The organism is Sporosarcina sp. NCCP-2331 (assembly GCF_023707945.1).
Classification (GTDB): domain Bacteria; phylum Bacillota; class Bacilli; order Bacillales_A; family Planococcaceae; genus Sporosarcina; species Sporosarcina cascadiensis.
In genome coordinates, this window is record NZ_BRCD01000007.1 from 1 (window position 1) to 115,343 (window position 115,343).

At 43.7% G+C, this 115,343-nt stretch carries 109 protein-coding genes and 1 pseudogene (1 of these 110 running past the window's edge); 60 read left to right on the top strand and 50 right to left on the bottom strand.

Annotated features, from left to right (window positions below; all coding sequences use genetic code 11):
• Positions 1–31: 31 nt before the first annotated feature.
• Positions 32–598, bottom strand: a complete 567-nt coding sequence (locus tag NCCP2331_RS05445; RefSeq protein ID WP_251669107.1) for a cupin domain-containing protein — start codon at positions 596–598, stop codon at positions 32–34.
• A gap of 269 nt (positions 599–867) precedes the next feature.
• Between NCCP2331_RS05445 and NCCP2331_RS18385 the strand changes: the two genes are divergently transcribed.
• From NCCP2331_RS18385 to NCCP2331_RS05480, 9 genes are all read left to right on the top strand, one after another.
• Positions 868–990 (top strand): hypothetical protein, encoded by a 123-nt coding sequence (locus NCCP2331_RS18385; protein ID WP_255425143.1) that lies wholly within the window; start codon positions 868–870, stop codon positions 988–990.
• 154 nt (positions 991–1,144) lie between these two features.
• A complete protein-coding gene (locus tag NCCP2331_RS05450) occupies positions 1,145–2,098 on the top strand; it encodes a bile acid:sodium symporter family protein (protein WP_251669109.1) in 954 nt (317 codons plus the stop codon).
• 178 nt (positions 2,099–2,276) lie between these two features.
• Positions 2,277–2,399 carry a hypothetical protein gene (locus NCCP2331_RS18390; RefSeq protein ID WP_255425142.1) on the top strand — a complete coding sequence of 41 codons (123 nt, stop codon included), beginning with the start codon at positions 2,277–2,279 and terminating at the stop codon, positions 2,397–2,399.
• Positions 2,400–2,572: 173 nt separating this feature from the next.
• Positions 2,573–3,970: an MATE family efflux transporter gene (locus NCCP2331_RS05455; RefSeq protein ID WP_251669111.1), complete on the top strand. Its 1,398-nt coding sequence runs from the start codon at positions 2,573–2,575 to the stop codon at positions 3,968–3,970.
• Between the two features lie 322 nt (positions 3,971–4,292).
• Complete coding sequence (locus NCCP2331_RS05460; RefSeq protein ID WP_251669113.1) at positions 4,293–4,928, top strand: O-methyltransferase; 636 nt, start codon at positions 4,293–4,295, stop codon at positions 4,926–4,928.
• 179 nt (positions 4,929–5,107) lie between these two features.
• Positions 5,108–6,319, top strand: a complete 1,212-nt coding sequence (locus tag NCCP2331_RS05465) for a DUF2399 domain-containing protein (RefSeq protein ID WP_251669115.1) — start codon at positions 5,108–5,110, stop codon at positions 6,317–6,319.
• Complete coding sequence (locus NCCP2331_RS05470) at positions 6,295–7,686, top strand: hypothetical protein (protein WP_251669117.1); 1,392 nt, start codon at positions 6,295–6,297, stop codon at positions 7,684–7,686. The genes NCCP2331_RS05465 and NCCP2331_RS05470 overlap by 25 nt, the downstream gene beginning before the upstream one ends.
• Complete coding sequence (locus NCCP2331_RS05475; RefSeq protein ID WP_251669119.1) at positions 7,649–8,338, top strand: hypothetical protein; 690 nt, start codon at positions 7,649–7,651, stop codon at positions 8,336–8,338. The genes NCCP2331_RS05470 and NCCP2331_RS05475 overlap by 38 nt, the downstream gene beginning before the upstream one ends.
• Complete coding sequence (locus NCCP2331_RS05480; protein WP_251669121.1) at positions 8,335–11,541, top strand: chromosome segregation protein SMC; 3,207 nt, start codon at positions 8,335–8,337, stop codon at positions 11,539–11,541. The genes NCCP2331_RS05475 and NCCP2331_RS05480 overlap by 4 nt, the downstream gene beginning before the upstream one ends.
• A 51-nt stretch (positions 11,542–11,592) precedes the next feature.
• Here NCCP2331_RS05480 and NCCP2331_RS05485 read toward each other — a convergent pair whose 3' ends face one another.
• The gene (locus NCCP2331_RS05485) at positions 11,593–11,808 is read right to left on the bottom strand and encodes a hypothetical protein (protein ID WP_251669123.1); all 216 of its coding nucleotides are present in this window, start codon (positions 11,806–11,808) and stop codon (positions 11,593–11,595) included.
• 790 nt (positions 11,809–12,598) lie between these two features.
• Here NCCP2331_RS05485 and nagZ point away from each other — a divergent pair.
• From nagZ to NCCP2331_RS05505, 4 genes are all read left to right on the top strand, one after another.
• Complete coding sequence (gene nagZ, locus NCCP2331_RS05490; protein WP_251669125.1) at positions 12,599–14,206, top strand: beta-N-acetylhexosaminidase; 1,608 nt, start codon at positions 12,599–12,601, stop codon at positions 14,204–14,206.
• Positions 14,207–14,337: 131 nt separating this feature from the next.
• Positions 14,338–15,132: a VLRF1 family aeRF1-type release factor gene (locus tag NCCP2331_RS05495; RefSeq protein ID WP_251669127.1), complete on the top strand. Its 795-nt coding sequence runs from the start codon at positions 14,338–14,340 to the stop codon at positions 15,130–15,132.
• Between the two features lie 109 nt (positions 15,133–15,241).
• Positions 15,242–17,608, top strand: a complete 2,367-nt coding sequence (locus tag NCCP2331_RS05500) for a penicillin acylase family protein (RefSeq protein ID WP_251669129.1) — start codon at positions 15,242–15,244, stop codon at positions 17,606–17,608.
• 105 nt (positions 17,609–17,713) lie between these two features.
• Entirely contained in the window at positions 17,714–19,009 is a 1,296-nt protein-coding gene (locus NCCP2331_RS05505; RefSeq protein ID WP_251669131.1) for a purine/pyrimidine permease, read from the top strand.
• A gap of 237 nt (positions 19,010–19,246) precedes the next feature.
• Here the strand turns inward: NCCP2331_RS05505 and NCCP2331_RS05510 are convergent, their stop codons facing one another.
• Positions 19,247–19,402: a hypothetical protein gene (locus tag NCCP2331_RS05510; RefSeq protein WP_194841089.1), complete on the bottom strand. Its 156-nt coding sequence runs from the start codon at positions 19,400–19,402 to the stop codon at positions 19,247–19,249.
• Position 19,403: 1 nt separating this feature from the next.
• Positions 19,404–19,580, bottom strand: coding sequence for a hypothetical protein (locus tag NCCP2331_RS05515; RefSeq protein ID WP_153722202.1), 177 nt, complete (start codon positions 19,578–19,580; stop codon positions 19,404–19,406).
• Between the two features lie 154 nt (positions 19,581–19,734).
• Here NCCP2331_RS05515 and NCCP2331_RS05520 point away from each other — a divergent pair, with 154 nt between their 5' ends.
• Both NCCP2331_RS05520 and NCCP2331_RS05525 read left to right on the top strand, forming a co-directional pair.
• Complete coding sequence (locus NCCP2331_RS05520) at positions 19,735–20,289, top strand: DJ-1/PfpI family protein (protein WP_251669133.1); 555 nt, start codon at positions 19,735–19,737, stop codon at positions 20,287–20,289.
• A gap of 132 nt (positions 20,290–20,421) precedes the next feature.
• Complete coding sequence (locus NCCP2331_RS05525; RefSeq protein ID WP_251669135.1) at positions 20,422–20,985, top strand: DUF6434 domain-containing protein; 564 nt, start codon at positions 20,422–20,424, stop codon at positions 20,983–20,985.
• A 57-nt stretch (positions 20,986–21,042) separates the two neighbouring features.
• Here the strand turns inward: NCCP2331_RS05525 and NCCP2331_RS05530 are convergent, their stop codons facing one another.
• On the bottom strand, positions 21,043–21,666 hold the full coding sequence (locus NCCP2331_RS05530) for a YIP1 family protein (RefSeq protein WP_251669137.1): 624 nt from the start codon (positions 21,664–21,666) through the stop codon (positions 21,043–21,045).
• 150 nt (positions 21,667–21,816) lie between these two features.
• On the opposite strand from NCCP2331_RS05530, the gene namA reads away from it, so the two are divergent.
• Positions 21,817–22,839 carry an NADPH dehydrogenase NamA gene (gene namA, locus NCCP2331_RS05535; protein ID WP_251669139.1) on the top strand — a complete coding sequence of 341 codons (1,023 nt, stop codon included), beginning with the start codon at positions 21,817–21,819 and terminating at the stop codon, positions 22,837–22,839.
• Here namA and NCCP2331_RS05540 read toward each other — a convergent pair.
• Positions 22,836–23,333, bottom strand: a complete 498-nt coding sequence (locus NCCP2331_RS05540; RefSeq protein WP_251669141.1) for a metallophosphoesterase family protein — start codon at positions 23,331–23,333, stop codon at positions 22,836–22,838. The two genes, namA and NCCP2331_RS05540, sit on opposite strands and share 4 nt — an antisense overlap.
• Before the next feature lie 101 nt (positions 23,334–23,434).
• Between NCCP2331_RS05540 and NCCP2331_RS05545 the strand changes: the two genes are divergently transcribed.
• The 5 genes from NCCP2331_RS05545 to NCCP2331_RS05565 all read left to right on the top strand — a co-directional run bounded on the left by NCCP2331_RS05545 (position 23,435) and on the right by NCCP2331_RS05565 (position 27,015).
• Positions 23,435–23,803, top strand: coding sequence for a carboxymuconolactone decarboxylase family protein (locus NCCP2331_RS05545; protein WP_251669143.1), 369 nt, complete (start codon positions 23,435–23,437; stop codon positions 23,801–23,803).
• Between the two features lie 105 nt (positions 23,804–23,908).
• On the top strand, positions 23,909–24,232 hold the full coding sequence (locus NCCP2331_RS05550) for a PadR family transcriptional regulator (protein WP_153722195.1): 324 nt from the start codon (positions 23,909–23,911) through the stop codon (positions 24,230–24,232).
• The gene (locus NCCP2331_RS05555) at positions 24,229–25,113 is read left to right on the top strand and encodes a permease prefix domain 1-containing protein (protein ID WP_251669145.1); all 885 of its coding nucleotides are present in this window, start codon (positions 24,229–24,231) and stop codon (positions 25,111–25,113) included. The genes NCCP2331_RS05550 and NCCP2331_RS05555 overlap by 4 nt, the downstream gene beginning before the upstream one ends.
• A 13-nt stretch (positions 25,114–25,126) precedes the next feature.
• A complete protein-coding gene (locus tag NCCP2331_RS05560; protein ID WP_251669147.1) occupies positions 25,127–26,152 on the top strand; it encodes a hypothetical protein in 1,026 nt (341 codons plus the stop codon).
• Positions 26,153–26,283: 131 nt separating this feature from the next.
• Complete coding sequence (locus tag NCCP2331_RS05565) at positions 26,284–27,015, top strand: YqcI/YcgG family protein (protein ID WP_153722192.1); 732 nt, start codon at positions 26,284–26,286, stop codon at positions 27,013–27,015.
• Between the two features lie 30 nt (positions 27,016–27,045).
• On the opposite strand, the gene NCCP2331_RS05570 is transcribed toward NCCP2331_RS05565, so the two are convergent.
• A complete protein-coding gene (locus tag NCCP2331_RS05570; protein ID WP_153722191.1) occupies positions 27,046–27,864 on the bottom strand; it encodes an STAS domain-containing protein in 819 nt (272 codons plus the stop codon).
• An 82-nt stretch (positions 27,865–27,946) separates the two neighbouring features.
• Entirely contained in the window at positions 27,947–28,972 is a 1,026-nt protein-coding gene (locus NCCP2331_RS05575) for an NAD(P)H-dependent flavin oxidoreductase (RefSeq protein WP_251669149.1), read from the bottom strand.
• 88 nt (positions 28,973–29,060) lie between these two features.
• Between NCCP2331_RS05575 and NCCP2331_RS05580 the strand changes: the two genes are divergently transcribed.
• The 3 genes from NCCP2331_RS05580 to NCCP2331_RS05590 all read left to right on the top strand — a co-directional run bounded on the left by NCCP2331_RS05580 (position 29,061) and on the right by NCCP2331_RS05590 (position 30,489).
• Positions 29,061–29,426 carry a CHY zinc finger protein gene (locus NCCP2331_RS05580; RefSeq protein WP_376776801.1) on the top strand — a complete coding sequence of 122 codons (366 nt, stop codon included), beginning with the start codon at positions 29,061–29,063 and terminating at the stop codon, positions 29,424–29,426.
• A 141-nt stretch (positions 29,427–29,567) separates the two neighbouring features.
• Positions 29,568–30,143, top strand: a complete 576-nt coding sequence (locus NCCP2331_RS05585) for a GNAT family N-acetyltransferase (protein ID WP_153722189.1) — start codon at positions 29,568–29,570, stop codon at positions 30,141–30,143.
• A gap of 64 nt (positions 30,144–30,207) precedes the next feature.
• A complete protein-coding gene (locus NCCP2331_RS05590) occupies positions 30,208–30,489 on the top strand; it encodes a colicin immunity domain-containing protein (protein ID WP_251669151.1) in 282 nt (93 codons plus the stop codon).
• Positions 30,490–30,614: 125 nt separating this feature from the next.
• On the opposite strand, the gene NCCP2331_RS05595 is transcribed toward NCCP2331_RS05590, so the two are convergent.
• Positions 30,615–31,301: a hypothetical protein gene (locus NCCP2331_RS05595; RefSeq protein ID WP_251669153.1), complete on the bottom strand. Its 687-nt coding sequence runs from the start codon at positions 31,299–31,301 to the stop codon at positions 30,615–30,617.
• A gap of 123 nt (positions 31,302–31,424) precedes the next feature.
• Here NCCP2331_RS05595 and NCCP2331_RS05600 point away from each other — a divergent pair, with 123 nt between their 5' ends.
• Genes NCCP2331_RS05600 through NCCP2331_RS05610 form a run of 3 tightly spaced genes read left to right on the top strand, consistent with a single transcriptional unit; the run spans position 31,425 to position 35,104 of the window.
• Positions 31,425–33,632 carry a YhgE/Pip domain-containing protein gene (locus tag NCCP2331_RS05600; RefSeq protein ID WP_251669155.1) on the top strand — a complete coding sequence of 736 codons (2,208 nt, stop codon included), beginning with the start codon at positions 31,425–31,427 and terminating at the stop codon, positions 33,630–33,632.
• Positions 33,633–33,679: 47 nt separating this feature from the next.
• On the top strand, positions 33,680–34,000 hold the full coding sequence (locus NCCP2331_RS05605; protein WP_251669157.1) for a hypothetical protein: 321 nt from the start codon (positions 33,680–33,682) through the stop codon (positions 33,998–34,000).
• Between the two features lie 3 nt (positions 34,001–34,003).
• Positions 34,004–35,104: a mechanosensitive ion channel family protein gene (locus NCCP2331_RS05610; RefSeq protein WP_153722184.1), complete on the top strand. Its 1,101-nt coding sequence runs from the start codon at positions 34,004–34,006 to the stop codon at positions 35,102–35,104.
• Positions 35,105–35,133: 29 nt separating this feature from the next.
• Here NCCP2331_RS05610 and NCCP2331_RS05615 read toward each other — a convergent pair whose 3' ends face one another.
• Positions 35,134–35,337, bottom strand: coding sequence for a hypothetical protein (locus NCCP2331_RS05615; protein ID WP_251669159.1), 204 nt, complete (start codon positions 35,335–35,337; stop codon positions 35,134–35,136).
• Between the two features lie 5 nt (positions 35,338–35,342).
• Complete coding sequence (locus NCCP2331_RS05620) at positions 35,343–35,750, bottom strand: YugN family protein (RefSeq protein ID WP_251669161.1); 408 nt, start codon at positions 35,748–35,750, stop codon at positions 35,343–35,345.
• A 143-nt stretch (positions 35,751–35,893) separates the two neighbouring features.
• Here NCCP2331_RS05620 and NCCP2331_RS05625 point away from each other — a divergent pair, with 143 nt between their 5' ends.
• Together NCCP2331_RS05625 and NCCP2331_RS05630 are read left to right on the top strand one after the other, a co-directional pair.
• Entirely contained in the window at positions 35,894–36,946 is a 1,053-nt protein-coding gene (locus tag NCCP2331_RS05625; RefSeq protein WP_153722181.1) for a YsnF/AvaK domain-containing protein, read from the top strand.
• Positions 36,947–37,037: 91 nt separating this feature from the next.
• Positions 37,038–37,262: a hypothetical protein gene (locus NCCP2331_RS05630; RefSeq protein WP_153722180.1), complete on the top strand. Its 225-nt coding sequence runs from the start codon at positions 37,038–37,040 to the stop codon at positions 37,260–37,262.
• Between the two features lie 983 nt (positions 37,263–38,245).
• Here the strand turns inward: NCCP2331_RS05630 and NCCP2331_RS05635 are convergent.
• The 3 genes from NCCP2331_RS05635 to glnA form a co-directional block, all read right to left on the bottom strand.
• A complete protein-coding gene (locus NCCP2331_RS05635; RefSeq protein ID WP_153722179.1) occupies positions 38,246–38,743 on the bottom strand; it encodes a TspO/MBR family protein in 498 nt (165 codons plus the stop codon).
• A gap of 48 nt (positions 38,744–38,791) precedes the next feature.
• Entirely contained in the window at positions 38,792–40,378 is a 1,587-nt protein-coding gene (locus NCCP2331_RS05640) for an amidohydrolase (protein ID WP_153722178.1), read from the bottom strand.
• 102 nt (positions 40,379–40,480) lie between these two features.
• A complete protein-coding gene (gene glnA, locus NCCP2331_RS05645; RefSeq protein ID WP_153722264.1) occupies positions 40,481–41,815 on the bottom strand; it encodes a type I glutamate--ammonia ligase in 1,335 nt (444 codons plus the stop codon).
• A 406-nt stretch (positions 41,816–42,221) separates the two neighbouring features.
• Between glnA and NCCP2331_RS05650 the strand changes: the two genes are divergently transcribed.
• Complete coding sequence (locus NCCP2331_RS05650) at positions 42,222–42,530, top strand: YunC family protein (RefSeq protein WP_251669164.1); 309 nt, start codon at positions 42,222–42,224, stop codon at positions 42,528–42,530.
• A gap of 89 nt (positions 42,531–42,619) precedes the next feature.
• Here the strand turns inward: NCCP2331_RS05650 and NCCP2331_RS05655 are convergent, their stop codons facing one another.
• A complete protein-coding gene (locus NCCP2331_RS05655) occupies positions 42,620–42,859 on the bottom strand; it encodes a hypothetical protein (RefSeq protein ID WP_251669165.1) in 240 nt (79 codons plus the stop codon).
• Between the two features lie 28 nt (positions 42,860–42,887).
• Positions 42,888–43,085 (bottom strand): hypothetical protein, encoded by a 198-nt coding sequence (locus tag NCCP2331_RS05660; RefSeq protein ID WP_153722175.1) that lies wholly within the window; start codon positions 43,083–43,085, stop codon positions 42,888–42,890.
• A 630-nt stretch (positions 43,086–43,715) separates the two neighbouring features.
• Here NCCP2331_RS05660 and NCCP2331_RS05665 point away from each other — a divergent pair.
• Both NCCP2331_RS05665 and NCCP2331_RS05670 read left to right on the top strand, forming a co-directional pair.
• Complete coding sequence (locus NCCP2331_RS05665; RefSeq protein WP_251669166.1) at positions 43,716–47,555, top strand: AAA domain-containing protein; 3,840 nt, start codon at positions 43,716–43,718, stop codon at positions 47,553–47,555.
• Positions 47,556–47,573: 18 nt separating this feature from the next.
• Positions 47,574–48,308, top strand: a complete 735-nt coding sequence (locus tag NCCP2331_RS05670; RefSeq protein WP_251669167.1) for a hypothetical protein — start codon at positions 47,574–47,576, stop codon at positions 48,306–48,308.
• Between the two features lie 89 nt (positions 48,309–48,397).
• Here NCCP2331_RS05670 and NCCP2331_RS05675 read toward each other — a convergent pair whose 3' ends face one another.
• On the bottom strand, positions 48,398–48,571 hold the full coding sequence (locus NCCP2331_RS05675) for a hypothetical protein (protein ID WP_251669168.1): 174 nt from the start codon (positions 48,569–48,571) through the stop codon (positions 48,398–48,400).
• Positions 48,572–48,884: 313 nt separating this feature from the next.
• Here NCCP2331_RS05675 and NCCP2331_RS05680 point away from each other — a divergent pair, with 313 nt between their 5' ends.
• Together NCCP2331_RS05680 and NCCP2331_RS05685 are read left to right on the top strand one after the other, a co-directional pair.
• Positions 48,885–49,337 (top strand): KGG domain-containing protein, encoded by a 453-nt coding sequence (locus NCCP2331_RS05680; protein ID WP_251669169.1) that lies wholly within the window; start codon positions 48,885–48,887, stop codon positions 49,335–49,337.
• A gap of 1,148 nt (positions 49,338–50,485) precedes the next feature.
• On the top strand, positions 50,486–51,046 hold the full coding sequence (locus tag NCCP2331_RS05685) for an integrase (protein ID WP_251669170.1): 561 nt from the start codon (positions 50,486–50,488) through the stop codon (positions 51,044–51,046).
• 40 nt (positions 51,047–51,086) lie between these two features.
• Here the strand turns inward: NCCP2331_RS05685 and NCCP2331_RS05690 are convergent, their stop codons facing one another.
• Positions 51,087–51,818 carry an HAD-IIB family hydrolase gene (locus NCCP2331_RS05690; protein ID WP_251669171.1) on the bottom strand — a complete coding sequence of 244 codons (732 nt, stop codon included), beginning with the start codon at positions 51,816–51,818 and terminating at the stop codon, positions 51,087–51,089.
• Positions 51,787–53,004 carry a glycosyltransferase gene (locus NCCP2331_RS05695; protein ID WP_153722169.1) on the bottom strand — a complete coding sequence of 406 codons (1,218 nt, stop codon included), beginning with the start codon at positions 53,002–53,004 and terminating at the stop codon, positions 51,787–51,789. Before NCCP2331_RS05695 ends, NCCP2331_RS05690 begins: the two co-directional genes overlap by 32 nt.
• A gap of 174 nt (positions 53,005–53,178) precedes the next feature.
• Here NCCP2331_RS05695 and NCCP2331_RS05700 point away from each other — a divergent pair, with 174 nt between their 5' ends.
• The 10 genes from NCCP2331_RS05700 (at position 53,179) to nikC (ending at position 66,462) form a co-directional block, all read left to right on the top strand.
• Positions 53,179–54,459, top strand: a complete 1,281-nt coding sequence (locus NCCP2331_RS05700; RefSeq protein ID WP_251669172.1) for a CDP-glycerol glycerophosphotransferase family protein — start codon at positions 53,179–53,181, stop codon at positions 54,457–54,459.
• Between the two features lie 24 nt (positions 54,460–54,483).
• On the top strand, positions 54,484–55,857 hold the full coding sequence (locus NCCP2331_RS05705; RefSeq protein ID WP_153722263.1) for a sodium-dependent transporter: 1,374 nt from the start codon (positions 54,484–54,486) through the stop codon (positions 55,855–55,857).
• A gap of 141 nt (positions 55,858–55,998) precedes the next feature.
• The gene (locus NCCP2331_RS05710) at positions 55,999–56,802 is read left to right on the top strand and encodes an alpha/beta hydrolase (protein ID WP_251669173.1); all 804 of its coding nucleotides are present in this window, start codon (positions 55,999–56,001) and stop codon (positions 56,800–56,802) included.
• Positions 56,803–56,919: 117 nt separating this feature from the next.
• The gene (locus NCCP2331_RS05715) at positions 56,920–57,570 is read left to right on the top strand and encodes a 3D domain-containing protein (protein WP_251669174.1); all 651 of its coding nucleotides are present in this window, start codon (positions 56,920–56,922) and stop codon (positions 57,568–57,570) included.
• Between the two features lie 1,075 nt (positions 57,571–58,645).
• Positions 58,646–60,586 (top strand): alkaline phosphatase family protein, encoded by a 1,941-nt coding sequence (locus tag NCCP2331_RS05720; RefSeq protein ID WP_251669176.1) that lies wholly within the window; start codon positions 58,646–58,648, stop codon positions 60,584–60,586.
• A gap of 211 nt (positions 60,587–60,797) precedes the next feature.
• The gene (locus tag NCCP2331_RS05725; RefSeq protein WP_153722165.1) at positions 60,798–61,823 is read left to right on the top strand and encodes an ABC transporter ATP-binding protein; all 1,026 of its coding nucleotides are present in this window, start codon (positions 60,798–60,800) and stop codon (positions 61,821–61,823) included.
• Positions 61,798–62,817 carry an ABC transporter ATP-binding protein gene (locus NCCP2331_RS05730; protein ID WP_153722164.1) on the top strand — a complete coding sequence of 340 codons (1,020 nt, stop codon included), beginning with the start codon at positions 61,798–61,800 and terminating at the stop codon, positions 62,815–62,817. The genes NCCP2331_RS05725 and NCCP2331_RS05730 overlap by 26 nt, the downstream gene beginning before the upstream one ends.
• Positions 62,814–64,442 (top strand): ABC transporter substrate-binding protein, encoded by a 1,629-nt coding sequence (locus NCCP2331_RS05735; RefSeq protein WP_153722163.1) that lies wholly within the window; start codon positions 62,814–62,816, stop codon positions 64,440–64,442. The genes NCCP2331_RS05730 and NCCP2331_RS05735 overlap by 4 nt, the downstream gene beginning before the upstream one ends.
• Positions 64,443–64,543: 101 nt before the next feature.
• Complete coding sequence (locus NCCP2331_RS05740; protein ID WP_153722162.1) at positions 64,544–65,548, top strand: ABC transporter permease; 1,005 nt, start codon at positions 64,544–64,546, stop codon at positions 65,546–65,548.
• A gap of 17 nt (positions 65,549–65,565) precedes the next feature.
• Positions 65,566–66,462 (top strand): nickel transporter permease, encoded by an 897-nt coding sequence (gene nikC / locus NCCP2331_RS05745; protein ID WP_153722161.1) that lies wholly within the window; start codon positions 65,566–65,568, stop codon positions 66,460–66,462.
• 305 nt (positions 66,463–66,767) lie between these two features.
• Here nikC and NCCP2331_RS05750 read toward each other — a convergent pair whose 3' ends face one another.
• Positions 66,768–67,232, bottom strand: a complete 465-nt coding sequence (locus tag NCCP2331_RS05750; RefSeq protein ID WP_228551074.1) for a hypothetical protein — start codon at positions 67,230–67,232, stop codon at positions 66,768–66,770.
• A gap of 107 nt (positions 67,233–67,339) precedes the next feature.
• Positions 67,340–67,753 (bottom strand): hypothetical protein, encoded by a 414-nt coding sequence (locus NCCP2331_RS05755; RefSeq protein WP_251669178.1) that lies wholly within the window; start codon positions 67,751–67,753, stop codon positions 67,340–67,342.
• A gap of 1,409 nt (positions 67,754–69,162) precedes the next feature.
• On the opposite strand from NCCP2331_RS05755, the gene cax reads away from it, so the two are divergent.
• A complete protein-coding gene (gene cax, locus NCCP2331_RS05760) occupies positions 69,163–70,209 on the top strand; it encodes a calcium/proton exchanger (RefSeq protein WP_153722159.1) in 1,047 nt (348 codons plus the stop codon).
• A gap of 39 nt (positions 70,210–70,248) precedes the next feature.
• Here the strand turns inward: cax and nspC are convergent, their stop codons facing one another.
• From nspC to speD, 6 genes are read right to left on the bottom strand one after another with little or no spacing between them, the layout of a single operon-like run.
• Entirely contained in the window at positions 70,249–71,385 is a 1,137-nt protein-coding gene (gene nspC, locus NCCP2331_RS05765; RefSeq protein WP_251669180.1) for a carboxynorspermidine decarboxylase, read from the bottom strand.
• A 10-nt stretch (positions 71,386–71,395) separates the two neighbouring features.
• Positions 71,396–72,595, bottom strand: a complete 1,200-nt coding sequence (locus NCCP2331_RS05770) for a saccharopine dehydrogenase family protein (protein ID WP_153722157.1) — start codon at positions 72,593–72,595, stop codon at positions 71,396–71,398.
• Positions 72,596–72,616: 21 nt separating this feature from the next.
• Positions 72,617–73,474 (bottom strand): agmatinase, encoded by an 858-nt coding sequence (speB, locus tag NCCP2331_RS05775; protein WP_251669182.1) that lies wholly within the window; start codon positions 73,472–73,474, stop codon positions 72,617–72,619.
• The gene (speE, locus tag NCCP2331_RS05780; protein ID WP_251669184.1) at positions 73,464–74,315 is read right to left on the bottom strand and encodes a polyamine aminopropyltransferase; all 852 of its coding nucleotides are present in this window, start codon (positions 74,313–74,315) and stop codon (positions 73,464–73,466) included. Before speE ends, speB begins: the two co-directional genes overlap by 11 nt.
• Positions 74,315–75,799, bottom strand: a complete 1,485-nt coding sequence (locus NCCP2331_RS05785; RefSeq protein ID WP_251669186.1) for an aminotransferase class I/II-fold pyridoxal phosphate-dependent enzyme — start codon at positions 75,797–75,799, stop codon at positions 74,315–74,317. The genes speE and NCCP2331_RS05785 overlap by 1 nt, the downstream gene beginning before the upstream one ends.
• A complete protein-coding gene (speD, locus tag NCCP2331_RS05790; protein WP_251669188.1) occupies positions 75,780–76,595 on the bottom strand; it encodes an adenosylmethionine decarboxylase in 816 nt (271 codons plus the stop codon). The genes NCCP2331_RS05785 and speD overlap by 20 nt, the downstream gene beginning before the upstream one ends.
• Before the next feature lie 398 nt (positions 76,596–76,993).
• On the opposite strand from speD, the gene NCCP2331_RS05795 reads away from it, so the two are divergent.
• Positions 76,994–77,401, top strand: coding sequence for a PaaI family thioesterase (locus NCCP2331_RS05795; protein WP_251669190.1), 408 nt, complete (start codon positions 76,994–76,996; stop codon positions 77,399–77,401).
• A 55-nt stretch (positions 77,402–77,456) separates the two neighbouring features.
• On the top strand, positions 77,457–78,347 hold the full coding sequence (locus NCCP2331_RS05800) for a DMT family transporter (RefSeq protein ID WP_251669192.1): 891 nt from the start codon (positions 77,457–77,459) through the stop codon (positions 78,345–78,347).
• A gap of 40 nt (positions 78,348–78,387) precedes the next feature.
• Here the strand turns inward: NCCP2331_RS05800 and NCCP2331_RS05805 are convergent, their stop codons facing one another.
• A complete protein-coding gene (locus NCCP2331_RS05805; RefSeq protein WP_153722151.1) occupies positions 78,388–78,543 on the bottom strand; it encodes a DUF1540 domain-containing protein in 156 nt (51 codons plus the stop codon).
• A 97-nt stretch (positions 78,544–78,640) separates the two neighbouring features.
• On the opposite strand from NCCP2331_RS05805, the gene NCCP2331_RS05810 reads away from it, so the two are divergent.
• Together NCCP2331_RS05810 and NCCP2331_RS05815 are read left to right on the top strand one after the other, a co-directional pair.
• Complete coding sequence (locus NCCP2331_RS05810; RefSeq protein WP_251669194.1) at positions 78,641–79,966, top strand: cytochrome P450; 1,326 nt, start codon at positions 78,641–78,643, stop codon at positions 79,964–79,966.
• A gap of 233 nt (positions 79,967–80,199) precedes the next feature.
• The gene (locus NCCP2331_RS05815; protein WP_114925431.1) at positions 80,200–80,670 is read left to right on the top strand and encodes a DMP19 family protein; all 471 of its coding nucleotides are present in this window, start codon (positions 80,200–80,202) and stop codon (positions 80,668–80,670) included.
• 261 nt (positions 80,671–80,931) lie between these two features.
• Here the strand turns inward: NCCP2331_RS05815 and gloA are convergent, their stop codons facing one another.
• The 5 genes from gloA to NCCP2331_RS05840 form a co-directional block, all read right to left on the bottom strand.
• Entirely contained in the window at positions 80,932–81,312 is a 381-nt protein-coding gene (gloA, locus tag NCCP2331_RS05820; protein ID WP_251669196.1) for a lactoylglutathione lyase, read from the bottom strand.
• Between the two features lie 167 nt (positions 81,313–81,479).
• A complete protein-coding gene (gene gloB / locus NCCP2331_RS05825; RefSeq protein ID WP_251669198.1) occupies positions 81,480–82,181 on the bottom strand; it encodes a hydroxyacylglutathione hydrolase in 702 nt (233 codons plus the stop codon).
• A 335-nt stretch (positions 82,182–82,516) separates the two neighbouring features.
• Positions 82,517–84,250 (bottom strand): AAA family ATPase, encoded by a 1,734-nt coding sequence (locus tag NCCP2331_RS05830; RefSeq protein WP_376776800.1) that lies wholly within the window; start codon positions 84,248–84,250, stop codon positions 82,517–82,519.
• Between the two features lie 229 nt (positions 84,251–84,479).
• Complete coding sequence (locus NCCP2331_RS05835; RefSeq protein ID WP_251669200.1) at positions 84,480–85,016, bottom strand: GDYXXLXY domain-containing protein; 537 nt, start codon at positions 85,014–85,016, stop codon at positions 84,480–84,482.
• Complete coding sequence (locus NCCP2331_RS05840) at positions 85,006–86,079, bottom strand: DUF2157 domain-containing protein (RefSeq protein ID WP_251669202.1); 1,074 nt, start codon at positions 86,077–86,079, stop codon at positions 85,006–85,008. Before NCCP2331_RS05840 ends, NCCP2331_RS05835 begins: the two co-directional genes overlap by 11 nt.
• Positions 86,080–86,561: 482 nt before the next feature.
• On the opposite strand from NCCP2331_RS05840, the gene NCCP2331_RS05845 reads away from it, so the two are divergent.
• Positions 86,562–88,391: an assimilatory sulfite reductase (NADPH) flavoprotein subunit gene (locus tag NCCP2331_RS05845; RefSeq protein ID WP_251669205.1), complete on the top strand. Its 1,830-nt coding sequence runs from the start codon at positions 86,562–86,564 to the stop codon at positions 88,389–88,391.
• 23 nt (positions 88,392–88,414) lie between these two features.
• A complete protein-coding gene (gene cysI / locus NCCP2331_RS05850; protein ID WP_251669206.1) occupies positions 88,415–90,136 on the top strand; it encodes an assimilatory sulfite reductase (NADPH) hemoprotein subunit in 1,722 nt (573 codons plus the stop codon).
• Between the two features lie 806 nt (positions 90,137–90,942).
• Here the strand turns inward: cysI and NCCP2331_RS05855 are convergent.
• From NCCP2331_RS05855 to NCCP2331_RS05880, 6 genes are all read right to left on the bottom strand, one after another.
• Complete coding sequence (locus tag NCCP2331_RS05855) at positions 90,943–91,587, bottom strand: NAD(P)-dependent oxidoreductase (protein ID WP_251669208.1); 645 nt, start codon at positions 91,585–91,587, stop codon at positions 90,943–90,945.
• Positions 91,565–92,326, bottom strand: a complete 762-nt coding sequence (locus NCCP2331_RS05860) for a sirohydrochlorin chelatase (protein ID WP_153722140.1) — start codon at positions 92,324–92,326, stop codon at positions 91,565–91,567. The genes NCCP2331_RS05855 and NCCP2331_RS05860 overlap by 23 nt, the downstream gene beginning before the upstream one ends.
• Positions 92,323–93,099: a uroporphyrinogen-III C-methyltransferase gene (cobA, locus tag NCCP2331_RS05865; protein ID WP_251669211.1), complete on the bottom strand. Its 777-nt coding sequence runs from the start codon at positions 93,097–93,099 to the stop codon at positions 92,323–92,325. Before cobA ends, NCCP2331_RS05860 begins: the two co-directional genes overlap by 4 nt.
• 12 nt (positions 93,100–93,111) lie before the next feature.
• Positions 93,112–93,708, bottom strand: a complete 597-nt coding sequence (gene cysC / locus NCCP2331_RS05870; protein WP_251669213.1) for an adenylyl-sulfate kinase — start codon at positions 93,706–93,708, stop codon at positions 93,112–93,114.
• A gap of 11 nt (positions 93,709–93,719) precedes the next feature.
• Positions 93,720–94,862, bottom strand: coding sequence for a sulfate adenylyltransferase (gene sat, locus NCCP2331_RS05875; protein ID WP_251669215.1), 1,143 nt, complete (start codon positions 94,860–94,862; stop codon positions 93,720–93,722).
• 66 nt (positions 94,863–94,928) lie between these two features.
• The gene (locus NCCP2331_RS05880) at positions 94,929–95,639 is read right to left on the bottom strand and encodes a phosphoadenylyl-sulfate reductase (RefSeq protein WP_251669217.1); all 711 of its coding nucleotides are present in this window, start codon (positions 95,637–95,639) and stop codon (positions 94,929–94,931) included.
• Positions 95,640–95,836: 197 nt separating this feature from the next.
• Between NCCP2331_RS05880 and NCCP2331_RS05885 the strand changes: the two genes are divergently transcribed.
• Positions 95,837–96,553 carry a YebC/PmpR family DNA-binding transcriptional regulator gene (locus tag NCCP2331_RS05885; protein ID WP_153722135.1) on the top strand — a complete coding sequence of 239 codons (717 nt, stop codon included), beginning with the start codon at positions 95,837–95,839 and terminating at the stop codon, positions 96,551–96,553.
• 736 nt (positions 96,554–97,289) lie between these two features.
• Here NCCP2331_RS05885 and NCCP2331_RS05890 read toward each other — a convergent pair.
• From NCCP2331_RS05890 to NCCP2331_RS05905, 4 genes are all read right to left on the bottom strand, one after another.
• Positions 97,290–97,640: a DUF6568 family protein gene (locus NCCP2331_RS05890; RefSeq protein WP_153722134.1), complete on the bottom strand. Its 351-nt coding sequence runs from the start codon at positions 97,638–97,640 to the stop codon at positions 97,290–97,292.
• Between the two features lie 133 nt (positions 97,641–97,773).
• Complete coding sequence (locus NCCP2331_RS05895; protein WP_251669219.1) at positions 97,774–98,610, bottom strand: malate synthase; 837 nt, start codon at positions 98,608–98,610, stop codon at positions 97,774–97,776.
• A 349-nt stretch (positions 98,611–98,959) separates the two neighbouring features.
• Positions 98,960–99,370 (bottom strand): carboxymuconolactone decarboxylase family protein, encoded by a 411-nt coding sequence (locus tag NCCP2331_RS05900; protein WP_153722132.1) that lies wholly within the window; start codon positions 99,368–99,370, stop codon positions 98,960–98,962.
• Between the two features lie 130 nt (positions 99,371–99,500).
• On the bottom strand, positions 99,501–99,875 hold the full coding sequence (locus tag NCCP2331_RS05905) for an SLAP domain-containing protein (protein ID WP_251669221.1): 375 nt from the start codon (positions 99,873–99,875) through the stop codon (positions 99,501–99,503).
• 211 nt (positions 99,876–100,086) lie between these two features.
• Here NCCP2331_RS05905 and NCCP2331_RS05910 point away from each other — a divergent pair, with 211 nt between their 5' ends.
• Both NCCP2331_RS05910 and NCCP2331_RS05915 read left to right on the top strand, forming a co-directional pair.
• Positions 100,087–100,554 carry a low molecular weight protein-tyrosine-phosphatase gene (locus tag NCCP2331_RS05910; protein WP_251669223.1) on the top strand — a complete coding sequence of 156 codons (468 nt, stop codon included), beginning with the start codon at positions 100,087–100,089 and terminating at the stop codon, positions 100,552–100,554.
• A 167-nt stretch (positions 100,555–100,721) separates the two neighbouring features.
• A complete protein-coding gene (locus NCCP2331_RS05915; RefSeq protein WP_251669225.1) occupies positions 100,722–101,936 on the top strand; it encodes a carboxylate--amine ligase in 1,215 nt (404 codons plus the stop codon).
• A 45-nt stretch (positions 101,937–101,981) separates the two neighbouring features.
• Here NCCP2331_RS05915 and NCCP2331_RS05920 read toward each other — a convergent pair whose 3' ends face one another.
• The gene (locus NCCP2331_RS05920; RefSeq protein ID WP_251669227.1) at positions 101,982–103,715 is read right to left on the bottom strand and encodes a methyl-accepting chemotaxis protein; all 1,734 of its coding nucleotides are present in this window, start codon (positions 103,713–103,715) and stop codon (positions 101,982–101,984) included.
• A gap of 289 nt (positions 103,716–104,004) precedes the next feature.
• On the opposite strand from NCCP2331_RS05920, the gene NCCP2331_RS05925 reads away from it, so the two are divergent.
• Positions 104,005–105,048 (top strand): lipid II:glycine glycyltransferase FemX, encoded by a 1,044-nt coding sequence (locus NCCP2331_RS05925; protein ID WP_251669229.1) that lies wholly within the window; start codon positions 104,005–104,007, stop codon positions 105,046–105,048.
• A 38-nt stretch (positions 105,049–105,086) separates the two neighbouring features.
• Complete coding sequence (locus tag NCCP2331_RS05930) at positions 105,087–106,265, top strand: DEAD/DEAH box helicase (RefSeq protein ID WP_251669232.1); 1,179 nt, start codon at positions 105,087–105,089, stop codon at positions 106,263–106,265.
• A 93-nt stretch (positions 106,266–106,358) separates the two neighbouring features.
• On the opposite strand, the gene map is transcribed toward NCCP2331_RS05930, so the two are convergent.
• The 3 genes from map to NCCP2331_RS05945 form a co-directional block, all read right to left on the bottom strand.
• Entirely contained in the window at positions 106,359–107,108 is a 750-nt protein-coding gene (gene map / locus NCCP2331_RS05935; protein ID WP_251669234.1) for a type I methionyl aminopeptidase, read from the bottom strand.
• 93 nt (positions 107,109–107,201) lie between these two features.
• Positions 107,202–107,543, bottom strand: a complete 342-nt coding sequence (locus tag NCCP2331_RS05940) for a magnetosome magnetite crystal formation protein family (RefSeq protein ID WP_153722124.1) — start codon at positions 107,541–107,543, stop codon at positions 107,202–107,204.
• 144 nt (positions 107,544–107,687) lie between these two features.
• A complete protein-coding gene (locus tag NCCP2331_RS05945) occupies positions 107,688–108,425 on the bottom strand; it encodes a tryptophan-rich sensory protein (RefSeq protein WP_153722123.1) in 738 nt (245 codons plus the stop codon).
• Between the two features lie 261 nt (positions 108,426–108,686).
• Between NCCP2331_RS05945 and NCCP2331_RS05950 the strand changes: the two genes are divergently transcribed.
• Positions 108,687–109,232 (top strand): GNAT family N-acetyltransferase, encoded by a 546-nt coding sequence (locus NCCP2331_RS05950; protein WP_251669236.1) that lies wholly within the window; start codon positions 108,687–108,689, stop codon positions 109,230–109,232.
• Positions 109,233–109,916: 684 nt separating this feature from the next.
• On the opposite strand, the gene NCCP2331_RS05955 is transcribed toward NCCP2331_RS05950, so the two are convergent.
• Complete coding sequence (locus NCCP2331_RS05955) at positions 109,917–110,255, bottom strand: winged helix-turn-helix transcriptional regulator (RefSeq protein WP_251669238.1); 339 nt, start codon at positions 110,253–110,255, stop codon at positions 109,917–109,919.
• Between the two features lie 197 nt (positions 110,256–110,452).
• Here NCCP2331_RS05955 and NCCP2331_RS05960 point away from each other — a divergent pair, with 197 nt between their 5' ends.
• A complete protein-coding gene (locus NCCP2331_RS05960; RefSeq protein ID WP_251669240.1) occupies positions 110,453–111,304 on the top strand; it encodes a VOC family protein in 852 nt (283 codons plus the stop codon).
• A 287-nt stretch (positions 111,305–111,591) separates the two neighbouring features.
• Positions 111,592–112,112 (top strand): annotated as a pseudogene (locus NCCP2331_RS05965) (NADPH-dependent FMN reductase).
• 147 nt (positions 112,113–112,259) lie between these two features.
• Here the strand turns inward: NCCP2331_RS05965 and NCCP2331_RS05970 are convergent.
• Together NCCP2331_RS05970 and NCCP2331_RS05975 are read right to left on the bottom strand one after the other, a co-directional pair.
• The gene (locus NCCP2331_RS05970) at positions 112,260–112,835 is read right to left on the bottom strand and encodes a beta-class carbonic anhydrase (protein WP_251669242.1); all 576 of its coding nucleotides are present in this window, start codon (positions 112,833–112,835) and stop codon (positions 112,260–112,262) included.
• Positions 112,836–113,276: 441 nt separating this feature from the next.
• On the bottom strand, positions 113,277–114,509 hold the full coding sequence (locus NCCP2331_RS05975; protein ID WP_251669244.1) for an aminopeptidase: 1,233 nt from the start codon (positions 114,507–114,509) through the stop codon (positions 113,277–113,279).
• 186 nt (positions 114,510–114,695) lie between these two features.
• On the opposite strand from NCCP2331_RS05975, the gene motA reads away from it, so the two are divergent.
• Positions 114,696–115,343 carry the 5' portion of a flagellar motor stator protein MotA gene (motA, locus tag NCCP2331_RS05980; RefSeq protein WP_153722119.1) on the top strand. 165 nt of this gene lie beyond the right edge of the window, so only the first 648 of its 813 coding nucleotides appear in the window; it begins with the start codon at positions 114,696–114,698; its stop codon lies off the right edge, out of view.

Sequence of the window (115,343 nt, forward strand, 5' to 3'; positions counted from 1 at the left end):
CTCTTGACTAACGGAGACGTGTATTTTTTATTCATCCATTGTGATGCTCTGCAGCTTGTGCAATTTCTTTCGTTGCGTGTACAGTGCCGTAAGGGTGTTCCGGTGGAGCATAAATGGAATATAATTTTAGCGGTTGTGTACCTGTGTTCGTGAGGTTATGCCATTTACCGGCTGGAATGATGAAAATGAAGTCATCATATACTTTGCGCTTGAAATCCAGTTGCTCCTTTCTATCTCCCATTTGGACAAGGCCTTCACCTGCTTCGATCCGAATAAATTGATCAACATTAGGATGCATTTCTAATCCGATGGCTTCGCCAACTTCTAAGCTCATTAAAGTTAGCTGTAGATATTCTCCTGTCCATAGTGCTGTGCGAAATGTGTTATTTTGTTTTGCCGCCTCTTCGATGTTGACGACAAATGGGGAAGGACCATAATCAGTTATGGTTGCTGACGGAGAGGGTGCGTTAGTTGTATATGACGGCTGCGTAGGATAACGGTAAGAATGCATATTGTTACAAAGTGGAATATAAACCGGCATACAACAGTTGAACATGAGATAAGGGATTTGATAATTCGAAGGAATCATTCCTTTCATTGTGCTTACTGATAGTAGTATATGTGATGTTTATCTGGCTGTGACTGGTTAATATTACGTTAGGAAAACTGGAATACCGCTAAACCATGTTTATCCACTTGTCACAGACTATTCATATGTAAGCGTTTCGAGTTTGAATGAATTGTGAAATCCTTCACAAGCTACTTTCTTTGCACAGAAAAGATAGTATGATAGGGGTAACAAAAGAAGTTGGTTATGCATTTCCTGTATGGGAATCAAAATACAAACCAAGAAGGAGACTGAACAACATGTGGGTTATCACTTTGTTCGAACAGGCAAACGTACGGATTTTTGAATATGCAGAGAAGGCTGAAGCAACAAACGCAATGAAGAATTTCAGCAAATATGCAGTTCTTTCTTATACAAGATAATTACAGTGCACCGTGCCTGCAGCGTTTTATAGCTGCAGGTTTTTTTCTATTATAAAAAATCGTTGGACTTGTGTTCAGAATTTCGTCCATGTAATGTAATGGATAAACAATAGTTGCAGTTTGCTGCTCATTTCATAAAGAAGGTAATCGATGTATGCTAACAAAAGTTAATACGTTTCTGCAAAGAAGAATCGCTATTTTGACCCCTCTCAGTTTAATCCTGGGTGTCTTGTTTCATCAAATCGGGGAGCAGCTGTTGTTCCTCGTTTCCTGGCTGCTCGCTTTCATTACGTTTGCCGGCAGTCTGAATATGAATATTCGGGAAACCCGCATGGTCGTAAGGCATCCTGGCGTTGTGCTGATCAGTATTGCATTCCTCCATATTCTCATGCCGGCATGGGCATACTTCCTGTCCAGCCTGGTTTTTAATGATCAACTGCTGACGGTTGGTTTTGTGCTGGCGGTTGCTGTCCCGACAGGCGTTACTAGCGTCATCTGGGTAACGCTGACGAAAGGTAATCTGCCCCTTTGCCTGTCAATTATTCTGGTGGATACACTGCTCGCACCTATCGTAATGCCTGCTATCCTTCATGTAGTTGCAGGTGAGCGGATTACAATCGACACAAGTTCACTAATCATGAATTTAATATGGATGGTACTGCTGCCGACACTTCTTGGTATTGCGCTGAATGAAGGTTCAAAAGGAAAAATTCCGTCTAAACTCTCTCCGAAACTTGCTCCCTTTTCCAAGCTGAGTTTATTCGGGATTGTGGCAATTAACGGGAGTGCCGTGGCACCGTATGTTCAAAAGTTTACGTGGGAACTGGTCGGTATCGTTGGCATGGTTTTCTTCCTGGCAGCTTCGGGATATGCCGCCGCTTTGGCTCTATCACATATCATTTGGAAGAACCCTGAAATCTCTTCTACGTTTATGTTCATGGGCGGCATGCGAAACATTGCAGTCGGTGTGGTCATAGCGACATCTTATTTCCCTCCCAAAGTAGCGATGCCTGTTGTGTTTGGTATGCTGTTCCAGCAAGTGCTGGCTTCTTTATACAGCAAGGTGGCAGATAAATATCGAACCTGGATAACGGAAAGAGTGAAGTAACCGGTTGCAGACACTAATCTGACAAATGTAAGCGTTTTGAGTTTGAATGAATTGTGAAATCCTTCACATGACGGTTTCTTTCTCCAATATTAAGCGTATGATAAGAGTAACAAAAGAAATTGGTTATGCATTTCCGAAAAGGAAATCAAAATACAAACCAAAAAGGAGACTGAACAACATGTGGGTTATCACATTGTTCGAACAGGAAAACGTACGGATTTTTGAATATGCAGAGAAAGCTGAAGCAACAAGCGCTATGAAAAACTTCAGCAAGTACGCAGTTCTTTCTTATACAAGATAAGCATAGAGTACCCGGCCCGCAGCGAATTCAGCTGTGGGTTTTTTATGTGTTGCTGAAGCATAAAAACGACATAAAAAGTCCACATTAAAACGAAAAAGTATATATCCGGCACGCCTTCTTCCGTGGTAAGCTATTCCTGTTTTGATTTTGAATGAAGAGAAGGCGATAAATAGATGGCAGCAGCAAACGGTCCCGTGATGAAACTGAGTTTATTTCATTTGACGTGGCCTATTTTTCTTGAGTTATTTTTGTTTATGCTGATGGGGTTGGCGGATACATTTATGCTGAGTGCGCTGTCGGATCAGGCAGTTTCCGGCGTCGGCACAGCAAATCAATATATACAGATTGCGATTTTGGTATTGGAAGTAGTAGGGAATGGGGCAGCCATCGTGGTTGCCCAGTATCTCGGTTCACGGCGTTATATCGAAGCCGCGAAAATATCGGCACTCGCCGTGTCGCTTAATTTATTGGCAGGTTTGGTCATCAGCGGAGTGTTCTTGCTGTTCACAAGCCAGATGATGCGGGCAATGAATTTACAGGGCGAGGTGCTTGCCCATGCAGAAGCGTATTTAGTCATCGTCGGCGGAGGGATTTTCCTGCAGGCAATCATTAATGCGCTGGCGGCAATTATCCGCGTGCACGGTTTCACCAAGCAGACGATGTTTGTTTCATTGGGAATGAATATCATTCATGTCATCGGGAATTACGCATTGATTTTCGGTAAGTTCGGTATGCCCGCACTCGGCGTCAAAGGGGCGGCCATTTCGTCTGTCGGCAGCCGGCTTGTGGCAGTCGTATTCTTTCTATGGCTATTGTACAAGGTGCTGGATTACCGGATAGATTTTAAGTTCTATTTTACATGGTCAAAGGAGTATATCGGAAAAATCCTTCACATTGGTCTGCCGTCTGCATTCGAACAAGTGCTTTATCAGGCATGCCAGATTGTGTTCTTATATTATGTGACGTATCTCGGAACGGAGGCGCTGGCTGCTCGGCAGTATGCGACGAATGTGTCGATGTTCAGTTATTTATTCGCATTGGCGATTGGGCTTGGCACGTCGATTATAACAGGCCGGATGGTCGGCAGCGGACAGAAGGAAGAGGTCTACCATCAAGTGTGGAAGTCGCTTCGCCGGGCGCTTGTCATGACAGCGGTCATGGTGGTTATTGTCATGTCCATCCGCTATCCGCTCATGCGGCTGTTTACAGATAATGAAGCCATCATCGAGCTTGGCGCCAAGGTATTATTGCTGTCGTGTCTGCTGGAAACTGGCAGGACGGTGAATATGGTCATCATCAATTCATTGCGTGCGGCAGGAGATGCGAAATTTCCTGTGCTGATGGGCGCGATTTCGATGGTGCTCATTAGTTTGCCGCTTGGTTATTTCCTGGTGTTTGTGATGGATTTAGGATTGGTCGGCGTATGGCTGGCGATTGCAACGGATGAATGGATTCGTGCAGTCAGTATGGCATTGAGGTGGAAAAGCAGGGCGTGGGAACGCTATGCATTGGTGGAAGCACCTGAATCGGCTGTGCCGGCAGAGCAGTCTGCAGCATCGGATGTTGTGTGAGCAAGTATACGGGATGGCAGTTCAAAGCTTATACTTTGAACTGCTTTTTTATGTGGCAAAATCAGAGTTCTGCTGTACGATTTCATTCTGAATGATCATACAAACTCTCTTTGTGATCATAGACTCTGTCTGCATGCTCATACGCCGCCGCGAGCCGATCATAGAGCAACCGCTCACGCTCATGTCACCCCCGCACTTGATCATATGCGGCCCATTCGTGATCATAGAGCACTTCTATTCGGAAATGCTGCATCTCACTTCACTTTAACAAGCAATCTGAGGTAGGATTAAGTCAGTAACGAAAAGAAGGGGATGGGTCGGAATGAAAGAGGTTAATAAATATATTGATGAAATTTTTTCACCGCAAGATGCGTTGCTGAAGGAAGTGATGGAGTCCATAAAAGAAAACGGAATGCCGTCTATCTCGGTATCGCCGAGTTCCGGGAAATTGCTGACGATGCTGGTTTCCATGTCCAAAGCAAAAAATGTCCTGGAAATTGGTGCTCTTGGAGGGTACAGTGGAATTTGTCTGGCCAGAGGATTTACTGGGGAAGGCAAGGTAACTTCTTTAGAACTGCAGCAATCTTACGCAGAGCTGGCTCATCGAAATCTGACAAAAGCAGGCTTTGGTGATCAAGTGACTTATATGACTGGAGAAGCACTTGAAAATCTTCAATTACTTATCGATAGTCAAAAACGCTTTGATTTCTTCTTCATCGATGCAGATAAAGAAAACTACGAAAAATATTTAGACCTCTGTTTACAGCTCGCGGAACCTGGCGCAGTAATCGTTGCTGATAATGTACTAGCAGGGGGCAGCGTGGCTGGCGGAACTGAAACAAGACGCCATACAGAAACGATGAAGAAATTCAATACCTATGTGGCAAACCATCCTAAATTAGAGTCGCTGCTTATTCCGACAGGAGACGGGTTAACCGTTTCGATTGTGAAAGCATAAAACGACTTTGCGATAATGAAGCATGAATACAAAACCGCCGGGCTCTTTTTAAAGAGTTGTCAGCGGTTTTTTTCTGTTTCATAAAATCCAGCTGACTGTAAAATGTGATATTCTTTATCTAGAGCGAAAAATCAGTTAAAAGAATGGATAGAGAAGCAAGAAAGAAGTGAATCAATCTCATGAAAACAGTGAAAGAATTTCTGGAAACATACATTTGCAAAGCCGGAGAGTCAATTCAGCAGATTAGCGAAAGCGAATGGGAAATTCAGAAGTGGACAGTGCGCACGTACAAAGTATTGGGTAATGTCTTGGCGGCTGGCGAGTATGATGTTCATCCTCCCGGCGATATTCTAAAATTACAGCTCAAGCCGAATTCCAAGAAAACCTCACTGGCTATTTCAAGCAAATTGATACAAGAAGCTTTGCGTAAAGGCTGGTTAATTCAAGAGATACGATTTAAATCTGATGGCCGAACACCGGACTCTACGGTGTTTCGCATGGGGCCGGGGCTTGAAGAATATGAACGGGTGAAAAAGCTGGAAGCAATGGAGGCGGATGATCTATTGCGCCAAACCTTGCTGCAGGAGATTGAAAAATCAAACATACAGTTTCCCTTGTTGTTCATCCGGCATATCAAAGATTTTGTTGTTGATACCAAAGATGAAGAATCCTGGGGAAAAGAAAAAGTCCGGAAGTTTACGGAGTTTTTACTTGCGTATCTTCAGTTAAGGAACCAGCAATCTCAAATGGAGTTTAAAGAAATTGGGGCGACCTATTTTAGGCGGATTGGCGGATCAAAAGTGTTTGATTCGTATCGTGATGATTTTATCCGCAGAATTGAAAAATGGATTGACGCGCCGATCAGTGAAATAGGGATTGTCAGTACAGGTTCTATTGTTCCCATCTTTTTTACGGGAAACTTAACGGGACAGCTTTCGCATTATTCAGCTGGAACTGTCCATGCGACAACCGAAATTGCGGTGATGGATGAAAGCTATGTAACGGACGCAGAGATTTTATGGTTGGTGGAGAATCGTGCGGTGCTGACAAGAATGGCAAAAGAACTTGATTTTTTAGCAGATACCTCCTCACTGATCATCGGAGTGGACGGGCAGCTGCGGGGCGCGCACAGAAAGTTAATTCAGCAGCTCTGCTGTAATTCATCCATACAGCAGATTGTAATTTGGGTGGATTATGATGCGGCGGGGAGAGTTATAGCCAGAGACTTGGCAGAGTTAACTAAGGGAATTTCAGTTCGTTTTATTGGTAATGAAAGAAATGTCTTTATGTCCTATCCAGAATATCTGGAATGGTCAGAAACCGTTCCGGAAGCAGAACAAGAAATGACGTTAGGGGGTCCGGCCGAGTGGAGAAAGTGGATCAGCAAGTAATTTCTATCTTCCATACAGATGAACAGCAGCCTGAAATGACACGGGCAATGCGCGATATAATTTCTTTAGCCGGCGTGATGAAAGATTTATCATCGGAAGCGGTCTTCCAATCGCCGCTAGAGATGCTGCGTTTTTTACGCATTATTGAATTGATTCACGAAGAAGCATACGGTCTGTCGGAACCGATCGACGGTGCAGATACACTGTACTATCGCTATCAGGCGCGCTACCGCGATGAAGATCCGCCGTCTAAAGCGCGCGTACATCAAATCGTTACGATACTGGCGGGCAATAATTGGATTAGTAAACAGACGCATCAAATTAAAATGATGAGTGTTGGAAAACGGATGATGCACTCCCTGACACGCCTGGCTAATGATTCACTTGCTTATTATCTGGAAGATGATATCGGCCGTTCGCTGTTTCAGGCCAGGAGAGATGCCGAAATCAGCGAAGCCTATGATGATAAAGGGATTTCTGGAGGAAATGTCATCGCCAGTATGATCCGTAATGTGAAAGATGCCAATGAAACGTTAAAAGAGCGCGAATTGGAGCTATTGGCCGATCGAAATGCGCTGCCGCAACTGGAAGTGATTCATACGTTGATGGCAGATTTAGAACATAAGCTCCATGAACGATATAAAGAATTCCAAACGATTGAAGACAGTCTGGTACTCAGTAATTTAATGCAGAGCGGTGCAGCTGTACTGGCAGAAGGGACAAGCTTGTCTCTCGGCATGATCAATAAGTATCTGCAGTTTATGAATGTTCAGCAAACACCTCTCAAAACGGTGATTTCTCCTGAAAAAGTTCGGACATTTATTAGCAAAATGTTTCATCCTCCTCTGGAATCTGAAATCCCGAACGCACATCAGCTCTTTAGTTTTATGGATCAGGGACAGTATGATGGAGAAGATCTGGATGGCATTTGGATGCCGGTAAAATACGCAAGCCCTCTATCCCATACTGATATTGAAAGCGGGATCGAATTTCTGGAGAACTATGAACCTGTGGTTGCAGAAATGGAAGCACCGCACCATATAGAATTCAGACAGGAAACGCTGGAAGTTCAATCGATTGATGATTTAGTGGATGAAGCGAGCTGGCTGCTGACGAAGGCGAGCATTGATACAGAAAAGATTGAGGAATATTTGAAACGAAAAAGTAAAGCAGAAATAGAAGAAACGATTATTGAAACAAGTTCATCAGAATGGGGGGACGCGATTCGTCAGCTTCTGGGAATTGCGGCACTTGAAGCGAATAAAAGAATTCAGATAGAGCCGAAAGAAGACGTGAGGGAAATAGAGAAAGAGTGGGAGTGGATTCAAGATGACGACCGAAAATTCAGCATTCGAAAACGACAATAGTGAAGATTTCTCGTTAAATAGTCTGCAATCACTGCGCAGTGTGTTAACGAACCGGGAAGAACAGACATTTATGTCCATTCTCTTTTCTTCAAGCGCTACCATCCGTGCAAATAACTTTGGATTGTCGCGCAAAGAAGTGGAAAAATTGCTTGGTGTAAGTAAAGAAGAGGCGTATTTTCATTCGTTTTTATCTCGTGTCAATCAGGCTGTCGGACGGTATTACCGGCTGATCTATGATGAAGAACGTGATCAGGTCGTCGTTATGCTGCGCGTCCCCGCACGATCTGCACGTCATACATTATCGGAAGAAGCACTTGCCGTCCTGCTGTTTATGTTTTACCAGCAAGAAGTATTGAAACATGAATATACTTTACTGACTCAGCTGCTTGAGGCATTCGGCCATGAAATGAAGAAAGGCAGCCGGCGCATCCAGCTGGCAATCGATACGCTGCGAAAAATAGGCGCACTTGAAATTCATATTGGTTCGGATACAGAGGATGCCTACCGCCTGACAGCCATAGGAGTTAATATGTTCTCAGATTCTTTTTTACACCGGATGGTCGAATTCAGCCACTCCAGTCAGCTGTCAAAAGAAGACGTCATGAAGTTTTTCAATCGCTATAATTTGTATGAAAAGGAGGGATTCCTGTGATCCCTTGGCGATTACAGTTTTCAGGTATCCGGGATTATGATGCAGAAGAAATGATTTTGGAACATGCCGATGAACATATTTTGATAACCGGCCCTAACGGCGCGGGGAAGTCGACGATTTCTTTTTGTATGGGAGCCGTCCTGCGTTCCAGTAAAGTGGATATTGAAGGATTGAAATCTCAAAACCTTCCGGAAGATGAAACATGGAGAGCAGCAATTCATTTTTTATTTAAGAATGAAGGACAGTCCCGCATCGACGGTCCCCTTTTTATCGAGTTCCGCCTGCTGTGCGAGCAACCTCCGAAACAGCCGATCAAACTGCGTTATGAAATCCATGTCGGCGACGAATTGGATGAGTTGGAACTGCGGCAAACCTACCGTTCTGGAGATGCCAATAAAAATAATTTAAGTGCCTATAAACGGGAACTGCAATTCAAATATAAAATCCATCCAGATCTGTACTATTTAATCTGGTATCAGCAAGAAGTAAACCAATTTTCCGTTATGGCGCCGGAAGAGCGATTCCGCATCTTCAGCGAAATGCATGGCATCGACAGGATCCAGAAAGACTGGGAGACGAGTCTGGAAATCGTGAAAGAGGCACGTGAAGCGTATGTAATTGCGACCAACCAGCAAAAGCAGCATGATTTTAATTTATCTGTTGCAAGGAATAATAAAATTCGCTTTGAAGATAACCGAAAACGTCTTACCGATAATGGAATTCAGTATGCGCGGACAACCTATGGGCTTCAATTGCTTGCAGAGAATGGCCGCGAAGAAGTCGAAGAATATATGGAAGCGCGTAAATTGGATTTAGATGATGCGGAAGAACAGGCCCGTCAATTAACAGCTGAACTGGAGCTTCAAAAAGCAGCAGAAGAGAAAATGAAAGCAAGACAGCTGGAGATAAAACAGTCACTTGAACAATCGGAAGTTCAAGTAAAGGCAAAAGAAAAAGATGTAGATGAAGTGGAAAGTGAAGTCGATACTTTACAAGAGGAATTGAGTGCACTTCAAGACGAATATTCGAAGCTGCCTTATCCCGAAACAGAGACAAGGAATAGACTGGCGGCGGCTGCTGAACAAGTCGATCTCTTAGGAAAACAAGAAGAGACGCTGAGAGAGCAAATTGAAAAAGCGGAGATTTCCATTGAAGAATATCAACAAAAACAATCACATGTCCAAGCAGCCATTGACCAGTGGGAAAGGAACAGCCGCTTTCATTCGGAAATGATGAATCGTTATTTATCCAGCTACCAATTAGAAAAAGATATTGCCGATTTAGATCATTCATTGGAAACCAGAAAAAAGTTACTGGAAAAGAAGCGGGTTACTTGTTCTGCATGGAAAAATGAATTGGCTATGCTGGAGAAGAATCAAATTGAATCCTCACGTCAGCGGGAAGCTATTCTTTATTTAAAAGAACAGCAAATCAAAGCCTTTCCATTACGTGCTTTTATTAAGTTAATGGATCATACACCGATTGAGAATGAACGCCTCTTTGATGCCATTAAATATACTATATTTTATGACGCTTCAAATTGCCGGCCTTTCAATGACTTGTATCATGTTTCGTTAAAGAAACTTATTCCCGATAGAAGTATCACGGAGTTGCCAGGTATGGGATTGCAAATGCAGGAAGGGCTTTCCCAGCAGGAACAGAATCATGCCGCTCGTGTTCTTTGGTGGATAGAACGGTTTTTCACAGAAGAACCGCCAGCTATTCAAAAAGGGAGATTGGTTGACAGGCAAGGTGTGAGAGGGCCGCAAGAACAAAATACGTTTATTTTGAGTAAACAGGCTTTAGAGGAACGAAGAAGATTTCTTGTTCAGGAAATTGAAAAGTTACAGAAAGAAATTGAATTGCTCACACTGCAAGTTTCTGAGGACAATGAAATCTATCGCGTTTGGAATGCCGATGTACAAAAGGTAAGAGAAGCGGAGGCTTTTCTTTCTTCAAAAGCAGAGCAGCAGTATCGCGTAGAACAGCTTGTCCAATTGAAGACGGAGCAGCTTCAATTGAAAGTAGAGAAAAAAGAATATGAAACGGAATCGCAAGAGATTTGGAAAGAGAAAAGTCAGGAAGAGAAAACAGCTGCTGCTTTGCAAGACTATTTGAAGGTATATGAAAAATTCAGCAGGCACTCTGAAAAAATTGAACGCCTGCAGCAACAGCAATTGTTCCTGAAACAACTTAAACAAGAGCTCAGTTCGCTGCGTCGGTATATAGATAAGCAGCAAGATGAATTGGATGATATTCAAGATCTCTTACGTAAACAGCAGCGAGATATTATGGATGCAGCGGATCAACAGGAAGTTAATCAGCGGATGATCATACAAGTTAGGAATCAGCTATCTGAAAAACAGGATGAACGAATTGCTCTGTCCAAAGATGAAGCGGCACAAAAAGAAATAGTAAACGATCTTCGGGAGCTTGTCCCTCAATTGGTAGAGCAGGCTTTGCTGGAACCGCCAGCAGTACAATCAAGACAAGATCTATTGATACGACAGAATCAGGCGATGGTCGGATTTGAAAATGCTCGTAACGAAGAGAATATTGATTCCAATGCGGTAGAAAACTTTTATACACTTGAGCAAGAAGTTAAACGTAAAGAAGAAGAGCTTCATTCGGCAAAGAATTTGCTGGAAGAAAACGAAGAGCGGGCAATCCAAAATGAACGCCGTTTGGAAACTGCTATTGAAATGCAAGTTCAAAAAATCAATTTGCTCTTTCAGCAGTATATGGGTGAATTTCAATTTGAAGGCCTAATCAAATTTGAAAAACTTATGGATAAGAAAAATCGGCCCATCTTCAAATTGTTTATTTATGTGCGGAAAGAAGGCCATCGAGGGAAATTCGAAGATGTCAGCTTGAAAGCACGAGGTGGACGTGTGGGTAAAGGGGTTTCAGGTGGAGAAGAGTCGCTGAGTTCTCTATTATTTGCGCTGTCACTGCTTCAGAATTTGGAAAATCAGTCGGGCTTTATTGTGCTCGATGAGTTTGACAGTGCGTTGGATGAAAGCCGTAAAGCAACAGTCTTTCAGTTGTACGCCAGTAAATTGCAGAGAAAATTGATTATTCTCTCTCCAAAAGCACATGATACGGACTACTACAACCAATTTTCCAAGGCGTTTATCATTTCCCATGATCCGAAAGAAATGAAGAGTAAGGTAAGGGGAATCCAAATTGGAATAAAAGATTAAACGTAAACTAACAGCCGCTTATTCTGATGGTCAGAACTAAGCGGCTGTTTTTTATTTTCTTTTATTGGAAGTTTGATCTTTATCGTGATTAGTTTTATTATTCTTATTTTTCGCTTTTGCATCAAACTCTGCAGAAAACTCTTCCTGAAAATTATCGTTCGGATTATTATTATTGCTGTTGCTGGCATCTTTACTTTTGTTTTGATAAGTATCAAATGGATTGTGGGTTCTTTCATTCATCGTTTGTTTATTGTTTTTATTACTCATGATGAAACACCTCCTGCAACTTACTATGGCCGCTAATTCATATTTTATTCTATTCTGCGGCTTGTGAGTTCTTCCATTATCTGAAGAATGGTATGATAGCGGGAATCAATAACAAAATATAGGGTCTGCACCAAAATCTGTTCTTGATAACTTGTCATGTATGTATTGCGAAAATCATGCTGCAGTTTAAACCCGCTTCGGCGCTGGGGGATTGCCTTACGCTATGAGCCATCTGGCGAAGAACACGCCAGTTGTCTCATAGCAACGGCCTACCCCGCAGTTGCGCCTTCGCTGATGTGGGGAAAGTATAACATGTTGCTTTTTTGCAGAGTGTGGATTTAGTTGGTGGTGTTCCCGTTTCTCGACTTTGTAATGCATTCAACACAAGAATCTAAGCCTTTGCAGAATGCTAAGTATTGCATGAAACGCCACACTTTACGTAATAAACTCAAATAGCATGCTCATGACTGCTATTCATATAAAAATTCCTGAAAAACCAGCCAGTGTACCGGAGTGAAAGCCGTCATGAAGAACGGCTTTTGCGAGTAAAAGCGCAGCGTTAGGAGCACTGGTTTTAGGCGACTCTGTGAGGATCAGCCCGACAGGTGAGACAACTTGCGGGAGCTCGCGACCAAGTTGGCTCACCGCGGGCCCGCAAGACACGCGTCCGCCTGGAACGCAGGGGAACGGTTTCTCTCTACTTACCTTTACCTCCAAACTGCTTTCTATGCACAATATTAAGCACATGTTTTGGCGATGAGACCTATTTTAAAATAAAGAGGGTGGATTTTTGCAGAAACGAGATAACGCCATACGGCTGCTGATTTTCAGTATGTTATTTCTATTGCTGGCGGCATGTTCGAACAAAGAACAAGAAAATCAGGCTGAGAGAACGCTGGCTGAGGTTCAGGAGTTGGCCAGGCACGGACAAATTCCGGACGAGCGATGGTTTGCGGGCATCACAAAATTTCAGGAAGTAAACGAAAGCTTAGGCGATCCAGACCGAACAGATCGGGCAGGCGACGGGACGTATGCAGTATATGAAGATCATGATGCAGCAATTGGAATGACGGAGAATAACCGGGTGTTTGACCTGCGTTCATCTGCGCCTGAGTTGCAAAAGATTACCCGTGCAGAGACTGAGAAAATAGTGGGAGTTCCAGCTGAAATTCGTCATGTGGACGGGCAGGATATCCTTGTATATGAACTGAATGAGGAGTTCCAAATGAAATTTGTATTTTTGTCTTCGGATGAGACAGCAACAATAGATCACCTGTCTGTTGTCCATAAACCGAGTGCTGAGATTCAGAAGGATGTGCTTGGCATGTCTATGGAAGAAAAACTGGGACAGCTTATAATAATGGGTGTCGAAGGAGCTGAGCTGGATTCAGCGGCAAAAGCTTTTATAGCAGAACAGCATGTAGGCGGCGTCATCTTATTTAAGCGAAATTTTATCGACATCGTACAATCAGTGAATTTAATCAATGAAATGAAACAGGCGAATAAAAGCGGCAAAGCCCCTTTATTGATTGGTGTGGACGAGGAAGGCGGACGCGTTACCAGGCTTCCAGAAGAATTAGTGAAGACTCCTTCGAATCGGCAGATCGGCAAACTGGCAGATGGGGATGTTGCATTCCAGATAGGAGAACTGCTCGGTGAGAAGCTCGATTCATTTGGCATCAATATGGATTTTGCGCCCGTGCTTGATGTGGACAGCAATCCGGAAAATTCTGTAATCGGGGACAGATCATATGGACCCGACGCTCAGCTAGCAGGCGAAATGGGTGTGCAGCAGATACAAGGCATGAAATCAAAGTATGTGGTGCCGGTCATCAAACACTTTCCTGGCCACGGTGATACCAGCGTAGATTCGCATATTGATCTGCCGGTTATCCCTCACAGTGCAGAAAGGCTGCAGAAAGTGGAACTCAGGCCATTTAAAGAAGCAATTGAAAGTGGTGCAGATGCTGTAATGGTCGGCCATTTGATAGTGAATGCGTATGACCGGGAGACGCCGGCATCGTTTTCTAAGGCAGTGATCACTGAATTGCTGCGCGAACAATTGCATTTTGACGGTGTGGTGATTACAGATGATCTGATCATGGGAGCGATTGAAAATTATTATCCCATTGGTGATGCAGCAGTCAAATCCATTCAGGCCGGTGGAGATATCCTGCTTATTGGACACGGCTATACGCCTGTTAAGGATGTGCTGGCTTCGTTAAAAGCGGCGGTGTCGTCAGGTGAACTTCCGGAAAAGCGAATAAATCAGAGTATGGAACGAATTCTCACATTGAAACAAATATATGAGCTGAATGATGAATTACATCAGGAAGTAGATGTTGATGGGCTCAATGAGCAGATAGAAGAACTGCTCATGAAAATGAAAGTGAAGTGACCATGCGGTTGGTCAAATTTTTTTCCACTAGGCTTCAAAACACTTTTGAAGAATTTCACAGCTCCCATCCTCTTGTAATTTTCTGCTCAACGGGCATGCTACTTGTGAGGAATGACGAGGAGGATGATTGGATGAGCATGAGCGAAGAGGTAAAAGAGCTGAAGGCATTTCGCTGTGACGACCGTTGCGTACTGTCCGTTTACTTGAATACGAATCCTGCCGATCCGGATCAGCAGCAGGCAGCCTGGAGAATTCATTTGAAGTCGGGACTGAAACGGCTGGATGAATATATCGTTGCCTCAAATGATGAAAAAGAGCTGACTGCCTATCGCTTGGTGAAGGACAAAGTGATGAAAGAAATTGAGCACAATCAAAACGAACTGGCGAAGGGTGCTGTTATTTTTGCGGCGGCTGAACCTGAAATCTGGTCTGTCCACTATGTCCAGGTGGCAGTTAAGACTAGTTTTCATTGGGAAAATCATCCGGTTACAAAGGAATTGGAGTCTATGCTACAAGCATACCCGGAAGCCGGAATTATACTCCCAGGGTACAGCGATGTTCGCATCTTGGACACTGCGATGGGAAGGATTCGTGATGAAACTGTGTATGAATTTGATTCAGGATTGGATGTCTGGAAAGAGCAAAAAGGTGTAAAGTCTTCGATTCAGCGCGGCGTCGGCGGGCATACAGACGAGTTTGACCAGCGACTGAAAGAGAACCTGGACCGATTTTATAAGCAAATGGGTTCTGTCGTAGGGAAAATGAAGAAAAAGCGTGGTTGGAAGGAAGTCCATGTAGCCGGCGAGGCGGAATTGGCCAAAAGTTTTTCTTCGGTGCTTTCCGAGAAACCCGAAAGCTGTCAGCATAAGAACTTCGGTAAAATGAAGAACGATCAAATCATCCAAAAAGTATTTGAAATTCGTTAACCTCAGCACACACTGCTTATTGTCAGCAGTGTGTTTTTTGATGGAGAAGAGGATTATCTATGTAATTCTAGAATACTATAACGGAATGATATTTAAAGGGGGAGAAATGATGGGTCGAGGCAGAAAAATTACGTTATGGACAGTAAGTATTTTGTCTGTAATTGCTGTCGCTTTAGCGATATTTGCAAACGTTTACATAACGAAATCAAAGCCGGTGACCGCCGGCGAGCAGAAAGTTTCCATACTGGAAAGTGATGTGATCATCACAAGGGATGAGAAGGGAGTACCGCATATCAAGGCGCAGTCTGATGAAGATCTGTATAAAGCGCAGGGCTATGTGCAGGCGCAGGACCGCTTATTCCAAATGGATTTAGCGCGCAGGCAGGCGAGTGGACGTTTGGCGGAAGTAATCGGCTCGGCAGCGGTGGATACGGATAAACTGTTCCGGACATTCAGTCTGCGCACGGCAGCCGAAGCTTCTTATGACGGCTACAGCGATGAAGCGAAAGATGTGCTGAACTGGTATGCACAGGGCGTCAACGCGTTCATTGATGAAGTAAAAGACAACGGTAAGCTGACATATGAGTTCAAGCTTCTTGGCTATGAGCCGGAAGAATGGACGCCTCAGGATTCATTGACCATCGGAAAATATATGGCCTATGATCTGGGCGGCAGATGGCAGCCGCAGGCATTCCGCCACTGGGCACTCAATGCCTATCCGGAAGACAAAGCCAAGGAATTATTCATCACCTATCCGGAAAACGCAGAATCGATTATGACGGCGAATAAAGAAAACAAGGTCGAAGTGGCGGGGGAATTTCTGCCTGAGTATTCACCACCTGAATTTAACGGAAGTAATAACTGGGTGGTATCCGGAGAGAAGACAGCTTCCGGCTTGCCGCTCCTCGCTGATGACCCGCATCTCGGGCTGAGCACGCCTTCGATCTGGTATCAGATGCATCTGCAGTCGCCTGAACAAAATGTCGGCGGAGTCATTTTTGCAGGCATTCCGGGAATTATTTTAGGGCATAATGAAGAAATTGCCTGGGGTGTCACGAACGTTGGTCCGGATGTGCAGGATCTTTATATTGAAATACCTCATCCGAGTGAAAAAGGGAAATTCCGCTACGACGGCGAGTGGGAAGAAGCGGAAATCCGTGACGAGACGATTAAAGTGAAAGACGGCGAGGATGTGCCGTATGAAGTGATCGTCACAAGGCATGGCCCGATTATTTCGGATGTGATGTTTAAGGATGAAGATCCTGAAGCATTATTTTCGATGCAGTGGACGGCGCTTGAACCGACTACTGAACTCGAAGCCATTATGAAGATGAATAAAGCGGCGGACTGGGACAGTTTTGAAACGGCGCTCGAAAATTTCCACGCACCGGCACAGAACTTTGTGTTCGCATCCAAGGACGGAACAATTGCTTATAAGGCGAACGGGCGGATTCCGATCAGAAAGCAAGGAGACGCACAGCTGGCGGTACCGGGAGATTCATCGGACTACGGCTGGGACGGCTATATTCCGTATGACGAACTGCCGCGTGTCATCAATCCGGATGAAGGCTTCATCGCAACCGCGAATAATGAAGTCATCGACGAAAAATATCCGTATCATATTACGAAGTTCTGGGCACAGCCGTATCGTTTTGAACGGATTGCGGAAGTTCTTAGGGAGCGCGATGACTTCACAGCAGAAGACATGATGAAATTGCAGATGGATCAGAAAAATCTTCAGGCTGATGAATTCCTGGATGATCTGCTTGGTTCAGTAGAAAAATTGGATAAGAACGAAGAATACAGTAAGACAATACAGACGATGAAAGACTGGGATCAGTATGATTCGCCGGACAGCAGTGCGCCGCTTGTTTTCCATAAATGGATCAGGCAGCTGCAGAGCGATATGTTTAAGGAAGAAATGCCGGAAGATGTCTATGAACTGATGCCGGGCAAGGCGCAGCTGGTCGATCAGCTGCTTCGTACAGGATACAGCGGCAAAAAGAGCGTCTGGCTGGATGAAAAGGAAGGTATCGATCAGTGGGTGTATACTTCATTCGTCAATTCAATGAAGGATATGGAAGACAGCTTCGGTTCTAATCAGGAGAAGTGGAAATGGGGCGACTTCCATCAGCTGACGTTCCCGCATCCGCTGGCAAGCGCTTCGCCTATTTTTGAGAAAATTTTCAACCCGAAAAAGCAGGCGATCGGCGGATCGAATATTACGGTCCAGGCTTCCGCGTTTAAAGATGACGGATCCGTTAATCACGGGGCTTCCTGGCGGTTCGTTGCCGATTTAAATGATTTGTCGAAAACCTACCATATTGTAGGGCCAGGACAGAGCGGACATATGAAATCCAAATGGTTCCACGATCAGGCAGAAGACTGGGCACGCGGTGATTTCCATGAGACTGTCCTGACCGACGAAGTGGAAAACGGCAGAGTGCTGACCTTGAAAGCAACAGGGAATAAGTAATCGGAACAGACAGCTGCGGCTGTCTGTTTTTTTACATGCTCAGCCAACTGGCGTGGTATACTAAAAGACATCAAATTGGTACAAAACTATCGGAGGAATTATCCAATGAAACATTTAGCAGGCGGCATTCAATGGACAGTTTTCCTCATTGCCTCATCGATTGCCGCACCTATCGCAATTGCACACGTATTCGGGATGGATCCCGTTGCGACATCACTCTTCATGCAGCGGACGATTTTCGTACTCGGCATAGCCTGTCTGATACAGGCGTTCTGCGGCCACCGCATGCCGATCAATGAAGGACCCGCCGGATTATGGTGGGGAATTTATGTAGTATACGCAGGCATGGTCGGCATCTTTTATTCCACCGCTGCAGATGCACTGCAGGCATTGCAGAGCGGCATGCTGTACAGCGGTATTCTCTTTATTATTTTGGCAGCGACCGGTGTCATCACGAAAATGAAGGCGCTGTTCACCCCGGCCATCACTTTTACGTATTTATTGCTGCTGATTTTGCAGTTGAGCGGAACGTTCATTACCGGAATGATCGGTGTGGAAAATGCAGGAGATTATCTGGATCCTGCCGTTTTGGGCGGGAGCCTGCTGGTATTGCTGGTTACATTTGCGGCTATGGCCAATAAACGCCCGTCTGTGTCCAAATATGCCGTGCTGATATCGATTGGACTCGGCTGGGGGATTTTCCTGCTGCTCGGCAAAACGCCTGCAGTCGCCAAAGTGTCTGATCAATTTATTCAGCTGCCCAAGATGTTTGTTTACGGCCCGCCGGTTTGGGACAGCGGTGTGCTTGTGACAGCTGTTTTCATTACGTTTTTATTAGTGGCCAATATGCTCGCATCCATTCGTGTTATGGAACATTTATTGGAGCATTCTTTCCAAATCACACCGCCTGATCGTCTGCGTCAGGGTGCCTTTGCGTCAGGTGTAAACCATCTTATTGCCGGTTTGTTTTCGGCGATCGGGTCGGTGCCGATATCGGGTTCTGCCGGATTTGTCGGCACGACGAGGATGCCTTCCATAAAGCCATTTATGATAGGAAGCACATTTTTAGTGCTTATCACTCTTTTCCCGAGTGTCATGGCTGTATTTGCCGCGCTGCCCGCGCCGGTCGCCTATGCGGTGACATTCGCGATTTTCACCAAGATGGTATCAATGGCGTTTAACGAACTGGATGCAGATCCCGAAAAGGAACGCGCGCGCCAGGCTGTTGCATTCGGCTTAATGGTCGGAGTCGGGACCATGTTCGTGCCGGCAGAAAGTTTATCGCAGCTTCCCGCCATTGTTGCTTCTACGCTGTCCAATGGCTTGATTACCGGTACCATTCTGGCAATATTAATTGAACAGTTCATGATATACCGGAGCAGGAAGCGAGCGAGTAACTAGCCTGGGAATCGGTTCTGCATGTGCCGCATCGAGTAGTGCCGTGAATATTGCAGTGCCACGTCGTACCGCGCCAAAAACATCCTGTGCCGCACCAAAAAGCAGGGCGGCCGAACGTAACTGAGCCGGCAACGAACCAAAACAGTCGTTCACCGCACATTTCCCAACATTCGCTAATCAGAACAAAGTAAAGCTGCCCGAAAGCCGTATATCACTGACTTTCGGGCAGCCTACAGTCATTCACTTCAGGCGTTTTACCTGGCTGTTCTTTTCTTTTTCTATGATCTGCCGGGTGAGCATCTCGTTGATCTCATTATAAGACGGCCCTGATTCCGCATTCAGCCGTTTCACTTCCTCGATATCGGTACCTGCCACCGTGTACTTTTTCTTTTCCATTTTACTCACTCCTTTTTTTCACTGATGCACGATAGGCTTCTTTAATTGCGTCCCGATAATCTTTGCCGGTCGCATATTCACGGGCCCGCATCTTTTCTGCAATATTTGCTTCGAACTCTAAACCCATTTCCTCACTTCGCTGATTCTTATGAAATAATTCACGCACTTGGTTATTCATCGCTGATTCCTCCTTCATGCATGTAATATGGCTTATTCTGTATAAAAAATGTATATCAATAGAGTTTTCATTGAAAGAAGGAGGATTCGCCGTCGAAATGTCGAATAAAGGTAAAGTAGTGAAATTATTCTGAATTGAGAGAGAGGGAAAGTGGATGAGTAAAAAAGTGTTGATTCTCGGCGGAGATGCCGTAGAAGCGCTGGAGATTTTCTATCCGTATTATCGCTGTTTAGAAGAAGGATTTGAGACTGCGATTGCCTCACCGTCTGTGAAAAAGTTGTACACGGTCACACATGACTTTATTGATGGGATGGAGACATATGTGGAAAAACCGGCATATGGTCTGGATTCACATATTGCTTTTGTAGATGTGAATCCCGCTGATTACGATGGACTCATTATCCCGGGCGGTCGGGCACCGGAGTATATTCGTCTGGATGAATCGCTGCCGGGAATTGTACGTCACTTCTTCGAAGAAAACAAGCCGGTGGCGGCAGTCTGTCACGCTGCACAGGTTTTATCCGTCATCCCGGACCTGATGAAAGGTAGAGAGTACACAGCATACATCGCTTGCAAGCCGGATGTCACTGCAACAGGTGCTACTTATATCGAAAAAGATCTTCACACAGAAGGCAATCTAGTGTCAGGTCACGCATGGCCAGATTTGCCAGGCTTGATGCGAGAGTTCATGAAAATGATGAATAAGTAATTTACAAAAGACGCAAATCCCTATGCAGAAGGGCTTTGCGTCTTTTTTGTATAGAATGTATAAAGGAAAGCTGCTTACTATTTAGATAAATCTGGTATTATAATAGCATATGAAACAGGGGGAATGTATAAAGTGAGACCAAAATTAGATAAAAAATTAAAAGTAAATGAATTTCGAGATTTTTATTGGTTGAAAGAGGAATTACAAAATTTTTGCAGGGAATCTGGTATGAGTGCAGCTGGATCTAAAACTGAGATCACGGACAGAATTGCTATATTTCTTGAAACAGGAGAAATACAAAAGCCAATAAGGAAAAGAAGCTCTTCCTCGCAAAAAATAAAACTGGAAGACTTAAGTTTAGATACGGTCATTACAGAAAATCATCGTTGTAGTCAGGCAGTTAGGGCTTTCTTTAAATCAGTCATTCCAACATTTCATTTCTCCACTTATATTCAAAATTATTTTAAGGAAAATACAGGGAGCACATATCGCGATGTTGTTGCAGCATGGCTTGAGGAGGAAGAAAGGAAAAAAGAACCATCCTATAAAAGACAAATCGGTTCACAATTTGAATACAATCAATTTACAAGAGACTATTTTTCGGATCCGGAAAATAAGGGGAAAAACAGAGAAGATGCAATTGAAGCTTGGAATATTATAAAAGCATTACCTGGCAGCAATAAATACAAAGGATAATCGTAAAAGCTGTCCCTCATGCGGGAAGAGTCCCAGCGGCACAATAAATTCATGCTGTTAAATACCAACCATAAATAAAAACATGAACAGCAGAATGAAAAATGGAATCATTAGCGCTAACAGTATACCGACAATAATCATAATCGTTCCAAAACCTCGCCATGCGGAAAACTGATGGACCACACCGATCGACTTTGAAACGATTACCGTACTGAATACACCGAGACCAATCATCAGCAGATTTGAAAACAGGGTCACGCCGAACGGCACTGGACCCGAAAACGGCATAGTACTCGAATCAATAAATAAATCCTTTCCGTAGATCGCAAGCATCAGAAAATTAAAAGGAAACATCCAAATCATCGGGATGGAGCCAAGAAGCGTCACTGTCGCCATGTCTTTAAAGTTTCCGCTCCCGCCAAGCCATTTGCCTACCCACGTGTAAAGCCCGGCATTGATGAACCAGCCGATGACTCCGCCGGTAAAAGAAAAAAACACGCCAATCATGACAATTGCAATGAGCGGCAGTCCCAATAGAAACCCGGAGTTCTCAAAAACCGTTAATCCCAAGCTCAGTGAGGTCAAAGCTAAAATAAAAACGCTGTAGCTCCATGTTTTATGTTCCAATACATATTCAATTGTCCGTTTCGGCTGTGTCCAAATGGTCAGTAATGAATTCATAAATTATCAGGCTCCTTTCACTTCCTCTTTACATCCTATACGTTTCCCCGCATCCATATGTTTCATTTTGCTTCCTTCAATCCTGAATCAGTTAAATCTTATGCAGATTTGCTATACTTTTTCTATCTGTTATTCAAGGAGGACAAATTCATGACAACTTTATTTTCACCTTTTACAATTCGGGGAGTAGAGTTCAAAAATCGTATCGCCATGTCGCCGATGTGTATGTATTCTTCGCATAATCAAGACGGAAAAGTAGAAGACTGGCATAAAACTCATTATCCAACACGTGCGGTGGGCCAAGTCGGACTGATTATCGTCGAGGCGACAGCGGTTCAGCCGCAGGGCAGAATTTCCAGCGAGGACCTCGGTATTTGGTCAGATGAACATATTGAAGGACTGTCAGAAATCGTCCGCTTAATGAAACAGCATGGTTCACGTACGGGTATTCAGCTGGCGCATGCCGGCAGAAAAGCGACGGTAGACGGGACAATCTACGCACCAAGTGCGATTGCATTCAGCGGGGAATATAAGACGCCGGCTGAGATGACAAATGAAGATATTAAAGAAACGATCGAAGCTTTTAAGGCGGCTGCTGTACGATCTAAACAGGCAGGCTTCGAAGTAATTGAAATTCACGCGGCACATGGTTATCTGATCAATGAGTTTTTATCGCCGCTTTCTAATAAGCGGACTGATGAATACGGCGGCTCTGCAGAAAATCGCTATCGGCTGTTGCGACAAGTGATTGACGCCGTACGTTCGGTATGGGAAGGACCGCTGTTCGTCCGTATTTCTGCAGAGGATTATACGGAGGGCGGCATGGATACATCGCAGTACGTGGAAATGGCACGCTGGATGAAAGAGCAGGGCGTGGATTTAATCGATGTCAGCTCAGGTGCAGTCGTCCCGGCAAAAATTAATGCATTTCCCGGTTACCAAGTGCCTTACGCAGAACAAGTCCGCAAAGAAGCAAATATTCCCACTGGAGCGGTTGGACTGATCACTTCTGCGGTGCAGGCGGAAGAAATTCTGCAGAATGGCAGAGCGGATATCGTTTTGCTTGCGCGGGAATTGCTTCGTGATCCTTATTGGCCGTACACTGCCGCGAAGGAACTGGGAGTTGAAATCGAGCCGCCTGTTCAATACAGCCGAGGCTGGACGTTTTCTTAAGTTTTCTGTTTGTAAAACACCATCTCCGCACGAATTTCTTTATCGAGATGCAATACTGCAAATGAATAGTGGGGCAGTTTGCGTTTATCGGTGGGGGAGCCGGGGTTGATGATCAGTGTCTGATTCATATAACGAAGCATGGGAATATGGGAGTGTCCGAATACGAGCACATCGAGCGGTACCCCATCGAAAGCTTCCATTGCACGTCTTTCAGTTGTCTTTTTCTCTCCGTGTCCATGCACAATCCCAATACGAAAACCTTCCGCTTCAATCACTTGCCGAAGCGGAAATTTCTCTTTCATTTTGTTGTCATCCACATTTCCAGTTACCCCCTGCACTTCCGCAAATTCTGACAGCATTTCGCAGACTTCTATCGTTTTCCAGTCTCCTGTATGTAAAATTAAATCAGCTGTTTCGCATTCCTGAACGAGCCGCGGCGGCAGTTCTTTTCCTCTTCCAGGAATATGCGTATCGCCTGTAATGACAATTTTCATTAGAATCCGCTCCTTTAGATTTGCTGTCTATATCATTGCCTTTCTTAGTGAATAGCAAACAAACCCGGCGGACATACTACTGGTGAATTGGAGGGAATATAATGGAGGAAATCACATTTACAGACGCTGTGCTTCAGGATTACAAAATGGGTATGGGCATGATGATGGAGAAGGTACCGAGCTTGGTAAAATCGTTCAATGCGTTTTCGGAAGTCGGTTTTGAGGAAGGCGAAATCAGCCAGAAACATAAGCATTTAATCGCATTGGCTGCCAGTGTTTACGCTCACAGCGAATACTGTATCGTCTACCACACGAAAGGCTGTGTTGACGCAGGATGTACAGAAGTGGAAATTTTAGAAGCAGTAGGCGTGGCGGCTGCTCTGGGCGGCGGCAGTGCATTGAGCCAGGCAGTGACACTGGTCATGCAGACAGTCGACGAATTGACGGAAGACCCGAATCCTATCCAATAATATGCCTGCACCTTATCGAATAAACTCGGTAAGGTGTTATTTTTTGATTAGTACATTGCAATGCAATGTACATCGTGCTAGTATGTATATAAAGAGGTGAATAGAATGGATCAGGAAATGATGAAAGGCAGTATCGACTTGATTTTATTATCACTGATTTCGCAGCGTGATTTATATGGCTATGAGATTGTCAAAGTTTTAAAAGAGTTAAGTAACGACACGTACGAAATGAGTGAAGGTACACTATATGCTGCTCTTAAGCGACTGGAAAAAAAGAGCTGGGTGGAGTCGTACTGGAAGGAAACGGATAGCGGCCGGAGGAAATACTACCGGCTGACTGATGAAGGCGGTTTGGCACTGGAGAACAAGCAGGAAAACTGGGAGTGGATGAACGCACTTGTCCGCAAAAGTTCGGATGGTCTGACATGAGTGAAGTATTTGAGCGTTTTGTCAAGGGCATCGTCAGGCAGACGGACAGTAATCAGGAAGAACGCAATGATTTGAGCGAAGAATTGCTCAGTCATCTGCAATGTGCGTTTGAAGACCTGCATAATCAAGGGTATTCGAAAGAGGAGGCGGTTCAGATGGCTATGTTGAATTTTGGCGACGACAAAGAAGTAGGAAAACAGCTGCAGCAGGCGATGTATCCATACCGAAGGGAAATGATGCTGATTCTTTCAAGTGCCTCATTGATTTTTGCATACAGTGTATATGCACTGCAATTATTTACCCGCGGCGACGCTCATATGATCTGGTTGCTATTAGCCGTAACAGTAAGTGCATTCATTTTAATTGTCACACTGCGTCCAGTTCAATCGATGAATCGCCGCCTGTGGATGAATGGGCTGCTGCTCAGTCATATAGCGGTATTTGCTGCAGGCAGTCTGCTGGCTGCGGATTTAGATTTAAGTTATTCCGCCGTACTGAGTATATTCTCGTACGCCATTGTGCTGCTTTCTATTATTCTAGTTTACCGTACGACTATTTATGATTTTCCTTCATCCAAACAGTCGCTGCAAAAACATGCGAAGTGGATTCATTTTATTAATATCACCATAGGAATTATTCTGACTTTTATTACATTATTCTTTGTTTGGGCAATCATGCTGTTCGCTGGAGAAATGAATGCTGTATTCTTGGTGATTCTGATACCGCTTATATTATGGGGGATTTTCTATATGGTCCAGCTGAAGCTCTTAGCTTTGAAGCTGAAAGCACCCGCTTATGCTGTGGCGTTTTTTGAAATACTGCTGGTTGCGGCAGCTGCAGGTATTTGGCTGTTCAGAACATTTGGGCTTACGGGAATGTGAAGGGGGAAACTATATGAAAAAATCGCTGGTAGTCTTATTAAGTTTTATAGCGTTCCTGACGTTTGCATTCATTATTCTCGGGTTGATGTTCGACAAGGATGACAATGAAAAGCAGGCAGGATTGACGGATGTATATGATATATCCGCAAACGGGGATATTGCTTATATAACATATGAAAAAGGGGTTGCGAACTTATTTGTCAGCAACGAAGAAAAACCTCTTGTACAATTGCCGGTTGAAGATGCAATTACTGATACTGTATTTTCCAGTGACGGCAAAATGCTGGCCTACACGGTGGCGGAAAAAGAGCTTGAAACGAGTGAAGAAACAGAAGTGCATATTTATGATTTGGAAAAAGAGGAAGATAAAATGGTCTTTTCCTCAGATTCTCTGATTACGGAATTAGTGTTTGATCCGAAGACTCCGGATGTACTGTTTTATTTGCAGGCGGGTATCGTGACGAATTATTCGCCGGTCGCTTCGGAAAGACCTCATGAATTTGATGTATACAGTTATCATTTAACAGAGAAAAAACAGACGAAACATACGGATATGAAGAAATACAGTATGATGTCTCTGCAGGTATCGGCAGAAAAAAATTCTGTATTTGTACAGATGGATGATGATGAGCATGCGGAAACGGCAGATGATATATTTTCTTCGAGTCAGCGAATTTTTGAAATTCCACTGAATAATCCAGATGAAAAGTCGATAATCAGCAGTCCGGTACAGGCAGACGATATTTACGATTTTGTCATTATCCCGGAAAGTCAGGAAATTGTTTATCAGGCAGTCGGGGGGACAGATGAAAACGGGACCTATGAATATGAACTGTTCACTTTTAATTGGAGAACGTATAAGACGGAACAGCTGACGGCATTAAAAGAATCCTCATCGAATCCAAAACTTGGGGCGGATGATAAAATCTATTTTATGGTAGACCGCGGCTTTGGTCAGCGTACATCTGACTACCATTTATATAGAATTGACAGAGACGGGAAAAGTCCAACTGAAGTGAAACTTAATGCTATAGACTAGATGGGAGATCAGCGGTTCTTTTCCAACTGAATGACCCGATACGCTCTATGAACTTGCAGCCTGATATGTTTCATTACCAGAAAGTTAGGGTATTCATAGTACAGTATAGTAAGTCGAAGGGGGATAAACCGTTGATCCAGACATCAAATGCTTTATTGACGAAAGAAGATTTTTCAGAGCGCAAAGATTTGCCGGAGTGGCTGCTGCAGGAATATCAGACATTCCATGATATTGTGACTGATAAAACATTTCCCTGCTATTTCGGTATGAGCGGGGAATTAAAGGGCGAATTACGATATGCCTATATCTCTCAGGACGATTGGTCTGATCTTCCTGAAGCATTGGAAGCTTTTTTGGCCTTATTTGATAACCCTAAACATAAGCGGCACGGGCTGTTTGTATTTGTTGAGCCGTTTGAAACCGAAGGATCGCTGGAAGAGTACCGTCAGCAGTTTTGGGATATTCTTCAATATTTACATACGGAAGATAAAGTGGAGTGGCCTGCCGACGCACCGCGCGATCCAGATCATCACTTATGGGATTTCCGTTTTCATGGAGAGCCGATTTTTGCCTTCGGAAATGCACCTGCCTACAAGCAGAGGAAAACGCGCGATCTCGGTAACGGCATGGTCATTGGATTTCAGCCGCGAAAAATATTCAAAGGTTTAGAAGGTACAGAGAAAGGCGGCATCAACTCGCGGGAAAAAGTTCGGGAGCGGGTAGAAGTCTGGGATAATCTGCCGAAGCATCCGGATATCAGTCACTTTGGAGATCCGTCACATAATGAATGGAAACAATTTTTCATCGGCGATGACTGCGAACCCCTAACAGGGAAATGCCCGTTCAGCCATAAAGAAATGTAAACAGGCGATACCTCAAAGGGTATCGCTTGTTTACTGAAAATACATATTCAGTGCTTGCTGCAAGGTGCCCCATGTCTGTGTCTGTGAATCGAAGACAACGCCTAGTGCGATAATATTTCGCACAACCTCGGGCTTAAGTCCGGTGATGATCGCGTGACAACCCATCATTTTCGCCCCTTCAATCATCTTCAGAAACTGATCAACTACTTCTGTATCCATTTCTGCTATACCTGATAAATCGATAATCAGCGTTTGGATTTGCCTTTTGGAGATCTCCGTCAAAACCCGTTCTTCCATAATTTTAGCGCGGAAATAGTCCAAGGTTCCAATTAACGGCAGAATACTCACTACCGGCGTAATGGGAATAATCGGGACCGATAAATTTTCAACCAAATTGCGCTGTTCGCGAAGCAGGGCATCTTTATATGTAGAATAATTAATGAAAAATTCATTTAAAAAGAGATCGATCCGATTATTGACTTGTTCTTCTAATTCAAAAAAGTCATAGTTCTTGATGTTATATTCTTTTATCATCCGCTGAATGAAGATCCACAAAGTCCGGCGAATTGCTTGCACCCATTCAAGTTTTAGATCAAGAGTCAATGAAAAAGTCGACCAGGCAATACCTTCCTGTTTGGCAAATTTGTATAAATTCTCTTCTTCACCCCAAATAACATACGTAACGAGTTTATGTGCATTATTTATCAAATCGATATTACCGATTTGCAGAATCTCTTTGACTTTATCCTTTACGTTGACAGCCTGTTTGAAAAGCTCCTGCTCAAAGGCTTCTTTATGCTGTGCTAAAAATTCTTCTGCTGTATGTTGATTAAAAGAGCTGTTTACCATTATGTTCACCTCAGAATATACTTTAGATACGTGCATGTGTTTACCCTTATATGCCAACTGATAAACGTAATTCTGATAACTATTAGGGAGCTGTGTGAGTATGCGCCAGTTCCTCGATTATTTCTTTTACACTGCCTCTTCTGCACAGATGCACATTCTTACCGGCCCACAATGACAGATACTCTGATTTCCCTTGCTTTGCAGCAGCGCTCCTCAGCGGTTTAGTCAAATCATTTTGAAACGGATACGGCGCAATGGGGGAGTTCTCCATTTGATTAATGAAAGAATTTTTTATGCCGCGTGCCAATTTACCTGAAAATACTTTTGTCAAAACGGTAGATTGTTCTTCGGCTTGCAGAAGGGCTTCTTTATAATGCGGGTTGGCGCCGCTTTCATTTGCCGTAAGCAAAACTGTACCAATCTGTACAGCTGCAGCTCCTACTTTCTGCAAACGGTCAATCTGTTCTTTTGTTGCAATACCGCCCGCAGCAATTATCGGAATTTGAATGATCTTGCGGGCTTCATCCAACAGCAGATCCAGCGGCACTAATTCCAGATCACCACTGAATGAGCCGCGATGGCCGCCCGCTTCGCTTCCTTGAAGAACGACTGCGTCCATACCGGCCTGCTCTGCCTGCTGTGCTTCCTTTATGGTTGTGGCAGTTCCAATGAGGCAGATTTCGTGTTGTTTTAATCTGTCAATGATTGCTTGTTGGGGGAGTCCGAAAGTAAATGAACAAGCTTGAACTTTTTCTTCAATAATCACATCGATTTGATCTTTAAACTCAGTTGATGAAAATACAGGCTTGTCAACGTGAAGCCCGAGCTGATCCGCAATCGGCTCCAATGCCTGAATCGCTTTTCTAATCTGATCTTCACTTGCTGCGGTCTTTTCAGGAACGAAAAAATTTACTTGAAATGGTTTGGAAGTCAGCTGTTTCACTTTCTGGATAAACTGCCTTGTTTCTTCTGCAGATAGGTAGCCGGCTCCGATAGAACCCAGTGCACCTGCTTCTGAACAGGCAGCCACAAACTCAGGTGTCGTCACGCCTGCCATAGGCGCTTGTACGAGAGGATATTTTGATAGATCAGTTAAAGTTTGCTGCAACTAATTCTCCTCCTAAGAAGTCATAATTTTCATGTTATGATTAAGTGTATCAAATGAAGTGGGTGGATACCAAGTGAGAGAGCTGGAAATTGAAGTTCATGGTCTACTGATAGATGAAGAAACTAGATGTGTACATTTTCATACGGAGGCAGATCGCATAGCAATCAAGTTTTACTGCTGCAAAACCTACTATCCCTGTTATGATTGTCATGAAGAAACGGGCTGTGGAGATCATGCTGTCTGGCCAGTTGAGCAATTCGATGAAAAAGCGGTGCTTTGCGGAAGCTGCGGACATGAACTGACAGTCAATGAATACATAAACAGCCATCATCGATGCCCGTCCTGCCGTTCAGGGTTTAATCCGGGCTGCAGTTTACATAGAAATTTATATTTTGCCGCAACCGAGCCAGGTCATAGTGTGAAGAAACTGATAGAAGTTGATCCATACCATTAACTTGGTGTATATTTGAATTATTACAAAAAGGGAGATTAGCCTATGTTATCGAACATTGTAGTAGACGTTTTCACAGATATAATCGAACAAAACGTCACAGGGGTACAGTAAAAATAACCCCTTTACTGCGACCCCTGAAAAATGGGGGAATCTAAATTGATCAAGAAACATGTACAGAGTTTTTTAACAGGAAAAAAAGTAACCTTGCGCAAAATTACAAAAGAGGATTACGAGAGCTATTCTAACGTTGAGGACATAATGGAAAGTCGTCTGCTAATGAACGATGGTATTCCATTTCCACCAACTGAAGCAGATCATGAAAAGTTTCTTGGAGAAATTAGCTCTGAGAAAGATGACTATATGTTTGCCGTTGAACTTAAAGATGAAAAAGTATTCATTGGAACTATAGCTGTTTATTTGGTTAACTGGAACAATGGCACTTGTCATGTTGGGATCTCGATTGGTCCTGACTTCCAGGGGAAAAGTTATGGAACAGATGCAATGAAAGTTTTGCTTAACTTTATTTTTAATTATATGAATGTAAATAAGGTTAAACTTCAAGTTTTTGGTTTTAATCAAAGAGCTATTGGCTCTTATGAAAAATGTGGATTTCAGTTAGAAGGCACTTTTAGAGAAGAGCTTTTTAGATTTGGTAAGTACCATGATATTCTTGTCATGGGTTTGCTAAGAAAAGAATGGGAAGAGACGTTAATTTAAACAAATAAATGAGAGAGCAAATCAGTAAGCTGGTTTGCTCTTTTTTATTAAAAGAGGTAGAGAAATGTTTGCTTATAAATACAAGATGTTAATAGATGATTTTGTAAACGGGCTGATTACTGTTGAAGATTTTGAACGTAACTATCTATATACATTTAAAAATGAGACAGAAAGAATGGATAACATCCTGTTTGAAATTTTAAATGGAGTTTTTGAAGCAGTTGATTGCTATTGGCACGAATGTCTCCCTGGGCAAGAAACTTCTTTTGAAATATCCGAACATCAACTAAGAAAAGAAGTAAGTGAAGCACTTGTTAAACTAAATAAAGTGATGAATAATCCTTAGCTCTTATTCAATGTTATATAACTAACAGGAATGTTTCTGTAACAAGGGGCCTCGATTTCATCAGTGGAATAGAGTAAAGAGTTATTATGACGGCATCTCATTCCTTTCAGAAGAGTCTCTTTCTATCAGTAGTCTGCCACATTCATTTCCTCTTCAAAAATTTCTTTCATCCTGCCGGAAGCTTTTCCTCCATACGTAATGTAGCCTGTTGCGGGCCAATACAATGATCTTGTCATGGAACCGTCTTCCAGTTCTATTCCAAAGAAAACACGTTTTCCTTCAAATAATTCATACTCCTCTTTATATGGAAGCGTTAGCAGTTCCTTGATAAATTCTGCAGCATGTTCTTCAGAAAACTCACCAACCAACGATAAATCTTCTTCACTCTGCAAAATTACACGCTTCACTTTTCCTTCTATATCCAGGAAGTCGCCGATTGTTCCAAAGTTTCCGGCATCTGACACTTCATATACTTTGCCATCTGCAAAAATCCGAAATGCCGGGTCATAGCCTTTTATTTCATAGAGCTGCGTTCCTTTAGGCAAATAAGCTGCATCTCCGTTTTTCGACTTATGATTTGCTCCCGCATGCCCGTTCAGCATGTATTTCACTTTTCCGATCTCTTCTCCGGTCTCCCAATCCAGATTACGTTCATTTGTTTCGAAATTTGCACTATAGGTAGTGTCATTCCACTTCACAAAATCTACCCAGTCAATTGCAGAGTTCAGCGGGGAAGGCAGAGGATTGGAAAGTTGACCTCCAGAACAGCCTGCAAGCAATAAAGTCAGAGCAATTATCATCCGCTTTTTCATTCGGCCTCACTCCTTTAACTAGGAGACGCAATTTTTTAATAAAAGTTACACTAATTTTCCTTGAATAGCCGGGATATGGGTATAGTAACAAATAACAAGAAGTAAAAGAAAGAGGGGAAGTCAATGAAAGTTAGCTGGAATATATTTAAGATGGATCTGAAAAATATAAGCAGGAACTGGGTGGCCGCGATTCTGATCGGCGGTTTGACTTTTTTGCCGTCTTTATATGCATGGCTGAATATCTATGCGGCATGGGATCCCTATTCGCGGACTGATAAGCTGCCGGTGGCGGTCGTCAATGAAGATGAAGGCGCATTAATTCGTGAGGAGGAAATTGATGTCGGCGACCAGCTGATACAAAATCTGAAAGAAAATAAAGATATGGACTGGACATTTACATCCCGCGAGGAAGCGATGGATGGGGTAGAGTACGGTGATTATTTTGCTGCCATTTTTATTCCTAAAGATTTTTCAGAAAAACTCGGAACGGTTGTCTCAGGAGAGCCAGAAAAGGCGGAAATCGAGTATTACGTCAATGAAAAACTCAATTCCATTGCCCCCAAGATTACGGAGAAAGGTGCCTCCGTCATTGTTGATAAAGTGAGCAGCCGCTTCATTTCCACAGTGAACGGTGTAGTGCTTGATTTATTCAATGAACTGGGTATTGAAATTGAAAAGGATCTGCCGGATATTAAAAAGTTCGAGGATTATGTATTTGAAATCCAAAAAGAACTGCCCGGTATTCATCAGACGTTGGAAGGGATTGCGGGGGATGCAGGTTCTGCACAGAAAATTATTCATCAGGCGCAGAAAATGATGCCAGAAGTACAGCAAACGACTTCAGAGGGACTGCAGACGGTAAATGACACGCTCAGTCAGCTGACTGCTGCACAGCAGCAGTTGAAAGCTGCGGCACCGAGAATCAAAGCAGATTTGAAAAAAATAACGGAGATCACGAAAGAAACCAATGCGTTCCTTAAAAAAATCCAGCAGACCGAGCTCGATTTTACAGAGTGGGACCGCGCAAAGAAAAGTCTGGATGAACGGGTGACGGGAAGTATAGAAAAGCTGGGTGGACTCGAGGCTGATCTCAACCAGGTGAAGGATTTAGCGGTGCAGCTGAATGAAGCGAAAAACCAGCAAACAGGTGTTATTGATCCCGAACCGCCGGCTATTACTGTTCCTATTGATGCATCTTTACAGAAAATCGAAAACATGAAAAATCAGATGACAGAAATCCAGACGAATGCAAGGACGATTGATTCACTGGTGCAGGACGAGCAGGAACGGGTGAAAAATGGAGTCAAGGATCTGCAGGCAATTGCCGCGGATACATCGGTGAAAGCAGATTCTTTTTTGAAAGAATACACTGAAACGATTGAGCCGTTCGTTCAGCAGGAAATTGCGCAGGCCATCAAAACCTTGGGCACGGCAAAAAAACTGCTGACAGAAGTGCAACAAACAATACCGGAAGTTCAGCGGATACTTGTGGATACGGATGGGAATCTGACCAACGGTAAACAGCAAGTGGAGAAAGCACTCAATGAATACCCGTATGTCTACAGTAAAGTGAACCAGCTTGCCAGCAGGATTAAAAGTATTCAGGGTGAGACGGACATCAATGAAATCATCCAGCTGCTGCGAAATGACCCGCAGGCAGAAAGAAGCTTCTTTGAGGAGCCGATCATTCTTAATGAAAATAAATTATTTCCCATTAAGAATTACGGGACGGGGATGACGCCATTCTATACTGTGCTTGCCATTTGGGTTGGCTGTCTTCTGTTGATTTCATTATTATCGACAGATATCCACCGGGAAGGAAAGTTTACAGCAAAACAAGTCTATATAGGAAGATTCTTTACTTTCGGCTTGATCGGACTGATTCAGTCGCTTATTGTGACAGTCGGGGATATCGTATTGCTGGGTGTCACTGTGGAGGCTCCCGTGCTATTTATACTGTTCGGCATGTTGATCAGCATGGTGTTCATGTCAATCGTCTACACCCTCGTTTCTGTATTCGGCGATGTGGGAAAAGCAATGGCTATCGTGATGCTCGTCCTTCAGATTGCAGGGTCCGGCGGTACGTATCCGATCATGCTGCTGCCTGAGTTTTTCCAATGGATTAATCCATTTCTGCCGTTTACGTATGCGATTGATCTCATGCGGGAAGCCGTGGGAGGAATTGTGTGGGCACGGGCTGTAAAAGATCTGATTTTCCTGATGGTTGTCGGCATTATTATGTTGGCATTTGGATACTTATTGAAACAAAAAGTGAATAAAGCGACGAATCAGCTGCTTGCCAAGTCACGTGAGACAGATTTGTTTCATTAAACTCCAAAAGGGAAGGATAAGTAAAAAGCGGAAAGTGAGGAATGTAGATGAAGCAGACAGACAATGCAGATGATTTGCTGGCGTTTGCAGAATCAGTGCAAAAAGGGACAGTATGGATTTATCAGGGCAATTATGCAGCGGAGGAACCGATTATGTCGGACGAAGACACAGCGGGCCGGGAACCGTTGCAAGTGCTGGATATTTTAATCGAAACAGACGACGGCTCCCGATATTTCGAATTCCTGTTTTACTCAGCTGCAGAACTGGAGGAGCTGACGAATGGACTTCAGCCCATTTATGAAAAAATTTCGAAAGAAGTGCTTAGCTCGGAAGCAATGAAGGAAAAAGTTCGAGAACTGAAGGAGTAAGCGATGATTTACGAGTTTGCCCTTCTGACGATACCTGTTGATTTGACGATTATGAAAGAGCTGACGAGCAAGGAAATTTACTTATTCTTTCTGTATCTCCTTCTAATTTTTATTGGGAAGAGTCTGCTGTTCTTTCTTCTCGATAAATTATCGGCATCTTCCCGGGCACGCCAGCATGTCGTGCCGTTTATCAAGTCGCTGGCAAACTGGGTCGCCCTCTACGGCTCAATCTTTTTATTCCTGCTGACTTTTTCAAAGAAGAAATGGCTGTTCACACCTTTTTATCAATCAAAGGGTGTGGGCATCTCGCTGTTTCTGATTATCATGATCATCCTGGTGATCACCTTTGCGAACCGGCTGGCAAAAGCGGTTACCGTGCATGTCATGCCCTATTTCTATGAACGTATGGAAGTGGAAAAAGGCATGCAGTATACCGTGAACCGGCTGCTGTATTATTTGATTATGGTCATTGGTATTGTCGTTGGTTTCCGGATTGTCGGCTTAAGCTTGACGACATTTGCCCTATTGTTCAGCGCATTAGGTGTGGGAATAGGTTTTGGAATCCGAAACGTGGCTGCCAACTTCGTATCCGGCATCATTATGCTGTTTGAACGGCCAATTGAAGTGGGAGAATATATTGAGATAGAAGGACGCGTCGGGAAAGTCGAGCGGATCAAACTTCGTTCTACGGATGTGACGGTGGAAAGGGAAGGCACACTCATTGTGCCGAATCAATATTTTATTGAGCAGATCATTAAAAGCCGTTCTTCCAAACTGGTTATTGCTGATGTGAAGTTGAACGTAAAATACACCAGCAACACAGAGAAGGTAAGCAGCTTACTGAAAGAGCTGCTGCATGAGTATATACTGCCGCTGGATGAAGTGCTGGAACAGCCTGAACCTGCCGTTCGCTATACGAATCTGGGAAGCGACAGCGTGGAAATGGTAATCGAAGTTCCCGTTCGCAGCCTGCGCGCCAAGCAGGTGGTGGAGGACAAAATCCGCCAAGTAATCGCGAAGATGATATTTGAGCATGAAGCGCAGCTGGAAGAAGCTGCAGATGAGAAACCGGCCGGCCCGGCAGAATGGCGACCGGACAATTAAAAGGCTGCCTTGAAAGTCTATTGGACTTTTCAGGCAGCCTTTTCTCTTGATTTATACTTTGAATGATCATAGAACTCCTGCAAGTGATCATACTGCCGCTGCGGGCGCTCGTACATCCTGTGCAAATGATCATTCAGCCAGCCTGCATGATCATACCGGGCAGACCATCCGCTCATATATGCTCCGTCACCGCTCATACTATTAATTATATGCGTGCAAGCGGCTGCCTTCATCTTTTTTATTCCAAGTGCTGCAAAAACTCTTCAATCGCAAATTCCCCAGCAGTTTCCCAACGGCTTTTATCATGAATTTGAGCGTCCCGGTCGAGCGGTTCCTGGAACTGATTAAACGATCCGCTGACCAACGAACTGGCATCTTTATCGAGTCCAGTGTTGACAACATGCTTGATGACATACGGTTTCCTGAACTTGATAGACGTATTATAGTCATCCAGTTCCCCTTCATATACTTCAAAAGGAACACGCAGATAAATCGTTTCACCGCCTTCTCTGTGCAATATCGAATCAAAACTGCCTTTGTGATAATCCCAGCCGCCGCCAAAATGATAGCCGTTCTGCACGACACGATCCCGCAAAGTCCCGAAAGAAGCCATTCTGCCTTCTATAGCGGTATTTAATTCGAGCATCTAATCACTCCCTTTCTATCTAGAATTCCATCTTGCCGGCCATTTATACATAAAAATAAAAATCAAATGTTTTCGTTTTTGTCAAGGGGGTAATATAAGAAAAGCAAGAATAAAAGCTAAAAAATTCTAGGAGGAAAACTAACATGTCAAAAAAACGTTATATTGGAATGTACCACGATGAGACACAACTGATGAACCGAGTAGAAGAACTGAATAATGAAGGATGGTCTGATGAAGATATCTATGTAGTAGTGAAGGATGATGATCATCTGTCCATGCTGCGCAGCCGCACATCCGCAGAAGTCAAATCAGCGGACGGCTCATGGTGGGATCGCTTTATGGGCTTCATTTCGGGAGAGGACCACGTGCACCGCATGGTTGATAGCCTTGATTTTGGGAAGGAAGATACCGAACGCTATTACAGAGAAATTGAAAACGGCGGCATGCTGCTGTATGTAGATTCAGGAGAAGCCAACCGTCACTATATGGAAAACACAGACTTTTACGGACTGGAAAGAAACAGCACGGACGTGAATCTCGGGGCTAACGGGCTGAGTGTAACTGACCAGGAATTAAACGGCGGAGATCCTGCGTACCGTTTAAATAAGACGCTGCCGGATCAGTCTCTGCGTGCGGATGATGAGTATGGCAAAGTAGGCGGCGAGGCAGTGCTTGACCGTCCGAGAGATTATTCCGCGGATACGCTGCATGATAACCGCACCGAAGAAGAACGTATGCGCTTGCATGAAGAACGTTTACAGGTGGACAAGCAGCGCGTCCGAAAAGGCGAAGTCCGACTTGAAAAAGATGTCGTTGAAGAGCCGCGTTCTGTCGATGTCAATGTCATGCATGAAGAAGTGACGGTGGAACGCAGACCGGTAACGGATGGAGGACAGTTCGATAAGACTAACTCTCCACTGGATAATACAGCCGCATTCAGAGAAGATGACGAGACCATTCGAATTCCTATTACGGAAGAGCATGTGGAAGTTACGAAAAAACCCGTAGTTACAGAAGAAATTGTACTGAAGAAACATCAGGTGGAAGAGCCGGAAACAGTTCACGAAACGGTCAGACGCGAAGAAGTGCATCTTGAAAAAGATGGAGACATCGAGGTAGATGGAGATCATTTAGATACAGATCCTCTAAATAATGATCCTCTGAATAAAAATCGATTGGATAGAGACCGTCTATAACAGCGAGAGTTCGAGCAGCAAAACATTCAGCTTGTCATCCCTCCTTCCTATACGATAGAATGAAAGAAACAGCCGGGAAGGAGACGAGGGCATGCTGAAGCATCCAGGTATCGCCGCAGTGCTGAGTTTTTTCTGGACTGGTGTCGGACAAATTTACAATGGACAAATACTAAAAGGTATTTTGCTCATTATCCTGCAAAGTATTAATGCACTACTCATGTTTGTGCTCATCGGTTTTATCACTTATCCCATTGTCTGGATCTGGGGTATGTATGATGCCTATAAGACAGCAGAGCGTATGAACAGAAACTATTAAATCACAGACTGTCCTGGAAGTGAAATTCCTTTCAGGACAGTCTTTTTTTGGTGGGATTAGAACAGGTATAGCAGCGTGCCAAACCTCATTTTTCACCGCATACAAAAAAATATATCCATATAAAAAAGAGGGTCTGCCCAAAATCGGTTCTTGAAAACTTGTCATGCCTGTATTGCAAAAATCATACTGCAGTTTAAACCCGCTTCGGCGATGGGGGATTGCCTTACGCTATGAGCCTACTGGCGAAGAGCATGCACCACTGCCTTAATTTCTGCAAAGAACGCAGAAATACGGCAAAGCGAACCCTACGCTGTTCGCTTAGCAACGGCCTATCCCGCAGTTGCGCCTTCGCTGGCGTGGTGTATCTATATCATTTTGCTTTTTCTCAGAGTGAGATTTTGTGCGTGTGATTTCATTTCTCAACTTTGCAAACGCATTGATCACAAGAACTTTAACCTCTGCAGAATAATAAGTATTGCATGAAATACCTTACCTATCTTAATAGGCCTAAATAGTATGCTCATACCGCCTACTCACACAAAAAGTCTTGAAACCCCAGCCTAGTGCACCGTAGTGAAAGCCGTCACGAAGAACGGCTTTTGCGAGTAAAAGCGTAGCGTTAGGAGCACTGGTTTTAGGCGACTCGGGGAGGATCAGCCCGACAGGTGAGACGACTTGCGGGAGCTTGCGAAAATAGCGTGTAGAAGGAACCCCGTATTGCCTTAACTTTTGCAAAGAGCGCAAAAGTACGGCAAAGCGAACCCTTCGCTGTTCGCTTGGCTCATCGCGGGCCCGCAAGACACGCGTCCGCCTGGAACGCAGGGAAATGGTCTCCTACCCACTTACCATCCTATACTGCGTAATCCCAGCAAATTTCAAACTGCTCATGAAATAGACTGTCAAGCACATGTTTTGGTGAAGAGCCTAAAAAAGAGCTGTCCGAAAAGTTAGGCGGGAATAACTTTCCGGACAGCTCCATTCCTTCACTTATTCAATTTCCAAGTAGAATAGTTCAGTGTCAAAGCGAACAGCACCCAGCCGATGTACGGCACCATCAAAGCGCCTGCTGTACGGTCTGTTTTGTTGAACTCGTAAGCCGTCATAGCAATCGCGCCCAATAAAATGGTCATTTCCATTAATGCGGTACCGCGCAAATTCCATTTGAAATAAAGGAATGACCACAGAAAGTTAAGTCCGAGCTGTACATCATACAGTGGAACAGCCGAGTCATTCTGCTTCCGCCGTGCCTGTTTTTCCTCCACACGATAATTTGCAACCCCCATCAGCGTATAAAGCGCCGTCCATGCGACGGGAAATACAAATCCAGGAGGAGAAAATGAAGGCTTCTCCAGTTTGGCATATTGCTCCTGCGTATTGCGGTTTGCCAGCCAGCCCACAATCGACCCGCCGACTACAGGAATCAGCACATTGCGCGTCAGCTTTTTCCAATCAGTTGTCCCATTTACGTTCAACAGTTCCAAAATAAAACCTCCTTTTAAGGAAGTTTTCCCTAACAGCACGGGACTAAACTAGCTGCCGGATTTTTCACTTGCTCTGTACATAATTTCACCGGCAACGACCGTCATGTAAATGGGGATATCTGGTATTCTGTCCACGGGTACTGTAAATAAATCTTCAGAAAGTATGGTGAAATCGGCGTCGAAACCTTCTGCTATGCGCCCGCGCGAATCGGTTTTTCCAATTGTGGCGGCAGCTCCTGAAGTAAATAACTGTACAGCTTCATAGCGGCTGAGTTTTTCATTCGGCAAATAGCCATCATGCTGATCGCCGGGCTGACGTCTTTCGATGGCGGCGTGCATCCCGAGCAGGGGACTGGGGTCCTCAATCGGCGCGTCAGAACCTCCCCCGACAATGAAAGCCCGGTCAATCAGACGCTTCCAGGCATAGGCGCAGTTCATTCGGTGTGTTCCAAGACGATCTTCTATCCATGGAAAATCTGAAGGAACAAAAGCCGGCTGGATATCTAGGACGATCGGGAGTTTCGCCATTCGATTTACCAAGTCGTCACGCAATAGGCAGACATGGATGAACCGGTCACGCTTGCCTGCAGGTGCAGGATGTTTTTCAATCACATCCAGTGCTTTTTCAACCGCCTGGTCACCGATCATATGTATAGCGACCGCCTCGCCGTAAGTTCGTGCCAGTTTCACAAGCTCTTCCAGTTCCTCATCTGTCACGACAGTGGTGCCAATGTTATCAGGCTCATCCGCATAAGGCGAGCTTAGTAAAGCAGTGCTGCCTCCGAAAGCTCCATCAATGAAAAACTTCATCTCACCGGGTTCCGCCCATGGTTCATTATAGGTGGCACGGTCATCCATCAGCTGCTGAAAAACGCTGAAGTGCCGCAGAAGATGTACGCGGAATTTGCATTCTCCGCCCAGTACATTCTTAAATGCCTGCAAAGGAGTCTGGTAGCTGCCATAATAGCCTAAGTCATCTGTGACGACACCCGTTAATCCGACGGAAAGCAGATGATCAACCGAAGTACGAAGCGCTTTTGTCACATAGGATTCAGACGGCTCAGGCAATAACTGAAGAACCCGGTGCATTGCACTTTCCTTCAACAGCCCTGTCGGCTCACCGCTCTCATCACGTTCAATCACCCCGTCTTCGGGATCCGGGGTGTCTTTTGTGATGCCCGCAAGTTCCAGGGCCTTCGAATTAACGACTGCCGCATGCCAGCACGTGCGCTTCAGCAGCATCGGGGAATCCGTAATGGAATCAAGCTCACATCGCGTGGGGATCTTCTTATCCGGAAAATTTTGTTCATCCCAACCTTCTCCAATGAACCACTCATCTTCGCGCAGATTCCTGTAAGCACCGCGCAGCATTTGCATTAATTCCTCTGAGGAAGCAGCCTGCGAAAGGTCCAGCCTCAGCAGCTTTTCACCCTGGCCGATAATATGCATATGATTATCAATGAAACCGGGGAAGACAACTGCTCCTTGCAAGTCGATCTCTTGAGCTGCATGTATTCGTAATTCTTCATAGGAACCGGTTGTAAGTATTTTACTGTTTTCTGTCAGAAGTGCTTCTATTGTATGTCCCTCATTTTGCATCGTATAAAATACTGCATTATGCCAAATCGTCTTCATGCCGATTCCTCCTTGTATCTACTATAGTAAACTGCAGCCGCCGAATGAACAATAGAAGCGATTTTGCATAGAAAAAAGCGACCGCCGCAGCAGTCGCTTTGCTTAATACATTTTCATATATCTTTCTATTTCCCATGGATGTACAGTAATTCGGTAGCTTTCCCACTCTTTATGTTTTGCATCCGTGAAGTTTGCATAGATATGTTTGCCGAGTGCCTCCTGTATGATCGGATCTTCTGATAAAGCAATTAGCGCGTGATCTAAGTCAGTTGGCAGCATATCGATATGGTTTTCCGCAAGTTCTGCAGGTTTCATTTCATAGATATTGCGGTCCACAGGTGCAGGCGGCTGCAGCTCTCGCTTAATTCCGTCAAGTCCCGCCTTTAAAATAGTCGCCATCGCCAAATACGGGTTGGCGCTCGAGTCTACAGAACGAACTTCGACACGAGTGCTCATACCGCGTGATGCAGGAATGCGGATCAACGGGCTGCGGTTCTGTGCAGACCAGGCGACATAGCAAGGTGCCTCGTATCCAGGAACTAAGCGCTTATACGAGTTGACCGTCGGATTCGTGATTGCAGTGAATCCCCGCACATGATCCAGGACGCCTGCCATGAATTGATAGGCTGTTACACTTAATTGACGTTCGCCTGCTTTATCAAAAAATACATTCTTTCCGTCTTTGAATAACGACACATTACAATGCATTCCCGAACCGCTGACGCCGTATAGCGGTTTCGGCATAAAAGTGGCATGAAGCCCGTGTTTGCGGGCCATTGTTTTGACCACCAGTTTAAACGTCTGGATATTATCGCAAGCCGTCAGCACATCAGCGTATTTAAAATCAATTTCATGCTGTCCGGGTGCAGCTTCATGATGTGATGCTTCCACTTCAAAACCGAGTTCTTCCAGTTCCAGTACAATGTCCCGGCGGCAGTTTTCACCTAAATCCATCGGTGCTAAATCAAAATAGTCACCATGGTCGTTCAGTTCCATCGTCGGCTGCTTATTTTCATCCAATTTGAAAAGGAAGAATTCTGGCTCAGGTCCTAAGTTGAAATCTGTGAACCCGAGGTCTTTCATTTCCTGAATGACACGTTTCAAATTACCGCGCGGATCTCCGGTGAACGGCTCGCCATTCGCTAAGTAGACATCGCAGATTAAACGTGCAACCCGGCCTTTGCCAGAAGGCCAGGGAAATACCATCCATGTGTGTAAATCAGGAACCAAATACATATCCGATTCTTCAATCCGTACAAATCCTTCGATAGACGATCCGTCAAACATCATCTTGTTGTCCAGGGCTTTTTCGAGCTGGCTGATCGGGATCTCTACGTTTTTAATCATGCCAAAAATATCGGTAAACTGAAGACGAATGAAATTCACATTCTGCTCTTCCACTAATTTATAAATGTCTTCTTTTGTAATGCTTCCCATCATACCACTCTCCTTATGAATTGTTTGAAACGAATCATCTTCGCAACATTTTTCTATAATACGGCAAACGCCAATAAAAACACAAGAGTTTTCTTCTATTTTTTGAAAGAAAACCAAGACTTAAGTTCTGATTTCAGACGATATTAAAAAGTTACCGTTAAGAGAACTTGTATTTTAGTACCATTCATTGATAAAAAATGTCAATGAATCCTGAAATACTTACTCAGCCTAATTGCCGATGGATTGCGGCCGCAACTTAGAGCGCTTTGAAACAGCATAGCTCTTTTTATTCAACTACTATCAAGTGCGAAAAGGAAGACTGTCCATATTCAAACAGTCAATAAATAACTCTTCTCATGAAACATTTGCCGTGCTTCTTCATATACTGAAAGCGAAAGGGGCGGGTATGTTGATTGACAATCAAACAATTACAATTGATGGACATACATTTCAGGCTGTAACGGTAAAATTACCTAAAACAACGCTGCTGACCGTATCGAATGACACCGGTTATATTATGTGCGGAGCACTTGACGTGGGCTTGCTGAACAGTGTGCTGGCGGACAGGAAAATCATCGCCGGCCGGGCAGTCGGAGTAAAAACGATTGAACAGCTGCTGGCGGCACCACTGGAATCGGTTACGCTGGAAGCTGAACAGCTCGGCATCACTGCCGGAATGACCGGAACAGATGCATTACTGAAGATGAAGCAGTAACAGGTACCATGTCGCGTGTCTGTGTTATCACTTTTAGCTATGTAGGCGGTCAACTAAAAAACGCGAGGAGCAGGACTCCTCACGTTTTTTCAATGCTCATATTTTTCTTCACTTGATGAACGGTCTTTGGTCCGCCTGTGGTGGCGTTCCTCTTCTTCTTCCATCCGTACATCTTCAAGCGGAATAGCGTCAACAGTCTGCATATCTTCATGCATGTCGTAGATGCTTTCTTTATCAGTCTTTAAGTTTTCAGGATTATCCATATAAGGTCCTTCTGCATCAGGCCGGTCTTTATCAGTAAACACTTTTTCACCTTTGTCATTTCTCATGAACATCATCTCCTCATCGTAAAATCGATCAGTTGAATAAATTGCCGAGCAAGCCTTTTTTACGTTCGTGCTGAGTATCCGTATGGCTTGTGCGAGAACGATCGCCCCGCATCGGTGTGTTATTGAATTCATCAAATTGACCGGCAAGTTTATCGCGTGAATCCTTATTTCTCATCAGGTACGCCGCTCCTAATCCGATTGCCGCTAATGCTGCTCTTTTTTTCATTGAAAGTTCCTCCTCTGTAGTGATTGCTTACTTCCTGTTTTCCCGTATTCATTCGATTTAAACAATACAAATATGTTACAAGGGAAAAGAAAAGGTCAATCAGCTGCCGAAACTGCCGGCTTCCGATTGACCTTTCTCACTAATATGCGGAAAATTTTTGTTTCGTACTACAACATACTGAGATAGTACCCCTGCCGTATGTTTTGGACACTGCTGAAAAGCAGCTCTTTCAACTGCACTTGCACAAAAAACCTCTTACATACTGCCTGGTAAACCTGTCTTTCCAGTGGAACTGTAAAACAAGTTCCCCACCTGAGCGTACCTCTTGCCAGTAAAGAAAATTTTCCGCCAAGGCTGTGCATCTCCCGCAGAATCAAAGGCTGTTCTTCTTCCTAACCTTTTTCAACTGCCGGTTTGCCTTGTTATGCATACTATACCCCGGCCCAAAAGAATCTAAACATCTATATTAAAATCATTTAAAAAGTTCAAAAGCTTTTTTCATACTCGCGGTTCGTCAGTATATCATCTATAATATAGGACTGAGGTGAGAGCTTTGAACAATGAATCGACAGGGAAAAGCATGAACATCCATCTTACTGTCAAACAGCCATATAATAGAAAGAAATTAGTATGATGACGGTAACAAATACAATCGAAACCATATCATGCGGTCTTGAGATTACCAAAAATGCCCGCAAAGGTATTGAGCAATGGTTCTTAAATGAACAGGCGCTCGTGTCATCCGAGACGGCATTCGAATTATATATTGAGAAAAAACCGGCTAACCGGCAGGGCAACCAGTCTTATTCACTTTATTTTGATCCGAAAACAAATGAAAAATTTGCTAAGACAGTTTCAGAGCGTGTTGCCGTCATGGAATGTGTGTTAAAACCGGACGGCTTTGTCGCGACGGGTTTTTATGTCCGGGGAGCAAAAGAACCTGTTCAGACAAACCGCAGACTGCATACACTGATAAAATTCCGTCTGAATAAATCTGGACTGGCACTGCCCATCCATTTTTATACAAGTATGCGCGAGCTGCCTGTAGCAGAAGAGCGTTCGGAATATGTCAAAAAGCGGATTGAAAGCTGGGAAGGTTATTTACAGATTGCTGAAAAAAATGCAGATGTCGAGGATCTCTCCTGCACATTCAGCCAGGCAAGTTTTAATAGTGACTTTACGAAACTGCATCTTCATTGTAAAGATTTGCAGTCGAAGAATTGGCGGCAGCTGAGAGGCTTCAGTGTAAAAGTGCTGGAGCTTTCCGCGGAAATTGGTAAAGTGATCGATATTCAGAAGTCACAGAGAATCATTGTCGTTGAACTGAACCAGCGTTTTCAGAAGCAATCACGGAAAGAACAATGGCTTCCGGTACATAATAAAAAACTAGTACTGACAAATTTTGCGGAACTGAGCCAAATCAGAAGGTTGCGGAGAGGCTTCAAAGATTTACAGGACGGACTGGCTGCAAATGCCAATTTAGAGAAGATTTTATTTGAAGAGCGTCCTGTAGTGCAGATCAATAATAAGCAGCCTATATTGGAGTTTCATAATAATCTTAATGCATTCCAAAGAGAAGCGGTTACTGGCGCAATGAAGGCTCATGATCTATATGTGATTCAAGGGCCGCCGGGAACAGGCAAGACGACCGTCATTTCGGAAATTTGTTATCAGAACGTTAAAGCGGGATTGCGGACACTCGTTGCCTCTCAGTCGAATCTAGCGGTAGATAATGCACTTGGTCGATTGCTGACGGATCCGAAGACCAGAATTCTCCGTTATGGGCGCTCCGAAAGTATTGAAGAAGAGGGCAAGCGGTTCATTGAGGAGAATGTGGCGTTACATTGGCGCAATGAAACATTGGACACCGTTCAGACGACGCGTGAAATGTATAAGAAGAAAGAGTTTGAACTATCAGAGACTGTTCAGCAGCTTGAACAAAGAAGTGTCGAATACTGCGAAGAACAAACGGTGCTTGCGGAACAGCTAGAATTACAAAACTTATTAACACAACAGCTGGAAACACAGACTTCAGAACTTGCTGCAAAACAGTATACGCTGAATCAGCTGTCAAAAAAATTATCAGATCAGCAGAATAGTACCGAACAGACTCAAAAAAAATTAGATCAGCAGCTGCAGGAAATCCGGCAGCTACAAATGAAGCTGTCAGCTATACCGACAGAAAGCAGTTTGACTGAGCGGCTGGCAATTCTGCAGAATGAACTGGAAAAGCTAAAACAACTATGTGTATATGCGGAGCTGATGTCGAACCTGCAGCAACTTTCAGGCCAGCTGAACAAGTTACAGGATGAGTCAGCTTCTATTCCAGAGCGTGAAAACAGACTGCATGCGGCAAATGAACAAATCATTTCGATCAGTAAATTGGACAGGCTGCAAAAAGAGCTGTCTGATCAGCCGATAGATGTACCGATACAATTCGTTTTACAAATGAATGAACTGCAACGGTTAATTAAATCAATTGAAACAGGACAATTCACTTATGAGTTTCAGGAGTGGAAAGAACTTTATGAACGGTTTCAGACTGCGATTGGAAAAACGGAACAGCTTTTGCAGAAACATCGTTTTCCAATCCATATGATTGAAAAAAAGTCTACAGATGATTTTAAGACCATACAGGAAATGCATGGAATGATTGATCGGCTTGGAAGATTCCTGATTAAGCCGGCAGTGAAAAATACACTGCAAATTCAGGAGGAATCCCGAGCTAAAACAGAAGTTCTACAAACAATCGCCCAGGGTATGTCTTTTTTTTACAGCAAAGAAGAATTAGTCCGCATGAAAGGCGCAGAAATTCAGCAGCAGCAAAAACAACTGGCCAAACAGCGCTTTGCTGAAATTAAGCAGGAAGTTCTGAAGTTTTTTGATTCAGAACTAAAGAATATTCAACGGGATCAACAATATTTTCAGCAACAGTCAGAACGTATTCAACAACAGCTTGCTGAAAAGCAGCGGCTTCTGGATGAGTGGCTGAATGAACACCCGCGGCCGGATATTGATTGGGAAAAGCAGCAGTTGTTAAAAGAAATCAGCACGATGGAAGCAGCTGTCTCGGAGTGCGGGGAGCAGAGGAAACAACTGACTCTGCTAACTGAAATGAAAGTAACTTGTGAACAAAATTCTGCCGGGACACAACAGACGCTGGAAGAGCAGCGAAAGCAAATCAGTGAACTGGAACAACAGCTTCAGAAACGGCAAGACGAAAATATGCAGCTGAAAACCAGTATTGATGAACTCCGTGAACAGCTGAACCCCGAAGTCGAACAGAAACTGAAGCGAGTTACAGCTGCATTGGAAACAGCAGTACAACAAATGGAAATTTTAAATACAGAACGGCAACATCTCCCTGTCCTGCAGGAACTACAGGCGCAATGGGAGCAGCTTCTGCAGCAAGCAAATGACTATGATCAGGATGAAATACGAAAACTCTATGTCGAACATGCGAACGTGATCGGCACAACATGTGTTGCATCAGCATCGAAACAATTCATGGAGGAATATCCCGAATTCGATGTCGTCATTATCGATGAAGTTTCCAAAGCCACACCGCCCGAATTGCTGCTGCCAATGTTAAAAGGCAAGAAGGTAATCCTTGTGGGAGACCATCATCAGCTGCCGCCGCTCGTCGGACAGGAAACAATGGACGAGCTGGTGGATCAGCAAAAAGATCCGGATGTGCAGCGTGAAATGAAAAAGCTGCTGAATGAATCTTTATTTGAAAGGTTATTCCGCACGCTGCCGAAGCAGAATAAAACGATGCTCAGCATTCAATACCGGATGCACGAAAATATTATGCAGACGATCTCTCCTTTCTATAAAGAAGGAAATTATGAATTGCAGTGTGGATTGCCTGATTCGGATGAACTTCGTGATCACTTGTTGGAAAGCGATCTGATTACGCGTGGCGATCATTTATTGTGGTTTGATACGCCGAATGAACCTGCATTCTACGAAGATAAAGTAAAAGGCGGTACGAGTCGGTTTAATGAATCGGAGTTAACACTTGTCCGAAAAATTCTTTTGGATGCCGAGAAGGCAACAGAAGAAGCGAAACGTTCCGGCCGAATGGATAAGAACGATTTGAAGAGTGTCGGAGTCATCAGTTTCTATGGCGAGCAAGTAAAACAAATTGACCGCATGCTGCAGCAGGAGCTGCGGCCGCAACATCTTCATTGTAGAACGGGCTCGGTCGATAAGTTTCAAGGAATGGAAATGGATATCATCATTTTGAGTTTTGTCCGGAATCATGGTGATTCAGGCGGAGATATCGGGTTTGCAAAAGACTACCGGCGATTAAATGTCGCACTGTCGCGGGCCCGGGAACTGCTGATCATCGTAGGGAGTTCGGAAATGTTCGCTGTGCGGACAAGGAATCAATCTACACGTGATATGTACAGCCGACTTCGTGAAATTGTACAACAGCAAGGCGGCTTGAGAAACGTACAGCCATAAGGAAAGGAAGGTGAGGGCATGGATTCGCTGCAAAAGAAATTGCAGAGAGAGATCCAGCAGCAGCCGAATCTGCAGATTGAAAAGTCTTCCAGATGGGGATTACCGGTAGAGACGGTCAATATTTCGTATACAACAATTAAACGTACTACTATGGATATTCTCATGAAAATGATGCTGCTGACGATAGATAAATTGCCAATTGCTGATCCCAAGATGGTTGCGGACTTTCTCGCCGTCGATTCTTTATTTGCAGAGGATTTATTGGAGAAAATGAAACGGGCAGACATGATTCGTAAACGTAAAGGTGTCTTCGAGCTTACGCAAAACGGAGCGGAACAATTGCAGTCAGGCATCTATGAACAGGCGCCTGAGCAAAAGGAAATCATCATGTATTACAGTGCCTGCCATGAAAATATTCTATGTGAAGAAAAAGAAGATCTGATCAAAACAAAAATTGAACCGTTTCGTCTGGCGAAAAAGCAGAAACATAAAATGAAAAGTCTCCATGAAGAACTATTGCGAAGTGCTCTTCTTTCAGCCGGAGTAGAAATGTCAGAGGGTCCGCTGCAGATTGTACTCGACAAAATTAATCCAGCTGTCCATATTTCGAAACAGCTAATTCTATGTATTGAGTTCTCCGTTTATAATCGATCAGAAAATATGCGGTTTACAAGGGTATGGAATACGTTGCTTGATCAATGGGACGAAAAATTGGAAAAGCTGATAGACCTGGAAAAAGCGTCGGCAACTTAAAAGAACCGCTCGAAAGTCGTTTTTGACAATTTTCGAGCGGTTTTTTTATTTATTGATCCCAAAACAAAAAAGTGTAACTCCAGGAAGGATCAGGGCCAGCGTTTTCGATTGCTGTCTGTCGATTTTTTCGGGTTGCTGCGAAGCTCCGCCAGTTCTTTAGCGATTTCTTCTTTCATATCCTTCGGTGCAATCTTTTGATTCTTCGGTGTTTGTGGTAATGAGCTGGAATTATTGCTGCCTTTCGTATGGTCGTCTCTTCCCAAGTTCTCACAACTCCTTTCAATAAACGTCTCATTGTAAAGTGGCTGTTAATGAAAGGTTTATGCAAAGTTTTTTAAAAAAGGTGTAAGAGAACGATAACATTTGTCTCAAGCAACTTACGGCCTAACACTCTTCTGTAACTACAGGGAAATTGGTAATATTTATAATTAGGCAAAGTAATCCATATCATGAATCTTTGTCACTAAAATATGAAAAAAGGCACTTTACTTGTTTAGTAGTTTGTGAATTGGGAATATAACTACTAAGCTTGTCGACGAGCTAACAAAACATAAAATGCATAGGAGGAAGTTATACATGGCTAAGCGAAACAACAACGACAACAACGATCAGAACAACAAAATGAGTTTGGAAGAAGCGGGCCGCAAAGGCGGAGAAGCGACTGCTAAAAATCATGACCGTGAATTCTATGAGGAAATTGGACGTAAGGGCGGCGAAGCCACTGCTGAAAATCACGACCGTAAATTCTATCAGGAAATCGGGCGTAAAGGCGGAGAAGCGACTTCCGAAAATCATGACAAAGAGTTCTATGAAGAAATTGGCCGTAAAGGCGGAGAAGCCAGAGCGGAACAAAGCAATAATAACGGCGGGAATAACAGCAACAACAGCCGCAGCAATAATAACAACAATAATAACGACGGCAAAATGAGCCGTGAAGAAGCTGGGCGCAAAGGCGGAGAAGCCCGCGCTAGACAACGTAAAAATGACGACAACAATGACAACAACAGCAAAAGCCGAAATAATAAGTAAGTTGATGAAGTTAGTGAAGAACGTTAATTAGAAGAGTATTCTTAAATCGATTGCAGCGATTTGAGAATACTCTTTTTTGTGTTGAGTCTACGCCGAAATCTGTTCTTGACAACCTGTCACCTGCGTATTGCGAAAATCCTGCTGCATTTTGGTAGTGTGTGGATTTAATATGTGCGGGTTTCGTTTCTCGACTTTGTAGGGATTTTAATTGAAGTGTGAGTTTGCAGTTTAAACTCGCTTCGTCGCTGGGGGATTGCCTTACGCTATAAGCCTACTGGCGAAGAACGTGCCTCATTGCCTTAACTTTTACAAAGAGCGCAAAAGTACGGCAAAGCGAACCCTTCGCTGTTCGCTTAGCAACGGCCGACCCCGCAGTTGCACCTTCGCTGGTGTGTAGAATGTATAATATGCTGCTTTTTTGCAGAGTGCGTATTTCGTTGCTATAGTTTTCGTTTCTCGACTCTGCAAACGCACTGATCACCAGAATCTAAGCCTTTGCAGTATACTAAGCATTGCATGAACACCATACCTATTATGACAGTCTCAAATAGTATGCTCATACATGCCACTCACACAAAAAATATTGAAACACCAGCCAGTGTACCGGAGTGAAAGCTGTCACGAAGAACGGCTTTTGCGAGTAAAAGCGCAGCGTTAGGAGCACTGGTTTTAGGCGACTCTTGGAGGATCAGCCCGACAGGTGAGACAACTTGCGGGAGCGAAAGCCTTTACGAAGAAAGGCTTTTGCGAATAAAAGCGTAGCGTTATGAGCACAGTTTGTCTTAATTTCTGCAAAGAGCGCAGAAACACGGCAAAGCGAACCCTTCGCTGTTCGCTTGGCTCACCGCGGGCCCGCAAGACACGCGTCCGCCTGGAACGGAAATCAACGGTACTAAGTGACTTATAGAAAGCAGGTTTATTAATTCAACTTATATAATTAGTATCTTGTCCTTTTTAAAATAAAAGTCTTCAGCACTACTTTAACAATACATACCCATTTTTCATTTTGTTACTCATCAAACATGTGTCTAATTTCGTACTTAATAGGAATTCATATTGAAAAAAATAAAGCATAAGTATATACTACTAGTAAAGGCTAAACTATTATATCAGTAAAATAAAAATAGAGAAAAAAGGGAAGTACGAGAATGAATAATCAATTAGTTTCTAATCATTTACAAGGATTAATTGCTGGGGTCATGGAAAAAGTTCAAATGAATATTCCTCTTCGTGAAGTAAGCGACGGAATTAACATGAGTTATAATTTTATAGGTAAATATATAGGTTACGATCCTAAACGTCTGGCGTCAGCACATAAGGAAATGGCGGCATTTTGTTCAGCAGATATCTATGTCCAAGCGATTACTCTGCATGAACTGGGGCATGTGATGGATCAGGAAGCGTTAGAAGCTTCGCTGCCTAGAACAATAGAAATTTTTACAATGAGAAAAAGTTATTCAATGAGTGAAATTTATAAAAATGCTGAGCTGCTTGCTATGCTGATAGAAGAAGATGAAATGAATAAAGTGTTTGAAGAAACTGCATGGGAAAATGCAGCTTGTTTAAATGATCAGTTTAGGTTAATTGATCCTGCACACTTTAAGGAAATTCGGAAAAACAGCCTGGCAACTTACGAAGCGGTTTACGAAGAAGATGTAAGTTATTATAAAAAACTTACGAATCAGACAGAAGATATTTCAAGACTATAAGTAACAAAACCAATTGGCCGCTAGAATCCAATTGGTTTTTTTAATATGATGGCATGTGATAGTGTTCCCATGCTTCTTGGATACCGCCCGCAAAATGAGCAGTTGATCGGTAAATTAGTGGATGAGAAGGAAGATCATTTAATTCGGGCTGTGCATTGCCGACAATCACAGAAGGAAACGGCAGTGACAACATTTGAGCGTCATTACCTGAATCTCCTGCCAGCAACACGTTAGCTGATGGATCTGCATAACGCTTGAGTGCGTACTCTACTGCCTGACCTTTCCCGCTATGCTCGGGCAAAAGGTCAATGTCCCGATCTGAACTGAAGACAAAATAATGTGGAATGCCTTCCAGCTCCAGATTTTTTTGAAAGAGCCGGACGGTTTTAGAATTCCCGGGTTCGACTGTAAATGAAATGCGTTTTGAGTGAGGCAGTTCTTGCCGTTTTAACTCGGGAAAATTCTTTGCCATACGAAGAATTGCAGAAGGTTGCCAGTTTTCATTTATTCGATTATGCCACTCTGTATCTTCTGTCAGAGTATCAGCATCATAAATAGCTGTCCCTACATCTGTAATCCATAAATCAGGTGCCGGAAGCTGCTCTTTTTCCATTAACTCCAAGGCAGAATCCAGATGTCTGCCCGTAACATAAATGAGGGCAGGATCCAATTCTTCTTTATTGAAAAAGTTGAGCAAACCTTGAAGTGCAAGCGGATCTCCCGCTAATGTATTATCCAAATCAGTTGCCAGTAAATAATCCTTCCTTTTCATGACATGCTCCTTTATATAGATTGGCCATTTTATAAGCTAATACTGACCAATTGAACTCTTGCTGTGCATAAACTCCTGCACGCAGTCCCAATGTTTTTGTGTAGGCTGGATTATGCAGGAGAGTGACCATCGCCTCCGCCAGCTGTTCCGGGTTTTTATGTTCTACGTGCAGCCCGGTCAGCCCGTGTTTTACCACATCCTGCAAGCCTCCTACTTTTGAAGCGATCACGGGGCTGCCGCAAGCCTGCGCTTCCGCTGCTACCATTCCGAATGATTCATAATACGAGGGAACAATGGTTGCTATGGAGTTTTCAAATAACACAGCCAGCTGTTTTTGACTTTGCGGTCCTATGAACTTCACTCTGTGTTCAATGCCTCTCAGTGCTGAACGCAGTTTTTTACTGTGAGGTAAATGGTTGCGCTGATCAATACAATCTTTACCTCCTCCTGCGATAATTAACTTGGAATGTGAAGATAAGCGTTCTTTCTTAGTAAGCAGCTTAAAAGCTTTCAAGAGAGTATAGATTCCTTTTGTTGTTTGAAGCCGTCCGGCAAAAGCGAAGTAAGGCCGTATTCCTGCCCGCTTTTGAGAAGGACGGAATGCCTTGTCCACCCCAATTGAGATAACTTGGATATCTGAAGGCTTGTCCACAAATTTTGAAATCAATTCTTTCTCAGTTTTGGAAGTGACAACAACATGGTCTGCAGAGCTGAGGATCATTTTTTCCGTCAGCAACCGCAATGCGTCTGAATCACCGGTTGCTTCCTTCTTTGCAATGCCCAATGAATGATTGGTATGGATCCAGGGCATCTGGTAATCTTTTTGAATGAAGGAGCCTACTAAACCGGAAAGCCAATAATGTGTATGAATTAATTCGTAGGATTCAAGGGGGATTGTGTTGACAAGTTCTTGATAAAAATCAGGCATCATGCTGAACAGCTTGCTTTTTGGAACATATTCCTGCTTTCCTGCGGCAATTCTGATCACCCGGCATGCCTGGCCGAAATGTTCGATTTGTGGAGTAGAAAGACTGTTCCAGTGAGTGGCAACATCAACAGCATAACCTTCTTTTTCGAGTGCCAATGCCAGCTGTTTAACATAATTATTCTGTCCGCCGGCCTGTTCACTGCCAAGTGGTTCCAAAGGATCGCCATGGTCAGATATAAATAGAATTTTTCTATACAAGTCTTTTTTCTCCTTTCAATATTTATGTTGATCTTAAATAGTTTTGGTATCAATGCCTTTATGTTATTCCCTATATCTCGTAATTCAAACCTAGAATGTTTCAAATTATCAAAAACAGGGAAGAGTAATGTATAAATTAAGTAGTAGATAGATTAAGAAGCAAGGGGTGATAGAATGAGGTTAAAAGATCATAACAGCTTCGTTAAATTATGGTATGCGATGAAAATATGGATGGCATATTTTTTGGTTAAACTATTCTATAGAAATGACAAAGATATTATTGTGCTAGTAGGAGGCAATCTGGGCGAAAAATATGAAGACAATGCGGCAGTCTTCCATCAATATCTGATAGATCATTACAGCAGTCAAATGAAGATCTATTGGATGTTTGATCCGCAATTTGATTACATAAATCAATTTCCGATTCCTCATGCAGTGCCGCTTGGCAGTTTTCAAAACTATGTATTATTTTTCAGAGCCCGCTACACTGTGCACGGTCACTCGATAATTTATGACCTAGCTCCTTATATGGATCGTTTTATCTTTCTCAATAAAAAGACCGTGATGCTCCATATCAGTCATGGAATTGAATGCTTTAAAAAGATATTGATTCAGAAAGAAGATGTCCCGCTGCTGAAAAGGTGTAACCTCTTTAATTGCGCTTCTGCATACGAACATAAGATTAAATCAACGGAATGGAAAATTGCAGAGGACAAGCTGATCATCACAGGAATGGCAAGATTTGACCGGCTGCCTCCTGACCAGCCGCCTGTCCAACTGAAGAGATTGCTGCTGATGTTTACGTGGAGAGAGTGGCTGTTTGATATGACCGAACAGGAATTCTTGGAAAGCAAGTATTACAGATCTACTGTCGGTCTGTTGCAAAGCGCTAAAATGCAGTCGCTCATTGCTGAACAGCAGTTGACTGTCCGTGTACTTCTTCACCCATTCATGAAAAAATATGAAACGTATTTCCGAAAAGATCTACATGTGAACGATCATGTGTCTTTTTTTAGTTTTGACGACGTGTTAATTATGGATGAGCTGCATGCAGCAGATATGCTCATCACGGATTACTCAAGTATCTCATGGGACTTCCTCTATATGAACAAACCAATCATCTTTTATACGTTCGACCAAAAGGAATTTCTTGCAAACCGGGGTTCTTATCTGGATTTGGATGCTGATTTATTCGGCTATAAAGGCAATACGGAAGAGGAAGTACTCATGCATTTGTCCCGAGCGCTTGGGGGCAATCATTATGCCAATCCATACTTCAGCAAAGCCTCCGACTATATAGATTTCTTCGATCAGCAAAACTGTGAGAGATTGGCCAGAACTCTTTTTCGAGATGAAATTGCTCATGAAACGAAAGAATATACAGAAAAATCCGCTGAGATGAATGAATTTCCCCTTGTTTCTGCGCAAGCAGTACAGTATAACTGTAATAAGTAGAAGCTAGGGGGAATGAAAAAGTCTATGGAGCATCGAAAAGAACAATGGTCATCAAAACTAGGTTTTATCATGTCGTCTGCAGGGGCGGCAATCGGTCTCGGGGCTATTTGGAAGTTCCCGTATGTAACCGGAATGAGCGGCGGCGGGGCATTCTTTTTACTGTTTGTCGTGTTCACCATATTAATCGGACTGCCGATGCTAGTTTCAGAATTTATCATAGGCAGGGGCGCCGGCAAAGAAGCAATCAGCGCATATAAAAAGCTGGCGCCGGCGAGTGCCTGGCCGTGGATCGGCAGATTAGGCGTTGTGGGCTGCTTTCTATTACTCTCTTTCTACAGTGTCGTAGGAGGATGGGTTTTCGTTTATAGCGGTCTCTCTGTCGGTGGTAAAATTATCAGTGAAGGTGCATCTTATTCAGAGCAGTTCGGTTCGATTGTCGGTTCGCCGGTGACTACATTAATCGGCCTGCTGCTATTCACAATTATCAATGTGCTGGTCGTATCTTCCGGCGTGGCAAATGGTATTGAGAAAGCAAATAAATATATGATGCCGCTGCTCTTTATCTTTTTTATTATTTTAGTCGTACGTTCGCTTTCATTGGAAGGTGCGATGGAAGGTGTTTCCTTCTTCCTCAAGCCTGACTTTTCGAGCATTACAGGAGAATCGGTGTTGTATGCGCTTGGTCAGTCATTCTTTTCATTGGCAGTCGGCTTTTCTTGTATGGTAACGTACAGTTCCTATTTGAAAAGAGACGTCAGTTTAACGTCTGCTGCAAGTTCGGTAGTAGGAATGAACTTATTCGTCTCATTATTAGCAGGATTGGCGATTTTTCCTGCGGTTTTTGCATTTGGACAGGAGCCGGCAGCAGGTCCTGAGTTATTATTCATAGTTTTGCCTGCAGTCTTTTCCCAGCTTCCTTTAGGGCAATTATTTTTGGCGCTATTCTTACTATTATTCCTGTTTGCGACGCTCACTTCTTCATTCAGCCTGTATGAGATTATTGTAGCGGCGATGACGGCAAGCGGCAAACGTTCCCGGAAAGCAGTGACATGGATCATCGGTGTGGTGGTATTTTGCGCAGCTATTCCATCTGCTCTATCCTCCAGTACATTGTCGAGCGTGCTGATTTTCGATAAAAGCATTTTCGATGCAACCGATTATCTTGTGAGTAATGTTATGCTTCCGGCAGGCTGTCTGCTGATTGCTATTTTCATTATGCATCGGATGGATCAAGTAGTCGTAAGGGAAGAATTTACTTTGATGAGCCGGCAATCAAATAGTTTTTATCCACTTTGGCACTTCTTAATGAAGCTTGTGGTACCGCTGACAATCATCGTTGTATTCCTGGATACACTTGGTTTCTTGCAGAAAATTAAAATGCTGCTTGGACTGTCATGAAAATGACGCTCCAAGCAGTTTTTTTATGGAGATTGTTTACAGGATTCATTGCACGGACTTACCCAATTGACTTCAATTAATTTTTTCTGTATAATACATACTAAAAAAGTAGGGATAATACGTTATAAGAGGTGGAGTAGCATGCATAAACTGCTTACAATCAAATCAGGAGAATATAATTTGTCAGGCGCGCTGCATCTACCTGAATTCACAAGAGAGAAAGTTCCTCTCCTAATTTTCATTCATGGCTTCGTCGGCAGTAAAGTCGGTGAGCATCGGTTATTTGTAAAAGCTGCCCGTTATTTTACAAAACGCGGATTTGCAGTCTTTCGCTTTGATTTCAGCGGCTGCGGGGAAAGTGAGGGGGATTACGGAGGAGTGACGCTCACCAATCAGTTGAACGAAGTACAGGATGTCATCGATTATGTCAGTAGAATCCGCGGAATTAATGCTCACCGCATTACGCTGGTTGGACATAGTCTCGGAGGAGCGGTTGCTTCTTTGACAGCGGCAGCAGATCCGCGTGTGAAAGATCTGATTCTATGGTCCCCTGTCGGCTTGCCGTATGAAGATATAACAGGGATACTCGGACGGCAGGCGGTCAATGAAATTTCCAGAAACGGGAGTTATGATTATCAAGGCTTCTCCATTAGCCGCCGCTTTTTGAAAGATTTACAAAAGCACCGGCCGTTTGATACAATCGGCGTTTACAGAGGGGGAGCGCATATTATCCATGCAGAAGCGGATGAACAGATTCCGAAAGCACATGCCGCATCATACAAGGCAATGCTGAATGAAAGAATAAATACGGAACCGGTAACTGAGCGCTATATCGAGAATGCTGATCATACGTTTTCCGACTGTTCATTAGAAAATGAGCTATTTGATAAAAGCTATGAGTGGCTTAAAAGGAAGCATATGGAACAGGCTGCTGTCCGGCTTTAGCAAAAGATGAACAGTAGAATAGTAAGCTGACAAAGAAGAATCTCCTAATTTACGTATGAGATGACTGCAGATTGGCTAGACTGTGGAAAATCTTAGAAAGAAAGAAGGAGAAGCTTGTTGAGATTGCTAATTAGTATGTTGACTGCTGTTCTGCTGGTCATAACGCCGCTGTCCGTGTTTGCTTTAGAACTGGGATTATCGCCTGATGGAGGAATCTTGGTAAAGGATATTGCAGAAGAACCGGATGAAATTCCTGCAGAAGCAGTAACCTACACGGTTCAAGAAGGAGATACCCTGTACAGAATTGCTTATAACCATGGAATTCCGCTTGATGATCTGCTTAGCTGGAATGGCTTAAATTCTACCATCATCTATCCGGGTGACGAGCTGCATGTTGTGCTAAATACAAATCCTATAAAGCGAAGCCCAGTTCCACAGAAAAAACCGCCAGTACCCGTCGCTGCTACAGAGAAGCCGGTGAAAGAACTGACAGTGACCGCCACTGCTTATACAGCTTATTGTGAAGGCTGCTCAGGCACCACATACAGCGGCCAGAATTTGCGGGCCAACCCGAATCAGAAAGTTATTGCAGTCGATCCGGGCGTGGTGCCGATTGGATCCAGAGTTTGGGTCGAAAATTATGGCGAGGCAATTGCCGGAGATATTGGCGGTGCCATTAAAGGACATAAAATAGATGTATTCATTCCTTCATATGAGCGGGCGATGGAATGGGGAGTAAAAAAAATAAAAATAAGAATACTGGATTAAAATTAGGGGCTGCCTGATCTGTATTTCGCAGATCAGGCAGCCTGAATTGGATATTTTATAAAATAAATTGGGCTCTTCACCAAAACATGTGCTTGACAACCCGTCACGTGCATGTTGGCAGTGTGTGGATTTAATATGTGCTGATTTCGTTTCTCGACTTTGTAGGGATTTTAATTGAAGTGTGAGTTTGCAGTTTAAACCCGCTTCGGCGCTGGGGGATTGCCTTACGCTATGAGCCTACTGGCGAAGAACGTGCCAGCAGTCTCACAGCAACGGCCTACCCCGCAGTTGCGCCTGCGCTGGTGTGGGAGAAAGTACAATGTACTGATTTTTTTGCAGAGTATGAATTAGCCTGTCTTGTTCCGCATCTCGAGTTTGTAAATGCATCGATCACAAGAATCTAAGCCTTTGCAGGATGATAAGTATTGCATGAAAAACCTTACCCATTGTAATAGCCCCAAATAGTGTGCTCATACTGCCTGCTCCCACAAAAAGTCTTGAAACACCAGCCAGTGTACCTTCGTTCCAGGCAACCTAAGTACGCCGCAAGTGCCTTAATTTCTGCAAAGACCACAGAAATACGGCCAAGCGAACCCTACGCTGTTCGCTTGGCAACGGTTGCATGACTCACTTCGTGTGAGCCCGCGGCTAAAACACTCTGGGAGGATCAGCCCGACAGGTGAGACAACTTGCGGGAGCGAAAGCCTTTACGAAGAAAGGCTTTTGCGAATAAAAGCGTAGCGTTATGAGCACAGTTTGCCTTAATTTCTGCAAAGAGCGCAGAAATACGGCAAAGCGAACCCTTCGCTGTTCGCTTGGCTCACCGCGGGCCCGCAAGACACGCGTCCGCCTGGAACGCAGGGAAACGGTATCCTCCCACTCTCATCCTATATTGCGCAATCAAAGTCCAATCTCAAACTGCTCATGAAATAGCTTGTCAAGCACACATTTGGGTGCAGACCCATAAATTGATTTGTAAAGCCAGCGTAATTTCAAGTTGGATAATTGACGGTAAGTTAGCAAGTTTACCTTATTTCTCGCGGGGGAATAGTGCAGTAAAGCGAGGGATGCAGTTATGATGGGAAAAATGAAGTTTTATTTAGCAGCGATGATCGTAACGATCAGTCCGTTTGTCAATGCGAATCAATTTACTTATGCTGCAGAATCAGTAGGAACCATCAGCGTGATTTCATTTGACGGAATGGGCTATGAAGATACCCAGCGATATATACATAAAGGAATGATGAAAAATCTGGAAGAGTTCTCGCATCAATCGGCCTATGCGAGCAATTTCGTTACAGTGACACCATCACTCACTGCCCCTTCACATGCGACGATGGCAACAGGCGCGGGACCTTCCCAAACCGGTATTGTCAGCAATCACTTTCATTCTGAAGGGGAAACGGTAAAAAATGATCAGAGCGGGTTTTCTCAGACATTAGGCGTGACTCCTATTTGGAAGGAAGCGAGAAATCAGGGAAAAGTAACGGCGACTGTCGCATTTCCTGATTCCGATCCGGATAATGCGTCGGCGGCAACATATGCAGTTTATTCAGGCGGGACTCTGTCAGAATCTAAATTACATGATTTGAAGTTTGAAACAATTGATGACGAACGTATTGATCAATTATCTTCCGATCACATAAAGGCAGAGGAAGCAGTTGTGTCGTTAGATATTAAAGATCAGCCGAGCCGGGAATTGTACGTGCTGGCGGTAAAAGAACATAATGAGAAAAAAACCACTGTTTATCTTTCAGATGACAGAAAGAAAATTGGAGAACAAGTAAATTTGGATGATTGGTCAGCTGTGGAGCTGGATATACCGTCAATGGACAGTGCCGGTTTTTATGTGAAATTTAAAGGGAAGCCCGATGAAACGGGTCATTTTCAGTTGTTTCAAGGCACTATGATGGGCGGTATCTATAGAGGGCCCGAACATTTTGCTGGTGATATCTCTTCAAGATTCAGCTTTTATCCTGCTCCTGATGAGACGGAAGCATTTAAAGAAGGGCAGATCACAAGACACGAATATGAAGAAGCGGGAGAACGTTTTGCAGAATGGATCACTGATGTCAGTCTGTATATAAAAGAACAATATGCACCGGATCTTTTATTTTACTATTACCCGCATGTCGATAATGAACTTCATGAATTCCTCTTGCGAGATCCTGCTCAGCCCGGTTACCAGACAGAAACCGTCGAAGAAAAAAAGTCCTATATGGATTGGGCTTTCGAACAGGCAGATGAAGTAATTGGTCGAGTCAAAAACGATTTAAATAAAGAAGATTATCTGTTACTTGTTTCCGATCATGGTCTGGAGCCGATCCATACCAGGCTGTCGCCTAATAAAGAGTTAGAAAAGGCAGGTCTTCTCGTGACCGACGCTAAAGGAAATATTGATATTTCCAAAACAAGAGCTTATGCAGAAGCCAGCGGTACAATTGCACATGTCTATGTAAATTTAACAGGCCGTGAGAAGAAAGGGATTGTCCCGCCAGAAGAGTATGAAGAAGTGAAACAGCAAATTATAGAGGTATTTCAAGCGAGAGATTTATTTTCGAATATGACGTACAATCCGTCTGCAGGAAGTAAACCCGTTTCACAATGGCTTAAAGGCTGCACTATACTGACATACAATTATCCGGGTATTTCGTCTTTATTCGTTCACAAGAGAGATGACATCCATCCATATGAAAAGGTTTTAACGGAAGGGATGACGGAGTTCGATAGTATAAACAATGAAAACAGCGGAGATGTCTTTCTATCTGCTGCACCCGGCTATTTGATGGGGAAAGATGCAAAAGTTGCTATTGAACCGACACAGGAATTTGGCAGTCATGGAGGAAATCCGGAAAGAAAAGCTTTGCGTCCCATGCTGTACATAGCCGGACCGGACATTAAGACTGGGAAAATGAGCAAGAGAATCAACATGATTGATATTGCACCGACTTTATATAAGTTGTTAGATATTGAGACGCCAGATTTTGTGGAAGGAAAAGTGATCTGGAATAAGTAATAATTATTCGTATAATATAGTAAACATACTATTCAAATATCTTCATAATTTTAAGAAACGTGCAGGCAGAGCTTTTCGCTGCGCGTTTCTTTTAATTTCGTCATTTTTCGCCAGTATAATATTTTATCAAGAAAGCATCTTGTGTTTAATCAGAAAAAAAGTATAATAGTGATTAATGAATTATTTCAGAAAAAAAGAAAAAGGTGAGCAAATGAGCGAAAGGCAGAAATTACTTCAGGTAAAGGATTTGCAGACGACCTTTTTTACAGACTCTGGAGAGATTCCCGCTGTAGATCATGTAGACTTTTATGTACGTGAAGGGGAAATACTGGGGATCGTCGGAGAATCCGGCTGCGGAAAGAGTGTGACATCCTTATCGATCATGCAATTGGTACCGAGCCCGCCAGGTAAGATTACAGGTGGAGAAATCCTGTTTGGTGAAGAAGATCTCCTGAAAAAGTCGGAAAAAGAAATGAGAGACATCCGAGGGAAAGATGTTGCCATGATCTTTCAGGAACCGATGACCTCTTTGAATCCACTCTTTACGATAGGTAATCAAATGAAAGAAGCAATTTCTCTTCATGAAAAGAAATGGTCTAAAAAACAAATTACTGACCGTGCGGTTGAAATGTTAAAGCTGGTCGGTCTTCCGCGTGCCGAAGAAGTTATGAAAGAATACCCCCATCAGCTTTCAGGCGGGATGCGTCAGCGTGTGATGATTGCGATGGCATTGGTCTGTGATCCTAAAGTTCTAATTGCAGATGAACCAACAACGGCGCTTGACGTGACAATTCAAGCACAGATTCTAAAGTTGATGCGGGAATTGAACGAACGCATGAATACAGCAATTCTACTAATCACTCATGATTTAGGAGTCGTTGCTGAAACTTGTGAACGTGTGGTGGTCATGTATGCAGGACAAGTCATTGAAGAAGCGCCGACGCAGGAAATATTTAAAAACCCATGTCATCCCTACACTCGCGGGCTGATTCAGTCTGTACCCGATATGCGTGATAAAAAAGACCGTTTGTACTCTATTCCCGGCAATGTACCGAAACCGGGCTCGGTCAAAAAAGGCTGCAGATTCGCGGCTAGATGTGAAAGCGCTTTCGCCAGATGTTGGGAAGAAACACCGCAATTATACAGGAACTCCGATGTTCACCAGACGAGATGTTTCTTATACGATGAGCAGGAAGGAGTGACAACAAAGGATGGACAAGCCACTGTTGAAAGTTGAAGGTCTGAAAAAATATTTTCCTATCCGTAAAGGGATAATCGGCAAGACAGTTGGTCATGTCAAAGCAATCGATGATATTTCATTTCATGTAAATGAAGGTGAAACGCTTGGAATTGTCGGGGAGAGCGGCTGCGGGAAATCAACAACCGGACGTACAATCATGCGCTTATTGGAACCGACTGAAGGCGTTGTGGAATTTCAGGGACGAGATCTGACCTCTATGTCTGCAAATGAAATCCGTAAAGTGCGGCGTGATATTCAAATGGTGTTTCAGGATCCGTACGCTTCATTAAATCCACGTCATACAATCGGTAAGATTTTGGAAGAACCACTTCTTGTGCACGGGGTAAGCAATGCAAAAGAACGCCGTGAAAAAGTGATCGAGTTCTTAAAAATTGTCGGACTCAGTGAGTATCATGCAAAACGCTATCCGCATCAGTTTAGTGGCGGTCAGCGGCAGCGAATTGGGATTGCCAGAGCGTTAATGACGAATCCTAAATTAATTATTGCAGATGAACCGGTTTCTGCACTTGATGTATCGATTCAGGCGCAAGTGCTGAACCTGATGCAGGATCTGCAGAAAGAATTTAATCTGACTTATATCTTTATCGCGCATGACCTGGGAGTAGTGCGCCATATCAGCAACCGCGTAGCTGTCATGTACTTAGGGAAAATCGTAGAGATCACGGAAAGTGAAGAGCTATATGCAAATCCTCTTCATCCCTACACGCAGGCATTGCTGTCCGCAGTGCCGGTTCCGGATCCGAATTATAAAAAAGAGCAGATCATTATCGAAGGAGATATGCCGAGTCCGGCTAACCCTCCAAGCGGCTGTGCGTTTCACACGCGCTGTCCTTTTAAAATGGATGTATGCACCAAAATCACCCCTGTATTAGCAGAGGAGAAGACCGGTCATTCTGTTGCCTGCCATCTTTACACAGCGGAAGGCAACGATGATATAGAAAGACAAAAACAATTGGAGGGATCTGTATGAGGAAAGGGAAATTGTGGTCGCTCGCTCTGATCATGCTGTTGGCTCTGTCAACTGCACTGGCAGCTTGTTCTGGCGGAGATGACACAAAGGGGAGCAGCGACAAAGATAAAGACGCTGCAGATAAAGGCGGAAGCGAGAATAAGACATTAGTATTTGGACGGGGCGGAGATTCAACATCTCTTGATCCATCCCGCGTAACAGAAGGGGAAACTTTTAAAGTAACAGTGAACTTGTTTGAAACCCTATTGAATTTTGGCGAGAAGGATACTACAGTACAGCCAGGTCTTGCAAAAGACTGGGATACAACTGAAGATGGTTTGACTTATACATTTGAATTAGAAGAAGGCATTACGTTCCATGATGGAACAGACTTCAATGCGGATGCAGTCGTAAAGAACTTCGAACGCTGGGCAAATGGTGATGCGGATACATTCCCTTACTATAACTCGATGTTCGGCGGATTCAAGGACGATGAAAGCCACGTAATTGAATCAGTGACTGCTGACGGCGACAATACAGTAGTTATCAAATTAAAGCGTCCACAGGCGCCATTCTTAAAAAATATCGCAATGAGTATGTTTGCGATCTCAAGCCCTGAAGCATTTGCAAAGGGTGATGATGAGTATGAACGTAACCCGGTAGGAACAGGCCCGTTCAAGTTCGTTGAGTGGAAGCCGAATGATACGATTACAATTGAAAAGAATGAAGACTATTGGCAGGAGGGGCTTCCGAAACTGGATCGCGTAATTTTCCAGTCTATCCCGGACAACTCTGCACGTCTGAATTCATTGCTTTCAGGTAATATCGATCTGGCTGACGGAATTAATCCGTCTGACGGCACGAAAATTGAAGACAATGCTGATTTGCAGCTTTTCGAACGTCCTTCCATGAACGTTGGATACCTGGGGCTGACAGTAACTCGTGAACCATTTGATAAGAAAGAAGTTCGTCAGGCAATGAACTATGCAATTGATAAGCAGACAATCATCGATTCGTTCTTTGAAGGACGTGCTGAAGTAGCGGCTAACGCAATGCCGTCATCTATTTCAGGCTATAATGATGAAATTGAAGCTTATCCGTATGATCCTGAAAAAGCAAAAGAGCTATTGAAAGAAGCAGGACTTGAAGATGGTTTCGAAATGGAATTATGGGCTATGCCGGTTCCACGTCCATATATGCCGGATGGCACGAAGGTAGCAGAAGCTATACAGAGCAACTTGGCAGATGTAGGAATTAAAGCGAAAATCGTTTCTTATGAGTGGGCAACCTATCTTGATAAAGCAGAAAAAGGTGAAGCAGATGCCTTCATGCTTGGCTGGACAGGGGATAATGGAGACGCAGATAACTTCTTGTATGTTCTTCTTGACGAAGATAATATCGGAAGCAATAACTATACGTACTTCAAAAATGAAGAAACACATAAGTTATTCTTAGAAGCGCAGACAGAAGTTGATGAAGATAAACGTAACGAGCTTTACAAGCAGGCACAGGAAATTCTTCATGAGGAAGCTCCTTGGGTACCGCTTGCACACTCCATTCCATTATTGGGTGGAGCAAAAGAATTGACTGGGTTTGTTCCACATCCTACAGGTTCTGATTTATTATCGAACGTAGAATTCAAATAAGCGAATGATGAAGTGTGATTTGTGAATGAAGTGGAGGGAGAAGCTTGTATTCTCCCTTTCTTTAATTCATTTTCAAGATAAGAGCCGGAGGGGTGAAAGAGTTGTTCAACTATACGATTAAAAGGCTTTTACAGCTAATTCCTGTCCTGCTAGGTATGACATTCTTAGTCTTTATGTTAATTCGTGCAATTCCCGGCAATCCAGCACAAGTGATCCTCGGACAGCAGGCGACTAAAGAAGCGGTCGAAGCGCTGACTGTCAAACTGGGATTGGATCAGCCATGGTATACGCAGTACTTCAGTTATTTAGGTGGAATTTTAAAAGGTGATCTAGGTGAGTCCATGCGGACACGTCTGCCCGTGGCAGATGAAATCTGGCCTTATTTGGCAGCGACACTGGAGCTAGCCTTATTTGCTATGATTATTGCCGTGATCGTTGGGATCAATGCCGGTATTATTTCTGCGTGGTTCCAAAATTCATGGTTCGACTATGCAGCGATGATTTTTGCATTAGTCGGAGTTTCTATGCCGATTTTCTGGCTGGGTTTGTTGGGACAGTGGGCTTTTTCCATTGAGTTGAGCTGGCTGCCGACAGCAGGACGGCAAAATGTTCGAGATCCTGTTACGGCTATAACGCATTTATACATAATAGATACGCTCATTCAGGGACGATTCGATCAGTTATGGCAGGTTCTGCGTCACTTGGTCTTGCCGGGACTGGCGCTCGCAACCATACCGATGGCAATAATCGCCAGAATGACCCGTTCAAGTATGTTGGAGGTTATGCGTTCTGATTATATTCGGACTGCACGTGCAAAAGGCCAGAAAATGTTCTGGGTTGTCTATAAGCACGCGCTGAAAAATGCGGTGATTCCTGTTTTGACAATTATCGGTCTGCAGATGGGTCTTCTGCTTGGCGGCGCTATCCTGACGGAAACAATTTTCGCATGGCCGGGTATTGGAAGATATATTTACGATGCCATCAACTTCAGAGATTATCCGGTTATCCAGTCAGGTATTCTGATCGTTGCGTTTATCTTCGTCATGATTAATCTGATTGTCGACTTATTATATGGACTGATCGATCCGAGGATTAAATATGATTGAGGAAGGAGGAACAGTTCATGTCAGAATTAACGCCTAAGGTAGACGGAGTGGCAGAAGCACAATTAGAGAAGACAACGGGGCCTTGGCGGGAAGCTTGGATAGGTTTTCGAAAGAGTAAAGTAGCGCTTGTCGGTGCTGGAATCGTATTGCTATTTATCCTTCTTGCCATTTTTGGCCCGTTACTGACTAAAGAAGGCATTAACGAGCAGATGATGGCCGACCGGCTGCAGCCTCCTTCTTCAGAGTATTGGTTTGGAACTGATGACTTTGGCCGGGATATCTTTTCTCGAATTGTGCACGGAGCAAGAATTTCATTAACTGTTGGATTCTTCGCAGTTGTCGGTTCGATCGTCGTAGGAAGTTTTTTGGGAATTGTAGCCGGATATTATGGCCGCTGGGTAGATACGATTATCTCCAGGATATTTGATATCATGCTCGCATTCCCTTCCATTCTATTGGCAATTGCAATTGTTTCCGTATTGGGACCAAGTCTTCGCAACGCACTGATTGCTATTGCGATTATCAATGTTCCGAACTTTGGACGCCTTATCCGTTCGAAAGTGCTCAGTATTAAGGAAGATGAATATATTATGGCCGCGAAAGCGATCGGAATGAAAGACTTCAGAATTTTGTTTTCACATATTCTACCGAATTCCATGGCACCCGTCATTGTACAGGGAACGCTTGCGATCGCTACTGCAATCTTGGAAGCGGCGGCACTGGGCTTCCTCGGGCTCGGAGCATCAGCACCTGATCCGGAGTGGGGGAAAATGCTGGCTGACTCGAAAGACTATTTGCAAAATGCGCCATGGACAATGATTTTCCCGGGAATCGCAATCATGCTGACAGTTCTGGGTTTCAATCTAATGGGCGACGGCTTGCGCGATGCACTGGATCCAAAAATGAAGAGTTAACATTAAAGAGCCTTCTCAGGATTATTTATTCTTGAGAAGGTTTTTTTGTTCTTTGGATCAATTGTTATTTCATCGTATTGTTTAACGGGTGTCTGTGCCTGGGGATTTACGCTTGAGCCGAACGCTTTCCGGAGTACACTCGGTGAGCCAAGCGAACAGCGAAGGGTTCGCTTTGCCGTATTTCTGCGTTCTTTGCAGAAAATAAGGCAATACAGAGTTCTTTCTGCAAGCCATTTTCGCTCCGCTCCGATCAACTAGCTATCGGGAAACAAATCTTGTTCAGCAATTGCACACGTTTGTTTAAGTTACTGAATTAAAATATTCCCTACATATTGCGCGCTACCTGCGCTGCTTTTAAATTCAACCACTAACACAAAATTTCCTTTGTCGGACGGGAATCTAAATTCCCTAAAGTCATTCATTTCAATTTCAATTTCTTTCTTATCATTTATTAAAACAGCCGTAATATTTGGATCTGTCCAAATATCTCCACCATTTTTTTCATTCTCTTTAAAATCTAAAGTGGCTTCTTGATTTGCAAAAACTTTTATTTCGTTCTGAGTTAATCCAAATTCCTGAACATCTTCTATTGCTTCGTGGACGTTCTCACTTTGCGTTTCCCAATTTATATTGGTTTCTGTTAATTGTATTTCTATAACCTCTAAATTTATATAAGCTCTTGGAACACCCACGTCGTAATCTTCTCCAAAACAACCTGTTAATGTTAAAATAAAAATCAACCCGACAAACAACCTCAAATATACTTTCATACCTCACCTCAAGATTTCAATTTTCCCACAATATGGCCTGATTGTTTAATGGACGCGAATCCATGTTCATGAATCGCACGCTATTGGTGAATTATAATGATGTCGATTTAGTTTACTTCTATGACAAAATCCGTGTATGGCTCACCATCAACTGTTACATCAATCTTCCAAAGTCCAGCTTCTCCAAATCCAATTTTCACTTCGGTCTCTTCTCCAATTTCTGTTTCAATGAGTTCCTCGGAATCGCCGGTATCTTGGTGAGTAGCTGTGATTTTATATTTACTGTGTCCCTTAACGTCCTCCAGAAAATAAATACGGTACAACCTCCCCTGTTGTGCCGGAAACACAGGCTGATCTGGGCCATTAATGTTGGTGATTCCGAACTTCTCTTGTGTCCCATACAAAACCTGATTATCCTTTGTGAAAGTTGGACTTACCTCCCAGTCGGTATCTTGGTTGTTAACTGTGCATCCAGCTAAAAATATTACACCCAGAAACAATAAAAAGATAATTTTTTTCATCTCCCCTTCATTATGTTGAAATTCTCAAATCCAAAATAATTTTCTGCGTTAAATTTAGGCTCATCACTATAATCTGTTCTTGACAACTAGCCTATTGCAAATCATAAAAATGTTCTGCAGTTTTGCAAGGTGTGACTGTAGCTACTGTGGTTCCGTCGCTCGACCGGGACAGATTTTTGAACGGGGCAGTGAGCTGCAGTCTGAAATCGCTTCGGCGCTGGGGGATTGCCTTACGCTGTGAGCCAGCCAGCAAAGAACGCGCATCACTGCCTTAATTTCTGCAAAGAACTCAGAAATACAGCAAGGCGAACCCTACACTGTTCGCTTTGCAACGGCCGACCCCGCAAAGGCGCCTTCGCTAGTGTGTAAAATGTACGTTATGCGGATGCTCAATCGGTTCTTGATTTGGAACCTTCTCACTAGGTTCAAAGACTTCATTCAAAGCTCCAATGTAAGTTGTATAAAGCACATGACAACGGCCATGTCAAAAATGATTGGGGTTTCGTGTAAAAGCCGCTTATTGCATGAGCTCCCTTTCCATTACAATTTTCACAGACGCAAAGATCACACTGCTAAGCACATAAAAAGTAGTAAAACACCAGCCAGTGTACCGGAGTGCAAGGCGGCGACTCTGGGAGGATCAGCCCGACAGGTGAGACAACTTGCGGGAGCGCAGCGACCAAGTTGGCTCACCGCGGGCCCTCCAGAACGCGTCCGCCTGAAACGCAGGGAAACGATTTCTCTCCACTTACCCATAATTCAACTCACTTATTTTGCTGACTCATCACGGGTCCGCCGAAAAGCTACCGTTTGTAGCACAGACCCCAAACTGCTTGCTATGTACACTGTCAAGCACATGTTATGGTGATGAGCCTAAATTCAACATAATTATTTCTACAATCTGGTTTGTTTGCTAGATTAGACGCCAATTTATACTCTATTCTAGCACAAAATGCTTTATTCCCTTTGAGATATCTAACTATTTTCACTCTTTTATAAAGGCTTTAAATCGAAATCTGTTCTTGATTTTTTGGTGTAATCATCATGACCAGCCGCCTGTAGTGGGGAGGTAGGGTTATGCGAGAGCCACACCCTTTCTACATAGTAAGTAGGATTGGAGCGGAAGACGGTCGACTCGGGGAGGATCAGCCCGACAGATGGGACAACTTGCGAGAATGCTTTGTTGAAATATGATGTATGGCCTTGATTTCTGTTAAGAGCACAGAAATACGGCCAAGCGAACCCTGCGCTGTTCACTTGGCGCAGCATGGGTCCTACAGAACACATTCACCTAAAACGCAGGGCAACGGTTTACCTCCACTATAGCCAAGAATAGAAACAATTCCGGTTTGTATTTGATGAAACAAGGGAAAGATAGAAGAAATTGAGTTAGAGATGAGGTGGAGGAATTGAATAAGGTATTCGCTGCCTTGGCTTTTATCGGCGTCCCTTTAGTTTTAATCGGTTCTTACTTCCATTGGTCAGACTTATGGATGTTTGGACTCTGCTGTTTAAGTATTATTGCGCTTGCAGCATTTATTGGAAGAGCGACGGAAAGTCTGGCGATCGTCAGCGGACCGCGTATCGGCGGATTGCTGAACGCGACCTTCGGAAATGCGGTAGAACTTATCATTTCAATATTTACATTGAAAGCAGGATTGATCGGCATCGTACTCGCCTCACTGACAGGTTCTGTCTTGGGCAACTTGCTGTTAGTTCTTGGGCTTTCATTTTTTGCCGGCGGATTGAAGCATAAACGGCAGAATTTCAGTATTTATGATGCCCGCTATAATTCTGCATTGCTGATTTTTGCAGTAGTCGTCGCTTTTGTTATTCCCGAAGTATTCACCATGGATATGGACCCGAAAACCGAGCTAAATTTAAGTGTTGGAATATCTGTCATACTGATTTTAATTTATTTAGCAGGTTTGGTTTTCAAATTATTTACTCACCGCGGCGTATTCGGCTCTGATAATCACGAGACAGATGAAGTGCCGGAGTGGACAAAGGGGAGAGCCATTCTTGTACTTTTGCTTTCTACTGTAGCCGTTGCATTCGTATCGGAGAAATTGGTGCATACCTTCAGCACGCTCGGTGAAAAGTTTGGATGGACCGAGTTATTTATCGGAGTCATTATTGTAGCAATCGTTGGTAACGCAGCAGAACATACATCGGCCATTACGATGGCAATGAAAAATAAAATGGATGTCTCGGTTGAAATCGCGATTGGTTCCACATTGCAGGTCGCGATGTTCGTTGCACCGGTTCTGGTTTTGATTTCTTTGATGATGCCGACTGCCATGCCGCTTGTGTTCACCTGGCCTGAGTTGATTGCGATGATTACCGCTGTATTCTTAGTCGTCAACATCTGTCAGGACGGTGAGTCGAATTGGTTTGAAGGGCTGACGCTGTTCGCGGCCTATCTCATCATGGGCATTGGATTCTTTCTATTGTGAAAAAAACCGATTCGCGAGTCAGGCGAATCGGTTTTTTCATCAGGATAAACGTTCTTTAAAATCTTTATAGCCGAACTGCTTGACGATTTGTAAATTGCCGTCAGTTTTCTGCAATACGATCGCAGGTAGGTTCATTCCGTTGAACGTATTATTCTTCACCATCGAATAGTGTGCCATATCACAGAATACCAGACGGTCGCCAGGCTGCAATGGAGCATCAAACGAATAATCTCCAATAACGTCTCCGGCCAAACAAGTCGGGCCGCCCAGACGGTAGGTATAGGCTTTTTCATTCGGCATGCCTGTGCCAATAATATCGGGGCGGTACGGCATTTCGAGGACATCCGGCATATGGCAGGAAGCCGATGTATCAAGAATCGCAATCGGCGTACCGTTATGCAGCGTATCAAGCACTGTCGCGACTAAGAAGCCGGTGTTGAGAGCAACAGCCTCTCCAGGTTCCAAGTAGACGTCCAGTCCGTATTTCTCCTTCATGAAGTTGATCGAGCGGATTAATACGTCCATATCGTAATCAGGCCGGGTGATATGATGCCCACCGCCAAAATTGATCCATTTCATTTGCTTCAGATAAGGGCCGAATTTTTCGTCGACGACTTGTATTGTGCGCCACAGTGTATCGGAATTTTGCTCGCACATCGTATGGAAGTGCAGTCCGCTGATGCCGTCCAGCTGGTCCGGTTTGAAATCTGCCAATGTAACGCCGAATCGGGAATGTGAGAAGCAGGGGTTATACATGTCGACTTCAATCTCAGAGTACTCGGGATTGATTCGGATTCCGCATTCGATCTGCTTGCCGCTGTTTTTCACTTGAGCCTTAAAACGGTTCCACTGCGCAAATGAATTAAACACCAAATGATCGGAATAACGAAGAATCTCGTCAAATTCATTTTCCTGAAAAGCAGGGGAGTACGTATGCACTTCTTTGCCCATTTCTTCATAACCGAGACGCGCTTCGAAGAGTCCGCTTGATGTGACGCCGTGCAAGTACTTGCCAATCAGAGGATAAACTTCAAACATCGAGAATCCTTTTTGGGCGAGTAATATTTTGCAGCCGGTCTCATCAATGACGGCTTTCATTTTTTTGAGATTATTTATGAGCAGCTCTTCCTCCACCACATAGCTCGGTGAAGGAACTGCCTGTACATCAAAGTTCATATCATTCTCCTCAGTCAATCAAAGTTGGATTGAAATCTTCATGCCATGGCAGGCCGTATTCATTCAACGCGTCCATGAATGGATCTGGATCGAACTCTTCGATATTGAAGACGCCGGGCTTTTTCCATTTCCCAGTCAGCATCATCATGGCGCCGATCATTGCGGGGACTCCTGTTGTATACGAAATCGCCTGTGAACCGACTTCGCGGTAGCACTCTTGGTGATCGCATATATTATAAACATAATACGTTTTAGGCTCTCCGTCTTTCGTGCCCTGATAGATACATCCAATATTCGTTTTTCCTTTCGTGCGCGGTCCAAGTGAAGCAGGATCCGGCAATACAGCTTTTAAAAATTGCAACGGAACGATTTGCTGTCCTTCGAATTCGATCGGCTCAATGGAAGTCATGCCGACATTCTCCAGTACCTTCAGATGTGTCAGGTACTTTTCAGAGAATGTCATCCAGAAGCGGATCTTCTCCACGCCTGTAATGTTTTTAGCGAGTGATTCTAATTCTTCATGGTACAGCAAGTACACATCTTTCGGTCCGATTTCCGGCAGATCGTAGACACGCTTCACTTCAAGCGGCTCTGTCTCAATGAATTCACCTTTTTCGTAATAACGGCCGTTTGCTGTGATTTCACGAATATTAATTTCTGGATTGAAATTCGTCGCGAAAGGGTAACCGTGATCGCCTGCATTGGCATCGACGATATCGATTGTGTGGATTTCATCAAAGTAATGTTTCAGGGCATAAGCAGAAAATACACCGGTTACGCCGGGATCGAAGCCGCTGCCTAGCAATGCGGTAATTCCTGCTTCCTCAAACTTTTCTTTATACGCCCACTGCCATTTGTATTCGAATTTCGCTGTATCGAGCGGCTCATAGTTTGCTGTGTCCAGATAATCGACTTTTGTTTCAAGACATGCATCCATGATCGTCAAATCCTGATAAGGCAACGCGACGTTGATGACGATATCCGGCTGGAATTCATTGATCAATGCCACCAGTTCAGGCACATTGTCTGCATCGACTTGCGCTGTCTGGATTTTCGTGCGTCCGCCGTCCAGCTTTTCTTTCAAGGCATCACATTTTGATTTCGTACGGCTCGCGATACAGATTTCCTCAAATACGTCAGGCACCTGACAACACTTATGAACCACTACACTGGCTACGCCGCCAGCTCCGATAATTAATGCTTTTCCCATTAAAAACACCACCAATTTATATTATTTTTTATTGATTGCGATTGCTAATTCACGCAGTACTTTACAGGCGACAGCAGTAGAGACGCCGCTTTGATCATAAACAGGAGACAACTCATTGATATCACACGCGACAATATTCAGGCCGCTGACGGTCAGAACGGCCTGCAACAGTTCCATGAACGTAACACCGCCCGCTTCAGGCGTACCGGTGCCGGGGAAGACAGAAGGATCCAGAACATCAAGGTCAATCGTCAAATAGACTGGTTTGCCCTGCAGTGTTTCAACGGTTTTCCCGAGGCCTTCAAAATTAAATTTCTGCATAAAGACATGCTGTTTCGCAGCCCACTCAAACTCAGGGCGGTCGCCAGAACGAATGCCGTATTGATAGATTCTGCCGTCCCCGAGAATATCCCAGATTCTGCGGATGACCGTCGCATGTGACAGATGCTCGTCCAGATAATCATCGCGCAGATCGGTATGCGCATCAAACTGAATGACATGCAAATCTGGATATTTCTTCGCGACTGCACGCACAGCTCCGAGTGTCACCAGATGTTCTCCGCCGATCATGCAGGGAATTTTTTCATCCTCTACAATCTGTGCTGTGAACTCCTCGATTTGATTCAGAGCCCGTTCCGTATTGCCGAAGCTGAGTTCCAGATCGCCTCCGTCAAACAGAGAAAAATCAGTTAAATCCGCTTCCTGATAGGGACTGTATGTTTCCAGCCCGAATGATTCGCTGCGCATGATCTTACTGGCAAAGCGTGTACCTGGACGGAATGAAGTAGTGGAATCAAACGGTGCACCGAAGACGACGAATGATGCATCGTCATATTCCGCTTCAAATCCGAGAAACGTTTCAATGTTTTTATTCAGCATGGATCAGTAGCTCCTTTACATAATTCGGCAGTGCGAATGAGCCGGCATGAAGTTTTGTATTATAGTATTTTGTCTGCAGTCCAAGTGCATTCCACGCATCCGCCTGCAAGTCTTCAACAGGATCATATTTTTTGGAAGCAAATCCGAACAGCCAATGGCCGGAAGGATAAGTTGGAATATGCGCTTGATACACTTTTGAGACAGGGAAGAAGCCCATGATGCTCTTATGTGCCCGCTGCATGCCTTTTGCATCTTCCGCATAAAAAGGACTTTCATGCTGATTGACTAAAATGCCGTCATCCTTCAGCGCCTTATAGCAATTGCCGTAGAATTCTTTTGTGAAAAGCCCTTCACCCGGGCCGAACGGATCCGTTGAATCGACAATGATCAAGTCATAAGCGTTTTCTTGATGGCGTACAAATCTTAGACCGTCTTCAAAATAAAGTTGTACCCGGGGATCAGTCATCTGTCCGGCCGTCTGCGGTAAATACTTTTTACAGACTTCCACAACCTGTTCGTCGATTTCCACCATATCAATTTGTTTAATAGATGGATATCTGGTCAGTTCACGCACAGTTCCGCCGTCCCCAGCTCCGATCACCAGCACTTTTTCAATCGAAGGATTGGTGGCCATCGGAACATGGACGATCATGTCATGATAAATAAATTCATCTTTTTCGGTAATCATCACATAACCGTCGAGTGTCAGGATCTTGCCGAACTCATAGGTTTGAAAGACATCAATTTTCTGGAATTCACTTTTAGCGGTATATAGATGCTCCTCGACTTGAATGGAAAAACGGACATGCGGTGAATGTTCTTCTGTATACCAAAGGTTCATCAGTCAGCCTCCTTTACTACATTGATATTCTCTACTTGCGGATCTTCTGTCCCCGTCAAGAAACAGCCTTTGTCCTTGCAGTACGCAATATAGTGGATGATTTCTTCTGTGATCCGCTCTCCTGGTGCCACAATCGGGATGCCTGGGGGATAGCACATAACGAATTCACTTGCGGTCCGTCCCGCTGCCTCTTGCAGAGAAAGGGTCTCTTTCTCCGAATAAAATGCCTGCTGCGGTGACTGGACGATTTCCGGATTGATATATTCATGATCAAACAGTTTGCTTGGATCTTTTTTGTAACGGCGTTTAATTTCAGCCAGAGCAGCGACCAGCCGTTCTAAATCGAGAGTCCGGTCACCGACAGAAATATAGGCCAGGATATTGGCCACATCGCCAAATTCAATCTGAATATCGTATTCATCACGCAGAATATCATACACTTCGATTCCGGCAAGCCCTATTTCACGGGTATGGACCGACAATTTTGATTCATCAAAATCAAAAACGGTGTCCCCGTTGATCAGTTCTTTTGAATAAGCATAATAACCGTCGATTTTATTGATTTCATCGCGTGTGTATTGTGCCATTTTAATCACCTTATCGAAAATCTCCTGGCCATGAAGGGCGAGATTCTTTCGTGAAATATCAAGTGACGACATCAGTAAATAGGAGCCGCTCGTCGTTTGGGTCAGATTGATGATTTGCCGGGTATAGCCTTCGCTGACTTCATTATTAATCAATAAAAATGAGCTCTGCGTCAGAGAACCGCCTGATTTATGCATGCTGACCGATGCCATATCAGCACCGGCAGACATGGCGGAAGCAGGCAGCTGGTCGTTGAAATAAAAATGCGTGCCGTGCGCTTCGTCCACTAAAACGAGCATATCGTGGCGGTGGGCAAGTTCCGTAATGGCCTGCAGATTCGAGCAGATCCCGTAATAAGTCGGGTTGTTGATCAGAATGGCCTTAGCGTCAGGATGATCGAGTATCGCCTGTTTGACATCTTCAACGCCCATGCCGAGCGGGATACCGAGGTCCTTGTCTACGCCCGGATTAACATAGACGGGCAGTGCGCCACTTAAGATCAACGCATTGATGGCACTGCGGTGGACGTTTCTGGGCATAATAATTTTCTCTCCGGCTTTGCAGGCAGTCATGACCATAGCCTGTACAGCAGAAGTCGTGCCGTTGACGAGCAGAAAGGCGTGTTTGGCGCCGAAAGCATCAGAAGCCAGTTCCTCTGCTTCGCGTATGACGGAGACAGGGTGGCACAGATTGTCGAGCGGCTTCATGGAATTCACATCATGATGCAGGCATGCTTCTCCAAGAAATGCCGCAAGTTCAGGATTGCCCCGTCCGTGCTTATGGCCGGGTACATCAAAAGGTACGACTCGTGCGGATTGATACTGCTGCAGTGCTTCCATAATCGGAACACGGTGCTGTGATGTTTTCACTGTTCTCGCCTCATTCATTTTCGTATACATTGGAACCGCTGAAAATTTCAATCATCTCTTTTCGCAGATTATGAGAGATTTGAAGACGTTCCTTCGGTGGTATTTCCGATACATCCCGGTTAAACAGATAATCCTGCAGATCAATTTCTTTTATTAGCATTTTTGTATGGAAGATATTCGCCTGGTAGACGTTGACATCGATTGCGTCATACTTCTCAAGCGTTTTCCGGTCAATGAAATCCTGTATCGATGTCATGGAATGATCCATGAACAATTTTCTGCCGTCCACTGCTCTTGTAAAGCCCCGCACGCGATAATCCGCTGTGATAATATCCGAATCAAAACTGCCGATAAGATAATCCAAAGCTTTCAGGGGCGAAATTTCACCGCATGTGGAGACGTCAATATCGACCCGGAATGTCGCGATGGAGTTATCTGGATGATACTCCGGATACGTATGGACTGTTACATGGCTCTTATCTAAATGACTGACGACTGAGTCTTTTTCAGGAGGGAAAGGAATTGCCCCCTGATTACAGGAAGGATCAATTTGTGAGGCAGGGAACTTCTCTTCTGAAATCATCAGAGTAACGCTGGCTCCCTGCGGATCATAGTCCTGTTTGCTGACATTCAATACATGTGCACCAATCATTTCGGTGACATCGTAAAGAATTTTGGTCAGCCGTTCTGAATTATATTGCTCGTCGATATAGGCGATATACTCACTTTGCTCCCGTCGGCTTTTCGCATAGCTCACATCATAAATGTTAAAGCTAAGAGTCTTGGTGAGGTTGTTAAAGCCGTAGAGCTTGAGCTTGTTTTCCAACCCTAACACCCTTCCTTTCTATGTTGATTACAATTTATGGGCATAAAAAAATCTCCCTCCAACCGGCATGAAACAGCACAAACATGACAGATTGGAGAGAGATCTTTACTCTGTTCGCTTGTATATAAAAGACAATATACTTGTAGAGGATTTCCTCAAGTCCATTACATAACAGGTGATTGAATTGATGAAGCATTCACAGGGTACTCTTCCTAAATAAAATAACTTATGAAATTATTTTCAGTATAAAGGATAAGGACGAAAAAACAAACCTTTTTTCTTGAAAAAATATAAAAATGTGACGGTATTATATTCGAATGGAAAATCAATGAATTGTCGTCCGGCGCTGATTGAGATATGGTATACAGTAAACAGTTAATTTACTTGGAGGGAATCGAATGAATGATACATCCGTTGAGTATTTAGAAAAAGTGCGCCAAGATTTTGAAACGAGCGCTTTCTGGAAATTTTCAGGTTTGCAGACACAGAAACTGGCAGAAGGCGATGTGGAATTATATTTACCGTACCGTCCACAATATGATAATGTACGCGGTACTATACATGGCGGTATGTATATGTCGGTTCTGGATACGACGATGGGCATGCTTTGCCGCTCTCTTGGTTCTGACGACGTCATGACGATCGAAATGGCGACACATTTTTTAAAGCCTGCTGTTCAGGAGGCAATTTATTCAAAAGCATCAGTCATTAACAGAGGACGGAGCACTGCATTAGTCGATGGTAAACTGTACAATGAAAATGATGAACTAGTTGCACACTGCACAGCTACATTTAAACTGAACTGAAACGTTTAATCCGCTGGCAGCAGGCAAGATACTTATGAATGAGGCAGGTCCTTTTATGAATAAAAAAGCACTCTATTTAGGCTTATTTACAGTAGTGGCATGGGGTTCCAGCTTCGCGGCGATCCGGGTCAGCCTGCTCGGCGGCTACTCACCGGGTCATTTGGTCTTGACACGTTTCATAGTGGCTTCACTCGTATTTATTCTTTATGCAATGTGGCCGGGAACGAAAATCCGTATTCCTGAACGGCAAGATATATGGAAGATTTTATTATTAGGATGGACGGGCATCAGTGTTTATCATTTCGGTTTGACGTACGGCGAGCAGACAGTGGCGGCCGGCACGGCAGGCTTGTTCATTGCAACGGTGCCGATTTTTACGGCTATTATTGCCGTCATCTTCTTAAAAGAACGGATCAGTCCGCTCGGCTGGATTGGAATGGCCATCGGTTTGGCAGGTGTCGCGTTAATCACAATCGGCAGTTCGGATGGGGCAGTGGAAATATCGGCAGGCGCCTGGTTCATTTTAGCAGCGGTCATCGCGACTTCGTTATTTTTTGTCTTCCAAAAGCCATTATTCACCCGCTATAAGCCAATCGAATTAACGGCATATTTTACTTGGGCCGGCACATTGCCGTTCTTATTTTTTACACCGGGCCTGCTCAATGAAATTCAAGGTGCGACCTTGGAAGCTACGCTGTCCACTATTTACATGGGGTTAATCCCGGCAACGATTGCGTATGTAACATGGTCGACAGCATTATCGATGGCAGATGCAGGAGCTGTCTCCAGTCTGCTTTACGTGGAGCCTGTTGTTGCCATTTTGGTTGCGTATGTTTGGCTGCAGGAATTACCAAGCGCTCTGTCTGCAATTGGCGGGCTGATTGCGATACTTAGTGTCATTGCAGTGAATTGGGAAGCGATGAGGCGAAGAACAGTACTGAAATAAACAACAGCCAAGCACGAATGCCCGGCTGCTGTTAATAGAACTATCCTTTTGGGATAAACGTCTGACAATCGGTTTCGGCGGAGTCTTTTGCTTTTTTTCCTTTTCTGGTGACAACTTTGATCTCTTCCGCACCACATAGGTTGCCTGCCTCCCAGAAGTGGCAGTTCGTTACTTCACACAATACATCCTTTGCCAAATCGACGCACCTCCCTTTTCGTGTAGGATGTCCGAAATGAAAGGTTTCATTCGAATGCACGAGGGAAGAGATGTAAGTAAAAATTGGAGGAGAGTACATGGTTATTGTAGAAGATATCGCTACACCGCGATTGCAGAATTACCAGCAGTTCACGAATGATCCAATCGGTTTTTTTATGCGGATGCGTCCGCTCGGAGACGTGGTTTCGATGAAGACCGGGTTCTCACCGACGTATATTGTCAACAGTCCTGAGGCAATCAGGGAGATTTTGATTCGCCATGATCAGTCATTTATTAAAGGACGCACGACGAAAGTGCTTCAGCGCACGGTTGGCGAAGGGCTGCTGACTACGGAAGGCGAGCGGCACGGCTTTCAGAAAAAGTATATGCAGCCGACTTTTTATAAGGAAGCTCTCGAGCGTTATGCCTATGCAATTGTCGAAGAGACAGAACGGGTTGCTGAACGTTTAGAGCAAGCGCAGGAATTTGATATACATAGCGAGATGATGCAGCTGACATTGTCGATCATCACACGTACCATGTTTTCAACTGATGTTTCGGCAGAGGAGAAAAAACTGGCAGATGCCGTCACAACAACGATTGAGGAAAGTGTGAAGATTTTATTCAACCCGATTATAATACCTGCAGCGGTCCCGACGAAATCGCATCAGAGACATAAGCAGGCGATTCGTACATTGGAAGATATGATTGAGGATGTGCTTGTGGCAGCAAAAAAACAGCCGGAACTTTTTCAGCGCACTTTGCTTGGTATGATGCTTGAGATGAAGGATGAGGACGGGGAAGGACTGCCGGATAAAGAACTTCGGGATCAAATGATGACGATGCTGCTGGCGGGTCATGAAACGACAGCCAATCTGCTGGCATGGATATTCGCGGAAATTGCAGCACATCCTGAAGTGGAATCGCGCCTGGCGGCAGAATTGGCTGGAGCTGACTTGTCAGGCAATCCATTCGACTGGATGCGTGAACTGCCGTATGTCCAGCAGATCATTGAAGAAGGACTGCGGCTGTATCCGCCGGCTTGGCTGATTTATCGCGAACTGGGCGAACCTCTTGAGATGTTCGGACAAACTTTTAAAAAAGGCAGTACCTTCATGCTGTCGCCTTATGCAATTCACCGGAATGAAGAGGTTTTTCCAAATCCCGAAGAATTTGACCCTGATCGTTTTGCTTCAGGAAATCGCTATGCACCATTCAGTTATTTCCCATTTGGCGGTGGATCCAGAAGCTGTATTGGTTCTCGGTTCGCAATGCTTGAAGCAACATTGATCCTCGCCGTTCTATATAAAAATTTCTCATTCAGCAATCTTCGGCCACATCCGCCGGTTCCAGAACCTTTGATCTCACTGCGAATTAAAGACGGCTGGCCGATGCGGATTGAAAGACGTTCTATAAGAAAATAAAACAGCGCCATCATGTTGAAATAATCTGTTCAGTTTTTTGATGTGAAAATGGGGATAACTAGTAAAAAAATATTGATTTAGAGAGTGAAATAGCCTGCCAAACGCAGTACTAATTCATTTTAATTTTTTTGGATCGGTATAATGGCAATAGAGAAAATAAATTTAGGCTAGTTCAATAAACGGGCCATTTAGTTTAAGACTGTTGCAAGAAAGTAATCATTAAGGGGAATACTATGAAACCTAAAATGAACAGAAGAGATTTATTAGACAACGACAATATATGGAACACTATTATAACAGTGATAAGTGAATGTGATTTATCTACTAAAGACACAGTTTTAAATGAAGCATTTATTGTTTTTCAATACTATTCTGAGCTTGAAAGTGGAGGACACGAAACTTTACTGAATTGGATTGAATCGTATATCGATGAGATAAGCATTGACATTTATTTAAACAAATTAATACCTACCCTCGAGAAAATTGGTGCTCAAGACTATGCAATGATTGAGAAAAGATATGGTCAAGAATTGTGGAGGTTGTACGTTGCTCTAGAAAATGATGAGATAGAAGAAGATGAATTTTATAATGTTATTAAAAAGGCTGATGACGAATATCACAAGCTTAACGGGATATTAGAGAATTTACTAAAAGCTTACTTTGTTAGTATTCATACTGATTTAATAGATGTAGTTGAAGATTAATCAATAAAGGATGCTATAGTACCTTCCGTAATCGGGCGCGATTGTTGAATAAATGGTAACTTCTTTTTTTATATTTTAAATTAGATAAATACTTACTGCACCTTTATTGTCTGCGATCACTACTCAAGTCATATTGAAACAGTCACTCGCCTAACGAGAAATGACACGGCAATAAAATAAAAGCCTAACCCTCTTTCTCTATTTGTAATTAGAGGATCGAGGGTTAAGCCTTTTTACAATCATTTTTGTATTTAGAACGTTTTAGTTTTTACGCTTTACTTCGATTCTGTAGCCGTCAGGATCAGTAACAAAGAAGTAAGAAGGTGTTTCACCAGAAAGTCCTCTCAATTCACCTGTTTCATAAGAAGAAGCTTTACAAATCTTGTGCATTTCTTCTAAATCATTTACTGTTACACCTAAATGACTGAAACCATCTCCTATAACATATGGATCTGCATCATAATTATAAGTAAGTTCTATTTGTACGGAAGAACCTGGTGAATTTAGATAGATTAAATCAAATTTATCTTCAGGGAATTCTCTGCGACTGGCTACCTCAAAATCAAAAAGCTCAGTATAAAAATCTAAAGTAGCATCAATGTCTCTAACACGTAAACAAATTTCAACGAGCACTTGGTCCATTTTATCAACCTCCGTAATTTTATTGATTTCATCTTATCATAGATACTATATAAGTACATTTGATTCGATTTATTAAAGTTCATCGCTATTTGAAATGGAGTTTACTAGGCGGAAATTAACCCAGTAATTGTTTTGAATTCCTTTTCTTCACTCCAACACCAATCCCCTTAGAAGTTATCACGGGCGCTGCGCAATTCGATAAAGTCCTCCAATGTATCCACTTGCAGAAAGAGGTTAATTTCCTTCTCCCTGCCGATCGTTGTCGGGAGTGTCGGTTCTCCTTTTGCACGCAATTCACGGACTTCTTCCAATCCCTTGAAAATCTTTTCATTATCCGGCTGCATATCGTGTGCAAAACGTAAATTAGTTTCGGTATACTCGTGGCCAGGATAAATGTTTATATCATCATCCAAGCGTTTAAATTTCTGCAAGGTTTCATATTGAGCTTCGTAATCACCGGTAAAAACTCGACCGCATCCTCCTGAAAACAAGGCATCCCCGCAAAAGAGATTATTTTCCATTAAAAAACTGATATGGCCATGTGTATGCCCGCCCGTTTCGAAGACATGAATAGTTTGGCCCAACAAGTTAAAAGTGTCCCCTTCCTCTACCACGCGATTCGGCAAGGCCTCCGTCTCTTTCGGTCCATAAATCTGAATTTCTGGATATCTCGCCATAATCTCCAGTACCCCGCCGGTATGGTCTTCATGCTTATGCGTTAAAAGAATGGCAGCCAAGCGAAGCTGCTTTTCTTCGAGGTAATCAAGGACACCATTCGCTGTGCCCGGATCAACCACAACTGCCTCTGTTTCTTCTTGAATGCACCATATATAATTATCAGTAAAGGCTTTGATTGAATGAATAATCAACTTACGATTCCTCCTTTTTTCATATATCTGATTTTCGGCTCCGAGACTAGTTTTCCCTCTTTCCGCTGAAAATTTTTAGTTTACCTTACTATCATAACATGCAAGGGTTGTTAACCAATTCTTTTTCCTATGGCGGCTCGTATGTGAAACTTGGGAAAACGCATGAGGCAAAATATTCAATCTTAAATGGTCAGAACTTCAGAGGCAGATGCCGGCTTAGGTGAAATATATAGAAAAAGAGTCTTATTCTCATATGAAAATAAGACTCTTTTTGTGTTTAATTTAGTATTGTGCCAGTGTACTGAACTAGTTGTATGATAAGCCTCTGTTGCTGTTTATACAAAGACTACTGCCTCTTTCGGAGTCGGCAGCTCAACGATCCGCTGAACTTCTTCGCCTTCGAGTGTCTCTTCTTTGTACAGCTCATTGACTAGCAGTTCAAATTGGTAGGTGTTTTCCGTAATTAGAGCTTCAGTCTTCTTAGCTGCTTGATCAAATAGCATGCGCATGCGTTCTTCTTTTTCGGCTTTATTGAAGATCAGAGAGAAACCATCTTGGAAAAGTCCGGTATCGACCATGCGTGTCAAAATATCTTTCGCCTGCTCGACATCACCGCCGACACCGATACTGTGCTCACCCAAGTATATGCGTTCCGCGATACCGCCGGCTAAAATCATGCTGACCTGATCGAGCAACTCGCTTGCCGTAGATAAATGCAGTTCCTTTTGAATCGGTGCTACATATCCAAGTGCCTGGCCGCGTGGAATAATCGTTGCTTTTCTGACAGAACCCGGCTTGGTCAAAGCCGCAATGATCGCGTGTCCTGATTCATGGATGGCAACCCGGCGTTTCGTCTCTGCATCGTTCAATGTACGTGCCGTATTTCCAAGAATCGTCCGGTCAATTGCGAAGTCGAGATCGTGCTTTTCAATTAATTTACGTCCTTCCCGGATTGCGCGGCGGCTCGCAGTTTCAAATAAACCGCTGATTTCCGCACCGGAGAATCCCGTTGTGCTGTCTGCCAAATTATCTAAAGAAGCAGCGACATTTGGTGCCAGTGTTTTGCCTTTTGTATGAATATCAATGATTTCCCGGCGGCCTTTTGTATCTGGCAATTGCACGTTGAAAGTGAAGTCGATCCGGCCGGGACGCAAGAAGGCATCGTCAAGCATGTCTTTTCTGTTTGTAGCTGCGATGAACAGCACGCCGTCATTGTCGTTGCCTCCGTCCAGTTGAACGAGAAGCTCCGTCAATGTTTTCTCGGCTTCATCGCCGCCATGTTCTTTCCGTTTTCCTGCCAGAGCATCTACTTCGTCAATAAAAATAACAGCTGGGCTCTGTTTGCGGGCATTTTGAAAAAGTGTGCGCACGCGGGAAGCCCCGACACCGACGAATAATTCAGTGAAAGCAGCACCGCTTGAAGAATAGAAGGCAGCGCCGATTTCTTTTGCCATAGCCTGCGCCAGCAAGGTTTTTCCTGTTCCGGGAGGTCCGTACAGCAAGATTCCTTTAGGCATAGAGATCCCCATTTCCTTGGCGTCTACCGGATGTTTGAAAATCTCCAACGTTTGCAGAATTTCGTCCTTCATTTCCTGAGGAAGCCCCCCGATATCGTCCAGTGTGATATCAGGCAGAGGTGTAGTTTTTGAAGCTTGATTTTTCATGCTTGAAGCCCCGATACTCAGCTTGCCCTTTTTATGCAAGATGAACAATGTCAGAAGGGCAGCGAGCACCAATCCACCGATAATCCAACCGCCTGCTGAACCGGCCGTTTCATATTGATAAGATATATTATACTTCTGTACAAGATCATCCACTAATGTACTTTGTGGACGCACCATCGTCAGATATGTTTTATTGTCGATCGTAACAGACAACTTGCCGTCAGCTGTTTCATTCAGCAGCAGAGCATTTCCTGATTGACTGGCAATCAGTTTTTCCATCTCCGCAAAAGAGACTTCTTGCCCTCCGGCTCCCTGTAAATAGTTCCATGTGACTCCTGCAGCGATTGCCGTGACAAAGAGGACAGCGACTAGTATCTTAGATGCTAATTTAGACATAGGCTTCAAGGTCGGCTCCAGCTCCTTTTAATAGATAACCAAAGTATAATGAATAATAGTAGTTTTGAACAGTATATAAACTGAAAAAATAGTTACAAATTAATTACATTGTGAGAAAATACCTAGCAAGCCAGCGATTTCATCTGTTGGAAATGAACCGTTAGTTTGCTGTAAGGGAAAAAGGAGAGTATGCAGTTTGAATATATTCATAAAAACTGCTGCCGCATGGGCAACAGTTTTATTTGGGCTGGATATCCTGGAGTATGCTGTAGCCATTATATACTTTCATTTTGGCGATAAGGCTGCCTTGTCGCGACAGGTCTTCGAGCTGCCCGCCTGTGTTTTCCGGTACGTAGAAGCGGTCAGGAAGGAAGTCGGCGTAGTAGATGGTTTCCGCACCGTTTATGCTGCCGCCGTATCGGTACATCTGTCCTTTTAAGAACACACCTCCGCCCGGCTTATCCGCAGTTACCGATTTCAATCCATATACGTCGCCTTCTTGCTGCAGTACAGCATAGACGATAACCTTTCCGTAAGACTGCGTTTTCAAATCCTTTAGCAGTGCCGGTTCAATGACATCTTCTTTAAACTCTTCCACAGCAAACTGCAGACGGACGTAATCACCGTATAAAATATCCCGCGGATCAACCGGAATGGTTTCAAGCACGACTGTTGTACCGGCATTCAGCGTCCACAAAGGTTTCCATGTCATAGATAACAAAAATAGAATGGGAATGATCAAAGCGATGAGGAATAAGTTTCGTTTATTCTTCATAACGTTTCACCGTCTCCCGTCTCGATTTTTCAAACCAGAATCCGAACCCGATCAGCAGTAATCCGCCAACGATGAAGAATAAGGATTTCGGCATGAAATCATACGTAATATCTGCATAATACCGGTAGATTAATGCACAAGTAATCAAAATTGCCGGCAAGCTGTCTTTTCTAAGGAAATAAATTAATAGAACAATGAATAAAGCGGTGAAGAGGTAAGGTGCAATATTTTCAAGCGGCAGCTCTCTCCAAGAAAACGGGAAAGTCAGCATGATGCCGGTTGCACCAAACAAGACAGAGCCGACCCATGATGACTCGGCCGCATAATGCCTGACGGGGGAGAGAGCCAGCAACAGCCCTACTGCAAAGATGATCATCATGGAAATCCATTCATCAACATGCCAAACTTCCAGCGAGTTGACGATAAACGCTGTTGCCAGCAAGACTGACATAACAAAAATGGATCCTTTTCTGCCCAATCTTTTCTCGTTCATCCAAAACAGTACAGGCAGCAGCAAGAGCAGCCAGTAAGGACCGAATCCGCCTGTTTCAAAGGCTGTAAAGCTATAAATAATTAAAAAGACACTGGCAAATACGGCGAGCAGCTGGTCTTTCAAATAATACGCAAGCGGCAGGATACCGACTGCCCATAAGAGAAAATCTGTATAGACGGCATGGTCCAAATGAAAGCTTTGACCGATCAAAAATATCCCGGCACCATAAATAGCTGCCCCGATGTAATACATGCTGCGGGAAGTCTTTTCGTAATTTTGTTCTAATTTATAGCCTGCAATGTAAGACAATATAAAGCTGATGAGAATGAATCCGAACTTAGCATATGGAGTAAGAGCGTTCCAATTGCCCGCGATGAAGCTCAGTATTCCTGCTCCTACTAATATAGCCCCGAAGACAAGCAGTAAGCGTACAAAATTTGCCGCACCTTTTGGTTCATAAAGTGCCAGGAAGTCCTGTGCGTTCTTTGAATCGAGCTTACCTTGCTGCTCGAGAAAAGTGAATTCTCTTTTCAGAAATGCGTACTCTGGCTTACTGATTTTTCTCTTCACTTCAACTGCCTCCTTTCAATTAGTTACTCATGAGACGTAATATATCATATGAAGTTACAACCATAGTATCGCTTATTTTTCTGAAATCTACAATTAAATAATTAGTAACTGGACACGAACTTCGGCATTGCACTGTATACGCTGCAGCTGCCGCGCGCCAAAAAGTCACCGGACCGCACGAAAAAGCGCCGGCAACGAACGGAAAATGAAAGCCAACGAACGAAAACACCGCAGGACCGCTCCAAACTAGCCGATAAGCGAACCAAAGCCGCTGCTCACCGTGCCATTCCTTCTAATCTATCAACACCTCATATATTTTTTTCAGAAAAATCATAATACATCTAAAGCCTACTTGACTAATAGGAATAATCATAATACAATAAAATTATCTTTTACAATAGTTGTCATCATAGTCAGTTTGGCTGCTGTCGATGAAACGGTGACAAAAGAGAATACTAAATTAGTAAGTGAGGGTGATAAATGTGGCGTTACAAGTAACGAACAGTCCTTTTAGTGAGGAACAGGTGGAGTTGCTGAACCGTCTGCTGCCGAGCATTACAGTAACACAGCAAAGCTGGCTGAGCGGCTATTTGACAGCTGTCAGCTCTGCATTAAATTCGGTTTCAGAGTCAGCCGGTACTACGGTCGCTGTATTGGAACGTCCGGTAATCGAAGTGCCGGCTGCAGTCAAAGAAGTGACCATACTTTTTGGCTCGCAAACAGGCAACGGACAGGGGATTGCGGAGCAGGCTGCATCTACCTTAAAAAAGCAGTCCTTTGAAGTAACACTCCAGTCAATGAGTGACTTCAAGCCAAATAATCTAAAGAAAATTGAGCATCTGCTGTTAGTCGTCAGTACACATGGCGAAGGTGATCCTCCTGATACCGCGCTGCCATTCTATGAATTTCTGCATGGCCGCAGAGCGCCGAAACTTGATCATCTTCAGTATTCCGTATTGGCACTCGGGGACAGCTCATATGAATTTTTCTGTAAGACCGGTGCGGATTTCGATCAGAAACTGGCGGAGCTGGGTGCGAAACCGCTTGCACCTCGTGTCGATTGTGATTTAGATTATGATGAGCCCGCTGCACAATGGCTGGCGGCGGTCGAGGTTGCTCTGCAAATTCATACGGGGGGACAGTCTGCAGCTGCCGGTCTGGCGGCTGAAACTGTTTCTTCAGCGCAATTCTCACGGACCAATCCTTTCCGTGCAGAAGTACTTGAAAATATAAACTTAAACGGACGCGGTTCAAATAAAGAAACCAGACATTTGGAATTGTCGCTGGAAGGTTCGGGACTCGAATATAAGCCGGGCGACAGTGTAGGAATTTTTCCTGAAAACAATTCCGAGTTAATTGATGAGATTATTAAGTTGGGGAATTGGAACGCGGATAAAACAGTGGAAATCAATGCGCAGGGGGAACGGCGGGCACTTCGCGCTGCCTTGCAGAATCACTTTGAAATTACTGTGCTGACGAAACCGCTGCTTGAAAAGTTGTCGCATTACTCTGAATCTGAACAGCTGAAAAGTCTTTTGCATGCAGATCAGCCAGAGGATCTGCGCAACTATGTGGAAGGCCGAGATCTGTTGGATGCTCTCAAAGATTTCGGGCCGGTATCTGCGAATGAACAGCATTTAGTCAGCATACTGCGGAAATTGCCTGCGCGGCTTTATTCGATTGCCAGCAGCTTTCAGGCCAATCCGGATGAAGTGCATCTGACGATTGGGACTGTAAGGTATGAAGCACATGGCCGGATCAGACAGGGAGTATGCTCGGTCCAATGTGCAGAAAATATAGAGCCCGGCGATAAGCTGCCCATCTATATACACAAAAATGATAACTTCCGGCTGCCTGAAAATCCCCGAACTCCGATTATCATGATCGGACCCGGCACAGGCATCGCCCCTTTCCGTTCATTTATTGAGGAACGAAGCGAAACGGGTGCAGAAGGGAAGTCCTGGCTGTTTTTCGGAGACCAGCATTACGTAACGGATTTTTATTATCAGACGGAATGGCAGAATTACGTGAAAGATGGCGTGCTGACACGCTTGGACGTGGCATTTTCCCGTGATTCAGCTGAAAAAGTATATGTTCAGCATCGAATGAAAGAATCAAGCAAGGAATTGTACCAGTGGATAGAAGAAGGCGCATCGGTCTATGTCTGCGGCGATGAGCAGAATATGGCGAAAGACGTTCATCACACGTTGCTGGAAATACTTCAGCAAGAGGGCGGCAAGTCGCTGGAAGAAGCGGAGCAATTTATAACGCAGCTGATCCAGGAAAAACGCTATCAGCGCGATGTGTACTAAACTTTCTGAAGGGGGAATGAGGCATGACGTCAACAACAAAATCAGTTCATATAAAAGATGGGCCGCCAAGTGATGTGGAAGAAATAAAAATCGAGAGTGATTACCTGCGCGGGAATCTGATTAATACGATGAAAGATTCTCTCAGTGCCGGGATTCCTGACGACGATAACCGTCTGATGAAGTTCCACGGCAGTTATTTGCAGGATGACCGTGATTTACGGAACGAACGCCAAAGACAGAAGCTGGAACCTGCATATCAATTTATGATTCGTGTGCGGACACCCGCAGGATTTGCAACTCCAAAACAATGGCTGGTGATGGATGAACTGGCACATAAATACGGCAACGGAACGCTGAAACTGACCACACGCCAGGCGTTTCAGATGCACGGGATTCTGAAATGGAATATGAAGAAGAATATCCAGGAAATGAATGATGCACTGCTTGATTCCATTGCGGCCTGCGGTGACGTTAACCGAAACGTGATGTGCAGCCCGAATCCCAATGAATCACCGGTCCATGCAGAAGTATATGAATGGTCGAAAAAGTTAAGCGAAGATTTGCTGCCGCAGACGAATGCCTACCATGAAATCTGGCTGGACGGTGAAAAAGTAGTCGACAGCACGGAAGAAACGGAGCCTATTTACGGCGCGACGTATTTGCCGCGTAAATTTAAAATCGGTATTGCTGTTCCGCCGATGAATGATGTGGATGTCTTCTCACAGGACATCGGTCTGATTGCTATCGTGGAAGATGGAAAGCTGGCGGGCTTCAACGTAGCGGTAGGCGGCGGGATGGGAATGGCGCACGGCGACGAACAGACGTATCCGCAGCTAGGCCGTTTGATTGGCTATATTCCGGCAGAGCAGACAGTGGAAGTCGCAAAACAGCTGATGATGATTCAGCGTGATTACGGTAACCGTTCTGTGCGGAAGTATGCGCGTTTCAAGTATACAATCGATTCAAGAGGCCTCGACTGGCTGACCAAAGAACTGCACAGCCGGTTGGGATGGGAACTGGAAGGGGTGCGGCCGTACCATTTTGATCATAACGGTGATCGTTATGGCTGGGTGAAAGCGGTGAATAATCGCTGGAATTACACCTTCTTCATTGAAAACGGCCGTGTGCGTGATACAGATAGTTATAAATTGATGACGGCGCTTCGGGAAATAGCGGAAATCCATACAGGAGATTTCCGGCTGAGCCCCAATCAAAACTTGGTGCTTGGTGATGTGACATCAGCGAATAAAAAGGAAATTGAAGCAATTATTGAAACATATCAATTGGAGAATCCGGCAGAACAGTCTGCACTGCGCCGAAGTTCGATGGCTTGTGTATCATTGCCGACATGCGGTCTGGCTATGGCGGAAGCGGAGCGGTATCTGCCTTCATTGATTACGAAGTTTGAAGGGTTGCTGGATGAAGCAGGTCTTGGTGATCAGGAAATCATTACACGCATGACCGGCTGCCCGAATGGCTGTGCACGGTCAGCGCTCGCGGAAATCGGCTTTATCGGCAAAGGCCCGGGTAAGTACAATATGTATTTAGGCGGCGGATTTGCAGGGGAACGATTGAGCAAAATCTATCGTGAGAATGTCGGAGAGAAAGAAATACTGGATGAATTACGGCCGATCCTGAACCGTTATGCAAAGGAAAGGGAGCAGGGAGAGCATTTCGGGGACTTTGTCATACGTGCGGGAATTGTTGCGGCGACGACAGACGGAACGAATTTTCATACGGTGTAATAAAAAAATACGAATAAGCCTCATGCAAAGTTTACGGGCATGAGGCTTTTTGATATTTTATATTCTTGAACAAGTAGAAATTTCTACTTTTGAAAAAAGTTCTTTTGTTAACTATTCTTGGGTCTGCACTAAAATCTGCTCTTAACAACTTGTCATGTATGCATTGCAAAATCATGTTGCAGTTTAAACCCGCTTCGGCGCTGGGGGATTGCCTTACGCTGTGAGCCAGCTGGCGAAAAACATGCCAGTTGGCTCACAGCAACGGCCGACCCCGCAGTTGCGCCTTCGCTGATGTAAGGAAAGTATAGCATGTTGCTTTTTTGCAGAGCGTGGATGTAGGTAATGGTGTAGCCGTTACTCGACTTTGCAAATACATTCAACACAAGAATCTAAGCCTCTGCAGAATGCTAAGTATTGCATGAAACGCCACACCTTACTTAATAAACTCAAACAGCATGCTCATACTGCCTGCTTACACAAATAAATTTGAAACACCAGCCAGTGGACCGAAGTGGAAGGCGGCGACTCGGGGAGGATCAGCCCGATAGGATGAGACAACTAAGGGGAGCGAAGCGACCAGTTGGCTCACCGAGGGCCCTCCCGAAAGCGTCCGCCTGAAACGCAGGGAAACGGTCTCATCCCCACTTACCATCCTATACTGCGCAATCACGGTCAAATCCACGAAATAGACTGTCAAGCACATGTTTTGGTGAAGAGCCGTTAATTATTCTTAAAAGGTTTCTGCGGATATAAGTCCCAGCTGACATTTTTGTTCATATAAATAACCGATAAGAGCCTGTCTGCTCTTACCGGCTAAATTGTTTCTGTTCGGAAGGAAAGGCGCGCTGCAGTTCATTCAGAAATGCCTGCCGTTCTTCATTATCATGCAGATAAATCGGTTCGATCACTTCTTTCAGCCACGCTCTGCGTTCTGTTCGCTCCATTATGTGCTTTTTGATATAACACCTTACATCCGCCAAAAAATCTACATACTCTTCATAACGTTCATCGTATTGCTCAGCAATCTCGCTTCGAATTTTCTTAGCCAATGAAGGACTGGCACCGCTCGTCGATACGCTGATCACGAGTTTCCCGCGTCTGGTGACTGCCGGAATCTGCGCACTGCCTAATGAAGGGTTGGAAGCATGAACAACCAACTTGCCGGCTTCTTTCAACTGAAGTGCCAGCCGGTCATTGACTGCTTCATTGTCCGTCACAAGCAAAGTCAGGAATGCATCTTTCACATCCTCCCATTCAACTTCTTTCTGAATGAGCTTCACTGTGCCTTTTTCAGCAAGCGTCAGCAGGGAAGGGTGGAAAGTCGGACTGATGACATTCGGGCAGATTCCAAACTGCTGCAAATTACGTACTTTATGAGAAGCAACCTGGCCTCCTCCGACTACTATGACGTTTGTTTCTTTCAAGTTTTCAAGCATGATAGGGAATATCAAGTCCACGCTTCCTTTCTGCCGCTTCATGGGCCCGTTCATTTAAAATTGTGCGAATGGCGGGATCATAGCCTAATTCATCGCATAGATGAATGACAGTTGCGGTCTCAAGTTTCTTCAGTGTACGTTTGATTGTTTTCAATAAAATTCCGGTGAATAACAGATACGGCAGGATGTACAGTTCAGCAGGACGCTCTTCTAATATTCTTACCAGTTCTTCTTCAAGATGCGGACTACATGCTGCCAAATAACCCACGTTGACATGCTGCAACCCAGTTTTTTCTTGAAACTGGCGCTTGATTACTGCGAAATCCTGCTTCGTTGCAGGATCACTGCTGCCGCGTCCGATTAATAAAACTTGTGCCTCTTCTGGTATCACTTCTGCCGTCTCATGCAGCCGTTCAATCAATACATCGACCATTCGCTCATCCACACCGATCGGATCACCATAATAGAGAGGGACATCCGGATAACAATCCATCACTTGCCGCAGCTCCCCGGGAATATCGACATTGGCATGGCCTGCCCGCAGTAACAGAAACGGAACTGCAACGATCTCTGTCGCTCCGCGTTCTATGCAGCTTGCGACACCTTGCGCAATTGATGGTTCCGCAAGTTCCAGGAAACAAGCTTCCTGTATCGGTGCACTGCCGGTTTCCATCGTTTTCTCAATGAACGCCAAAGCAGCCTGCTGTCCAGACTTCACGCGGCTGCCATGGCAAATATATAGGATGGCTCTCATACAATCGCCTCGTGTAATCGGCGCTCTTCAGCTGATTCCTCAAACCACTGCAGTTCATCCCGCAGACGGACGACTTCACCGATAATGATCATGCTCGGATTTCTGACATCCTCCCTGTGCGCTGTTTCCGTCATCGTCTGCAATGTGGCCGTTACTGTATTCTGCGTCTCCGTTGTGCCCCAATGAATGAAAGCGACCGGAGTATCAGGGTTTTTTCCGTGGCGGATCAGCTGTTCTGCAATATAGGGGAGATTGCTGACGCCCATATAGACGGCAAGTGTATCGATTCCTTTCGCAAGAGCTTCCCATTTGTCTTCTTCTTCGGCACCTTCCTTGCGGTGTCCTGTGACGATGGCGAAAGAGGCGCTGTAATCACGGTGTGTCACAGGAATTCCTGCATAGGCGGGGGCGGCAATTCCGGAAGTGATCCCCGGAACCACTTCAAATGGAATGTGGTGCTTAACGGCAAAAGCCGCTTCTTCACCGCCGCGTCCGAAAATAAAAGGGTCGCCGCCTTTTAATCTGACGACTTGTTTGCCCTGCATCGCATGCTGGACCAATAAAAAATTGATGGTATCCTGCTGAACGAAATAGTGCTTCGGCAATTTACCGCAAAAAATCAGTTCAGCGTCTGGTTTTGCATACTGCAAAATATCCTGGTTAATCAATCGGTCGTATAAAATTACATCAGCAAGCTCAATTGTCTTCACTGCTTTTACGGTCAGTAAGTCAGGGTCACCTGGACCTGCTCCGACCAGCCAAATCTTTCCCATTTCCTTCACTCCTCAGTCAATCCATTTATTTTTACGCAAATAGCTGATTAGCTGCTCTACACATTCATCAATTGTGAAGCGGTCTGTTTCCAATACCAATTCAGGTTGTACAGGAGCTTCGTAGGGGGAAGAGATGCCTGTAAATTCAGGAATCACTCCGGCACGCGCTTTTTCATACAGCCCTTTTGGATCCCGTTCCTCGCATGCTTCAAGAGGACAGCTGATATAGACTTCCACGAATTCATCCGCTTCAACGAGACGGCGGACACTGTCCCGGTCTTCCTGAAAAGGGGAAATGAAAGCTGTGAAAACAAGCTGTCCGCTGTCAATGAATAGCTTGGCGACTTCGCCGATTCGACGGATGTTTTCTTTGCGCGCCTCGTCTGAAAAACCGAGATCACTGTTCAGGCCGTGACGCACATTATCGCCATCCAACACATACGTATTCGCACCGAGATCATGCAGTTTGCGCGCGGCCGCATTGGCAATTGTCGATTTTCCCGATCCCGACAGCCCTGTGAAATACAGGACTGCACTGTGGTGACGGTTCCGTCTGCGCTGTTCTTCTTTCGTAACCAGCTGTTCATGCCAGACAATGTTTTTCGTCATCTTCTCTCTCCTCACTTCACCAGTTCTTTTTTCTTTAATCCTTTAATCAGTACATCGACTACTTCTTTGCGGCTGAATTCAGGCGGAGGCAGTACTCCGTCTTTCAGCATCTCCCGTACTTTCGTCCCCGATAGAATCACGTGATGTTCACTGGAATGCGGGCAAGTTTTCGGCGTGGCCATATTACCGCATGAATTACAGTAGAAACTGTGCTCGAAGAACAGTAGCGTAATGCCGATTTCCTCCGCAGTAAAATTCGAGAAAATTTCCTGTGCTTCATAAGTGCCGTAATAATCGCCGACTCCCGCATGATCACGGCCGACAATGAAATGTGTACAGCCGTAATTTTTTCGGACTATCGCATGGAAAATAGCTTCGCGAGGTCCTGCGTAGCGCATAGCAGCAGGGAAGACGGCTAGCTTCACGCGGTCTTCCGGATAATAATCCCGCAGCAGCACTTGATAGCTTTCCATCCGCACGTCTGCGGGAATGTCATCGGACTTCGTTTCGCCGACCAGCGGATTCAGCAGCAGGGCATCCACGATTTCCAGCGCGGTTTTCTGGATATACTCATGTGCGCGGTGAACCGGGTTGCGTGTCTGGAAACCGACAACCTTCTTCCAGTCGTTTGCTTTAAACGCTTCGCGGGTCTCTGCTGGATCAAAATAGAATTCTGCAAAGTTTTTCTGTTCAATTCTTTTAATCAGTTTAATAGGCCCGCCAAGATAGATGTGCCCGCGTTCTAGTAACTTTGCGACTCCGGGGTGCTGCCGGTCAGCTGTTTTATATACTTTTACTGCTTCTGCCTCTTGATCTGGTTCGAAAATATCTTCTATAGTCAGCGTGCCGTATATATCTCCTTCATATTCCAGTAGCACGGTATCACCTAGAGTAAATAAAGAAGCATCTTTTACAGGCAGTGTAATCGGCAGGCTCCAGACCGTTCCGTCCCCTAATCTGATATTGTCGACAACAGATTGATAGTCAGCTGAGGTCAAAAATCCTGTCAGCGGGCTGTAGGCACCGGTCGCAATCAATTCCAGATCACTTACTGATGTCGCATCTATCGAAACCGTTTTATTCAGATCTTCAATTGAAAGAGCAGGATCAAATAAGTTCACTAATGTACCGCCGTGCGCTTGAATATTTGTCATGTATAACACCTATCCTTTTAATATAATTAGTCTTATCAAGTTACTTGGTTTTAAAAGCAAAAAAATTTATTCCGTGTGCAGACCACATTCAGTTTTACCGCTTCCTGTCCAGCGTCCCGACCGCAAGTCTTCCTCCGTGAAAGCCGGCTTTGTACAATTCTCACATCCTATGCTCGGAAAACCTTGATCGTGCAGGACATTATAATCGAGCTGATGTTTATGGACAAAACGCCAGACATCTTTCCATGTCCAATGAATGAGCGGGCATACCTTGATTTTTTTAAAACGCCGGTCTAGATTTATATACTCCGTCGCTTTTCTCGTTTCGGACTGCTCTCTTCGCAATCCTGATATCCAGGCCGCAGAAGGGGAGAGCGCCTTTTCTAAAGGCTGAATCTTGCGAAGGTCACAGCATTTATTCGGCTCCGTTTTCCATAGATCCGCTCCGAATCTTTTAGACTGCTCTTCTATCGTTAAATCAGGCTGCTGCAAATGAATATGAAGGAGTGGATAACGCTTTCTCACTTTTTCAATCGTTTCATAAGTTTCTTTAAAATGATAGTTGGTGTCCAGAAAAATAATGTCAGCATCCGGCCTTACACGTGAAATCAGTTCCAGCAATACGATTCCTTCAATACCGAAGCTGCAGGCATAGACAAGATCGTCACCGTAATGATCGTATGCCCACTTCAGAACTTCTGAAGCACCTTTCGTTTCAGTATCCTTTGGGAAAACAGGCAGCTCAGACGTTTCATCCCACGTTTCAAACGTGACCATTATATCCCCTCACTCGCTTATAAGATTTCCCTAAGTTTAACAGATAATTAAAAATAGTCAATGCAAATTAGAATAGTCGGGTATAAGAAAAGTCTGATAATAATTATTAATTGTTTTTACTTTTCATGTCAATTCTCTATTGGTATACTAAAAGGCAGAAGCAATCCATTCTAACTAAAGGAAAGAGTGTGCACCGAATGGGCCGTAAATGGAATAATATTAAAGAAAAGAAAGCGTCTAAAGATGCGAATACAAGCAGAATCTATGCGAAGTTTGGCCGCGAAATCTATGTGGCGGCAAAGTCTGGAGATCCAAGCCCTGAATCTAATCAAGCGCTGAAGTTCGTACTGGAGCGTGCTAAAACATACAGTGTCCCAAAGGCCATCATTGACCGGGCTATCGAAAAAGCGAAAGGCGGCGGCGATGAAAACTTCGACGAACTTCGTTATGAAGGTTTCGGAGTTAACGGGGCAATGGTCATTGTGGATGCGCTGACTAACAATGTGAACCGTACTGCATCTGAAGTACGCGCGGCATTTGGTAAAAACGGAGGAAACATGGGGGTCAGCGGATCCGTTGCCTATATGTTCGATCCGTCTGCAGTCATCGGAATTGAAGGGAAGTCAGCCGACGATGTGCTGGAGCTGATGCTCGAAGCGGACGTAGATGTCCGTGATATCGAGGAACATGACGGGCAGGTTGTCGTCTATGCGGAGCCGTCTCAATTCCATGAAGTCCAGGAAGCATTCCGTCAGGCCGGGGTAACGGACTTTACCGTCGCTGAATTGACAATGCTTGCGCAGAATGAAATTTCATTGGATGAAGAATCACAGGCGCAGTTTGAGAAAATGATCGATGCAATTGAGGATCTGGAAGATGTGCAGCAAGTCCACCATAATGTAGATTTAGCATAAAAAAGCAGCTTGCCTGAATTGAATCATCAGGCAGCTGCTTTTTGTTAATCTTTACGTATTACGTTTGAGCTCTTCACCAGACAATCTTACAGAAGGGGTAAGTAGGGAGGATACCGTTTCCCTGCGTTCCAGGCGGACGCTTTCCGGAGGGCCCTCGGTGAGCCAACTGGTCGCTTCGCTCCCTTTAGTTGTCTCATCCTATCGGGCTGATCCTCCCGGAGTCGCCGCCTTCCACTCCGGTACACTGGCTTGGTTTTCAATACTATTTATGTGTCTGGCAGTACGAACATACTATTTGAGATAATTACGATAGGTAAGGCATTTCATGCATTACTTATTATTCTGCAAAGCTGAGATTCCTGTGATCAATGCATTTGCAAAGTCGAAAAGCGGAACCATGCAAACTAATTCATACTCTGCAAAAAATCAAGACATTGTACTTTTCCAACACCAGCGAAGGCGCAACTGCGGGGTCGGCCGTTGCTGGGAGACTGCTGGCACGTTCTTCGCCAGTAGGCTCGTAGCGTAAGGCAATCCCCCAGCGCCGAAGCGGATTTAAACTGCAAACACATACCTAATCCAAACCTCCTGCAAAGTCGAGTAACGGAGCTATACTAACTAAACACGCGCTATGCAAAAAAAACAGCATGTCATACTGCAGTACGATTTCTGCAAATACGTACATGACAAACTGTTAAGAATAGAATTTAGTACAGATACCATGTTTGTAAATGAATTATTTATTCATGTAAGCTTTGATTTCTGCTTCTGACATGGATGAATCGCATTTAACGTTTACCGCATCACCATTTGTATAGATGAAACCGGGCACTGTTGGAATATTGTATTCTTTACGGAAAGCTGTAATACCTTCCATATCGGAGTTTTCTACACTATTCACATAGTAGATATGAGTATCCGTTTCTTCCGCAACTTTTTTTAGTTTGCCAACAAATGTTTGACAAAAAGGGCAGACAGACTTGCCGATATAGATGACTGCTTCGCCTTCACCTTTCACCAGTTCCTGTGCTTTTTCAGAATCAATTTTATCAAAACCAGCTACATTTTCTTCGTAAGTAGTAAACATTGCTCAATCTCCTTTCTCTATAAGTTTCAGTATAACGTACTGTGCAAATGACCAGAAAAGTTATGCTTATCATTATAACTGTTCTCAATAAATCCTCTGCTGCATACACAGTAGTATCTATTGTTTTTGTTCTTTATCTTAAAATCCCGTCTGCTTCGGGGATATTTTCTATGTCAAGCGCATTCATTTTACAGAAGTGTTCCAGAAACCGCTCTGCTTCTTTGATTTGCTCTTCATCCTTTTTTATGGAAATAATGTCCTGAAGAATTTGGGCAGTCCAAATATTATCGAAGTAACGGAATTTACCAGAATTCCATGAAGCGCGTTCAGGATAGTTCTTATTTACGTAATAATTCCAGAACGGCATTTGCTCTGCTTCCTGATCGGTAAGCCGAATTCTAAATTCCGCATCTGAAGCGACCATTCCGTCGGCACCAAGATTGCCGGAAAAGGTATCATCTACCATGAAGATTCCGTGAATCAGCCTTTCTGTTTCTAATTGATCTGAACCCCGCACAGTTAGAATGCTTGCACTGTTTGCACTCAAGCGGGCCACTCTGTTCGGCTGTCCTTTATTTTTCCCGCTTTGAATGCTGCCGGTTGATACTTGCCAGTCGGTAAATATATCTGATTGCTCTTCTTCGTCCATCCAGAAAACAATTTGTGAGCTTTCATGAATCTTGTGGTTCTTTAATTTTTCTCTGCGCTGGTGCTCCAGCATCTGATATTCTTTTTCTTTTTTACGTTCCTTTTCAAGTACCTTTTCTTCAGCTTTTCTTTTCACGAAGAATTCCTCTAACGACTTTGCAATACTGCGATCATTTAACGTAATGAAATTCTCGAAAGCATCAGGATAAACAAACTTTTTTAGATTCTTATTAAAATCCACAGTGATGACCGAATCCTCATGACCCACAATACTTCCTTCACCAAACACGTTATGAGTAATTTCTTCATTAATTAAATTCACTAAATGAACTCCTCCTGTAAATATTTTTTTGACAGTTACTACTTTCTGTACAGCCTGCCTTTAAAGAACCGTTTACTTAAATGGAAACAAACAAATTCTTAAATTAAAAAAACGCTCTTAGTCCCCCTGGAACAAGTGCGCAGTCTTATCGAATGCTGGCATAATTACTGTTATGTATAAAGAATACCATAAAATCTGAAATTTCTCAAATTTTTGGTTGACATGGATCATTTATTTATCGTACAATGTAAGATTTTAATTTGTAATAGGGGTGTAAATCGGTCTCAAAATTAAAGCAGCTGCCAATTAAGTTCAGGCAGCTGCTTTTGCTGAATAAGGTAATAGTGCTTTACAAATCAGAAGTATCAACTGTTACACCGCGTTCAGCAAATACTTTTTTGGCTACTGTTAACGCACCCAGCACGCTCGGAAATCCGACATAAGGGATGAGGTGCATGATACAGCCAACAATTTCTTCAGGCTTCAATCCAACTGTGAGTCCTGTCTTAATATGCATCTCAATCTGCGGTTTGCCTTGGGCAACAAGTGCTGTAATAGTAGTCAGTACTTTTTGTTTATTGTCCAATCCCGGACGTGAATAAATTTCTCCAAAGGCAAATTCAACAACATACTTGCTTAGATCGGGCGCAATATCTTTAAATCCTTCACCAATATCCATCTCGCCGGTTGGGTTGTCATCACTTGATGCAGTAAGTTCCTTCAGTTTCTCCAGTCCTGCCTGATAACGATCATCTGCCATTTTTACATACCTCCCTGGTAGTGTATTCTCGTTTTATTGTAGCAAAACAAACAGACGCGCGCTTATAAATAACAGCCGATTCAGAATACTGTTCATATTTACTGCAGTATTTAACGCATCACTTTTGCAATTAATTTACTAATACGCTCCATGTATCTGCAGGTTCAGCGGCTGACTTCATATGTTCCGGCGAGAAGACAAACGACCAGGGAGTTGCTGTATACGGGGGGATCTCAAGGGACAGCGAGAAGCGTTCATGAGCCATAGTCTCTCCAAGTTCATTTATTAAATGGGCGGTAATTACGCGTAATGAAAGCGGAACAGAACTATTATTTTGCAAAAACACCGTTGCCACAAGACCGCCGTTGCGCTTTTTCTTTAGAAGGATAGGGCTTGCCGTAAATCCTCCCTTAATTAGATCTTTCCTGCTATATTGCTGGATAAAAGTTTGTTTCTGCTGATCGGACAAGGTGTCTTCCCATGTCTTTTCAAATATAACCTGCATAGCCCCGACCTCCTTTATTCGTTTCTTTTCCCTTAATGCTGATATTTTAGTCCTAGTAATTTCTTCTAATGATTTGACGGCTTTGCAAGCAGGCAAGTTTCACAAATTAGATTTCATTCTCATTACATTCTTCCGCGTGCCGGCTGAATGGGCATTGGGAATGATGTATACTTTAATATGCATAAAAAATATGAATCGGGGAGAGATTGACATGATACGAGTTTTATTTGTTTGTCTGGGAAACATCTGCCGGTCTCCTATGGCAGAAGGGGTCTTCAGAAAAATGGCGGCTGATGAACAATTAGCCGATCAAATCGAAGTGGACTCAGCGAGTACAAGTGATTGGCATGTTGGCAAACCGCCGCATCAGGGGACTCTATCCAAACTGAAGGAATATAAAGTATCCTCTGAAGGAATGGCAGGACGCCAATTAACGAAGGAGGATGCGGAAGGATTTGATTATATCATCGGTATGGATGCGGAGAATATCGCAAATATTTGTGAACGATTCGAAAATGCCGATCATCCGCGAATTATTCGGTTTTTAGATTTGACGAGTCACCAAAAAGACTTGCCTGACCCGTACTTTACAGGTGATTTCCAAGAAACCTATGATCTGGTTTTGGAAGGCTGTCAGTCATTGCTGGAACTTATTAAGAAAGAGGAATTCGCAAAATGAATATTTATATTTTACATGAAGATCAAAGCCGCCACAGGTTTATCCTTGGGTTTGGAATGACCAAAATGTAGTCTATAAAACTTATAGCTAGTGAGGGATGACAGTTTCTTGACTTACGATTTCGAGACATCTACACTTAAATGGAAAAACGTCTGCTGGAGGAATTTATGAGTAAGCATCCTTTTATTCCGATTATCGTCGGAACGAATATTAACGCGTACAATATGGCTATATCATTTCATGAAGAATATCAGATCAAACCCGTAATTGTAGGTAGAGAACCGCTGCCGTTTACAAGCTACAGCACGATCACGGATATCCAGGAATTGAACCGCGGCCTGCATGATCCGAAAGTGTTTGTCGAGTTTTTGCGTGAAGTGGCAAAGAAATACAGAACGGACGGTCAAAAGCTGATTTTGATAGGTACGGACGATTTATATGTGCGCCTGATCATTGAACAGCACGAGCAGTTGAAGGAAGATTTTCTGTTCAATTATATTGACGAAGAAGTCATGAACGCAGTGTACATTAAAAAGAATTTCTATGAACTGTGTGCAGCTCATGGGATCGATACACCGTCTACCTATTTTCATTCCTGTTTATCGGATGAACCATTTACGGAACATGTACTGTTTCCTGTAATCATTAAGCCGAGTGACGGAGTGCAGTATTACCGCCACCCGTTCGAAGGGCTTCAGAAAATCTATAAAGTGGATACATATGAAGAAGTCAACCGCATTATTCAAATGGTGAAAGCGAGCGGTTATACAGAAGATCTGATCATCCAGGATTTCATTCCGGGAGATGATACGTATATGTGGGATGCAGTCTACTACGCGGATCAGCATGGCAAGCCGCAGCTGATTACATTTGCGCAGGTCGTCCTGCAAGAACGCGCCATGACAGCGATTGGTAACTATACAGCGCTCATTACACGATTTAATGAAGAAGTTATGACGAAACTTGCCAAGTTCCTGGAAGCAGTCGGCTATGTCGGCTACGGTAATTTTGATTTGAAATATGATGAGCGCGACGGCAAGTTCAAAGTATTTGAAGTGAACATCAGACAGGGACGCTCGAGCTACTACATCACACAGTGCGGGGAGAATATGGCGAAGTACTTAGTGGATGATTTAGTTTACGGAAAAGAGAAACCGTTGAAATACCTTGATGATCATTTCTTATTCACAGTCGTACCGAAAGCGGTTCTGAAAAAGTTCGTCGACAACCCGCCGATTGAAAAAGAGATCCGTTCGCTTCTAAAAGCAGGGAAGTACGGCAATCCGCTGTTTTACAAAAAAGATCCGCATATGAAACGCAAATTATACTTGCTGATGAGACAGATTAATTACTATAAAAAGTATAAGAATTCTACAGACTGAAAAAACACATCTCCGCGTAAGATCAGCGGGGATGTGTTTTTTGCATTAACTGAACCGATCCACAAGATCGTGCATCTTTTCAGCTTCCGTATGAAGTTCAAGAGAAGCATGCATGATCGTGTTGATTGCAGCTTTTTGTTCGTCAATAGATGCATTCACTTCTTCAGTCGCTGCTGCTGACTGGGTTGCGACAGAGGCGATTTGATTGATGGCCTGCACAACAGACCGGCGATTATCGTCCATGCTGTTCATATCACTTTCCATCGTGTGCAGCAAGCTTGTAATGTTGTTGATGGAACCTGATAATTGCTCGAAAGCACTCTTCGTTTCCAATATTATTCCTGCCTGATTGCTCGACAGATCCAATGTGTGTTTCATTTGATTCTCAGCTGTTGTCGTATCTTTACGAATATGAACCAATAAATCGCGGACTCTCGTTGTTGCTTCATTTGTATCTTCCGATAATTGGCGCACTTCGTTGGCTACTACGGCAAAGCCTTTTCCGTGTTCTCCTGCGCGTGCAGCTTCAATACTTGCGTTCAGCGCTAACAGATTCGTCTGATCAGAAATCGATGAAATCGTCTGCACAATCGTTTGAATCTCATTCATGCGGGACATCAGCTGTGTGAAATTCCCTTGGAGATCGTGAATGACAACGGTGAAGTTTTGAGAATTCTCTTCAAGGTTTTCAGCTTTCTCCATTCCGGAGCTCTGCAGATTATTGATACTATGCATCTCGTTCACGACATTTCCATATTGCTCTGTCGTATTTGATATCAAGGAGGATAGGTGGTCAACCTTTGTAATTGCCACTTCTGCTTCTTCAGCCTGCGTTACAGCTCCGGTTGAAACTTCCGTAATAGCGCTATGGATTTCATCAGCCGATGCAGTCGCTTCTTCTGTAATCGCGCTGAGAGTTTCTGAGGAAGCCCGCATGCGATCAGATGAATCTCGTGTATGGCCTACCATTTCATTAAGACTATTCTTCATTTCATTGACGTTTTCAGCCAGGCGGCCGAGTTCGTCGCTTGAACGGATCGGTATATCAGGGCCTGTCAGCTTACCTTCTGCAATCTCAGCAGTAATCAGGCGGATATTCTTAATATACGATGTCAGTCTGCCGGAGAAGATTGAAAACAGCGCAACACCAACAATTATTGAAATGACAACGGATATCAACGTATACCAAAGAACATTTTTGGCACCCGCGTTAAAGTCCACTAAGTACGTCCCGGCAGCGATAACCCATCCCCAATGCGGGTCTTGCAGACTATACGTGATTTTCGGGGCTTCTACCTTTAAGTTTGTAGGCAGGGGCCAATCATACTGTACATAGCCGCCTCCGTTCTTCGCTTCTGAAATCACCTCGCGAATGAAGTAACGCCCGTCTCTTGTTTTCGTTTCATATAAGCTCTCGCCTTCTTTTTGAGGATGGACAAGCAATAAACCTTCTTCATCCACCACATAGAAATAAAAGTTTTCACCATATTTCACGGGGTTGTCCAAAGAGCGTGTTCCGTCTTCATTGCGTGTCCCCATTATTTTGTTTTTGGCACGGTCCTGTGCCTCTTGCAAACTGAGTGTCCCGGCTTCTACTTGTGCATTCAATTCGTCAATTAAGTCCAGAACAGCATAAGTCCCGTTCTGCAGACCCATTTCCCCGACATGTTCCAATTCTGACTTGGCAACAAAATAGTTAACGATCCCCACGACCAATAATGGAATCAAAATAACCAAAGCTGCAAGCGCTATCAATTTATTGCGTACTGAGCCTTTCACTATGTAAATCCCCCTTTTCTTACAAACGAGACGTGAATCCTTTATCCCTTTCTCTAGTATAGGCTATTCTGATTAATAACGGAATAGCTTCAAGCATTTTACATATGGAACTTGTCAAGTAATTGAGACTGCAAAAGAACCTGATGGGAGAGTGGCTCTTCGTTTCTTGACTTGAAAAATGCAGTAGGCTACACTTAATAGAGCTGTGGCTGTAACTTTCAGTACTTTAATGAGTTACATATAAAGTGTGATTTTACGGAGCTGCGGTAACGTAAGGAGTGTTCCGGAAGTGCCGATTTTAGATAAAACTAATGCAGAAGATGTTAAACGATATGAAACATTCGTGAGAAATTCACCAACCCGTTCCATTACACAAGATCCCAACTGGGCGGATGTAAAAGATGACTGGGGAAATGCACAGGTATATGTAGAACGTGACGGAGAAATTGCTGCTGCCATGTCGCTGCTCATTAAATCCGTGCCCGGCGGCTATTCCTTGCTGTATGCGCCAAGAGGCCCTATCTGTGATTTGCATGACAAAGCGCTGATTGAAGAATTGCTGAAAGAAGCAGACGTACTGGCGAAGAAATATAAGGCATTTGCTTTGAAAATGGACCCTGAACAGCTCTTTACTGAAGAACTGGATCAGCTGTACCGTAATGCAGGTTACATAGTGCGCAATGAAGGGGCCGGCAAAGAGGACTTGATTCAGCCGCGCTACAATATGATTGTCAAATTAACAGGCGAAGATCCTGATTCTTTAATGTTGAAATTCCGCGGGCGCACGAGAAGTAAAATTAGGAGTTCGGCACGTAAAGGTGTGGAAGTTTCTTATTCTCGAAGTGATGAGTATTTAAAGAGATTTTTTGAAATCTATGAGGAAATGTCCGTACGCAACCAAATTGCCATTCGTTCTTACGATTACTTTGTGAAAATGCGCGAAGCTTTCGATGATTTGCGGATTTATATTGCGAAGCATGAAGAGGACTATCTGGCAGGTGCGATTACAATCAACTATAACGGCAAGCTTTATTATTTATATGCCGGCAGCTCGAATACAAAACGTAATCTGAACCCAAGCTATCTAATGAATTATGAAATGATGCTGTGGGGACTGGAAATCGGGGCAGAGCAGTATGACCTCGGAGGTGTATTCGTTCTCGACAGTGAACAAGATGGATTATATAATTTCAAAAACAGTTTTTGTCAAAAAGACGGCGTAACTGAATTTATTGGCGAGATTGATAAAGTTTACAAGCCTTTTATATATAATATGTTTGTGAAAGTCGTGCCGAAAATTCAAAAGATGAAAAAGAAGTTTCAAAAAAAATAAACGGTTGATTTCCTCAACTGAAGAAAAGAGTGAACCGAATGACTTTTTTAGATGAGCTGAATGAATCTTTGCGCACAAAATGGAAGTTTAAACAGCCTATGCCGATCCAATCATTGATGATTCCGGAAATGCTTGCGGGCAAAGATATCGTAGCAGAATCTCCAACGGGGACAGGTAAAACATTAGCCTACGTATTGCCGTTGATTCAGATGGTCAATGGAGATGTACCGAAGACACAGGCATTAATCATCACACCTTCTCAGGAGCTGTCGATGCAAATCGTCAACGTCATTCGTGATTTGGTAGAAGGTACATCTGTAACCGTCACACAGCTGATCGGCGGCGCCAATATGCAGCGTCAGATCGAAAAGTTGAAGAAAAAGCCGACAATTGTTGTGGGTACGCCGGGAAGACTGAACGAACTCGTTAAAGAGAGAAAGCTGAAAATGTATGACGTCAAATATGTTGTAATCGATGAAGGCGACCAACTGTTGTCACGCGAGTACAGAGTGTTGGTCAAGGATTTGATTGAAGCGGCTAATCCCGAACGTCAGCTGGCGGTTGTGTCGGCTACCATCACAGAGGAAATCGAACTGGTGGCCAAGAACATGATGCAGCAGCCAATCCGTCTGCAAGTGAATGCGGATGAAATCCCGGACAGCGGTCATGTTGTCCATTCGTATGTTAAAGTTGATGACCGCAAGAAAACTGATACGCTGCGCGGGGTATCTTCATTATCAGGCGTACGTGCCCTGGCGTTCATGAATAATGTAGATCAGTTGCGGATGAAAGAACTGAAATTGCTGTATAACGAGGCGCCGGTCGCAGTTCTTTATTCTGACATGAAGAAATTCGATCGTCAGAAAACGCTGGAAGACTTCCGAAAGGGAAATATCCGGGTCCTCATCGCTACGGATTTAGCAGCGCGCGGACTGGATATTGAAGGACTCACTCATGTAATCCATGTTGATGTTCCGCATACAGTGGAGCAGTATCTGCACCGTTCAGGACGCACAGGACGTGCAGGAGCAGACGGGGAAGTACTGACGCTGCTGTCTTATAATGAAGAACGGGACTACCGCAAAGTTACAAAAGGCATCAAAACTGTACAAAAAGTATGGTACAGCGGTGAGTTGATTGAAGGAAATGCAAAAACGGTTGATGATATGCGTAAATCTGCACCAAAGTCTTCAAAGCCGAAAAAGAAAAAGAAATAATCATAAGGAGCAGCGCAAGTGATTTGTGCTCGCTTCTTTTTTTATGTAACCAAAAGAGCGTTTGCGTGTATTCGCAAACGCTCTTCATTAATTTTAGTCAATAGAAGTAAGGATAATTGGTTCACCCTTCGTCACGACTACCGTATGCTCAATCTGTGCGACTAAAGATTTATCCGGCGTAACAAACGTCCAGCCGTCATCCAGCTCAATGACCTGTTCCGCTTTCTGTGAAATAAACGGCTCTACAGCAAGCACCATTCCTTCTTTTAATAATGCTTTATCCCATGGATCATAATAGTTCAGAATATGTTGAGGCTCTTCGTGCAGGGCCGTGCCGATTCCGTGGCCTGTCAGGTTTTTTATGACATGCAGGCCATGGTCTTTCGCTTCTCGTTCCACTGCTTTACCGATCTGATTCAGACTGGAGCCGGCCTTTACTTTTGCCAGCGCGCGGTCCAATGAAGATTTCGCAACATCACAAAGCTTTTGTTTATTTTCATCAGGAGTGCCAACTACAAATGAAATACCGGTGTCGGCAAAATAGCCTCCACAAGAACCGGATACATCCACATTGACCAGGTCTCCGTCTTGAATGACATAACTGCCCGGGATGCCGTGCGCAACTTGATGATTGACACTGATGCAAGTGTAGCCTGGGAAATCATATTGATCGATTGGAGCGGAAACTGCCCCTTTTTCTGAGAATAAGCGACCGGCAATTTCATCGAGTTCTTTCGTCGTGACGCCCGGTGCTGCAGCTTCTCTTAACGCTTCACGAATTTCCGCAACGATTCGTCCGATCTTCCGTAACCCATCTAATTGTTCATCATTTTTTATAATCATATTCACAAGTCCTTTCTTCCGTACAAATTATTCAATTCATACTATATCATACTCTCCCTATGAACTTTTAATGTTTTGCCCGAAAAAAGGGGACTATTTCAACACCTTAATTCCTTGATAGACATTCCAAATTAACACGACCAGAAATAAAAGGCTGTATAAAATAATGAAAATCAGGGGAGTCATACTCCAAAATATAAAGTTTCCATCAGTCGGTGCGACAACTTGCGGATTAAAAGAGAAAATAGAAAATGACATAACAATGAATCCTGCGATTAATAGTGCCATTGGGATGATATGCGAAATAATGGATTTCTTTGCGTGCCGTTTGACTTCAAACTCATCTGTCACAAAATAAATAATGGCAGGCAGAAGAAGCGGTGCGAAAAAAATACTGAAATAGCATAGAGAAGAAAGTAATCTTGAATTTGTCATAGTGCAGCCTCCCATACAGTCCTCTATAGCATGATGGTTCATACAGTAACCTATACCCTGATTTGCTTAAAACATCACTTGAATCATCATTCTAAAAAAAGACTGTCTGTGAAAAGTCATTTTACTGACCTCCAGACAGTCTTCTTAAAAGCTTTGTGATTTTGAAAAGCGTTTACCCATGATTAAAATAAAAGCAATAACAGCAGAAAGGAATAAAGCTGCCGTAGAGACGAACAATTCATCCGTACCGTTTTTTATCGCAATTCCGATGAAAGACCAAATGATAATCAGATTGAAAATCGAATCCCGGTAATGATACATAAAGTGTAAAGCAATAGCCGTAGTCAGGCTCAAGAAGATGACAGTCCATAACGGATCACTAAGACCCCATCCTGTCCAATCGTGGAATTTGAAAGCATAGTACGTATTCGCAATGACCGCGATGAAAATCCAGCCCATATAGGCGGAGATCGGCAAGCGCTCCCGACTTAAGTACTCCATTTTCGGATAACTGAAATAGAAAACCAATAAGCAGATCAGTAAAGCGAACACGCTGACGATCGCCCAGTAGTAAAAGCCGTAGTGCCATAATAACAGCCATGCGATATTTAAAAAGCAGCTGAGACAAAAACAGATTGACCGCAGATTGACAATCGATGAAGACAGGCCAGCTGAAGTTTTAATAAATAAATATAACCAACTCACCATTAATAAATCAAGCACGATCCAAATGGAAAAGACATATTCTGCCGGCATGAATAAAACAGGCACTCTATTGGCAATTTCCCAAGTGGTCAGCCCATTCAACGGAATCAAATTGGCAGATATATGTGTGCAAATCATGATGAGCAGCGAAAGTACCATAAATAGTATTCTTAGCATGATAAAATCCTCCTGAACAACAGTATACAGAGAATAACGGATAATAAATGAGGAAAGTATGAATTTTCCTTTACAAATAATAAAGTATGACATTCTATTGACTGTAATCTTGCTCTTTTTGATATAATTGTCTTATAGACGAAAAAAATACTATAATGAATACTAACAAATTCAGGTAAACAGCATGGATTCTCCATTTCATTCATAACCTGAATGAAATATACGGTTAGAACAGAATGCTTCGAAAAGGATGAGGAGAATATGATTTTACTGGAAGGGGAGCAATGCTACCTGCGGGTGCTGACAGAAGATGATGCCTATCAGTTCACCCAGCTGCTCATTGCAAATAAAGACTATTGGACGGAATTTGAACCTCGGCATGATCACACGTATTACACAGTAGCCATGCAGAGAGATAAAATTCGCGAATCACTTTATCAGATGCGTGACCGGAGAGAATACAATTTTGGGATTTTTGACTCTAGATCGAGCATGATTATCGGACAGATTTCACTGTACAGTATTAAGCGTTTGCCTTTTTCCAGCGGATTTGTCGGCTATTCCATCGATCAAAACCAGACAGGCAGGGGAATCGGAACCGAAGCGGTGAGACTGGTAAATGATTTTGCTTTTGAAAAAGCCAATCTGCACCGTGTAGAAGCCTACGTGTCTCCCCGCAACGGCGGTTCCGTAAAAGTGCTGGAAAAAGCAGGTTTTCAAAGGGAAGGCCTATTGAGGCAGCTGTTGTTTATAAACGGTGTATGGGAAGATCATTATATGTACGCTATTTTGGAAGAGGATTATTGAAAGGGCAAGACCGCGTGGCGGAAATGGACAGCAAAAATTAAAAAACGGCTCTTCGAATAGAAGAAGCCGGATTTAATTTGCATACAAATATTTGAAGTTGAAGAATATCATGTATCTTAGAAGCTGAAGCGGCTAACTCCGCATTATTTGCATTCGCTAGGCGGAATGCAAATAATGCTTTTCTTCAAACTAACTGTAATTCTGTAACTCTTTGATCAATCAAAAGCAGACTTCGCAACTCTACACTGAACATTTGCGAGAATGAGAAAAGAGTTATTTCCTGAAAGAAAATAAGTCAGATGAAGTATTACAGAGATGGATTACCCTAAATGTTTTGGATTGTTTCTACGTTACTCAGCCCTAGTTTTTCTATGATAACGAGAGAGCCAAGTGCAAGTCGTTTATTATAAGCCATACTTCCTCGTTGGGTATCTCCTAGCGTCTTGATGTAAATATCTTATACGGTTCAAGGTAGTAGGGAAACCCTGACAACGCAACGGTGACCAGAGTTCATGACCTCCGAATTGTAAGAAGAACTCATGACGCGTAATTATCTGGTTTTTGCTGTGTTCGTACCTGTTATGCTCTTCAAGTCTAAGTTTTCAAGTTTCTCTGTGCACTCTTTATTCAACAAAAGATGTATGAAATTATTAGATAGAGGGATAGTAAGTTATTCTGCAGCCCCTAATTAAGTTCGCAGGGTACTTCATCTTCTGAAGATACCCAATATTTCGACCAGTTTTCAATTTCTTTTAGAACAGGTTCCAGAGAATGACCTTTTTCGGTTAAGGAATATTTAATGATTACAGGAGTTTCAGGGAATACTTCCCGTTTGACAACTCCTTGGTTTTCCAAGTCCTTCAAACGATCAGATAAGACTTTGCCGCTAATTCCAACTGCAGACTGAATCTCGTTAAACCGTTGAGTCCCTGATAAAAGCTGATAAATTACCAACCCCGTCCATCTTTGACTAAGAAGTGAGATGGCTTTTTCGAATTTCGGACAAATTGTTGGTTGTTTCATTGGATATTCACCTCTTTACACACAGTATACCATGAAAACCGTTTAGCTTACATAATGAAACAAAAGTACTTGACGAAAGCTTGATACTAATATACTGTTAGTTACATAAAGTAATTAACTTACAAAGTGAGGGTTGAATTGTACTGGTTAAGTTAATATCTAATGAATCATTTAGAAAAAACGATAGGAGGATTAATATGAGTTTCCATACGAAGCCAACAGCATTTGTTGGTCATGTACAAATTAAAGTTGAAAACTTGAAGCGGGCGCTATCATTCTACCAAGATACACTTGGTTTCGAAATCCTAGAGCAAACCACTTCTTCTGTAAAGCTAACAGTAAATGGAAAGGACAGTATTTTGTCACTGGAACAACCGGAAGATGTTTTGCCTAAGCAAGTTAGAACTACAGGGTTGTATCATTTTGCAATTCTATTACCGAAGAGAGTGGATTTGGCGAATCTCGTGATTCATTTATCCAAACAAGGTATTCCATTTGGCTCTTCCGATCATCATGTCAGTGAAGCGCTGTACCTCAATGACTTAGATGGAAACGGGATTGAGATTTATGTCGATCGATCTTCCTCTGAATGGATTTGGATAGAGGATGAAGTGACGATGACCGTCGATCCTCTTGATTTTGAAAATCTGCTAGCCATTGCTAGTCCAGAGTTGGCATGGCCTGGAATGCCGGAAGGAACGGTGATGGGGCACATCCATTTACACGTTTCTGAATTGGAGAAAACTGAAGAGTTCTATGTGAAGGGTTTAGGACTCGATGTCGTCAACCGGTTTGGTGGGCAGGCGCTGTTCCTATCTTCCGGAAAATACCACCATCACATAGGAGTCAACCTATGGAACGGGAAGGGAGCACCGCGGCCGTCTCATAATAGTGTAGGTCTCAAATCCTTTACACTCGTTTTACCTGATGGAGATACCCGCTTGAAAGTCATCGAAAATATTAAGTGCATTGGCGGAAGCGTTATAGAAGAAGACACTCACTATATCGTATTTGATCCTTCAGGAAATCGAATCCTTTTAGAAGTATAAACAGGTAGACTTGCAAAAGAAAGAATAGGTTGGTACCAATTATATAAGTTGTATTAAATTTTTCACATGTAAAAGGGAGTTATGTTCTGACTGCTCGGTTGATTGTAGTTGAAAGTTGTATCACCGCGGGTCCGCAAGACAAGCGTCCGCCTGGAACGAAAATCAACGGCGCTAAGTTACTTCTACAATGTAAGTTTTAAGTTCAACCAATATAGATGAGTTTTTTCACAAGAATATTTACTGAAACAATCTAAGAAGGAAGACAAAATGAATACGATGAGTTAGGAATTATTTTAGGTAGTACACGTGAAGGTCGGATTAGCCCACAAGTAGGGAATGGATAAAAGGAATTGCAGACAAACGGGGAGATACCAATTATGGAATCGTCGATATTGCTGAATTCCAATTGCCATTCTTAGGAACAATTGACGGGATTGAGCCCGGAATTACGGCTTGGAATGACAAACTGGCCAGCTTGGATGGTTTTGTATTTGTTGTCGCGGAATATAATCATAGTATTTCAGGGGCGCTGAAAAATGCATTGGATTCTGCGCGTGATGCATGGAATAACAAAGCTGCAGGTATTGTGAGTTATAGTTCAACAGGTGGGGCTCAAGCAGCAGAACATTTGCTAGGTATATTGGGAGAACTAATGATTGCAGATGTGCGCACCCATCCTACGCTATCTCTCTTTACTGTTTTTGAAAACGGATCGGTATTGAAACCACAAGAGCTGCATTTGGATAATGTGGATTTGATGCTTGACCAAGTTATTGCTTGGAGCGGTGCGTTAAAAACACTCAGATAATAGTGGGTTTTTTAAACGACCTTTCACAAGAACTAAATTGGACTCTGTTGCAGATAAATAACTGTTTTAAATGAGGTTTGAAAAATAGGGCTGTCCAGACATCATATCATCATGATGTCTGGAACAGCCCTATTATCCTCACAGCAATTATACTCTTTCAGCTGCCTCATAACCATTTTCAATAACATCCAGCCTGCCATTTTCAGGATCGATGACAAGACCGTGGACATTGACGTCTGCTGGTATCAATGGATGATTCTTGATAGCGTCCACACTCTTTTTCACGCTCTCTGTGACATCGCTGAAACCATGCAGCCACGCTTCCATATCGATGCCTGAATATTCAAGTGTCTTGAACATACCAGGGTCAATGCCGCGGTCGACCATACTGCCGACAATACGGTCTGTATCGATCGAGCTCATACCGCAGTCATGGTGACCGACTACATACACTTCATCTGCCTGCAGTTCGTAAACTGCTACAAGAACACTTCGCATCAGGCCACCGAAGGGATGCGTAATAATAGCGCCGGCACTCTTAATGATTTTAGCATCGCCATTTTTCAGGTTCATAGCTTTAGGAAGAAGTTCAATCAGTCTGGTGTCCATGCAAGTCAGGATGACAATCCGCTTATTTGGAAACTTGGTAGTGGCGAATTCTTCGTATTTCTTCTCTTCCACGAATGCTTGATTGTAATTCATAATTTCAGATAACGATGTCATTTCAATAACCTCCCGGAGCTTCATCTTTTTTATACTATATAATAGTACACCCGCTACTGTCCTGTATTCCAGCAAGAAGCATCGAAATGTTCTGTCTACTGACAATGATTTTAAAAATTTATAAAAGAAAAGAGTCGCCAGGTAGGCAACTCTTTCCTGTAAAACTGTATCCGTCAGGGACGGAATCAAGCAAATTAGTTTCTTGCTTCAGGTTTTGGATCAATGATTACTGAGTCAGATGAATCCAGTGCACTTGCTAAGAAATGCATGGTAAACCATGACGCAAGTCCAAGTACTACTGTGTAACCGATAACTGTAGTGAACATTAAAGCCATCGTGAGTCCCTCATTTCAATTATGATATGTTCTGTTACCTATTATACACGAAATCAGGCGTGATTTTAAGAGGCTGAGCCAAAGTTTGAATAAAATGTGACGGATTTTAGAAAGCCCAATTTCCCTTTCGGAATAAGGGTTCAATGCTGCCGTCAGCCAAAATTCCATCAATATCCATGTGTTCTGAACCAATCATGAAGTCCACATGTGTAAGACTTTGGTTCAAACCGTTTTTCTGAAGCTGCTCAGAATCCATCTCTTTTCCGCCGTCCAAATTGAAGGCATATGCACTGCCGATCGCTAAATGGTTAGAGGCATTTTCATCGAACAGCGTATTATAGAATAAAATATTGGAGTTTGAGATGGGAGAATCATGCGGCACTAACGCCACTTCACCTAAAAACTTAGCGCCTTCATCTGTATCAATCAGCTGCTTCAGCATTTCCTCGCCATGTTCAGCAGAAATATCTGTTATCGCGCCGTCTTTAAAAGTGATAGTAAATTTATCGATGATTGTACCTGCATAGCTCAGAGGCTTTGTACTGGAAACATACCCGTTCACACCATTTTTCAATGGAGCTGTAAATACTTCTTCTGTCGGCATATTTGCCATAAATTCATGCCCCGCCTGATTGATGCTGCCAGCTCCGCACCATAGATGCTTTTCCGGTAATTCTATTGTTAAATCTGTACCTGGAGCTGTATAATGGAGTTTGTGATAATGTTTGCCATTCAAATAATCTACCTTTTTATGAAGGTTTTCATCATGTTTCAGCCATGCATCAACAGGGGTCGGCAAATCTGCCCTTACAGCCCGCAAGATGGCTTCCCAGAGAGCAGGAACTTGTTCTTCTGCCGGCTTTTCGGAGAACACTTTAGCAGCCCATGCCGGTGATGCGGCAGCAATGACTGTCCAGCTGAATTTATCGGCCTGCATTGCCTGTCTGAATTTACTGAGTGCTGTACTGGATGCTTTTTGATTATCACGGATCCGGCCGGATTCAATGCGATTTAATAAATCAGGGTCCTGCGAGACGATAGACATAAAAGCAGCGCCTTTTTTGGCAAGCTCTTCACGTTCCATCTTCTTCCATGAAGGGAACTCCGCGAAGGAATCTGCAGGAGCTTTTTCATAGCGAAGACGCGTGACGACATCATCAGCCCAGTCGACAAACACTTGACGTGCACCTGCTTCGTAAGCTTCTTTGACGATTAACCGTACAAGCTGTGTTGTATCAGTGGAAGCACTTATAAACAAATATTGATCCTGCTGAATGTTGACACCTACTTTAACGGCCAGTTCAGCGTAGTTGGAAAGCTGGGTTTCAAATTGCTCCATTATGACATCTCCTTTTCACTTCTATAAGTCAATAATATCAAGGGCGGATTGGACTTCGCAATCATAAAGCAACAGCAGGCTTTCAAAACGCCATAAAATTATCACTTTTTGTCATACATTTCTACTAAAGAACTACAGCAAATGACCGAAATAATAAGAAGAATGCAGTACTTGGAGGCTTTTATAATGGATTTATCCACAGTAGTAGGGTTAGTAGTGGGCTTAGTGGCGCTTCTCGTCGGGATGACACTTAAAGGTGTGACACCGGATGCGCTTTTAAACCCGGCAGCTATTCTGATAATTATCGGCGGTACGGTAGCGGCAGTAGTTATTGCCTTTCCGATGAATGAACTGAAGCGTGTGCCTAAACTTTTCAAGATTATTTTCACACAGCAAAAACTGACTTCGGATGCAGATTTAATCCGGTTATTCTCTTCATGGGCAGATGTAGCACGCCGTGAAGGTCTATTAGCATTAGAAGCGAAAACTGATGAAATAGAAGACCCGTTTTTAAAAAGTGGTCTGGGTCTTGCGATTGACGGTCAAAATGCAGATTATATTCGTGATGTTCTGAGTGAAGAAGTGGAAGCGATGCAGGAACGTCATTCAGTCGGAGCATTGATCTTTTCGCAGGCAGGTACATATGCGCCGACGCTCGGAGTTCTGGGGGCGGTTGTCGGACTGATTGCCGCATTAAGTGATATGAATAACATCGACGCGCTCGGCTATGCGATATCTGCCGCGTTCGTTGCAACTTTATTGGGGATTTTTACAGGGTATGTACTCTGGCACCCATTCTCCAATAAACTGGTCCGTAAATCTAAAGAAGAAGTA

Excerpts from the sequence above, each read along its gene's own strand:
- NCCP2331_RS05445 (WP_251669107.1), bottom strand. The coding sequence starts at position 598 with ATGAAAGGAATGATTCCTTCGAATTATCAAATCCCTTATCTCATGTTC.
- NCCP2331_RS18385 (WP_255425143.1), top strand. The coding sequence starts at position 868 with ATGTGGGTTATCACTTTGTTCGAACAGGCAAACGTACGGATTTTTGAA.
- NCCP2331_RS05450 (WP_251669109.1), top strand. The coding sequence starts at position 1,145 with ATGCTAACAAAAGTTAATACGTTTCTGCAAAGAAGAATCGCTATTTTG.
- NCCP2331_RS18390 (WP_255425142.1), top strand. The coding sequence starts at position 2,277 with ATGTGGGTTATCACATTGTTCGAACAGGAAAACGTACGGATTTTTGAA.
- NCCP2331_RS05455 (WP_251669111.1), top strand. The coding sequence starts at position 2,573 with ATGGCAGCAGCAAACGGTCCCGTGATGAAACTGAGTTTATTTCATTTG.
- NCCP2331_RS05460 (WP_251669113.1), top strand. The coding sequence starts at position 4,293 with ATGAAAGAGGTTAATAAATATATTGATGAAATTTTTTCACCGCAAGAT.
- NCCP2331_RS05465 (WP_251669115.1), top strand. The coding sequence starts at position 5,108 with ATGAAAACAGTGAAAGAATTTCTGGAAACATACATTTGCAAAGCCGGA.
- NCCP2331_RS05475 (WP_251669119.1), top strand. The coding sequence starts at position 7,649 with ATGACGACCGAAAATTCAGCATTCGAAAACGACAATAGTGAAGATTTC.
- NCCP2331_RS05485 (WP_251669123.1), bottom strand. The coding sequence starts at position 11,808 with ATGAGTAATAAAAACAATAAACAAACGATGAATGAAAGAACCCACAAT.
- NCCP2331_RS05495 (WP_251669127.1), top strand. The coding sequence starts at position 14,338 with ATGAGCATGAGCGAAGAGGTAAAAGAGCTGAAGGCATTTCGCTGTGAC.
- NCCP2331_RS05500 (WP_251669129.1), top strand. The coding sequence starts at position 15,242 with ATGGGTCGAGGCAGAAAAATTACGTTATGGACAGTAAGTATTTTGTCT.
- NCCP2331_RS05505 (WP_251669131.1), top strand. The coding sequence starts at position 17,714 with ATGAAACATTTAGCAGGCGGCATTCAATGGACAGTTTTCCTCATTGCC.
- NCCP2331_RS05510 (WP_194841089.1), bottom strand. The coding sequence starts at position 19,402 with ATGGAAAAGAAAAAGTACACGGTGGCAGGTACCGATATCGAGGAAGTG.
- NCCP2331_RS05515 (WP_153722202.1), bottom strand. The coding sequence starts at position 19,580 with ATGAATAACCAAGTGCGTGAATTATTTCATAAGAATCAGCGAAGTGAG.
- NCCP2331_RS05520 (WP_251669133.1), top strand. The coding sequence starts at position 19,735 with ATGAGTAAAAAAGTGTTGATTCTCGGCGGAGATGCCGTAGAAGCGCTG.
- NCCP2331_RS05530 (WP_251669137.1), bottom strand. The coding sequence starts at position 21,666 with ATGAATTCATTACTGACCATTTGGACACAGCCGAAACGGACAATTGAA.
- namA (WP_251669139.1), top strand. The coding sequence starts at position 21,817 with ATGACAACTTTATTTTCACCTTTTACAATTCGGGGAGTAGAGTTCAAA.
- NCCP2331_RS05540 (WP_251669141.1), bottom strand. The coding sequence starts at position 23,333 with ATGAAAATTGTCATTACAGGCGATACGCATATTCCTGGAAGAGGAAAA.
- NCCP2331_RS05545 (WP_251669143.1), top strand. The coding sequence starts at position 23,435 with ATGGAGGAAATCACATTTACAGACGCTGTGCTTCAGGATTACAAAATG.
- NCCP2331_RS05550 (WP_153722195.1), top strand. The coding sequence starts at position 23,909 with ATGGATCAGGAAATGATGAAAGGCAGTATCGACTTGATTTTATTATCA.
- NCCP2331_RS05555 (WP_251669145.1), top strand. The coding sequence starts at position 24,229 with ATGAGTGAAGTATTTGAGCGTTTTGTCAAGGGCATCGTCAGGCAGACG.
- NCCP2331_RS05560 (WP_251669147.1), top strand. The coding sequence starts at position 25,127 with ATGAAAAAATCGCTGGTAGTCTTATTAAGTTTTATAGCGTTCCTGACG.
- NCCP2331_RS05570 (WP_153722191.1), bottom strand. The coding sequence starts at position 27,864 with ATGGTAAACAGCTCTTTTAATCAACATACAGCAGAAGAATTTTTAGCA.
- NCCP2331_RS05585 (WP_153722189.1), top strand. The coding sequence starts at position 29,568 with ATGGGGGAATCTAAATTGATCAAGAAACATGTACAGAGTTTTTTAACA.
- NCCP2331_RS05590 (WP_251669151.1), top strand. The coding sequence starts at position 30,208 with ATGTTTGCTTATAAATACAAGATGTTAATAGATGATTTTGTAAACGGG.
- NCCP2331_RS05595 (WP_251669153.1), bottom strand. The coding sequence starts at position 31,301 with ATGAAAAAGCGGATGATAATTGCTCTGACTTTATTGCTTGCAGGCTGT.
- NCCP2331_RS05600 (WP_251669155.1), top strand. The coding sequence starts at position 31,425 with ATGAAAGTTAGCTGGAATATATTTAAGATGGATCTGAAAAATATAAGC.
- NCCP2331_RS05605 (WP_251669157.1), top strand. The coding sequence starts at position 33,680 with ATGAAGCAGACAGACAATGCAGATGATTTGCTGGCGTTTGCAGAATCA.
- NCCP2331_RS05610 (WP_153722184.1), top strand. The coding sequence starts at position 34,004 with ATGATTTACGAGTTTGCCCTTCTGACGATACCTGTTGATTTGACGATT.
- NCCP2331_RS05615 (WP_251669159.1), bottom strand. The coding sequence starts at position 35,337 with ATGAAGGCAGCCGCTTGCACGCATATAATTAATAGTATGAGCGGTGAC.
- NCCP2331_RS05620 (WP_251669161.1), bottom strand. The coding sequence starts at position 35,750 with ATGCTCGAATTAAATACCGCTATAGAAGGCAGAATGGCTTCTTTCGGG.
- NCCP2331_RS05625 (WP_153722181.1), top strand. The coding sequence starts at position 35,894 with ATGTCAAAAAAACGTTATATTGGAATGTACCACGATGAGACACAACTG.
- NCCP2331_RS05630 (WP_153722180.1), top strand. The coding sequence starts at position 37,038 with ATGCTGAAGCATCCAGGTATCGCCGCAGTGCTGAGTTTTTTCTGGACT.
- NCCP2331_RS05640 (WP_153722178.1), bottom strand. The coding sequence starts at position 40,378 with ATGAAGACGATTTGGCATAATGCAGTATTTTATACGATGCAAAATGAG.
- glnA (WP_153722264.1), bottom strand. The coding sequence starts at position 41,815 with ATGGGAAGCATTACAAAAGAAGACATTTATAAATTAGTGGAAGAGCAG.
- NCCP2331_RS05650 (WP_251669164.1), top strand. The coding sequence starts at position 42,222 with ATGTTGATTGACAATCAAACAATTACAATTGATGGACATACATTTCAG.
- NCCP2331_RS05655 (WP_251669165.1), bottom strand. The coding sequence starts at position 42,859 with ATGAGAAATGACAAAGGTGAAAAAGTGTTTACTGATAAAGACCGGCCT.
- NCCP2331_RS05660 (WP_153722175.1), bottom strand. The coding sequence starts at position 43,085 with ATGAAAAAAAGAGCAGCATTAGCGGCAATCGGATTAGGAGCGGCGTAC.
- NCCP2331_RS05665 (WP_251669166.1), top strand. The coding sequence starts at position 43,716 with ATGATGACGGTAACAAATACAATCGAAACCATATCATGCGGTCTTGAG.
- NCCP2331_RS05670 (WP_251669167.1), top strand. The coding sequence starts at position 47,574 with ATGGATTCGCTGCAAAAGAAATTGCAGAGAGAGATCCAGCAGCAGCCG.
- NCCP2331_RS05680 (WP_251669169.1), top strand. The coding sequence starts at position 48,885 with ATGGCTAAGCGAAACAACAACGACAACAACGATCAGAACAACAAAATG.
- NCCP2331_RS05685 (WP_251669170.1), top strand. The coding sequence starts at position 50,486 with ATGAATAATCAATTAGTTTCTAATCATTTACAAGGATTAATTGCTGGG.
- NCCP2331_RS05690 (WP_251669171.1), bottom strand. The coding sequence starts at position 51,818 with ATGAAAAGGAAGGATTATTTACTGGCAACTGATTTGGATAATACATTA.
- NCCP2331_RS05700 (WP_251669172.1), top strand. The coding sequence starts at position 53,179 with ATGAGGTTAAAAGATCATAACAGCTTCGTTAAATTATGGTATGCGATG.
- NCCP2331_RS05705 (WP_153722263.1), top strand. The coding sequence starts at position 54,484 with ATGGAGCATCGAAAAGAACAATGGTCATCAAAACTAGGTTTTATCATG.
- NCCP2331_RS05710 (WP_251669173.1), top strand. The coding sequence starts at position 55,999 with ATGCATAAACTGCTTACAATCAAATCAGGAGAATATAATTTGTCAGGC.
- NCCP2331_RS05720 (WP_251669176.1), top strand. The coding sequence starts at position 58,646 with ATGATGGGAAAAATGAAGTTTTATTTAGCAGCGATGATCGTAACGATC.
- NCCP2331_RS05725 (WP_153722165.1), top strand. The coding sequence starts at position 60,798 with ATGAGCGAAAGGCAGAAATTACTTCAGGTAAAGGATTTGCAGACGACC.
- NCCP2331_RS05730 (WP_153722164.1), top strand. The coding sequence starts at position 61,798 with ATGGACAAGCCACTGTTGAAAGTTGAAGGTCTGAAAAAATATTTTCCT.
- NCCP2331_RS05735 (WP_153722163.1), top strand. The coding sequence starts at position 62,814 with ATGAGGAAAGGGAAATTGTGGTCGCTCGCTCTGATCATGCTGTTGGCT.
- nikC (WP_153722161.1), top strand. The coding sequence starts at position 65,566 with ATGTCAGAATTAACGCCTAAGGTAGACGGAGTGGCAGAAGCACAATTA.
- NCCP2331_RS05750 (WP_228551074.1), bottom strand. The coding sequence starts at position 67,232 with ATGAAAGTATATTTGAGGTTGTTTGTCGGGTTGATTTTTATTTTAACA.
- NCCP2331_RS05755 (WP_251669178.1), bottom strand. The coding sequence starts at position 67,753 with ATGAAAAAAATTATCTTTTTATTGTTTCTGGGTGTAATATTTTTAGCT.
- nspC (WP_251669180.1), bottom strand. The coding sequence starts at position 71,385 with ATGAACTTTGATGTACAGGCAGTTCCTTCACCGAGCTATGTGGTGGAG.
- NCCP2331_RS05770 (WP_153722157.1), bottom strand. The coding sequence starts at position 72,595 with ATGGGAAAAGCATTAATTATCGGAGCTGGCGGCGTAGCCAGTGTAGTG.
- speB (WP_251669182.1), bottom strand. The coding sequence starts at position 73,474 with ATGCTGAATAAAAACATTGAAACGTTTCTCGGATTTGAAGCGGAATAT.
- speE (WP_251669184.1), bottom strand. The coding sequence starts at position 74,315 with ATGAACCTTTGGTATACAGAAGAACATTCACCGCATGTCCGTTTTTCC.
- NCCP2331_RS05785 (WP_251669186.1), bottom strand. The coding sequence starts at position 75,799 with ATGTATACGAAAATGAATGAGGCGAGAACAGTGAAAACATCACAGCAC.
- NCCP2331_RS05795 (WP_251669190.1), top strand. The coding sequence starts at position 76,994 with ATGAATGATACATCCGTTGAGTATTTAGAAAAAGTGCGCCAAGATTTT.
- NCCP2331_RS05800 (WP_251669192.1), top strand. The coding sequence starts at position 77,457 with ATGAATAAAAAAGCACTCTATTTAGGCTTATTTACAGTAGTGGCATGG.
- NCCP2331_RS05810 (WP_251669194.1), top strand. The coding sequence starts at position 78,641 with ATGGTTATTGTAGAAGATATCGCTACACCGCGATTGCAGAATTACCAG.
- NCCP2331_RS05815 (WP_114925431.1), top strand. The coding sequence starts at position 80,200 with ATGAAACCTAAAATGAACAGAAGAGATTTATTAGACAACGACAATATA.
- gloA (WP_251669196.1), bottom strand. The coding sequence starts at position 81,312 with ATGGACCAAGTGCTCGTTGAAATTTGTTTACGTGTTAGAGACATTGAT.
- NCCP2331_RS05835 (WP_251669200.1), bottom strand. The coding sequence starts at position 85,016 with ATGAAGAATAAACGAAACTTATTCCTCATCGCTTTGATCATTCCCATT.
- cysI (WP_251669206.1), top strand. The coding sequence starts at position 88,415 with ATGACGTCAACAACAAAATCAGTTCATATAAAAGATGGGCCGCCAAGT.
- NCCP2331_RS05860 (WP_153722140.1), bottom strand. The coding sequence starts at position 92,326 with ATGAGAGCCATCCTATATATTTGCCATGGCAGCCGCGTGAAGTCTGGA.
- cobA (WP_251669211.1), bottom strand. The coding sequence starts at position 93,099 with ATGGGAAAGATTTGGCTGGTCGGAGCAGGTCCAGGTGACCCTGACTTA.
- cysC (WP_251669213.1), bottom strand. The coding sequence starts at position 93,708 with ATGACGAAAAACATTGTCTGGCATGAACAGCTGGTTACGAAAGAAGAA.
- sat (WP_251669215.1), bottom strand. The coding sequence starts at position 94,862 with ATGACAAATATTCAAGCGCACGGCGGTACATTAGTGAACTTATTTGAT.
- NCCP2331_RS05880 (WP_251669217.1), bottom strand. The coding sequence starts at position 95,639 with ATGGTCACGTTTGAAACGTGGGATGAAACGTCTGAGCTGCCTGTTTTC.
- NCCP2331_RS05885 (WP_153722135.1), top strand. The coding sequence starts at position 95,837 with ATGGGCCGTAAATGGAATAATATTAAAGAAAAGAAAGCGTCTAAAGAT.
- NCCP2331_RS05890 (WP_153722134.1), bottom strand. The coding sequence starts at position 97,640 with ATGTTTACTACTTACGAAGAAAATGTAGCTGGTTTTGATAAAATTGAT.
- NCCP2331_RS05900 (WP_153722132.1), bottom strand. The coding sequence starts at position 99,370 with ATGGCAGATGATCGTTATCAGGCAGGACTGGAGAAACTGAAGGAACTT.
- NCCP2331_RS05905 (WP_251669221.1), bottom strand. The coding sequence starts at position 99,875 with ATGCAGGTTATATTTGAAAAGACATGGGAAGACACCTTGTCCGATCAG.
- NCCP2331_RS05910 (WP_251669223.1), top strand. The coding sequence starts at position 100,087 with ATGATACGAGTTTTATTTGTTTGTCTGGGAAACATCTGCCGGTCTCCT.
- NCCP2331_RS05915 (WP_251669225.1), top strand. The coding sequence starts at position 100,722 with ATGAGTAAGCATCCTTTTATTCCGATTATCGTCGGAACGAATATTAAC.
- NCCP2331_RS05930 (WP_251669232.1), top strand. The coding sequence starts at position 105,087 with ATGACTTTTTTAGATGAGCTGAATGAATCTTTGCGCACAAAATGGAAG.
- map (WP_251669234.1), bottom strand. The coding sequence starts at position 107,108 with ATGATTATAAAAAATGATGAACAATTAGATGGGTTACGGAAGATCGGA.
- NCCP2331_RS05940 (WP_153722124.1), bottom strand. The coding sequence starts at position 107,543 with ATGACAAATTCAAGATTACTTTCTTCTCTATGCTATTTCAGTATTTTT.
- NCCP2331_RS05945 (WP_153722123.1), bottom strand. The coding sequence starts at position 108,425 with ATGCTAAGAATACTATTTATGGTACTTTCGCTGCTCATCATGATTTGC.
- NCCP2331_RS05950 (WP_251669236.1), top strand. The coding sequence starts at position 108,687 with ATGATTTTACTGGAAGGGGAGCAATGCTACCTGCGGGTGCTGACAGAA.
- NCCP2331_RS05955 (WP_251669238.1), bottom strand. The coding sequence starts at position 110,255 with ATGAAACAACCAACAATTTGTCCGAAATTCGAAAAAGCCATCTCACTT.
- NCCP2331_RS05960 (WP_251669240.1), top strand. The coding sequence starts at position 110,453 with ATGAGTTTCCATACGAAGCCAACAGCATTTGTTGGTCATGTACAAATT.
- NCCP2331_RS05970 (WP_251669242.1), bottom strand. The coding sequence starts at position 112,835 with ATGACATCGTTATCTGAAATTATGAATTACAATCAAGCATTCGTGGAA.
- NCCP2331_RS05975 (WP_251669244.1), bottom strand. The coding sequence starts at position 114,509 with ATGGAGCAATTTGAAACCCAGCTTTCCAACTACGCTGAACTGGCCGTT.